Genomic DNA, 115,343 nt, shown 5'->3' with positions numbered 1-115,343 from the left:
GCTGCTCCATGCCCGCCTCCTATTCGATTTCCCCGAAGCCCTGCTCGAACAACGCGACAATCGCCTCCGCTGCCTCCTCTTCGTCCTCCCCATCAAAGACAAGCTTCAACCGGGCGCCGGGTTCTGCCGCCAGGGTCATTACACCAATGATACTCTTTCCGTTGATTTCGTATCCGTCCTTTTCGATAAAAAAATCCGACTTAAAACGCGAGGCCGTACGCACGATCATCGAGGCCGGCCGCGTGTGCAGTCCGGATTTGTTCTTGACCACAACTTCGCGGACGATCATAGGCAGAAGCGATTCAGTGACGACGCTGCGCCAGCTGGTCGAGGAACCAGGCCAGGGCTTGGCCCGGCGGACGGTCGGGCAACTGCGCCAGCGCGGCCCGGGCTTCCTGCAGATAGCGGTCAACCGCCCGGCGGGCCGCTTCCAGCCCGCCCAGCCGCTCCAGGCGCTGCCGCGCCTCCGGCACCTCCTCGGAACGAAACCTCCGCCGTAAACGCTCCTCGAACCAGGCGCGTTCGTCCTCGCCGGCCTGTTCAAGAGCGGCCAGCACGGGGAACGTCTTTTTCCCTTCCATCAGATCCGCGCCGATGGGCTTGCCCCACTGCGGAGAAGTGGCCGTCAGATCCAGCAGATCGTCCTGAATCTGAAAGGCCCGCCCCAAGTTGCGTCCCAGTTGCTCGAGCGCCCGCAGGTCGGCTTCGTCGGCACCGCCCAGCAGTCCGCCCAGTTGCAGGCACAACTCCAGGAGCGCGCTCGTTTTGCCGTCCACCATCTGCAGATATTCGGCCACGGAGACGTGCGCGCGCGTCTCGAAGGCTTTGTCGAGCGCCTGCCCCTCGCAGAGGCGTTCCACCATGCGGTGAAACATGGCCAGCACGCGCGCCAGCGGAGCATTTTCTACCTGCCCCAGCAGCGCGTAGGAAAGGCCCATCAGGTAGTCGCCACAGAGCAGCGCGGTGGCCTCATCCCATTTCACATGGACCGTCGGACGCCCCCGGCGCTCGGCCGCATGGTCCATGATGTCGTCGTGCACGAGCGTGAAGGCATGGAAGACCTCGACGGCCAGCGCGGCCGGAAGCACCGACTCGGCCGGACGGCCGTAGAGTTCGGCCGCCAGCATGAGCAGTACCGGGCGCATGCGCTTGCCCGTACCGCTCAGCACGTAGCGAACGGGTTCGTAGAGTTCGGCCGGCTCGCGCGTGGCCTCGACCAGACCGGGCAGCGCCTGCTCCACGAGCCGGCGCAGTCGGGTCACCTGCGCAGCAGCCTCCTGGCGCGTTACCTCCATCTATTCCACCAGTACGCCCTGACGGCGAAGGACTTCCTGAATCCGGCCAAACACCTCGTCCATCGATCCGACGCCGTCCACGTCGACCAGCAGCCCGCGCTGGCGGTAGTACTGCGCGAGCGGCTCGTGCGTCGTACGGTACACTTCCAGGCGGCGCCGGATCGCCTCCGGACGATCATCGGGACGCTGAATGATCAGCGAAGGATCCACGTCCGGCGGCGGCGGATTGAAATCCAAGTGATAGTTTTCCCCCGTGAGCTTGTGCACGCGCCGGCGCGAAAGACGCGCGACGATCAGATCGTCCGGCACGATTAGATTCAGCACGATCTGGAGCGGTCGCCCCTGTTGCTCCAGCAGCGCGTCCAGCCATTCGGCCTGGCGGATCGTCCGGGGAAATCCGTCCAGCACGAAGTGATCGTAGCGGTTTTCGGCCAGTGCCGCTTTGGCGAGTTCCCAGACCAGTTCGTCCGGCACCAACTGGCCTTTTTCGATATAGGGCTGCGCCTTCTTTCCCAGGGGCGTCTCCTCCTGAATGGCCGCGCGAATCAGGTCGCCGGTTGAAATATGGCGCAGTCCGTAGGCCGCAGCCAGCCGTCTGGCCTGGGTGCCTTTACCGGCGCCGGGCGGCCCCATGAACACAATGCGCATGGTTCGTCTTCGAGCTTGTTCCGGCGGAACAACCGCGCTTCCTTTCGGAAGCGGTTCAACTAAACTTATGAATGGCGCAGTGAAAGGACACGCCCGTTTGCCGAGAATGAGATGAAAAACGCACCTCAGGCTTCCGGAATCTCCGCATCGACCGCTTCGGTTTGCTGTCCTGCGGCAAACGCATCCAGCAGCGCATCGGCCAGCACGCGGCTAAGCGCCACACTCGCAGCGCTGCCGACCAGTCCCAGCACGGCCCCACCGATCGACCGCAGCACACCTTTCTCGGACGCGCCTTCGTTATCCTGAACGATGACGAGCGGCACGCGCTCCTCGAGCGCCTTCCGGATCGCCTGCACTGGGTCGCGTCCACGCCGCGCCGCCTTACGGGCTTCGGCGACGAGGGCCTCCAGGTAGGCCGACACCAGCGCCCGATGCGTCTTCGACAGTCGCGGGCGCCGACGCCCCAGCCCTCCCAACACCCAGCCGACCAGCAAACCGGCGACCAGACTACCGCCCACACTGACCAGCGGATGGTTCCAGAGCGCTTCCCGAAACGACCGTCCCAGCTGACGCACCTCTTCCTGGAGCGCCTCCAGATCGGCTTCGATTTCCTGCGCCTTGGCCTGCAGCGCAGCTTCCACTTCGGCCCGCGATTGCGGCCGCGACTCCGGTTCGGGCGTTGTAGCTTCTGGTTTCATAGGCAACAGAACAGCCGATTCCTTCCGGCGCTCCCAAACTCCCCGGCAAGAAATTACGTTCCTGAAGCGTCACAGACTCTCGGCGATGAAAACAACGCGACAGAGACGGACATCCCCGGATTAATCTGATCCGAACGAAAAGAGTGCGTTGATTACGCCGCGGTTTTCACCCACAATTGTCCCGAGGTACTGTCAGGCAAAAAGATATGCAGATTATTTGTGGGGAGGGCGGGACTCGAACCCGCACGGGCCACCTGGGCCCACGGCATTTTAAGTGCCGTGTGTCTACCGATTCCACCACCTCCCCGCCGCGCGAAAAGTTAACCAACGCGTTCCTTTCCCACAATCCCGAAAACAACCCCTCCGGCCAGGGCGTTCTTTCAACGCCGGACCCCGAAGGTGGGTCCGGTGCATTCGGATCGATTTTTTCGCCAACCAGACACCGAGGACCCATGCATAACGCGATTCCCTTCCCTCCCGTCCCGCAAAACGAGCCGGTACGGAGCTACGCCCCCGGAACGCCGGAGCGCACCTCGCTCCGGAAGCGCTTGCAAGAACTGAAACGCGAGACGGTCGAGATCAAACCGATCATCGGCGGCCAGGAGATCGCCACCGACCGCGTCGAAACCCTGCATCCGCCTCATGAACTGGCCCACACGCTGGGCACGGTACATCTGGGCGGCCCCCGCGAGGCCGAAATGGCCATTGAGGCGGCCCTGAAAGCCCGCGAGGAATGGGCCCGCACGCCCTGGACCGAACGGGCGGCCATTTTCCTGAAGGCGGCCGAACTCCTCTCCGGCCCCTGGCGCGACACGCTCAACGCGGCCACCATGCTCGGCCAGAGCAAAAACGTCCACCAGGCCGAAATCGACGCGGCCTGCGAGCTGGCCGACTTCTGGCGCTTCAACGTCTACTTCATGGCACGCATCTACCAGGACCAGCCGCTGAATGCGCCGGGCGTCTGGAACCGCATGGAATACCGACCGCTGGAGGGCTTCGTCTTCGCCGTCACGCCCTTCAACTTCACTTCCATCCAGGGTAACCTGCCCACGGCCCCGGCCCTCATGGGCAACACGGTCGTGTGGAAACCGGCCACCACGGCCGTCTACTCGGCTTACTTCCTCTACAAACTGCTGGAAGAAGCCGGTCTGCCGCCCGGTGTCATCAACATGGTGCCGGGCCACGGCCCCGACGTGGGCGACACGGTGTTCGCCTCGCCGTACCTGGCGGGCCTGCACTTTACAGGCTCGACCGAAACGTTCCGCCGCATGTGGCGCACCATCGGCACAAACATCGACCGCTACCGGGCCTACCCGCGCATCGTCGGCGAAACCGGCGGCAAAGACTTCATCGTGGCCCACGTCTCGGCCGACCCCGAAGCCGTCGCCACGGCCATCGTGCGCGGCAGCTTCGAATATCAGGGCCAGAAGTGCTCGGCGGCCTCGCGCGTCTATCTGCCCGATACGCTCTGGCCGCGCATCCGCGAGTCTCTGCTCGACCAGCTCAGCGAGGTGAAAATGGGCACGGTCGAGGACTTTACAAACTTCATCAACGCGGTCATCGACAAAAAGGCCTTCGACAAGATCGTCGGCTACATCGAAGAGGCCAAGCAGAACCCAAACGTGAAGGTCCTCTACGGCGGCAACTACTCGGACAAGGAAGGCTACTTCATCGAGCCGACCGTGCTGGAGGTGAGCGATCCGAAGCACCGCACGATGTGCGAGGAGATCTTCGGGCCGGTCGTGTCGATCTACGTCTACCCCGAAGCGCGCTTCGAAGAGACGCTGGACCTTGTGAACAACACCTCGCCCTACGCGCTGACCGGCTCGATCTTCGCCCGGGACCGGAAGGCCATTCAATTGGCCACCGAACGGCTGGTCGATGCTGCGGGCAACTTCTACATCAACGACAAGCCGACGGGCGCCATCGTGGCACAGCAGCCCTTCGGTGGGGCGCGGGCTTCGGGCACGAACGACAAGGCCGGCTCGTATCTGAACCTGCTGCGCTGGGTCTCGCCGCGGGCCATCAAGGAGACGTTCGTGCCGCCGCGGCACTTCAAGTACCCTTACCTGGAGCCGGACGCCGAAATCCCGGCCGACCAGGCCACGGGCGTATCCTCCTGAACGCCGAAGCCCGGCCGGTTCGCGCCGGCCGGGCTTTTTTTCGTGCCATCATGGACGCCGTCTTCTTCAGCCGCTTCCATCCCGCGCAGACGCCCGACCTGCGGGCGTTTCGGACGGCGCTGGTGCGTCCGCTGGCGACCTGTCTGCTGGCGCTGGCCGTGGTGCTGCTGGTGCGCGCGTTGCAGACGCAGCCACTGGGCCTCTGGCTGTCGCTGGGGCTGCCGCTGGCCGTGCTGATCGCGCTGGGCTGGACCGGCTACTGGATGCAACAGACGCCGGCCGAACTGCACCTGCACGCCGACACGGTCGTGCTGCGCAGCGTCTGGGACGTGCTGACCGGACGGCAACCGCCGCCACGCCGACTGCTGGGCGTCCGCCGCGACCATGACCGCACGCACCTGTTCTTTGCGGACGTGCTCTACACGCTTCGCGACGCCGACTGGCCCGAAGCCGAACGCCTGGTTGCACGGCTTCGCGACCGCCATAGCAGCCCCGAAGACTCATAGCCAGCCTGTCATCGCAATCGCCACTCAGGCGCAACGAACGGCTCTTTTTTCTTCCAGCACGGCTCGCCTGCTTACAAGCGCGAACCTGATGCGGCGATTTCCGGTTTATAGGCCGCCATCCCGCTTGCCTGCCATGAAACGCCCCGCACATTCCTCCTCGCTGGATCCACTACCGGAGCACCCACGCCATCGGGACGCCTCCGCGGACGAACCTTCACCCGATGCCTGGTGGGATTACTGCCCGAACTGCGGCCACCGGCTGGAAAACCATCGCTGCAAGTACCGGTGCCCTCGCTGCCATTACTTCATGTCCTGCAGCGACTTCGACTGAGACGATGATCACGCTGGATCGCTCGGGATCTCAACCAATCCACGAACAACTGGTGGCGCAATTGCGCTACCTGATCGCACGCGGGCACTTCCGGCCGGGCGCTTCGCTTCCGTCCACACGAGAACTGGCCCGCCAGCTCGGGATTTCGTTCCACACGGTACGCAAGGCCTACCAGCAGCTCGAAGCCGAAGGCCTGATCCACAGTCAGTCCGGCCGCCGCTATCTGGTACGGCCCGAAGCCGTGCCGACCCGGGAGATGCGGCTGGAGCAGGGCGCTGCCCTGCTGCAGGAGGCGCTGCGCAGGCTCGTCGGCATCGGACTCAGCCCGGAAGACATCGAATACCTGCTCCAGGAGCAACTGTCGCTCCTGGAAGATCATGCCCCTGCTCCCAAAGTACTCTGTCTGGCCCCGACCCGGGAGCTGGCTGAAGGTCTGATTGCGGCGCTGGGCGCGCCCTGGGCCGAATGGATCGAACCCGCAACGCCTGAATCGCTCGTTCACCACGAAGACGCCGATCTCGTACTGGCCCGCCATGCCGACCTGCATCGCTTCCGTGCCCGCCTTCCGCAGGCCGACTGGCTCGGCCTCATGGCCTACTTAGAGCCCTCCGCGCTGGAACGCGTCGCCATGCTCCTTCCCCGTGAGACGATCGGGCTGGTCACGCTGCAACCCGAAACGATTCCTCATCTGCTGACCGAACTCCGCGTGGCCACGGGCTTTGGCGGACAGGTACTGGCCGTGGCCATCGAAGAAAGCCGCCACCACCTGCGCCCGCTCCTCGAACAGGCCGATCTGCTGCTCTGCACGCCCCAGAGCCACCGGCGTGTGGCCGCCCTGCGCGATCGACCGGCGGCCCTGCTTTCGTTTCGGATCGGGCCCGAATCCGTCGAAGCCCTCCAGGCCCATCTGCAGAGCCTGTAGGCTCCCTTACCGATCCTGCGTGGGCGCGGGCGTCTCCTGCGAGGTGGGCGTTTCGCTCGGCGCCTTCTGATCTTTCTGCTCCGGCTCTTCCATACCCGGGTACTTCACGCGGATGTGGTAGATGGCCAGCAGCATCTGCAGGAACGTCTCTTTGATCTTCTGGAGGTCCCGGAAGGTCAGGTCCGTGTCGTCCAGTTGCCCGTCCTCGATGCGTGCCCGGAAGATCTGATCGATCAGCGCCTCCAGCCGCTTGTGCGTGGGTTCTTCGAGTGCCCGGCTGGCGGCCTCGACCGAATCGGCCAGCATAAGAATGGCCGTTTCCTTGGAGTTTGGTTTGGGTCCGGGATAACGAAACTCCGCATCCGGCAGATTCGGATCGCCCGTCTGCTCTACCGCCTTCCGATAGAAATACTCGATCCGGGTGGTACCGTGGTGCATGGGGATGAAATCCAGCACCTTTTTGGGCAACCCGTACTGGCGGCCGATCTCCAGTCCTTCTTTCACATGGCTGGCGATGATCAACGCGCTCATGCGCGGCTTGAGGTTCTCGTGCGGATTCATGCCCGGCCGCTGGTTTTCCACGAAGTACTCGGGCTTGACCATCTTGCCGATGTCATGATAGAGCGCTCCGACGCGCACCAGCAGCGCATGGGCTCCGATAGCCGCCGCGGCCGCCTCGGCAAGGTTGGCCACCTGGAGCGAATGGTTGAAGGTGCCCGGTGCCCGCAGACTCAGCTCTTTGAGTAGCGGCCGGTTGGTGTCCGACAGTTCCAGCAACGTCAGATCGGTGGTGATGTCGAAGGCCCGCTCGAAGACCCAGAGCAGCGGATAGGCCATCAGCACCAGCACCGAGTTGATGCCCACCAGCAGCAGGTCCGACAGAAAGCGCCCGCTGGCGGCCGGATGCCAGAGGGCCGAAGCGCCCAGTACCACCAGATAGCCCAGAAAGACCAGCCCGGCGCTCAGGAAAAACTGGCCGCGGTTTTTGATGTCGCGCACGCTGAAGATGCCGAGCGTTCCGGCAAAGACCGTGGCAAACACGAACTCGAAGTCGTAACTGAGCAGGTGCCCCCCGATGAAGGCCAGCGTGATCGTCCCGAAGAGCGCCACGCGCGAATCGAAAATAACCGTCAGCAGAATCGAGGCGATGGCCACGGGCACGGCATACATGGCCAGTGTGGGCAACCGCACGGCAATGGCATAAAGCCCCAGAATGGCCGCAAAGATCAGAGCGATCAGCAGCACCTGTGCGTTGTCGTCGAAGATGGGCCGCCGGAGCAGGAACAGATACAGGAAGAAAAACAGATAGGTCGCCAGCGTCACGAGCGTCTGGCCGAGCAGGCGTCGCCAGAACAGTGCCGTGCCGCCGCGTTCCTGCTGGGCGCGTTCGAGCGAGGTCAGCTTGCGCTTGATCTCTTCGGTCACGACCTGGCCGCGCTGTACGATCACCTCACCCGCCTTCACCAGCCCGTAGGTGGGCGAAATACGCGCCTGCTGCTGCTCCCAGGCGTGCAACGTTTCGGCGCGCAGATAGACATAGGAAGGCACCAGAATCGCCCGGAAAAAAGCCAGCGCAATACTGGCCAGCTCGGGGCGATTGTTGAACTGTTGCAGGAAATACTCGCGGGCGGCGCCGTAGGCTTCGTCCAGCCCGAAGACGCGATCGACCGAAAGCACGCGTTCGGTTCGTTCCACTTCGTTGCGCACGACGATTTCGTCGGTCAGCACGCTGTCGCGCGGCACATCGAGCAGCCCGAGCTGAAGCACCTGCACGCCGAACGACCAGGCTTCCTCCAGCGCCCGCACGTACAGCGGCTCCTGGCCACCGCGTCGGACTACCTGACCTGCCTCGTTAATAGCAGCCCGATAGTCTTCGGCCAGCAGACGCCACTGCTCTGGCGTCAGCTTGACGCGGGCATTACGCCGGAGCTCCGCATAGCGGAGCGAGTCGTCCCGCGCGGCATCCTGTCGTCCCCGCAGCAGATTCCGGCGATAGCTGGCATAGGCCTCAAAGATTGCCTCCAGTTGCATGCGCACGGTGTCGCGGTTGGCCTCCATGCGACGCATCGCATCGGGCACCTCCCGGAAGTACGGAGGCGTCTGGAGGATCACCTGGCGACGCTCCTGCTCCAGCTGCTCGGGATCCTTGTAGAGGGCAAAATCGAAGGGGGCGACCAGATCGTTGTGCTGCCAGACCTCGCCGACGCGCACGGTGAACTGATAGACGCGTTCACGTGGAAAGGCGATCAGCGTCAGCACGATCAGTCCGAGCCAGATCGCCGCTTTGATCATCCATTGCCGCCGACGCTGCCGACGGGTCTCCTGCTCGCGGCCACGTTCCAGTTGCTGGCCGACCGGTCGGGGCGTTCGCCGCCCCCGTTGGAATCGTTCCCAGATGCTCATCGGAGGTGCCGCGTCTGGCTTGATGAACGTCGGTACCTATGCCCCAGGTGCGGCAAGGATCCAAACAGCAAGGTGAGCAGCGCGCCCAGCAGCGTGTACCACGGCCAGGCCAGGCTGCGCAGACCCTCGGAGGCCACACGCGCCGCCTCTGGTTTCAGCGCAAAAAGCAGATGACCATCCGGACGCACCCACACGCCGAAAATCACCAACACCATCAATCCGATGGCTGCCAGAAAGGCTCCGATCGCCCAGCGCTGTGAAACGCGCCGGTTGAAGCGCCCCAGCAGAAAAACGCCCAGCATCCCGCCGTAAGTAAACGAGGCGATCGAGAGCCCCAGTTCGACGACCGGGTTGTCGGTGCTCTCGAACAGGCTGGCAAAGCCGACAAACACCAGCGCCCAGCCAAGCGTCAGCAGCCGTGAAACCACGAGCGACTGCCGGCCGTCGAGCGGCCGCCCCCGCCAGCGCTCGTAAAGATCGAACAGCGTCGAAGACGCCAGTGCGTTCAGCGAAGAGGAAAGCGTGCTCATGGCGGCCGCCAGGATGCCGGCCAGCAGCAGCCCGGAGATGCCCGGCGGCAATCCTTCGATGATGAAGCGCGGAAACACCTCGTCGGCGCGCGACAGCCCCAGCTCGGCCGGCGTAGCCCCGTCGTAATGCACCCAGAGCAGCAGCCCCACCAGCAGAAACAGCGCGAACTGAGCCATCACGATCAGCCCGCTGCCGATGAGCGCCTTCCGGCTGTCGCTCAGGTCGCGACAGGCCAGCAGGCGCTGCACCATCAGGTGATCCGTGCCGTGCGAGGCCATCGAAAAGACGGCACCTCCCACGACGGCCGTCACGAACACGTAGGGTTCGGTCAGCCACCGGATCGGGCTGGTCTCGGCGCCGGGCACCAGCAGGCGGGTTTTGCCCGCCGCCGTGGCCGTCTGCCACCATCCGTCCGGAGCCCCCTGCCAGAGTACCCACAGCGCCCCCAGGGCCCCGCCGATGTACACCAGCAGCTGCATCACGTCGAGCCAGACCACCGCGCGCAGCCCGCCGATCAACGTATAGAGCACGGTAGCACCGGCCACCACCAGAATCACCTCAAAATACGAAACCGACAGCCCGGCCATGTCGGCCATTACCTTCAGCGGAATGGCCGTGGCAAAGAGGCGCACGCCATCGGCCAGCAACCGGGTGGCCAGAAAAACCAGCGAGGCGGCCGCCTGCATGCCCTGCCCGAAGCGCTGCCCCAGAAAGGCATAGGCCGTCGTGAGCGAGCCTTCAAAGTAGCGGGGCAACAGAAAAAAAGCGACGGCGATGCGGCCCAGCACGTAGCCGATCGTGAGCTTCCAGAAGCTCAGATCGCCTCCGTAGGCCACGGCCGGAATACCGATCACCGTCAGCGTGCTGGTCTCGGTGGCGACGACCGACAGGCAGAGTGCCCACCAGGGAAGCGTGCGGCTGCCGAGGAAATAATCGACGGCATGACGCTGGCGTCCACCGGCCCACAGTCCGAGTGCAACGGAGCCCAGCAGATAGCCCAGCAGGATCAGATAATCGAGGGGGGTCAGCACCGACGGTCAGGAGCGGAATCGCTGCTGCTGGTCTTCTTCGTAGGCCTTGTAGATGGTCACCACATCCTCCAGCGAGCGCTGCAACGCCGCCAGCCGCGCCGTCCGCACCAGGCTCACTTCCTCGCTGAGCTGCTCGCTGTCCTTGAGCAACGCAATGGCCGCGTTGAACACGTGCTGCATCATCAGGCACACATCCTCTGCCCGCACACGCATACGCATCCTTACTGCTGGTTGATCATGAACGACTTCTATGGCCGGGCAAACCCTGTTCCAGCAGCTAATATCGACGCAGCGGCCCATTCTATAAAAAAATCCCCACCCATGCAATACGGGTGGGGACTTAAACGCGCAAGGACGTCGGTTTCTTCAGAAGCTGAAGGTCATCATGAGCCAGTATTTCTGGACGTCCACGCTCCAGGCGCGGGCTTCGTAGGCGGCATATTTTACCAGGAGTGAAAGATTTGGCGTGAGCACGTAGCCCGCCACCAGATCCAGCTCGCGTCCGTAGGCTACGTCGCCGTCGTCGCTGGCAAAGTCATGATAGACGCCCGTCGCCTGGACACGTCCCCGCCGCACGCTCAGCGACACGTACAGATCGCGCAGGCCCTGCGGCGGCGTGCTCAGGAAGCGGTCGGCCCATCCCTGGAAGGCGTGCAGCGTGGCCAGCGGCGTGCTGAAGGCCACCCCGTCGTTGCTCGTGAAGAGCTCCAGCGCGCCAGTGGCCGACACCACCCAGCCCTGCTGCCGCAGGGTCAGCCCCAGCAGACCATGCGCGTACTGCACGGCAAAATCGTTCGGATTGTCCCGGTAGTCCATCTGGTAGGCATATTCGCCCGTGTAGCGCAGCGCCAGCCGATCGGTAAGCGGCCGGCTGCCTTCCAGACGGATCCCGTAGGTCTGCACCGAGCGCGCCGCACTGGCCGCTTCTTCGTAGCCGATCCAGTAGCCGTAGGCCACCACGCGGGCAACGCGCCAGCCCGTGTAGGCCAGGTGCAGCAATGGTGCAGCAAGCCGCTGCCGCTGCGAAAGCACGTTCTGCACGCGCCACAGGTAAGCCCCGTCGATCGTCAGCCCGGGCAACGGGCGGCTCGTCAGCGCGACCGCGTCGTAGGTCTGCTCGAGCTGGCGCCAGCCCACGTTGCCGATGAAGCGGTGGTTGTCGTAGGTGATCCGCTGACGCCCCACCCGCAGGCGCGTCCGCGGAATCAGGTTCGCCTCCAGCCAGAGCTGATTCAGTTCGGCCTTTTCCGGATCGGCCACCGTGGCATATTGCGTGCGTCCATTACGCAGGCTGTTGTAACGGTCGGCACCCACCGCTTTCAGGCCCTCGACCTCCGCATAGGCCCGGACGCCCTCAACCGCGGGCGTTCCGTATCCCACACGCAGCCGCAGCGTCGAGGCCCGCGCGGTTTCTTTGCCTGTCTCGTCCACCAGCTCGTAGCGATAGCGGGCGTCCAGCCGCACCTGCCCCCAGGTGCCCTGTGCCTGGATCGTATCGGCCGGAACACCGGCCCGGACGGAGCCAGCCCATGCCAGCCCCCACCCCAGTATAAACAGCACAAAACGTTGCATAACACCCTGCAGGTTTGATAGGAAAAATCGATAATTAAGACATTTTTGTCTTAAAAAAAGAAGTTGAAGTGTTCGAGGCAATCCAGTCGTATAAAAAGCTGATCAGAAATGCGTCAAAAAATAGTGCAGCAAGCCCTTCTCGGGCTACCGGCGCAACCGCAGCACCAGCCCCACCATCCAGACGTCACGCGCCGTGGCGAAGAGTTGATGGATGCTCAGGCGTCCACCTATCACCAGCGCTCCGACCGGAATCAACACAGCCAGGCTACCGCTGAGCCCGCCGTCCAGACGTCGCCTGGAACTGACGACAGATCGGTCTGCGACACACCACTCCGGAATGCAGAAAAGCGGCGCTCTGTAAGGCATCTCCGTCCAGACGATCCCCAGGCCGCCCGCAATCTCTACCTGAAGGGAAGAGCTCAGATCGGGTTGGACGTACAGACGCACGTATCCGTCGAGTTGCGTCAACGGAAAGCGGTCATGCGCTGGTCCCCGTCCTCCCGGTGCAAGCAGACCGATCTCGTGTGCTTCGAGGGCTTCGGTCAGGCGCCGCATGAAGCCCAGCCCGAACTGGATTCCATGCCGGGACGAGACGGGCCATCCCAGCAGCATCCCCGTGTAAAAGCCCGATCCCTCCTGCGTGTGGATCCATCGACGGCCGGCATGCCATTCCAACCAGACCGTGGCCGTCGTGTCTGAAGGCGGCGCCAATAGCGCCAGCAGCAAAATCAGCGTCGCCAGTATGGTTTGTTTTGTCTATGGTTCCCTCCAATTTACGGGCAACCGTGCAAAATCTCGGTCGAAAGAAAGCAGGCTTTCGCCACGGCTGGAGGCCAGCACAGCCAGAAAAGCATCATCGAAATCCACACGGTGGCGTTCCATCAGCGCCAGCGCTTCCAGCACGTGTTCATCGACTTCCAGCAGCCGTAACCGAAGCACGTGCCGCAGGTCGGTCAGCAACCGCTCCAATGAAAAGCCATACACACCACGAAGTACATAGATGGCCTCGGCAACGTAAAAGGAATGGACAGACAGGGTGTATCGATTGGCCTCTGCGTTGCGGAGAAAGGCCACGGTGCGCCTGAACATTTCTTCTGGCTGTCGGGTAATCAGGCGCACCAGCACATTGGTATCCAGCCAGAAACGCATCGCCTAACGATCACGGATTCGATGCTCCTTTCGGGCCAATTCCTGCACGATAGCCGCTTTTTCCGCAGCCTCGCCAGGATAGGAAGCAGGACTCCCGGGTAATAGCTTGAGCAGTTCATCTACACTGTAGCGCCTTACCGGACGGATAACAATTTTTCCATCCTCAACAGATAGTTCAACCTCATCCCCGGCATGCAAACCCAGCGTCTCACGAACCTGCCTGGGTACCGTAATTTGCCCTTTGCGTGTAAGACGTACCGTCGTTTTCATCGCATTGCCAGCTGCGTTCACAATTCGATAGAAATGTCGGATGCAGGAAGGTTCCCCGTCTCAAGCCCCTTACCTCATCCCCAGCAGCCGCAGCAGGCCGTCTTCGTCGAGCATCGGGATGCCGAGCTGGCGGGCACGGTCGTACTTGCTGCCGGGGTTTTCGCCCACGACGACGTAGTCCGTATTGCGGCTGACGCTGCTGGCCACACGTCCCCCGGCCCGTTTGATCAGCTCCTCAGCTTCCTTGCGCGTGAGGTGGGGCAAGGCGCCTGTCAGCACGAACGTCTTGCCACGCACCGGGCTTTCGGCTGCGGGGGCCTCCTCGGGCAACCGCTGCGTGTTGACGCCCAGTTCCTTCAGTTCTTCGATCAGCCGCCGGTTGTCTTCGACACGGAACCAGTTCACAATGCTTTCGGCCGTGATCGGTCCCACGCCTTCAATGGCGGCCAGTTCGTCGATCGTAGCCGTGGCCAGCTCGTCGATCGACGCGAAGTGCTGCACGAGCAACTCGGCGGTCGTCTTGCCCACGTGCCGGATGCCCAGCCCGAAGAGCAAACGGCTCAGCGGCCGTCGCTTCGAGGCCTCGATGGCCCGGAGCAGGTTGCGCGCACGCGTCTCGGCAAAGCCTTCAAGCTTCAACAGGTCTTCCAACCGGAGCCGATACAGGTCCGAAAGCCGTCGTACCAGGCCCGACTCGGCCAGTTGACGGGCCACCTGACTGCCCATGCCCTCGATGTCCATGGCGTCGCGGCTGGCGAAGTGCTCCAGCAGCCGCACGAACTGCGCCGGACAGTCGGAGGCCAGACAGTAGTAGTCGGCCTCGCCGGGCAGTCGCACCAGCGGACTACCGCACGACGGGCACCGCTCGGGCATGCGCCAGGGGCGCTCGTTGCCCGTACGCGCTTCGACCACGGGACGCACCACCTGCGGAATCACATCGCCGGCCCGGATCACCACCACCAGATCGCCGATCCGGATGTCGCGGCTGCGCACGTAGTCTTCGTTGTGCAGCGTGGCCTGCGAGACCGTCACGCCGCCGACTTCGACAGGCTCCAGCACGGCCACCGGCTTGACCACGCCGGTGCGTCCCACGCTGACCATGATGTCCAGCAGACGCGTAATGGCTTCACGGGCCGGAAACTTGTAGGCCACCGCCCAGCGGGGCGCGTTGGAAATGGCTCCCAGCAACGTCTGCCAGGGTCGGTGGTCGATCTTCAGCACGACCCCGTCGATCTCGTAGTCCAGCTCGTCACGGTGCTCGGTCCAGTAGCGGCAGTAGTCCAGCACGTCGTCCAGGCGCTCGAAGCGGCGGGCATGTTCGTTGACCGGGAAGCCCAGACGCCCGAGCCATTGCAGCACCTCGTACTGACTGTCGGGCACCTCGGCCCCCTCGACGGGACCGATCCCGTAGGCGAAAAAGCTCAGCGGCCGCGAGGCGGTCACCTGCGGGTTGAGCTGGCGCACGCTGCCGGCCGCCGCGTTGCGGGGGTTGGCGAAGGTCCGCTCTCCCCGGGCCTGGAGCTGCTCGTTGAGCCGCTCGAAGTCGCGCTTGCGCATGTACACCTCACCCCGCACTTCCAGCCGCGTCGGCGGTGGCCCGACCGAAGGATCGACCGGGATACGCAAAGGAATGGCCGGGATCGTGCGCACGTTCTGCGTGACGTTTTCGCCTTCGATGCCGTCTCCGCGCGTGGCGCCGATGGTCAGCACGCCGTTTTCGTAGGTCAGCGCCATGGCCAGCCCGTCGATCTTCAGCTCGGCGGTAACGGCCGGCTGCACCGGATGCCCGAGCTGTTCGGCCAGCATCCGGCAGCAGCGTTCGTACCAGGCGCGCACGTCTTCCTCGCCAAACGCATTGTTGAGCGAAAGCAGTGGTTCCGGATGACGCACTTTTTCGAAGCGTTCCAGCGGCGGTCCCCCCACGCGTTGCGTGGGCGAGTCGGGCGTGACCAGCTCCGGGAAGCGTGCCTCCAGCTTCCGGAGCGCCTGCATAAGCAGGTCGTAGTCTGCGTCCGGGATGAGCGGGTTGTCCAGTACGTAATAGCGGTAGGCGTGCTGGTTGAGCACTTCTCGGAGCCGGGCGGCCAGCGCCTCGGCCTCCTTGCGATCGATGGCTTCCAGGTTGGCCTGCCGTACGGTTTTCAAAAGGGCATGCGTGGCTTCCAGCAGGCGCGCTTCGGCGGTTTGCGAGGCGGTGCGCGTTTCCATGGTGTGCTCAGGTTTTGCTGCTACCGGATCCTTCGTGCCAGCGAATCCAGGTAAGCCTGCAGCTGCTCCCGCGTGATGACGATACGGCCCTGCGCATCCCGGCGATCGGTGGGATACGGATAGCCGTCCAGCCGGAGCTGGATGTCGTCCAGCTGGTTTTCAAGAATGATGCGTTCGGTAAACCGAAACTGCATCGAGTCGCCCTGCTCGATCCAGTAGGGCCGGCGCAGATCGCGATCGACCCGAACACGGATCGGATCGACCTTGTCGAAGGCGGCAATCACGGTGACCGTGATCGTATCGCCCAGCACGGGCACCTGAATGGTGGGCGTTTCAACCGAAGGCGTGGTATCGGCCGCAGTAGCCGAAACCGTTGCCGTATCCACGGCCAGCGGCTCCGGGGGTGGTGCCGGGGCCGGTCGCAGCAGATACCAGAGGCCTATGGCCACCATCACCACCACGGCAACCCCTCCAACCCAGGCTTTCCAGCGCGAAGGGCGTTCCAGCCGTTCCAGACCGCCCGGAGTGGCCACCAGCGGCAGGGCGGGCTCAGGCTCCCGGGACGGTCTGCTTTCGGGCACGGCCTCAGGGGTCGGTTCTTCGGACGGCGGCGTTTCCGGCTCCGGCTCGGGTAGCGGTTCTTCGCCCAGAAACTGTACGGCCAGCTGGTTGCGATAGCGCCCTTCGAAAGCCAGCTCCAGCGCCTCCAGTACCGCGGCCGGGTCGATGCCGATGGCGGTCGCATACGTCCGGGCAAACGAGCGAAGATAGACGGGATTGTACCGTTCGTGGTCGTAAAGCGCCGTGCGCTCGAAGTGCTGCAGCAGCTCCAGCGCGATTTTGGTTTCGTTGTGGATCTCCTGCAGCGAGCGCTTCCGCTTTTCCCGGATGCGCCGCAGGTCGTGCGCCAGCCGGCGCATATTTTCCAGGACTGCTCGTTCACGCATGGTGAGGCGCTTTTGCCAGCAACATCTGGATTGGTCCAATATTGGACCCGGCCGGTGCGTCCGTGTTTCGTCAGGCGGTTGAAAGCGCCGCGCGCGGCGGTACCGGATGGCCGCGTCCATTCTCCAGCGCGGCCTGGTAGCGGTAGCGCCCCAGCATACGGTAAAGGTACTGTTGCGCGTAGTCGTAGCCGCGCAGCGCGACCGTCATCGTGTAGTTGAGCACGCGGGTCGTCCAGAGCTTGAAGAGCAGCTCCTCCCAGTCCGGGTCGCCCGCCTGAAAGTGCTCGAGCAGCACGTGATAGGTGGCCGCCCAGGCCATCTCGTCCATGAAGTTGAAAGCCGGGCGACGCTGGCAGATGCGCATTCCTTCGCGCACGGGCGTGGTAAAAAGCTCCAGCAGCTCCACCTGCCGGGGCGTCCAGTGCTGCATGAGGCGATGCAGCGTGGCCTCCACGTCGTAGCCCACGCGCTCGGCGATATGGACCGGCACGCGGTGCGGGTGCTCCTGGCGATGAATGGCCGGCTGGCCGACTACCTCATGCTGGAGGCTCTGGATGGCCGCAAAACACTCGACCAGCATGGTGCGCAGGTCGTCGAGCCCGCCGTAGAGGCGATGCGCCTTGCCCTCGGGGATGTAACACTCGTAGATCGAAACGCCCTGCTGCACGGTAACGAACGTGTAGAGCGTATCGATGCCCCAGTCGCTCCGCCGCCGCACCCGTTCGTCCTGGTAAAGCATGGCGGCCACTTCGCGCCGCATGAGCAGCTCGCCGCCCAGCGGCTGCTCGATCCACGACAGCTCGGTGTGCGGCCAGAGGAGCGCGAACCCCGTCCGCGTAATCATCCAGGTGATCATCGCATCGGTCGAGGCCCGTGGGAAGTAGTGCCGTACCAGCCCGTAGCCGAAATCGGCCGCCTCTTCGGCCTTGGTGATCCAGTCCGGCCCGAAGCTGGTGATGTCGGCGTCGTAGAAGTGGATGCGCTCCCACTGCGTTTCTTCCAGAAAGTACCGGAGCGCCGTGTTCATGCCGTCGCCCTTGCCGGGCCGCATCGTGCCCAGCCGCTCCTGCAGCCGGACCGTTACCGGCGTACCCGTAGCTCGCGAGATCTCGGGCGCAGCCCGTTCGACGGCCTCGAAGGTCTGCTCGCGCTCGTATCCGATGCAGAGCACCTCGTGCACCCGGGGATGAGCGGCCGCCACACGCACGTTGTGCAACAGCACTTCGGGGTGCTCATGCTTGAAGGGAAAAACGACCAGGCTCATGGCGATTCAGCCGGTTGACGCTACGCCCGCATTTTGCTCAGGGAAAGATACGGGCTGTCCCTTCAGAAAAACACACCGGAGCTGTCCATTTCGTGCAACAAGCCAATTCGCATCCTGCCCGAAGCACCGGCGCCAGATAGTGTGTCGGCAGGCAATGATTGGCACATTCTGTGACGACCATGGTAGCCCGGGCCCGCGCCGTCGCTGCATTTTGGGATCGTTTCCAGTATCGTCGCCTCTTGTTTTTTTCACGTTTTTTCCCTGAGATTACGAGACCTGCCATCAGCCAACCCGCTGTCAGGTCATGCTGGTCGAGATTTTTCCGGACTACGAGGCATTGAGCGAACGTGCCTACGAGATCGTCGCCACGCTCATCCGCCGCAAACCCAACTGCGTACTGGGCTTCGCCACCGGCAGCACCCCGCTGGGCCTCTACCGCCGCCTCGTCGAAGGCTGCCGCCGCGGCCAGCTCGACTTCTCCAAGGTCTTCACCTTCAACCTCGACGAATACGTGGGCCTGCCGCCCTCCCATCCCCAGAGCTATCACTACTTCATGTGGGAAAACCTCTTCAAACACATCAACATCAACCCTTCGAACGTCCACATTCCCAACGGCATGGTCGACGACGTCGAGGCGCACTGCGACTGGTACGAGGAGCAGATCCGGCACGCAGGCGGCATCGACCTGCAGATTCTGGGCATCGGTCCCAACGGCCACCTGGCCTTCAACGAGCCGGGCTCGTCGCTGGGCTCGCGCACACGCATCAAGACGCTCTCGCGGGCCACGCTTAAGGCCAACGCGCGCTTTTTCGGGAGCGAAGAGGCGGTGCCGCGCCATGCGATCACGATGGGCATCGGGACGATCATGGAAGCGCGGCGGCTGTTGCTGCTGGCCAGCGGACGGGCCAAAGCGCGCGCGGTGCGGGCGATGCTCGAAGGGCCGATTTCGGCGATGGTGCCGGCCACGATCGTGCAACTGCACCGCTACGCGCACGTGCTGCTCGACGAAGAAGCGGCCTCGGAGTTGGAGTACAACCACCACGACGGCATCTCGGAACCCTTCGACGTGCACTGAGCGATGCGACAGCGCAGCTACGCCCTGGTGGGCCTGATTCTCTTTACGTTCTTCGTCATCTCGTTTCTGACGAACATCATCGGGCCGCTCATTCCCGAGATCATCGACGACTTCGGGCTGAGCCTGACGCTCGCGGCGCTGGTTTGCCTGACGGCCGCGCTCTTTGGTCCGGGTCCGGTGGCCCGCTGGGCGTTTCCGCTGATCGGATTGTTCGCGTCGGTGATGTGGCCGGTGGTGTTTTCGCTGCGCTGAACTCGGTGGAGGCGCACCACGGGGCGTTTTCGGGCATTCTGGTGACGGGCATTGCCGGAGGCGCCGTGGTGCCTCTGATTATCGGGACGCTGGGCGACCTGCTGGGCCTGCGGGGTGGGCTGTGCTTCCTGTACCTGACGTTCGGCTACATCCTGAGCGTGAGCTTCTGGGCGCGCCCGTTCATCCCCAACAAGACGATCTAGCGTCGGGAAGCCCCGGGTTCCTGATCGACCTACGGCTTCCCCAGCATCGGGAACAGCAGCCGGATCTCGTCCTCGGTGGGCTGGTGGCCGTATTCGCAGATTTCGAACGCCTCGACATGCTGCGCCTGAGCGGCCACCTCCGGATCGTACCAGCGCATCAGGGCCAGACGCACCTCCTGGGTGATGTTCGGCCGGAGCCATTGCGCCCGGAGCCACTCCCGCCGCGCGGCCGAGTCGGCCGGCACTTCGGCCAGGCGCCCGTCGATCCACGGTAGCCATTCGTAGAACTGCGAGACGTGCGCATCAAGCGCGTCGAGCTTACGCTCCACCACGCTGTCGATGATCACGGCAATGTCGGGCGAAAACGGATTGGGCTTTTTGAAGCGATCGCTCAGGTAAAGGAAGACCGGATTGTGCGCAAGCGGCGGCGTATCCGGTACCACGTTGGGCACCATGACCAGATAGGCCGCATCCTGCACGAGCTGGCCGGTATAGCGATGGTCCGGATGATAGTCGTTGGGCCGGGGCGCAAAGACCAGGTCGGCCTGCCACTCGCGAATCTTGCGGATGATCTGCTTGCGGACCTCCAGCGAGGGTACCAGTTCGGCGTCGTGGTTGTCGAGCACTTCGTATTCGGCGATGCCCAGCCGCCGGGCGGCCTCTTCGGCCTCGGCCCGGCGACGATTGGCCAGCACGCCGCCGCCCTGCGCGTAGTGCCCGGCGTCGCCGTTCGTGACCGAGAGGAACTTCACCTGGTGGCCCATGGCGGCATAGAGCGCCGCCGTGCCGCCCATTTTGACGTCGCAGTCGTCCGGGTGCGCCCCGATGCACAGAATGCGCAGGGGCCGAGCCGACTGGGCCTGCACAGATCCAGCCATTACCAGAACCAGAATGCCTGTGAGAAGAAACAGACCGGAGGCGCGCATAAGGTGTTCAGCGTTTGCCCTGCAGGAATTCCTCGACGGTGCGCACCAGCTCCTCGCTACCAATGAACAGCGGCGTGCGCTGGTGCAGCTTCTCCGGCACAATGTCCAGGATGCGCCGATGGCCGTCCGAAGCGCGTCCGCCCGCCTGCTCCACAATGAAGGCCATGGGGTTGGCCTCGTACATCAGCCGGAGCTTGCCCTCCGGATTCTTCTTCGTGGCCGGGTACATGTAGATGCCACCCTTGAGCAGGTTGCGGTGAAAGTCGGACACGAACGAGCCGATGTAGCGCGTCGAGAACGGCCGGCCCGTGGCTTTGTCTTCTTCCTGCGCCCAGCGGATGAAGCGCTTGAGTCCTTCCTCGAAGGAGTTGAAGTTGCCCTCGTTGATCGAGTAGATCGAGCCGGTCTTCGGAATGCGGATGTTCGGATGCGACAGGATGAACTCGCCGATCGACGGGTCCAGCGTGAAGCCGTTGACCCCGTTGCCCGTGGTGTAGACCAGCATGGTGGACGAGCCGTAGACGATGTAGCCGGCCGCAACCTGCTTGCTGCCCGGTTGTAGAGCAGCTTCCAGTGTGGGTGTCTCGTACTCGTCGGGCAGGCGATAGATGCTGAAAATCGTCCCAACCGATACGTTCACGTCCACGTTCGAGGAGCCGTCGAGGGGGTCGAGCAGCACGATGTAGCGGCCGTCCCCCTCGCCGTTGGCGCTGAGCGGAATGGCCTCGGCGTGTTCTTCCGAGCCGATCAGGCAGCACTCGCCGCCCCGCTTGAGCGCCCGCACGAACTCTTCATGGGCCAGTGCATCGAGCTTCTGCTGTACTTCGCCGTGGATGTTGACCTTACCGGTGGTTCCGAAGATGTCCACCAGGCCAGCCCGGCGGATGTCGCGGTTGACGATCTTGGCCGCCACGCTGATGTCTCGCAACAACCGCGAAAAGGCTCCGGTCGAATGCGGGAAGCGCTCCTGTTGATCGATGATGAATTGCTCCAGCGTGATGAACTCTTCAACGACTTTGCGTCCCCGGGTATGCAGTGTTTCCATAGCGATTCGTCGGTTTTAGAACAGAAGCGCTTTTTTCTAAAATACAAAATGTCGCACCAGATTGCTTCCATTACCTGCAAATTTCAGCGGAGCACGCCCACCAGGCGGGCCATTACAGCCGCCAGAATTTCGACGGCCCGATCGATTTCCGCCTCGGTGTTTTTCCAGCCCATCGAAAAGCGTACGGCGGCTCCGGCCGTCTCGCGGGGCAGCCCGATGGCCCGCAGCACGTGGCTGGGTTCGACGGCCCCGCTCGTACAGGCCGAACCGGACGAGACGCACACGCCCTCCAGATCCAGATTGAGCAGCAGCATTTCGCCGTCCACAGGCTCGCCGTTCTGCGGCGGGAAGGCGATGTTGACGATGTGCGGCGCGGCCCGCTCCGGATCGCGTGGTGTGTTCAGCACGAACGTATCGCCCAGCGCCTCGTCCAGTCGCCGGATCAGCCGCTCGCGGAGCTGGCGCAAATAGGCCAGGCGCGTTTCCTGCTCTTCGACGGCCAGTTCCAGCGCCCGCGCCATGCCCACGATGGCGGCCACGTTCTCGGTACCGGCCCGTCGCCCCTGCTCCTGCTTGCCCCCGTGTAGCAGCGGCCGCAGCTCGACACCACGCCGCACGTACAGAAAGCCCACCCCCTTGGGACCGTAGAACTTGTGCGCCGAGGCCGAAAGCAGATCGACGCCCAGCTCGTCCACACGCACGGGCAGCAAACCCACGGCCTGCACCGCGTCGCAGTGCAGCGGCACGCCCCGGCAGTGGCACACCTCGGCGATGGCGCGGATGGGCGAACAGGTGCCCAACTCGTTGTTCGTGTGCATGATCGACACCAGCCCCGTCTTCTCCGTGATAGCTTCGTCCACCTGCTCGGCCGTGACGGCCCCGTCGGGTCCGGGCCGCAGGTAAGTGACCGCCGCTCCCTCCTCTTCGAGCGCTTCGGCCGTGCGCAGGATGGCCTCGTGCTCGGCCAGCGACGTGATCAGGTGCCGACGCGTCCCGTGCAGTACGCCCCGGAGCGCCAGGTTGTCGGCCTCGGTGCCGCCGCTGGTGAAGACGATCTCGGCCGGCTCGGCGCCGATCAGCGCGGCGATGCGCTCGCGACTCTCCTCGATGGCCACGCGTGCCCGACGGCCAAGCTGGTGTACCGACGACGGGTTACCGTAGTGCTCCTCCAGATACGGCCGCATCGCCTCCAGCACGCGCGGATCGAGCGGCGTCGTGGCGGCATGGTCCAGATAGATAATCTGCGGCTTCTGCATGGCGCGTATTTCCTCTAACCCTCATCGCCTCGAAGGAACGCGGCCGCTGGCGTGCGGATTCCACCGATTGTATTTTGCTACCGAACCGACAACCTTCGGAAATATGGATAAACTGGTCATCGAAGGCGGCCGTCCGCTTCGGGGCACGATCCCGATCAGCGGTTCGAAGAACACGGCGCTCATGCTCATGGCCGGGGCCGTGCTGGCCGACGGCGTCACCGTGCTGGAAAACATCCCGCACCTGCGCGACATCACCACGTTCTCCCACGTGCTGCGCATTGCGGGGGCCTCGGTGCGGTTCGATCCGGAAACGCACGTCATGCACATCGATGCCACGCGCATCGACTTTCCCGAGGCCCCTTACGAGCTGGTCAAGCAGATGCGGGCGTCGTTCTACATGCTGGGCGCGCTGCTGGGCCGCTGCGGACGGGCGCGCGTGTCGCTGCCGGGCGGTTGCGCCTGGGGTCCGCGCCCGGTCAACCTGCACCTGGAGGGACTGCGCGCCTTCGGGGCCGAGATCGAGCTGGACCGGGGCTACGTGGTGGCCCGCGCACCCGGCGGACGACTGCGCGGGGGGCGTTTTCGGCTCGAGCCGCCCAGCGTCGGCGCCACGGTCAACCTGCTGCTGGGAGCCGTCACGGCCCACGGCAGCTCCCGCATCGAAAACGCCGCGCTGGAACCCGACGTGGTCGTCTTTGGCCGGGCCCTGCAACAGATGGGCGCCCGCATCGAAGGACTCGGCACACGCACGATCGAGGTGGAAGGCGTCGATGCCCTGCATCCCGTCACGTTCCGCAACTGTCCTGATCGTATCGAACTGGGCACCTTCATGATCGCAGCCGCCATCGCGGGCACGCCCGGCGACACGATCTACCTGACCGGCGCCGAGCCCTCTCATCTGGGCGAAGCGTTTCTGGAGGCGTTCCGCCAGACCGGTGCCGCGTTCACCTTCGACGGCGACACGGTGGCCGTCACCGTGCCCGAACGGCTGCAGGCCGTTTCCATCGAGACGGCGCCCTATCCGGGCTTCCCGACCGACCTGCAGGCGCAGTGGACCGTTCTGCTCTCACAGGCCGAAGGCGCCGGCTTCGTGCGGGATACAGTCTATCCTGATCGCTTCAAGCACGTCCCCGAACTCATGCGCATGGGGCTGCAGGCCCGGGTCGAAGGCAATACAGTTTATCTGGAAGGGCCGCAGCGTCTGCAGGGCGCGCATGTGATGAGCACCGACCTGCGCGGCAGCGTCTCGCTGGTGCTGGCAGGTCTGGTGGCCGAAGGCGAAACGCACGTGCTGCGTGTCTACCACCTCGACCGCGGCTACGAAAATCTCGAAGGCAAGCTCTCGGCTGCCGGCATTGCCATCCGTCGCGAAAGCTACGACGAATTCGCCACCCCCACTCCCGAATCGGCCGAGGAAAACTGAAAGGATGAACTGACATATCCCCACATTTACAATTACTTATGCCACAATATCAATCATTATCATCCTGAATAACTATCCCGATTCAGCCACTACGATCATCACGGTTAAGGCTGGGGGTTTTAATCGCACCTTTCTGGTATTGAAATCGTCATGCTGCGCACTTCGGTTGCCGCACCGATATTCATGAGGTGTTTCTGCGCCTGTGCTGCGCCTTGCTCATCTGGAAGGCGGTCTTGAGGTTGTGCCAGGAGCTCTGATACCCACAAGGTGCAGACATGGTCGTTTCCGCCACATGTTGGCGGCGCACACTCCTGATCACGCGGCTGCGGCTATGCCACCGTGCTGACGACAGCCGGGTGCGTGCCCAAGAAATCCCCTCAATGCATACACGGAGACAACCGTCTCTCCGTTGGTTAAAAAGAAAGGTCCGGCGCTCACCACAGAAACGCCGGACCTTTCGGGAGTACAAACGCGTCGCGCGCTTACACGTCCAGCCGCTTGACGTTCACGGCCTGAAGTCCTTTGGGCGTGCGACGGATCTCAAAGCTCAGCCGCTCGCCCTTGCGCAGCTCTTCGCCGTAGCCCAGCCCGGCCACAGCCGTCCGGTGCACAAAGACATCTTCGCCCCCGCCATCCTGCTGGATGAAGCCGTAGCCTTTTTCGGCGCTGAACCACTTGACGGTACCCTGAGACATAACTGAACCTGTGTACTGGGACCGGAAGTCCTCTTGCCCTGTCAGGCAGAAATGCCGTGCAGCCAACGAGAGGGCACCGGTCGGTGGAACAATACGGTGAACACTACGCTGCAACGGCCGGTTTTATAGTCGGTTCCGGCCAACCCGACGTTTTTCCATGAACGGACGCGCCTGGATCGGTACCTCAGGCTGGGCTTATCGTCACTGGCGCGGCGTGCTTTATCCGGAAGAGGTGCCTTCGAATCAGTGGTTCAGCTACTACGCCCGCGAGTTCGACACCGTCGAACTTAACAACACGTTCTACCATCTCCCCCGCCCCGCTACCGTGCAGCGCTGGCACGATCTGGCCCCGCCAGGCTTTCGCTTTGCCGTCAAGGCCAGTCGCCTGATCACGCACCAGCGACGCCTGCGCGACTGCACCGAGCCGCTGCAGACGTTCTTTGAAACCATGACGCCCTTGCAGGAACACTTCGGGCCGGTGCTCTACCAGCTTCCACCCGGCCTGCACGCCGACCTGGAGCGTCTGGAGGCATTCACCGCGCTGCTCCCCGAGGGACATCTGCACGTCTTTGAGTTTCGCCATCGGAGCTGGTTCACCGAAGCTGTCCATAACTTCCTATTGGAGCAGGAGCTGATCTTCTGCATCCACGACTGGTCCCGGCTCGACGTGCCGCACTGGACGACCGGTCCGGCCGTCTACGTGCGCTTCCATGGCACGACCGGACGTTACGCGGGCGGCTACGACGAAGCCACCCTCCGGGAATGGGCCAACCGCATCCGCTACTGGCTGGACGAAGGCCGCGACGTGTACGTGTACTTCAACAACGATATCGACGGCCATGCCGTGCAGAACGCCCGCACGCTGAAAAGCCTGCTCGCCTCCGGATGAGCCTTTACGAAATCCCCAGGATGTCCTGTACCCGCAGCCGATGCGCCGGAAACGCCTCCGGTGCTACCTCTTCACCGGGCTCCAGCCGCCAGACCTCCCGGTAAGCCTCCCCCTCCGGCAACCGGTGCACCCACAACACCTGCCCTTCCACATCCACCACCCACACCTCCGGCACACCCGCCCGTGCATAAAGTGGCACCTTCACCTCCCGATCATAGGCCAGCGACGTCTCCGATACCTCCACCACCAGCAACACCGCCTCCGGACCCGGATGGCCCGACGCGTAGTAGTCCGACCGCCACCGCAACAACGACACGTCCGGATACACCTCCGTCCGATCATCCAGACGCACGGGATTCTGTACCCAGACAATGGCCCGCTCCTGCAACGGCACAAAGAGCCGCGTCAGGCGGGCAACACAGGCGGCGTGGCGGCTTCCGACGGGACTCATCCGGACCAGCTCGCCTTCGATTAGCTCCAGACGATCATCCTCCCGAAAGATACCCACCTCGCCCATCCGGTGAAACTCCTCCACCGTGAACCGATAGCGCGTCAGCAGCTCCGCCATAGTTTTTCGCTCTGCCCTCAGGAAATCCCCAGGATGTCCTGTACCCGCAGCCGGTGCTCCGGAAACGCCTCCGGCGCCACTTCCTCCCCGGCCTCCAGTCGCCAGACCTCCCGGTAAGCCTCCCCCTCCGGCAACCGGTGCACCCACAACGCCTGACCCTCCACATCCACCACCCACACCTCCGGCACACCCGCCCGTGCATAAAGTGGCACCTTCACCTCCCGATCATAGGCCAGCGACGTCTCCGACACCTCCACCACCAGCAACACCGCCTCCGGACCCGGATGACCCGACGCGTAGTAGTCCGACTGCCACCGCAACAACGACACGTCCGGATACACCTCCGTCCGATCATCCAGACGCACGGGATCCTGAACGCCAAGCAAAACCTTTCGGCCTGCCTGAAGCGGCAGAAAGAGATCGACCAGCCGCTTGACACAGGCGGCGTGACGGCTTCCGACGGGACTCATCCGGACCAGTTCGCCTTCGATCAGTTCAAGGCGGTCATCTTCCTGAAAGATACCCGCTTCGCCCATCCGATGAAATTCCTCCACCGTGAACCGATAGCGCGTGACCGTTTCGGCCATGGCCCTGCGCCTTTTGCTCCTGGTTATTCCTGATATGCCTGCATCTGTCCGGCGTTTCCGTAAAATCGGCCCCCAGAAGTGGCCGGTATAAAGAAAAAGGGCGGACGCCTCGGCGTCCGCCCCTGCCTGATCGCTCAGGCGTGCACCTCCCCCATCAGCTGGTGGCCTTTCCGGAGACGACCATCACGCCCTGCATCAGGGTGTAGTGTCCGGGGAAGGTGCAGACGTAACGGTAGCGGCCGGGTTTGTCCGGCGCCTTGAAGGTCACCTCCACGGTCTCGCCAGGCTGGGCCACCTTCGTGTAGGCCAGAATGGCCGGATCGTCCGGCACGTAGTCCGGGTCCGAGATGGCGGCCGTGCCCACCCGGTTCACCACGTTCGGACTGTCGGTGTTCAGCACGACCACGTTGTGCGGCATCACCTTCGCCGTGTTCTTGAAGATGAGCCGCACGGTCTCGCCCGGCGCGACCGTGAACTCGGTCACCTTGAACTTCAGCTCGTCGCCGACCGGCTCGATCACGATCTCTTTGACCGGCTCGGCCTGGACCCGGAGTGCCAGGAGCACCAGGCCCACCAACAACAGGCTACGACGCATCATGATTGTTTCCTCCTTGGTTCAGGGTTTCAGGCGGGGTTGGGATTGTAGATGTCCGGCTGCTCGGGACCTTCCACCTCCAGCACGGCCAGCAGGCCCTTGCGCGCCACACGCGTGAGCGCGTGATCGACGAACTTGACCGGGCCGGGCACCGGCAACCGCATGTGGAAGATGCCGCAGCTGCCCGGCGGGATGGCCACGGTCTGCGCATTCCGTTCGGGGTTGTTCAGGATGGCCCCTTCGCGCCAGACGTAGGAAAGCACGTTGCCGATCGGGTGGAAGTTGCTCGTCAGATTCGGACCACCGACCGCCAGGAAGATCCGGACCGTCTCGCCCACCTTCGCCTTCATGGCGCCGTAGCGATCGGCCGTCAGGCCGTACTTGGCACCGTTGAAGAGTACGTAGGTGGGTTTTTCTTCGAAGAGCTTCTCGAAGTCAAAGTTGTGATGGCCCGGCTCGCCCGGCTGCTTGTCGGTGTAGAGCTCATGCTGCCCCAGGTAGAACTCCCGGTCCACCGGCGGCAGGCCTTCCGGCGGCTCGACGAGAATCATCCCGAACATGCCGCTGGAGATGTGGAAGTCCATGTCGGGCACAGCGCAGTGGTAAACGTACGCGCCCGGATACAGGCAGCGGAAGCGAATCGTCTTCGACTGGCCGGGCGCCACCAGCGTGTGCGCAGCACCACCACCCGGACCGTAAACGGCATGGAAGTCCACGTTGTGCGGCATGCGGTTCGACGACGGATTCTCGATGGTCAGGTTGACCACGTCACCCTGCCGCACGCGGATCATGGGGCCGGGGATCTGGCCGTTATAGGTCATGAAGTTGAAGGTCACACCCGGTTCGATCTCGGCCACGACCTCCTCGACGCGCAGCGTGATGTCGTGCGTGATGGGCCAGTCCCGATGGATCGGCGGCGGAATGTCGGCGGGATCGGCGGCCACGCGCTCGACACGCCGCCCCATGGGTCCCGTAACAATCCGGCCGGAACGACCACGACCTTCGGCTTCCAGCGAAAGGCCCGAGGAAGTGATCAGTCCACCGGCGGCGGCCACGCCCAGGCCTTTCAGAAAGTCACGACGCGAGCTGGCTTTCATGGCAGGTAGCAGGTTTGGTTGTTGGTGACAGCATCAATTTCGACTAAATAGTACTTTATCTAAATAAAGACAGAAAGGAGACCCCATGAAATGGCGGCCAAGGTTCGTCGAAACCTCCGTCAACCGGTTTGCCCGGTCATAACAGCCGCCAGCCAGGCCGGATCGTACAGGCCATGCAGCGTCCCGGCTCGTTCTCGGAGCGCCGGCGTCTCGACGACGGCCAGGCCTCCGGCGGGCAATCGAATGGCGGCGCCGGTCAGCCAGCGCACCAGCTCGCCGAAGTCGGGCTGATGGCCTACGACAAGTACGGTTTCACCAGGGGCGTAGGCCTGAATGAGCGCTTCCAGTTCGGCCGGACCGCACCCTGGAGCCAGCAGCCGGTCTTCAACGACGGGCACGCCCAGCGCTTCGGCCACCGCCTGCGCCGTCTGCACGGCGCGGCGGTACGGACTGGTGTAAACGGCGCCCGGTGCCAGTCGAATACGCCGTAGCGCTTCCCCCATCTGACGGGCTACCTGCTGACCGGCTTCCGTGAGCAGCCGCTCGGCGTCGGGCTGACCGGGCGCGGCCGGATGCGCCTCGGCATGACGCAGCAAGCAGAGTCGCATGGTTTGCTCCGTTACAGGTTGCCAGGTAAGACGGTCCTCACCGATACCCGGATCTGCACCTGATCGTTACCGGAATTTACGGGCGGCGCGCCTGTGCGCGTCCACCGTTGCTTCTATAAACCATCAGCACCCTTCAGTCTGCCGGGCATTTCACCCGGTAGGTGCGGGTTTCGAGCGGACGGCCGCCCGGCCCATAAGTGCGTTCGGAGAACATGAGCGTTCCGTCTTTGTCCCAGAGCAGTACGGTCGAGCTGCGCGTGCCGTAGACGGGGGTCGCGACAAAGATGGCGGAAAGCCGACGCTCCCATTCCAAGTCCAGTCCGGTCCGTGGCAGCGTTTCGTCCGGCGCCGGCGTGCGGTCGGCCAGCAACGCCAGCAGCGCCTCCGGGTCAATTGATTCATCCTGCAGGATCGCCTCGAATGCCGCCAGTCCCCGGGTTACTTTAGGCCAGCGCGTGCCCAGCAGGTGATTGCTCAGGCCGTAAAGGCCGGGCGCCAGCACCCTGACGCCGTCGCTTCGGTTCGAGCCGTAAGCCAGCGTCTCGGTATCTCCCACAAGCAGGTTGAAGCCGTTGTAGGCATGCCCTTCTGCCAGCACGCGCTCAAGGTAGGCCACGGGCGGTTCGCCGCCCCGTAGAAAGTCACGCGTCAGCCAGCCGCGCGAGCGGCGACCGACCGCCCGTCGGTCCGGCTCCCGGTAGTTTGTCACCAGCGCCAGGCGCCCCCGTTCGGAAACGCCCAGCCAGGTCCCCCCCGCTTCCAGGTCGCGACCGGCCAGCACGTCGGGCGCCTCCGGCCACCGATGCACGAGCGCCGACGGCCGCGCGTAGAACTCGTCCCGATTGGCCGCCAGCACCAGCCGATAGCGCGGATGCCGGTAATAGGCCCAGAGTACCAGACACATCCTCTTTTTTATTTGAACCTTCATTTTTATTTGAACCTTCAGACGTATTTTTTACACATAACATAACGACAATCTGTCTTCAAAGCAGCCATGCGTAACAGGTACGGTGTTCTGCCAGGCGTGCTGCTTACCATTGCAGCGGTGCAATTATCACTGGCCCAGCAGAGTCCGTTCACGTTGAATGCCGACAATTACCAGGTCCTGATCGGGAAGGCCTACAGCAGCACGACCTACAACGTCGATTTTGGCGACACGCAGGACGAGCAGGCTCAGACGCGACTGGCCCTGCAGGCGCTGATCGACAAAAGTGGCCCTTCGCAAACCTGGGATTTTACAGGCTTAAACTTCCAGGAGCCGGTTACGTCCTCGATTCCCTATCTGCCCTATGAGAACAGCCTGCCGGGTGCTGACGTGTTCACCGAGGCGGATCATGCCGTGTTGCTCGGCGCCTACATCTACGGCAGCCTGATTCAGGACGACGGCAACTACTACTATGGCCTGGCGGCCGACGACTCGACGCTGTTGTTGCCCGAGCCGTTTCCCTGGCTGAAGTTTCCGCTGACCTACGAGACGAGCTGGCAGTGGCCCTCGTCGCCAGCGACCAACCTGGAGGTCATCGCCCGGTTTCTGGCCGCCATCACCGGCGACAGTACGGCTATTCAGACCTATGAACAATACCGGGACCAACTGCAAAACGCTACGGTCCAGATTTTCTGGACGGTGGACGGCTACGGGACGCTGATCACGCCCGCCGGCTCGCGCGAGACGCTGCGGCTCAAGCGTACGGTGCGCGTCAGCGGCGTGACTGGCTTCAGCCAACCGCTGGACATCTTCATCAGCTACATGTGGCTTTCCGAAGACTGGCTGCAGGCAAACCCGGCTTCAATCATCCAGGCCGAAATCGGCACCACGCTTTCTGTTTCAGGAGGCTTTCCACCGGTCTTCACCCAGGTCCCCAGCGGTGCCTACTACAGCGTCTCGACGCTCCGACCGGTGGCGGGCGAGCCGCTTCCGGATGCGCCAATGGTAGTCCTGCGCGGCCCCTATCCCAATCCGCTCCGCGAGCATGCCATGCTGACGCTGACGCTCCCATCGCCGCAGCCGGTCTCGGTGCGCGTCTACAACCTGCTGGGGCAGGAAGTGGCGCGGCCGTTTGACGGGCTGCTGCCTTCGGGCACGCACCCTGTGTCCATTGATGCACATACCTGGCCGGCCGGCCTGTACCTGCTCCGAATCGAAGCCGGCACGCAGCACTGGACACGCCGGCTGGTGGTGGTGCATTAACCGGCAGGGCTCCGGACCACCACGAACAATTCCGGCGCCGGTCGGCGTCGGTTGCAGAAGGCATAACGGGCGGCCACGAAGCGGTCGGGGTCGATCGTTTCGGCCCATTGCCGCACGGCTTCGGACTCTTCGGCCCCGCCGGGGTGTCCCCGATAGGCCACCACGGTCAACACACCGCCGGGGCGAAGTAGACGAAGTGCCGCCTCAAGGGCGGGCACTGTGGTTTGCGGACGGGTAATGCAGGTGCGGTCGCTTCCGCCCGGCAGATAGCCCAGGTTGAACATGACCGCCCCGATGCGCCCGTGCCACGCCGCAGGCACTGCTTCGGCCATATGTTCGTGGCCCATTTGCAGCAGCGTCACACGTTCATGCAGTCCGGCCTCCTCCAGACGCCGGTGCGTCCGCACCAGTGCTTCTTCCTGAATGTCGAAGCCATAGACGTGCCCCTGCGGCCCAACCTGCCGGGCCAGAAACAGCGTATCGTGCCCGTTGCCCACGGTCGCGTCAACGGCCACCTCGCCCGGTTGCAGCACGGCCGCCACGATCCGGTGCGCCAGCGCCGTCCCTTCAAGAAAAAATGGCCGATCTGTCGAACTGCGCTGCATTTACGCTAAATTGCGGGACCAGCCGCCCCGCTGGTGGGTTTTCTTAAACGGAACGCATTGAATAACCCGAAAACCGTCGTCGTGGTCCATTACGTAGAGCTTCCGGGCGACCGGCGCTATCCGGTCGTGATCGAATCGCTGGCGGCGCTTCCGGCGTGGCTCGAGCGCGTCGGGCTGCGCCGCGGCCGCCTGCTGCTGGTGACCGATGAGCACGTGGCCCACCTGCACCTGGAGCCGCTCCAGGCGACGCTGGAAGCGGCAGGCTGGACACCCCACGTGCTGGTTCTCCCTCCGGGCGAACCTACTAAAGCGCTGCCTTACCTGGAACGCATCTATGACGAGGCGCTGAGCTGGGGCATCGACCGCCGAACCCCCATGCTGGCCTTTGGCGGCGGCGTGATCGGCGATCTGGCAGGCTTTGCCGCAGCCACATTGCTGCGCGGGCTGCCACTCGTGCAGGTGCCTACCACGCTGATCGCCCAGGTCGACAGCGCCATCGGTGGCAAGACCGGCATCAACCACGCGCGCGGAAAGAATCTGATCGGCGCCTTCCACCAGCCGGTGCTTGTGTTTGCCGACCCGTCGCTGTTGCAGACGTTGCCCGAACGCGAGTGGACCAGCGGCCTGGCCGAAGTGGTCAAGCATGCGCTGATCGGCGATCCGGCGCTGTTTGCCCTGCTGGAGAAGCGCTGGGCGGACGTAATGCAGCGCGACGCGGCGCTACTGCCGGAGCTGATTGGCCAGGCGGTCGCCGTCAAAATCCGGGTGGTCATGCAGGACGAACGCGAGGCCGGACTGCGGGCGATTCTGAACTTCGGACACACGTTCGGCCATGCCATCGAGCGCGTGGCCGGCTACGGACACTTCACGCATGGTGAGGCCGTGGCGCTGGGCATGCTGGCCGCCCTCTGGCTCTCGCACCGGAGACACCCGGACCTGCCCCTCGACCGCATCCGCACGCTGCTGCAACGCCTGCCGGTGCCCGGATCGCCCGACACGCTCGATTTCGAGGCGCTGCGCGAGGCCATGGAGGTGGACAAAAAAGCCCTGGCCGGGCGCTTGCGCTTCGTGTTGCTGCGCCGCGTAGGCGAAGCCTACCTGGCCGACGATGTAACCGAAGCCGAATTGCGGGACGCCTGGCAGTTCGTGCTGGAAAGCCACCGCGCGGCTATAACTTCCTGACCCCCCTGCCCGCCTTGCCCGTACGTGCGCTCGGACATATTGCCCGCCGATTGCTAATACTGGCGGCCGGTGTGCTGGCCGTCGGCCTGGTGCTCTTTGTAGCACTAACGCGCACGCGCGCCGGACGCGACTTCGTGCGCGCCCAACTGGAAGCGGCCTTCCGGGCGCATCTGGGCGGACAGCTTCGGATCGAGCGCCTGGACGGAGACCTGGTGCGCGGCCTGTACGCTACGCGCGTCCGACTCTACACGCCGGATGGCCGGTTGCTGCTGGACGTCGATTCGGTAGCGCTGCGCCCTTCCTGGCGAATGCTCCTCAGCCATACGCTGGCCTTCCGGCGCGTGGAGCTGTTCCATCCCCGACTTTTCCTGCGCTATGAGAACGGTCAATGGAATTTTGCCCAATGGCGCGACACGAGCGCTGCGCCTTCTGAAGCCCGCTGGGGGCTGGTCATTGCCGACCTTTATCTGCATAATGGATCCATCGAGACAGACCGCACGGGCCCGCCGCCTGAGCCGGTACGCCGAGGGCAACTCTTCGACTTTACGCAAACCCGCCTGGACAGTCTGACGCTGCAGGCCACGCTGGAATACCATCCAGACCGGCTGCTGCTCGATCTGCTCCGGCTCGACGCGCATCTTTCCCATCCCGACCAGCGCCTGCGCCATCTATCCGGTCAGCTTTTCTACCAGGAGGGCCGGTGGCATCTGCCCCGGCTGGAACTGGCGCTGGGCAACACCCTGGTGGCGCTCAGTGGCCAGTTCATTCCACGCACGCCGTTTGCCGAATCGGCCCTGCAGCTCGAGCTGGAAACCGGCACGCTCGACTTTGCCGAACTCCGCCGCCTGCTGCCCGGCCTCTCGTTGCACCAGCCCGTCACAATTGCCGGGCGGGTGCATGGCACGGTCAACGGGCTGGTGCTGGAGCAGCTGGAGCTGGCCGCTACTGCCGGACGCCTGCACCTGGAAGGCACGCTGCTGGGGCTGCCCGACTCGCTGGATTTCGACCTGCTTGCGACCGGCACCGGCCTGCAAACGGCCGGGCTGGTCCGGCTCTGGCCGACGCTTCCGCTTCCCGCCTCCCTGCAGACCCGCACTCCGCTGGCCCTTCGCGCGGAGGCACGCGGCCTGATGCGCCTGACTTCAGGCCCGACGCTTCGCCGGTTGGAAGGAAGCGTGCGTCTGCGCGGTCTGCCCGGCACGCTGGAAGGGCCGTTTCGGCTCGTACGAAAGGCTTCCGGAGACGCACCGGCCTACGAGGCCCACCTGCAACTGCGCAACGTGCAACCTGCCCGGTTGTGGAAAGGTGGTCCGCCGTCCATCCTGCTCAACGGCCTCGCCGAAGTGCACGGTCAGGGCCCCCGCCAGTTCGACCTGCATCTTCGCCTGGATCCCCGGCCATTCGGCGGCACGGGCGACTCGCTACTTTTCACCCTCCAGCGAAGCGGGCCTCGCTTCTGGGCCACGTTCTCGCTTCCTCAGCAGGACGGTAACCTGACAGCCACCGCTTTCTACCGGTCCGATCCCGACAGCGCCCGCTTCTGGCTGCGCGCCGTGGCCCGCCGCTTCGATCTGGGGCCTTACCTTCAGCCCGACACGCTCCAGACCCGCATCGACGCCACCTTTTCGCTGGAAGGTGCCGGGGCAACCTGGCCCGAGCTGACGGCCACCGCCCACCTGCGACTCGACTCCTCCTATGCGCGACGTGCCGATCATTCCTGGCAACTTGCCCCTGCTTCGGCGCGCCTGACCCTGACGCCGGCCGATTCGTTGCAGCATCGGCTCCAGATCACCGGAGACCTGCTCGAAGCAGAGCTGCGCGGCCACCTGACCCCCGACCGGCTTGCGCCGCTCGTGCGCTACTGGCAACAGGCATTCGCCGCAGCGATCCATCGTCAGACCGAAAAACCCTTCTACCGACCGCCACGCCCTCTCGAACTCTCCCCGCCGGCTCTGCGCCCACAGCTTGCAGTCCTTCAGGGACGCCTGCAGGTGCGTCGGCTCGACTGGCTACAGCCGCTGGCTGGCCTTCCGGCGATTCGGACCGACCTGACGGCTACGCTCTGGACGCGGGCCGGAGCCGACACGCTTCAACTTGCGCTGGAGTGGCAGGCCGATACGCTCGGGATAGGCGCGCTGCACCAGGAAGATGTGCAGGGACGGCTGCAGCTGGCCACCGGGCGCCAGATCGACCGCTCGCTGGTGGGCCTGTTCGAATGGCAGAGCGCCCGGCTGCAGCAGCTCCGACAGATCCGTCTGGTAGGCTACTTTCTGCCGGAAGGTGCCCAACTCAGCCTGAGCAGCCGCCCCGATACGACCGGCGAGACGCTGCGGCTGACCGCCACGCTGGACCTACTGGATCGCTTCAATCGCCTGACGCTGCAGGAATTCTACTGGCAGGTCCGGGACTATCGCTGGCAGCTGACGCAGCCGGCCCGCATCGACCTGTATGCCGATGCCGCCGTACTGCATTCGCTGCTCCTGCGCAATCGGCCCGCAGCCGACTCGATCGCCGGCGAAATCGAACTGAAGGGCATGCTCTCCGCTCAGGTAACCGATACGGCTTACGTAACACTACGCAGCATTGCCCTGGAAGAACTCACCCGGGCACTGGGTCGCGCCCGCAGGCTCAGCGGCCAACTGGAAGGCCGGCTCAGTCTGGTCGGCACTTTCGGAACGCCCCAACTTGCCGGATTTCTGCACATCGATCGCCTTCGCTACGACCGGCACCCGCTGGGCACGCTGCGTCTGGTCAGTCATTACGTGCCGGGCTCCCCACAGGTGGCGCTGGATGTCCGGCTCGATCCGGATACCACCATCGACGCCGCCAATCGGCTGCACCTGTCTGGAACGGTCCGGCTGCCTTCGTCCGACGACGCCGGCCGGCTCGACCTGCGCCTGGAGACCACCCACGCCGATGCCTTCTTCTTCACCTATATCTTCCCCGACCTGATCGCCAACGTGCAGGGTTACTTTGCCGGCCAGGGCCGCATCACGGGCACGTTTCGACGACCGATCTTCAACGCCGCCATGCAGCTTAATGCAGGCGCCTTCGACATTCCCCGATTCAACCTGCACTACCGGATCGAAGGACCGGTGTCGGTGGACGAAGCAGGTTTTCTGCTGGAAGCCATGCGCCTGCAGGATCCGACCGGCGGCCAGGCCCGCGTCGACGGCCGCATCTTCTTCAACGAGTATCGCTTCTTTTCCTTTGACCTGACCGCCCGTCTGAATGGACTGCAGGTCATGAACGTCACCTACAGCCGCGATTTGCCGTTTTACGGAAAGATCTGGGGCCGTGGGACGTTTTCACTCAGCGGCCCACTCTACGGAGCGCTGCTGCAGACGGCTGATGCCGAGGTGCTTCCGGAAAGCGAAATCTACATTCCACTGGCCGAAAGCGGCACCGAGGCGGACGAGGCGTTCATCGTCTTCGCCGACTCGACCGGCCGCATCCCGGAGCGTCCGACGCGTCGCCCCAACCTGCTGGCCCGGCGCCCACCGGGCGAACGGTCCTTCCTGGACGGGCTGGATCTGGACCTGAACCTGCTGGCACCGCAGGGCACCACGGTTCGGCTGGTGATCGACCCGCTGCTGGGTGATGTGATCAACGCGCGCGGGAGCGGCCGTCTGCAGATCATTCGTCAGGAAGGCACCTTCCAGACCTTCGGGCAACTGGACGTGACGGAAGGCGACTACCTGTTCACAGCCGGTGAGATTTTCGTCCGGCGGTTTCTGATCGAAGGCGGCACGATCACCTGGGACGGCGATCCCATCAATGCCCGGCTCGACCTGCAAGCAGCCTATCGCACGCGGGCCTCACGGGCCGGCCTTCCGGGCACGCTGGGTCAGGGCACCGGCCTGATTCCGCTTGTCGTGCAGATGCACATTACCGGTCGCGTCGAGGCCCCACAGGTCAGCCTGCGTCTGGCCATCGACCGCTCCATCAACGAGCCGCTGGCCGGCTACGAAGGGCTCGAAGCGCTGCTCAACCAGCCCGAACGGGCTGCCGAGTACGCCACGAGCGTGTTGCTCACCAACTCTTTCTTGCTCACTACCGAACGCACCACCCCCGAAACGCTCACCTCGTCAGGCAACCAGCTTGCCTTCAACAGCCTCTCGCAACTCATCGCCAGCCAGCTCAACCGCTACCTGAGCCAGGTGCTACCCAACGTGGACCTGCTGCTGGGCGTGCAGGGCGAGGGGACCCAGCGTCTGGACGTCACCTACGGCATCGCCCTTCGGCTGCTGAACGAGCGTCTGATCATCCGGGGCCAGGGCGTCTACCGTGGCGAAAGCACCGCCGAGGGCCAGCAGAATCTGCTGGGCGAGTTTGTCGTCGAGATCCGGCTGACCCCCAGCGTGTCCGTGCAGGTCTTCTACCGGCGCGAGGATGACGTGCTCAACGACTACACGCTGACCAGCGTCACAGGCGCCGGTCTTTCCTACCAGACCGAATTTCCCACCTGGCGGCGTTTGCTGGATCGGCTCTTCGGCTGGCTGATTCCGGATCGCACGCTCCCGGAAACGCCGCCGCTGACTCGGGCCGGCAACAACTCGGAGCAGGCCGACGTTGAACAGCATCGCTAATCCTGAAAACCGACCCCTGCGAGCATCCTTGGCACGCCGTAAAAAATCCGCGCAGAAAAAAGCGAAAACCTCCCGAAAAAAACGCCTGCCTACTCGTCCGCAGATCCGGCGGGCCATCCTCTCGATTTTGCGCAACAATGCGCATAAGGCGTATCGTCCGAAAGAACTGGCCAAGCTTTTAGATCTACGCGACTACGAGGCCTATCAGCGCTTCTGGGAGGTCCTCTCCGAACTGGAGCATCAGCACCTGGTCGCCCGCGTCAAGGGGGGTCGCTACACCTACGAGCGCCGGCCCTATCGCGTGGAGGGCATCCTGCGCGTGCATCCACAGGGCTACGGCTTTGTGGAGATCGAAGGCCAGGAAGACGAAGACATCTACATCAGCGAAGCGCATATGGGCACGGCGCTCGACGGCGACCGCGTGCTGGTGGGACTGGCCGCTCCGGCCCGAGGCGACCGCCGTCGGGAAGGCGAAGTGCTCAAAGTACTGGAACGCCGCCGCAAGCAGGCCGTCGGGACCTTCTACCCGCGCGGCGCCTATGCGTTTGTGGTGCCCGACGATCCACGCCTGACACGCGACATCTACGTGCCCCGCGAGGCCTTCAACGGCGCCCGCGCCGGCGACAAGGTGGTGGTCTCCATCGACCGCTTCGACGATCCCAAGGCCTCGCCCGAGGGACGCGTGCTCGAAGTGCTTGGTCCGGCCAGCGATCCACGCGTGCAGGTGCTGGCGCTGGCGCTCAGCAAGGACGTGCGCACCGGCTTCCCCGAGGCTGTGCTCAAAGAAGCCGAGCGCATCCCGGACGCTATTCCCGAGCGTGAATACCGTCGCCGGCTGGACCTGCGCGACCGCGAGGTCTTTACGATCGACCCCTCCGACGCCAAGGACTTCGACGATGCGCTGCACCTGCGGCGCCTGCCCAACGGCCACATCGAAGTCGGCGTCCATATTGCAGACGTCAGCTACTACGTCCGGCCCGGCTCCGCCCTCGACGAAGAAGCCTATCAGCGCGGCACGAGCGTCTACCTCGTGGACCGCGTGATTCCCATGCTTCCCGAAAAACTCTCCAATCAGGTTTGTTCGCTGCGGCCGGGCGAGGACAAGCTGACCTATTCGGTGCTCATGGAGCTGACGCCCTCGGCCCGCGTCGTGCGCTACCAGATCCGCGAGACCGTCATTCACTCGCGTCAGCGCTTCACCTACGAGGAAGCCCAGGCCATCATCGACGGCGCCGATCATCCGCTGGCCGAGCCGGTACGCCTGGCCCATGAGCTGGCTCAGAAGCTCCGCCGGGCCCGCATGGAAGCCGGGGCCATCGATTTCGACCTACCTGAAGTAAAGGTTGAGCTGGACGAGGCCGGTAACCCGATCCGTATCTACCGCAAAGAGCGGCTGGCGGCCCATCAGCTCATCGAGGAATTCATGCTGCTGGCCAATCGGCTCGTGGCCGAAACGATCGGCAAGCGCGCCGAAGCGCCGCCTTTCGTCTACCGCATTCACGACCGGCCCGACGCCGAGAAAATCCGCCAGCTGGCCCAGTACGTGCGCGTCTTCGGCTATCATCTGGAGCTGACCGAAGACGGCACCGTCTCCTCGAAAGCGCTCAACGAGCTGCTCCAGCACGTGAAGGGTACGCCCGAAGAGCCGGTCATCGAAGAAGCGGCACTGCGGGCCATGGCCAAGGCCCGCTATTCGACGCAGAACATCGGCCATTATGGGCTGGCGTTCGATTTCTACACGCATTTCACCAGCCCCATCCGACGTTATCCGGACCTGATGGTCCATCGACTGCTCAAGCAATACCTGAAGAAGGCGGAAAAAGCCCCGACCGTCGACGCCGACGAACTGGAGGCTCTCTGCCGGCACTGCTCCGAGCGCGAGCGAGCGGCCGAAGAGGCCGAGCGCGACTCGGTTCGCTTCAAGCAGGTGCAGTACATGCAGCAGCACGTGGGCGAGCGCTTCCGGGGCGTGGTCAGCAGCGTGACGAATTTCGGCGTGTTCGTCGAGCTCGAAGACGTGCTCGTCGAAGGGCTGGTGCACGTGCGCGACATGGGCGACGACTACTACGAGTACGACGAGCGGCGCTATACGCTACGTGGCATCTACTCCGGCAAACGGTACCGGCCGGGCGACGTGGTCGAGGTGGTCGTCGTACGGGCCGATCCGGCCACGCGTCAGATCGATCTGCGCTTCGTAGAGCCTTCGACCGACGGCGAGGCGCCTACGCCGCGTCGTCGCCGTCGTCGGCGAAAGCGCGCGCAAGCGCCCGGCGCTGGGCGCTGAGCGTCTGTTCCAGCTCGCGCTCGCCGTGGGCCGTCGAGAAGAAGAACGCCTCGAACTGAGACGGCGGCAGGTAGATGCCCTCTTCCAGCATGGCGTGGAAGTAGCGGGCGAAGCGCCGGGTGTCGCAGCGGCGGGCCGTTTCGTAATCCACGACGCGTTCCGATGTGAAGAACAGCGTGGCCATGGCGCCCACGCGCGTGAAGTACAGGTCCAACCCCAGTCCTTTCAGGTTTTCACGAATGCCCTCCTCCAGCGCAGCCCCGAAGCGCTCCAGGCGCTCGTACAGATCCGGCGTGTCGGCAATCTTCCGGAGCACGGCATAGCCGGCCGCCATGGCCAGCGGATTGCCCGAGAGCGTGCCGGCCTGATAGACAGGCCCTTTCGGCGCGACGTACTCCATGATCTCGCGCCGTCCGCCGTAGGCCCCCACCGGAAGCCCGCCGCCGATCACCTTGCCGAGGGTGGTCAGATCGGGCAGCACGCCGTAGCGTTCCTGTGCCCCACCGCGCGCCACACGGAAGCCTGTCATCACCTCGTCGAAGATGAGCAGCATGCCGTGGCGGTCGCAGAGCGCCCGCAATCCTTCCAGAAAGCCCGGCTCCGGCGGCACGCAGCCCATGTTGCCGGCCACCGGCTCCAGAATGATGGCGGCCACCTCACCGGCGTTGGCTTCCACCAGCTGTTCGACGTGCTGCAGGTCGTTGAAGCGGGCCAGCAGCGTGTCCTGTGCCGTACCCGGCGTCACACCCGGCGAGTTGGGCTGGCCGTAGGTGAGCGCCCCACTTCCGGCCGCAATCAGGAAAAAGTCGGCGTGCCCGTGGTAGTGTCCCTCGAACTTGATGATCTTGGGACGCCCGGTGTAAGCGCGGGCCAGACGCACGGCGCTCATGGTCGCCTCGGTGCCCGAGTTGACCAGCCGCACCATTTCGATCGACGGCACCAGCTCACAGATAAGCTCGGCCACGCGCACTTCCAGTTCGGTAGGTGCTCCAAACGAAGGGGAACGCGTGGCCGCTTCCTGGATGGCCCGCACCACGTCGGGATCGGCGTGCCCGAAGAGCATCGGCCCCCAAGATCCGACGTAGTCGATGTAGCGGTTGCCGTCGACGTCTTCAATGTAAGCGCCCTGCGCCCGTGCGATGAACGGCGGGGTGCCGCCCACGCTGCCGAAGGCACGGACCGGCGAATTGACGCCGCCCGGGATTACGCGTTGCGCCCGTTCGAAAAGCGCCCGGCTTCGCGACAGCTGCATCGCTCCTTACGAGGCAGGCCGTTTGGAATGAACGGAAGGCTTCGGCGGTGCCGTGCTTTCGGCGTTCTCAGGCGCCGGCTCGCACTCTGAGGGAATCCAGCACCGCGCCTCGGTGATGTGCTCGCACTGGTGGCAACGCGTCTTACGCACGCGCGGATGGTAGCGGGGCAGTTCGTCAAGCGGACGAATCGGGTAAGGCGTCGTCGCCGGCGCCCCGTCTCCCGACGCACCGACCGTTGCGGACGGCACCGGCAGCCGGAGCTGCGCCACGGTCACCTCGGCCAGCGCCTCGATGAACAGCGGGTGGCAGTTCAGTGCCGGCATCACTTCGTAATGGGTAATGCCGAACTGCTCGGCCTCTTCCCGCACTTCGATGTCCAGTTCGAAGGAGGTTTCAATATGGTCGGTCACGAACGCCACCGGCACCATCAGCACGGCCCGCACGCCCTGCTGCGCCAGCTCGGCCAGCTTGTCGGGCGTGCTCGGCGTCAGCCACTCACCTGGCCCCACCTTGCTCTGGAACGACACGTGGTAGGGCAGGTCGTGCTTCCGGTAGGCCATTACCCGGTCCACTGTGGAGTGGATCAGGCAGCAGTAGGGATCGCGCCGCTCCTTCATTTCAATGAGCGGCGTGCCGTGCGCACTGAAGACCAGATGCACCTCGGAGCGCACGTTCTTCGGAAAGCGCTGCAGCGCCTCGTCGATCCGCTCGCTGATCGCCTGAATGTACTTGGGATGCGCCGCGTACTCGTAGACGTAGGTCGTAGGCCAGCGCGGAATTTCGCCCACCTGCTCCAGCGTCCACCAGTAGAGCAGCGACGAGCCGGTGGTCGTCTTGGAATACTGTGGATAGAGCGGAAGCAGCACCACCTTGTCCACCCCTTCGGCCTGCATCTGCGCGGCCGCCTCCTCGCTGAACGGATGCCAGTAGCGCATGGCAATGTAGGTGCGGAAATGCACCCCCGCCGGCTGCCCGAAGCGTCGGTTCAGCAACCGTTCCAGCGCCTGCGCCTGCTCCCGCGTCAGCCGGTTCAGCGGCGAGCCGCCCCCGATCATCTCGTAGTCTTTGCCCACCTTCTTTGCACGCAGCCGGGCGATCAGGCGGCAGAGCCAGTGACGGGCAATGCCCTTCAGCGGGATGTCGATGATGGCCGGGTCCATGAACAGGTTGTAGAGGAAGGGCTCCACATCCTCCACACGCTCAGGGCCACCCAGATTGAGCAATACTACTCCGACCGTTTCGCCGGGATTGACTGCAAGCGGGGCCGATGGAAAATAATCTCCGCGGACCAGCCGCTCATCGTACTGGTAGTGCTTCAGAAACTGCCGGGGCGTCATGACCTCACCTTCTGCTGTTTGGCGACTTCGGGTTTAGAGCCGGGCGGCGATTGTCAGTTCCGCTTTCTGCTTGAAGTTTCGCACAAGGGCGGCGATCTTATAGAATCTCAGAAATTCTTAAACAGAGGTTTAACACGGACCGGGAGCGCTTTTTCTATGCTTAAGCATAACGAGAAAACCGGGACATTGCTTTGAATTCATATCAAAAATGAACACGACCATGGACCTGACCAGCTACGGATTACATGTACCGCACGTGTTGCGGAATCCTTCTCCGGCGGTGCTTTATGAGGAGGCGGTACGCTACGACGCCCGGGCGGCCATCGTCAGCAGCGGGGCACTGGCCTGCACCTCCGGCGCCAAGACGGGACGCAGCCCGGCCGACAAGCGCATCGTCGAACACCCGGAAAGCCAGGAAAACATCTGGTGGGGTCCGATCAACATCCCGCTGGACGAGCACACGTTCCTGATCAACCGCGAGCGGGCCCTCGACTACCTGAACACCCGGGAACGGCTCTACGTGATCGACGGCTTTGCCGGCTGGGATCCCAAGTACAGGATCAAGGTGCGGGTGATCTGCGAGCGCCCCTACCATGCCCTCTTCATGCACAACATGCTGATTCGCCCCACCCGCGAGGAGCTGGCCCAGTTTGGTGAGCCGGACTACGTGATCTTCAACGCGGGGCGCTTCCCGGCCAACCGCTACACCTCGCACATGACCTCGAAGACGAGCGTCGATCTCTCTTTCGAGCGGGGCGAGATGGTGATCCTCGGCACGGAGTACGCCGGGGAGATGAAAAAAGGCGTCTTTACCGTGATGAACTACCTGATGCCGCTGCGCGGTGTGCTCTCGATGCACTGCTCGGCCAACGAAGGAACGGACGGCGACGTGACGTTGTTTTTCGGGCTGTCGGGCACGGGCAAGACCACGCTTTCGGCCGATCCCAAGCGCCGCCTTATCGGCGACGACGAGCACTGCTGGACGGACGAAGGCGTCTTCAACATCGAGGGAGGCTGCTACGCCAAGGTGATCAACCTTTCGCCCGAAGGCGAGCCGCAGATCTACAACGCGATCCGGTTCGGGACCGTGCTCGAAAACGTCGTCTACGATCCGGAAACGCGCGAGGTGGACTACGCCGACGCCTCCATCACGGAGAACACCCGCGCCTCCTACCCCATCGAGTTCATCGAGAACGCCAAGATTCCCTGCATGGGCGGCCACCCGCGCAATATCATCTTTCTGGCCTACGATGCCTTCGGTGTACTGCCGCCGGTGGCCCGCCTGACGCCCGAACAGGCGATGTACCACTTCATCAGCGGCTACACGGCCAAAGTGGCCGGTACCGAGGTGGGCGTGACCGAGCCGCAGGCTACGTTCTCGGCCTGCTTCGGCGCCGCCTTTCTGGTGTGGCATCCGTTCAAATATGCCGAGATGCTGGCCGAGCGCATGCGGCGTCACAACACGCAGGCCTGGCTGATCAACACCGGGCTGACCGGCGGCCCCTACGGCGTCGGCCACCGCATCAAGCTGGCCCATACCCGGGCCATCATCGACGCCATCCACGACGGCACGCTGGCCGAGATGCCCACCGTGGTGGACGAACGCTTCGGCTTTGCCATCCCCACGCGCTGCCCGGGCGTGCCGGAGGAAATCCTGCAGCCACGTAACACCTGGAGTGATCCGTCGGCCTACGACGAGATGGCCGATCGACTGGCGCGGCTGTTCGCTCAGAACTTCGAGAAGTACCGCGCCGGTTGCTCCCGCGAAGTGGCCGAAGCCGGCCCGCGCGTGGTGAAGGTGTAGCCGGAAATGGCGTAGCAGAAAAACGGGGCAAGGCCAACACGCCTTGCCCCGTTTTTGTTCAGGACTCGGATCGCGCCATTTCCAGCAGGCGGCGCTCGGCGTAGGCGAGCATTTCGGGCGTGTCGACGTCCTGCCAGAAGCCGTCGCCGATATCGAGCGCGGCCATGCGGCGGGCGCGGGCCAGTCGGCGTACGCCGTCGGAGAGCGACGCATCGCCCTGCTCCCGATAGACGGCCTCCAGCGCGTCCATCAAGGCGAAGGTGCAGACGAAGACACCCGTGTCGATGGCGTTGAAGTCGGTCAGATGCTTGCCGATGTCCACGATCCAGCCGTCCTCAACGCGCACCTTGGTGGCATCATCCAGGTCGAAGATCTGGTCGATGCGGTAGTCCACCAGTAGCGTAGCGCCGTCTTTCGGGGGCCGATGCGTGCGCACCAGCGCCATGAGTTCGTCCCCCAGCACGTGATCGGCCATGGTGAGCAGAAAAGGGGCCTCACGCACGTATGGCCGCGCGGCCAGCACCGACAGGCCGTTCTGGAGTTCGTAGTGCGGGTTGTGGGCGAAGTGCACCCGGAGCGGCCCGTGGTAGTGGCGGCGGACCGCCTCCTGCACCTCCTCGCCGTGGTAGCCCACGACGATGACCACTTCCCGGCAGCCGGCCAGCGCTACGCTTCGCAGCGTGCGGAGGATCAGCGGCATGCCAGCCACCGGGGTCAGGGGTTTCAATTGAAACCCCGGGCGGGCACCGGCCAGCCGCGAACCCAACCCGGCCGCCAGCACGATGCCCGTCCGGGGTCCTGCTCCATTCTGAATCATCTCAGGTTCTCGTACAGCTCAAACTCTTCGGATAGGTGCGTGATGGGCGACTCGCCGCCCAGCACGCGCAGCGTGTTTTTCAGCCGGATGTGCTGGATGAACAGGTCGTGCTCGGGTACGTGGCCTTCCTGCACGTGCGGGCTCTTGAAGTAGAACGAGAGCCACTCCTGAATGCCCTTGAGCCCGGCCCGGGCGGCCAGGTCCAGGAACAGCGCCAGGTCCAGCACGATCGGCGCGGCCAGGATGGAGTCCCGACACAGGAAGTTGATCTTGATCTGCATCGGGTAGCCCATCCAGCCGAAAATGTCGATGTTGTCCCAGCTCTCCTTGGCATCACCGCGCGGCGGGTAGAAGTTGATCCGCACCTTGTGGTAGAGGTTGCCGTAGAGTTCCGGGTAGAGATCGGGCTGCAGGATCGTGTCGAGCACGCCCGACTTGGTCACCTCCTTGGCGCGGAAGCTGTCGATGTCGTCGAGCACCTCGCCGTCGCGGTTACCCAGGATGTTTGTCGAGAACCAGCCGCGCACGCCCAGCATGCGCATCTTGAAGGCCGGCGCCACCACCGTTTTGAGCATGGTCTGGCCGGTCTTGAAGTCCTTGCCGGCAATGGGCACACCCTTCTCCTCAGCCAGTTGCTCAAGAGCAGGCACGTCGGCCGACAGGTTCGGGGCGCCGTTCGCGTAGGGTACGCCCTCCATGATGGCCGCGTAGGCATAGAGCTGCGAGGGCGTGATCGACGGATCGTTGGCTTCCAGGCCCGCCTCGAAGGCTTCGATCGAGCGGTGGCAGTCCGACGGGCGCGTGTACACCTCGGTCGAGCCGCACCAGATCATGACGGCCCGGCTGGCGCCGGTCTCCTCAAGCGTGCGCCGGATGTCCTCGCGGAGCATCTCGGCCAGCTCCTTCTTCGTGCGGGCCTTTTTGACGTTGGGCCCGTCGAGCCGCCGCACGTACTGGCGGTCGAAGGCGGCCGGCATGGGCCGGATCGTGCGCAGGAAGTCTTCGAGCGGCTTCAGGTCGCGCTCTTCAAGGACCTGGGCGCGCATGGCCGCCTCGTAGGCATCGTCCGGGAAGATGTCCCAGGCGCCGAAGACCAGGTCGTCGAGTTCGGCCAGCGGCAGGAACTCCTTGATCAGCGGGTTGCGTCCGGCCGAGCGACGCCCCAGCCGGATCGTCTGCATCTGCGTCAGCGATCCATAGGGTCGAGCCCGTCCCTGCCGGACCGCCTCGACCCCCGCAATGAACGTGGTCGCCACGGCGCCCAGCCCCGGCGTGAGCACCAGCAACTTGCCCTCCGGGGGCGCGATCGAAACAGCTTCGCTCATGGATGGCTCCTCTTCAGGATGGTGAACGAATTACCGTTGCAGCCAGGCATCTGCCGGCTTTCCTTCCAGATGGCGGCGCAACCACAATCGGAAGCGCCGGTTCCGAATCCGCAGTTGCACGACCAGCAGCAGAAAGATCAGGTTGAGCACCACCAGTTCAAACATAAAAAAAGCCAGCGGTCTGCCGTACAGGCAGGCGATAAAAATGGCCAGCGTGCGGTAGTTCGAGCTCATAATCGCCCAGCGCCGCACCAGCGGCCGGTGCACGTAGCGGTACATCTGGCGCGCCTTCTGGGGATATGAAAATTTCTCAAGCGCCTCTTCCAGCAACCGCATCAGCTCCAGATCAGCCGCGCCCACGCCATACTGCACGCGTAGGTAGACCAGGTAAAGCTGGCCCATCCATCGAGCCAGTCCGCGTTTTTCGGCCAGCGTCGCACGAAAGGCTTCGGGTGTGACCGGCCGCGCGCTCTGCTTGTCGTGAACCCAGTAGTCGTAGGATTGCCGCTGAAACTCATAGGTGCTGGCCTGCACGATATGGCTAACGCCGGCCAGTACGGCCAGCACCCAGGCGATCCAGCCCGCCGACGGATAGGTCGCCAGCGCCAGGCTGATGTAGATCAGCACAAATGTGCCGTGGTCGCACAGGCCGTCGAGTACCTTGCCGATCTCGGAAGTGCGGCCGGTGAGGCGGGCCAGCTGGCCGTCGGCACCGTCCATGACGTGCCAGCCGATCATCAGCAGAAAGCCCAGCACGCAGGCCTGCCAGGAGGTGTAGTGGTAATAGGCGAACGCAGCACCAGCTCCAAGGGCCAGCCCCACCAGCGAGACCGTGTTGGGATGCACGCCCCAGCGCGCCAGCCGCTGCACCAGCGCCCAGCTCAGCGGATGAATGAAATACCGGTTGGTCGGCTCTTCAATCTCCGGCGTACGCCAGGCGCGCCGCGCTTCCGTCGTACCTGTCATGAACGTTATGAGGACAACCCTCCGGCCTGTCAGAACCGGCCATAAGTTAGCAAATTGTAGCCAGATTGTTAATAGCCAGCGCTGCGTGCAGAGAATTCAAAATACAGACAAGCTACGGCTGCGGCACGTCGGCCTCGGTCAGCGCCAGCCAGTCGCGCGGTTGGAAGAACCAGAGCGCCGCCTCTTCGGGCGATCCGGGCACCGGACGCCAGTCGTACTGCCAGCGCGCCTCGGGCGGTAGACTCATCAGGATGCTTTCGGTGCGGCCGTTCGACTCCAGTCCGAAGCGGGTCCCCCGGTCGTAGATCAGATTGAACTCCACATAACGGCCACGTCGCAACAGCTGAAAGTGCCGCTCGCGCTCGCCGTAGGGGATGTCCTTGCGGCGCTCGACGATGGGCAGGTATGAACGCAGGAAGGCACGGCCGGCCTCCCGGGTGAAGAAAAACGCGCCTTCAGGATCGTCGCGCAGATAGTCGTAGAAAATGCCGCCTACGCCGCGCATTTCGCCTCGGTGGGGCAGGTAGAAATACGCGTCGCAGGCCGCCTTGAAGCGCGCATAATCGGCCACGCCCGGATGCCGATCACACACCTCTTTCCAGACGCGGTGGAAGTGCTGCACGTCTTCCAGAAAAGGATAGTAGGGCGTCAGGTCGGCGCCACCACCGAACCACTGATCCTCCGGATGAAACAGGTCTTCACCCAGCGCAAAGTAGCGAAAGTTGGCGTGGACACTGGGGACGTAGGGCGAACGGGGATGAATGACCAGCGAAAGGCCCGTGGCGAAAAACGGGCCGGGATGCACGCCGATGGCCCGGGCCGCTCGCTCTGTGAGTTTTCCCCAGATGGCCGACGTGTTGACGCCCGCCTTTTCAAAGACAGCACCGTTTTCCAGCACGCAGGTCAGTCCGCCGCCTCCTTCGCGATAATTCCAGGGATCTCGCCGAAACTGTGCGGCACCGTCGGCGTCTTCTATGGCCTTGCAGATGTGATGCTGCAGTGCTTCGACAAAGCGCTGCACGCGATGCGCCATCGGAATATCGGTGCGCGGCTCTTTGCGCAACCGGTCAACACGGGCGTGATCATCCATCATCATCGATCAACACAGGTTGGGGCTTATGACGGTTCTGGAATATACGCCGAATGACGACGAAATGCTGCCGTTCATCCATGACAGCCTACGGCAACTTCAGGAAGCCGGGCACGAAGCCCGCTACATTCTGGTAGGCCGTACGGCCTATCGGCGGCTGTGCAAGGCGATCGGGCGGCAGTTTCAGCGCGGAGCCGGCCGCTTCGAGACCTATCAGCACATTCCCATCGTGGTCGATCCGTTCCGCGACGAAGAGGTCTGCGTCGTACCGGCCCCGGCCGTCTGCGCCGAGGAAGTGCACGGTTACCGGATGCCCTCGGGACCGGCGGATTCCAGATAGGCCAGCAGTCGATCGACGCGCAGCCGGAAGGCTTCATCCCAGAACGGCGGCACGGGCGCCGTCCACTGCATGCGCTCGCGGCGGGTCGGATGCGTGAGTGCCAGTTTCCAGGCGTGCAGCGCCATCTGTCCGGGCGCCAGCCAGCGCCGAGCCCGGTAGCGCCGGTCGCCAAGAATGGGATAGCCCCGGAAGGCCAGCTGCACCCGGATCTGATGCTTGCGGCCGGTTTCGGGCACCAGGCGCATGAGCGTCAGCCCGTTGCGCGTCATGAGCGCTTGCCAGTGCAGAACGGCTCGTTTCCCGAACGGATGGTCTTCCGGCACCAGGCGCATGTGGTCGCGGGCCGGCGCCATGAAATCCTCCCAGGTGCCGCTGCCTTCCAGCTCGCCTTCCACCAGCGCCAGGTACACCTTTTCCACCGTGCGTTCCCGAAACTGCTGCATCAGCCGGGCGGCCGCCTTGGACGTACGGGCCAGCACCATCACGCCCGACACCGGCGCATCCAGCCGGTGGACCAGTCCCAGATAGACGTTCCCGGGCTTGTTGAAGCGCTCCTTGATCAGCGCCTTGCCCAGCGAGAGCACGGTCGGCGCCCCGCTCCGATCGCCCTGACTGCGCAATCCCGAGGGCTTGTTGATGACCAGCAGGTGGTTGTCCAGGTACAGCACAGGGAGTTCCGCTACCTCCAGCATGGCGTCTTCCCTTCCGAAGTTTCGTTCGACACACATCAACGAGAACCTTCCATTTCGGTTGCGGGTAGCAGGTGTATTCGCGGACGAAAGCCGGTACCCTGGCGGGAGATGTTCGTAAATGCCGCCCGGCTCCATTCTGTTGTTCCTTATCCTGTTGCCCTCAGGTAATGCGGCACAGCCTGCTGTTCTTCGCCTTGAACATGCCGGGATCGTATCGGTGACAGAGCCTTATGCGGCGCTGCTTATCGATCCCACCGATACGCTGACACTTGCTCAGGTCCTTCAGTCCGACGCCTGGCGCTCTCCGGCTCGCCTGACGCCCGATCTACCACCGGGAACGTACTGGCTCCGGCTGAAGCTGGTCGCCGCGCCGGGGCTCTCGCACTGGCTGGTCGAGATTCCGGCCGATCAGGTGACCGGCTACGTGCTGGTGGACGGCCGTCTGCCGCCTCGCGACACGCTGCGCACGGGCTTTCTGGTACCGCCCCGAGCGCGCGACATTGCCACCTTCCGGCCGCCCTATCTTTCGCTGCACCTTACGCCGGGCGTGCCGCATCACCTGTACCTGCGCGTCCGGCACAACTTCGTCAGCTACGTCTCGCCGGGCGTTCCGGTGCCGATCCGGCTGCATCCGATCGACGAAGCCCTGGCGGCCGAACGTTCCCATCGCGTGGTGCAGGGTCTGCTGGCGGGGCTGCTGCTGGCCATGGCGCTCTACAATCTGTTTCTGTTTCTGGTGGTGCGCGAGCGAAGCTATCTCTACTACGTAATGCTGACGGCCCTGCTGGCGCTGTTCTGGCTTTCGGCCTCGGGCTACCTGGCCGATCTGTTCTGGTCCTCCGAGCGCGCCTATCCCCACGCGATCGACTTTTACCTGCTGCTGGGGGCCGGGCTCGGTTACCTGTGCTTCACGGTCTCCTTTCTGGAAACGTCGCGCTATGCGCCAATCTACCATCGGCTGCTGCACCTGTTGATGGCCCTGCTGACGCTCCCCGCTCTGCTGGGCCTGCTCGGCTACTGGGTGCTGGCCGAACAGTTTGCCGCCCTGGCCGCGCTGATGGCGGCGCTGCTCGGCTTCGGGGCCGGCTGGCAGGCCCATCGCCGCGACCATCCCCTGGCCCGCTATTACCTGCTGGCTGCCTTGCCCTTCGTGCTCGGGCTTGTAGTGTACGTGGCCACCTGGTGGGGCCTGTTGCCCGTCGTGCCGGTTACCCGCTACAGCGCCCAGTTCGGTTCGGCTGCCGAGGCGCTGCTCCTGTCGCTGGCACTGGGCGCCCGCATCCGCCTGCTGACGCGCGAACGCGCGCAGGCCCTGCTGGACCGCACCCGGGCCGAGGCCGCCGAGCGGCACCTTCAGGAAATCAATGCGCTGAAAACCCACCTGCTGGGCGCTACCGCCCATGACCTGCGCAATCCACTGAGCAGCGTGCAGGGATTGATCCAGACCGTACGCGAGGAGCTTCCGCCCGACAGCCCCCACCGGGAACTGCTCGAACTGGCCGAAGCAGCCAGTCAGCGCATGCTGGGCACCATCGAGCAGCTGATCACCGCCTCGGCACTGGAAAGCGGGCGGGTTACCTTCCGGCGCATGCGCGTGGATCTGGTCGAACTGGTCGCCGAAACCGTCCACTTCCATCAGGACCGCGCCACCCGTAAGCAGCAGCAACTCGTTTTCCTGGCACCGTCTGCAGGATCCTGCGTGGTGGAGACCGATCCCGAGCAACTGCGGCGGGCCCTGACGAACCTGCTCACCAATGCGCTCAAGTTCACGCCTTTCGGCAAGCGTATCACAGTACAACTCGCCCGCCATACCGACGCGGTGCGGCTGAGTGTCCGAGACGAAGGCCCCGGCCTGACCGAAGCCGATCGTGCGCGCTTGTTCGGGTATTTTCAGCGTCTTTCGGCGCAACCCACCGGCGACGAACCGTCGAGCGGGCTGGGCCTGGCCATCACGAAGCAGATCGTCGAGCGCCTGGGCGGCCGGATCGAAGTCGACAGCACCCCCGGCCAGGGCAGCACGTTTACGATCGTGCTGCCCGTCTCTTCTGCTGCTTCGTAGCTACTCGCCCGAAAGCTCTGCCAGGAGTTGCCGGACACGCTGCGACAGCTGCCAAATTACGATGATGACCTGGGCAGGGAAGCCTACGGCTTCAGCCGTGAGAGGAATTGCCCCATGCCCATGACATACCGTTGACACCAGCGCATCATAACCTCCCCACAAACGCTCGCCGCCATGCAGACGCTGACGCTGCGCACACGGCTTGAGCCCACGCCCGCGCAAGCCGACGCCCTCCAGGAAACCCTCGAGCGCTTCGCGCAGGCGTGCAATCTGACGCTGGAGGTGGCCCGTGCATGCCGCACCTTCAGCAAGTTCAAACTCCAGCGGCTCGTCTATGGACAACTCCGCGCGCTGGGCCTGTCGGCCAACCTGGCCATTCGGGCCATCGCCCGCGTGGGAAGGCGCAAAGGGCATCGCGCAAAGCACTACCGCCCCACCTCCTGTGACTATGACCAGCGCACGCTCTCGCTGCGAGGCGAAAGCGTCAGCCTTTCGACTACGCACGGGCGCCTGCGCATTCCCATGCGGCTGAGTCCATACCATCGCTACTGGCTTGCTCGGGCGCGCAGTGTGCAGGGTGGGAGGCTGCTTCGCGACCGACGCGGACGCTGGTATGTCCACCTGACCGTTCGCGTTGCGGTGCCGGAAGCATTGCCGACCGGTCGGGTGGTGGGCGTCGATCTGGGGCAACGTCACCTGGCGGCGCTTTCGACGGGCGAGCGTCTGTCCGGGGGCGCGCTCAAGACGAAGCGGCTCCACTACCGCGCAAAACGCGCCGAGATCCGCTCGAAGCTGGATCGCCCTTCCGAACGCACCCGGTCGCTGAGGCGGCTGTGGGCACGGCTTTCGGGGAGGGAGCGGCGCTTTGTGCGGCAGGTGTTGCATGAGGCGAGTCGCCGCATTGTGGACGGCCTTGCGCCCGGCGATGTGCTGGCGATCGAAGACCTTCGCGGTCTTCGCGGACGTACGAAGCGAAAGGGCAAAGCGGCGCGCCACCTGCACCAGTTGTGGCCGTACGGTTTGTTTCGGCGCTTGCTGGAATACAAGGCCCGGCTCAAGGGGGTGCGGGTGGTGGTGGTTGACCCGGCGCATACGAGCCAGACATGTCCGTGTTGTGGGCACGTTGATCGACGCAATCGTCGGAGTGGGCGGCTGTTTCGATGCCGGGCGTGTGGATTTCAGCACAATGCGGACGTGGTAGCGGCGCTGAACCTTGCCCGAAGAGCGGGCTCTGAGGGCATGGGTCGTTGTCAGCCGGCCCCTGGTGCTATCCCGGCCGGTGGTCGGGAGGGCAAGCCCACGACTTCAGTCGTGGGTAGCTGACACGGCCACCACCTCCTGCAGGATATGCTGTTTGATATGCGGCCGAAGCGCGCTTTTCATAACCAGATCCACGTTGCACCCCAACCGCCGACTCAGCCAGTCCTTCAACTCCACAAACTGAAACAGCGTTGGCGGTTCTTCAAACTCGACCAGCACGTCCAGATCGCTGTGCTCCCCCGCTTCTCCACGCACTACCGAGCCAAACAGTCCAACAAATTTAACACGAAATCTCTCCTTCAAAAAAGGCATTTCTCCGGCGAGAATGCACCGTATTTCTTCCACCGACAGCGGCCTGAGCTGGTTCATCTCGGACACCGTCTTCATCTGAAATCGAGCTTGCATTCAAAAAACAGCTCAATTAGCGTCAGGATTCATTGCGGGCATAACTCATTCCGAAGCCACCGGTACGTAGTCGTGCACGGCTTCTACGAAGGCGCGCACGTGATCGGGGTTGTGGTCGGGGTGCAGGCCGTGCCCCAGGTTGGCGATGTGCCCACGCGGCCCGAAGGCTTCGAGCATCCGGTGCGTCAGCCGGCGAATCGTCTCGGGCTCGGCATACAGCGCGCAGGGATCCAGATTGCCCTGCAGGGCCACACGTCCGCCCGTCAGCTGTCGGGCCTGGCGCGGGTCGATCGTCCAGTCGAGCCCCACCACGTCGTAACCTGCCTCGGCCAGTTCGGCCAGCGATGCATGGGCACCCCGGGCGAACACGATGCGCGGCACCTCGGGCCGGGCCTTCCCGACCTCCCCGCCGATGCGGCGCAGGTACGGAAGCGCAAAGGTGTGAAACAGGTCCGGGCTCAACACGCCGGCCCAGGAATCGAACACCTGCACCACCTGCGCCCCCGCGTCGATCTGTGCGATCAGAAACTCCACGAGCACGTCGGTCAGCAGCGAAAGCAGTCGGTGGCTGGCCTCGGGCTGCCGGTAGAGCCAGCCCTTGGCGCGGGCGAACGTCTTGCTGCCTCCGCCCTCCACCATGTAGGCCATGAGCGTCCAGGGCGCTCCGCAGAAGCCGATGAGCGGCACGCGACCGGCCAGGGCCTTCCGCGTCATCGTGATCGCTTCCAGCATATAGCGCAGCGCCTCGCGCACATCCGGCCGCCGGAGCCGCCGCAGGTCTTCAACCGTGCGCAGCGGATCGGGAAAGTACGGCCCGCGGCCCGGGATCATCTCCACGCGCAGCCCCAGCGCCTGCGGCACCACCAGGATGTCGGAAAAAATAATGGCCGCATCGAGCGGAAAGCGCCGCAGCGGCTGCAGCGTCACCTCGGTGGCCAGCTCCGGCGTGCGCACCACGTCGAAAAAGGCCTCGTCGGCTCGAAGTGCCCGGTACTCGGGAAGGTAGCGGCCGGCCTGCCGCATGATCCAGACGGGCGTGCGCTCGACCGGCTCGCGCCGCGCCGCCCGGAGCAACAGATCGTTCTGAAGCGGGGGGAAATCCGTCATGGGCATTTCTCAAACATCGGTGTGAAAGCGCTGAGCCTATCGAAAAGCAGCGGGTCGGGTTCCCTTTTCGTTAAATCCGAACCGAAGATCGTTGCGTTTCGTTGACAGGCTCGTACCGTCTGCCGCAACGACCATGGCGGAAGTCCCACAGACCGCGTCTCTGTCCTATCGGGGCGAGTTGCTCCGCAAGGCGCTGCACCTGCTGGCGCTGAGCATCCCGATCGGCATGCTGCACGTGACGCGCCCGACGGCGCTGGCCGTGCTCTGGCCACTGGCACTGGCGGCCCTCGGGGCCGATGTGCTGCGCGCCCGCTGGCCGACCTTTCACCGCTTCATCCGAGAAATCTTTGGCGGTATGATGCGCCCCGAGGAACTGCCGCCGCCCGGCGGTCCCATCGCCATCAACGGCGCCACCTGGGTGCTGCTCTCCAGCGCGCTGCTGGCCACGCTGTTTCCACTGCCGCTGGCCGCCACGGCCTTTGCCGTCTTCATGGTGGGCGATGCGGCCGCGGCCGTCGTGGGGCGCCGCTTCGGACGCCACCGCTGGCCCGGAAGCCGCCGCACCATCGAAGGGTCGCTCGCCTTTTTCGGCGCGGCGCTGCTCACGGCCCTTTTCTTTCCCGTCCCCCCGCTGCACGCCGTGCTGGCCGCCCTGCTGGCCACCGTGCTGGAAGTGCTGCCGCTTCCGCTCAACGACAACCTGCGCGTGCCACTCGCCGTCGCCCTGCTGCTCTGGCTGGTGCATTAACCGGTACGTTGATTCCTTTCGCAAAATTGCGTAGGCTTCGACAGGAGCCGCTGTAAGAAATCTTTCCCTTCATCGAAGCCATGCGCCGCTACTTTCTGTTGCTTCTGCTGGGCTGGCTGGTCGGGGCCGCCCATGCTCAGCCTGACCCGCTCATCATCAACGTGGACGGCCGCCGGACCACCTCACTGCATGGAAGCTGGGCCGCCATCGTCGATCCCTACGACGTGGGCTACCGCACCTACCGCAACACGCCCGACCCTAACGGCTTTTTCCGCCACCGCCGCCCCCAGCATCCGGCCGATCGCATCGAGTACAGCTTCGAAGACGCCCCGCGCCTGGAGGTGCCCGGCGACTGGAACAGCCAGCGCCCCGAACTTTTCTTCTACGAGGGCACCGTCTGGTACCAGCGCACTTTCACCTATCGCCTCCCGGCCGATCGGCGGCTGTTTCTCTACTTCGGGGCGGCCAACTACGAGGCCATCGTGGCCCTCAACGGTCAGGTGCTGGGCCGCCACGAAGGCGGCTTTACCCCGTTCAATTTTGAAATCACAGAGCTTGTCCGCGACGGCGAAAATGATCTGGTCGTCTACGTGAACAACCGTCGCCGCGCCGAGGGCGTCCCCACCGACAACATGGACTGGTGGAACTATGGTGGGCTGACGCGGCGCGTGCTGCTGGTGGAGACGCCCCGCACGTTCGTGCGCGACTATTTCGTGCAGCTCGATCCGGCGGACCCGTCGTTTCTTGCGGGCTGGGTGCAGCTCGACGGTCCCGAGCGCACGCTGACGGTGACGCTCCGCCTTCCAGAGCTGGGGCTTGTGCAGACGATCCGGCCCGACACGAGCGGTCGCGGTACGTTCCGGCTGCGTGTGCCGGAGCGGCTCGAGCGCTGGAGTCCAGCGCACCCGCGCCGCTACCGGGTCGAACTGGCCACGCGCTACGAGACCGTGGTCGACTCGATCGGCTTTCGGACGATCGAGACCCGGGGCACCGAGCTGTTGCTCAACGGCCGCCCCATTTTTCTGCGGGGCATTTCGATCCACGAGGAGGCGCCTTTCGAGGGACGGCGGGCCTTTTCCGAGGAGGACGCCCGCGTGCTGCTGGGCTGGGCGCGCGAGCTGGGCTGCAACTTCGTGCGGCTGGCGCACTATCCGCACAACGAAGCCATGGTACGCACGGCCGAGGCGATGGGCCTGCTGGTGTGGGCCGAGATTCCGGTCTACTGGACGATCCAGTGGGAGAACCCGCACACGCTGGAGCTGGCGCGTCAGCAACTGCGTGAGCTGATCACACGCGACAAAAATCGGGCGGCCGTGATTCTCTGGTCGGTGGCCAACGAGACGCCGCGCGGCGAGGCGCGGCTGCGCTTTCTGCGCACACTGATCGACGAGGCACGTCGGCTGGACCCGACGCGGCTGGTAACGGCCGCGCTGGAGCACCGCTACGTGAACGACACGACGATCGTGATCGACGACGAACTGAGCCGCTACCTGGACGTGCTGGGCAACAACGAGTACATCGGCTGGTACGACGGGCCGCCCGAGAAGGCGCGGCGCGTGGTCTGGCAAAACGCCTACGACAAGCCGCTCATCATGAGCGAGTGGGGCGGCGGGGCGAAGGCGGGCTTTCACGGGCCGGCCGAGCAGATCTGGACCGAGGAGTACCAGGCGCGGCTCTACCGGGAACAGATCGCCATGCTGCGGCGGATTCCGTTTCTGGTGGGCATGTCGCCGTGGATTCTGAAGGATTTTCGCTCGCCGCGGCGACCGCTGGCGCGCATTCAGGACTACTGGAACCGGAAGGGCGTGATCTCGGATCGCGGTCAGCGCAAGCAGGCCTTCTACGTGCTGCAGGCGTTTTACCGGGAGCTGGCCCAGAGCGCGATCAACGATTGAAGCCAGCCTATGGGTGCGGCACGCCTCCGGATCCGGGCACCGGCTTTTCCTGAGCCGCCGGTCGTGCCCCTGCGCTATCCGGTGCTGCTGATGCACGGACTGGGGGCACTGGCCCTGCCCTGGCGTCCGAGCCAGCTGCATCCCATTGCCGAACACCTGCGGCGGCACGGCATCCGGGCCTACGCCCCCAACGTGGCCCCGTACGCGCCGATGGCCCGACGCGCCGAGCGCTGGCGGCAATACCTGCAGCACGTCCTTGAGGAGACACGCGCCCCGAAAGCTCACCTGGTCGCCCATTCCATGGGGGGACTCGACGCCCGCTACCTGATCGCCCGACTCGACGGCTACCGGCACGTCGCCTCGCTGATCACGATCGCCACGCCCCACCGGGGCACCGCACTGGCCGAGCTGGTGCTGAAGCGTCCCGCAACCGTGCGGCGCTGGCTGGAGCGCCTGGCCCGACGCCTCAGCCACCTGCTGTTGCCCGACGAGCCCACCGCCCTGCTGGATACCGTCGCACAACTGACCCCGGCCTACGTGACCGAAGTGTTCAACGCGGAGGTGCCCGATCACCCGGACGTCCCCTGCTTCTCCTGGGCGGGCATAGCCGGTCCCGGCACCGACGTACCCATCACGCCCTGCATCGCCCCGCTGGCCCGCTACATCTACCAACGTGAAGGCCTCAACGACGGCTACGTCTCGGTCCGGAGCGCCCGATGGGGCCGTTTTCTGGGCACGCTGCGGGTTGATCACCTGCGCCAGGTAGGCGTGCGCATCGGCCCCGGCGCCCGCTTCGATGAAAAAACATTCTTCCTGGATCTGTGCCGCCAGGTACTTGCCCCCATCGAATCGGGCGCTTTTGTAGATTAAGCCCGTCCCCTGACAGCGACAAGCCTACCGGAAGTCATGCTGCGGCGAATTGGAATCGGCCTGGCCTTTTTGCTGCTTTCTGTGCTTGTTTCTGTGCTTGCGGCCCACGCCCAGTCGAAGCACACCTGGACCGTCGAGGACATCCTGCGTCAGGAGACGCTTACCGACCTGGAGATCGCCCCCGACGGGCGGCGCATCGTGTGGGTGCGCCGCCGGGCCAACTTCGACGAAGATCGCTTCGAGACCGACCTGTTTCTGACCTATCTGGACCAGAAAGGCACCGACGGGCTGCCACTGACCGTCCAGCTCACGCGCAGCGGCAACAACCACAACCCCCAGTGGAGCCCGGACGGCCGTTACATTGCTTTTCTCTCGTCGCGTAAGACCGACGACGACGACAAAACACAGGGAAGCCAGCTCTGGCTGCTCGACACCTTCGGCGGCGAGCCCTACCGCCTGACCGAACTGGACGTGCCGGTGCAGGACTTCGCCTGGTTCGACAGCACGCGACTGGTCTTTGCCGCCCGCGAAACGCCCACCTACGACGAACAGCAGCGCAAAAAGCAGAAAGACGACGCGCAGGCCGTCGAGGACACCACCGAATTCTACCCCGTACGGCTTTTCCGCATAGCCATTGACTCGAAGAAAATCGAGCGGCTGACGGAAAACGAAGGAGAAATCCTGGAATTTGCCGTCAATCCGACGGGACGCTTTATCGTCTACAGCATCGATCCACATCCGGTCGATGCCGACGCGCGGCACCAGCCCCGCCAGTACCTGCTGGACCTTGAGCGCAACGAGACCGTCGAGATCTTCGCCGAGCGCTACTTTGATCCGGAACGCTTCGTGTGGACGCGCGACGGGTCCGGCTTCTATGCAAGCGACGAGTTCTCCTCGGATCCAGAAAACGAAGGCGCCGGGATCACGAAGCTCTACTACTTCGACGTCGCCCGGCGTACCTACACGGAAGTGCCGCTCGGCTGGGACGCGGGCGTCGGCTACGGAGGCTACCAGGTGACCGAGGGCGGCGTCCATGTGCAACTGGCGGCCGGTCCGCGTATGGAGCCTCGCTTCTACGAAAAGACGGCCGATGGCTGGCGTACCCACCCCGTTTCGGACGCACGCCTGCGCCACAGCACGTCGATCCGGATCGGCCCCGACGGCCACACGATCGCCTTCGTGTACTCCCGCGCCGACTCGCTGCCGCAATATCTGGTAGGCACCTACCGCCGCGGCCGGCTGACCAACGTTCGGCCCTTCGTGCGCCTCAATACCTACCTCAAAGACTACCCCATCCCCCGCGCCGAGGTGATCTACTGGGAAGGCGCCGAAGGCGACACGGTCAACGGGATCCTGTACTATCCCTTCAACTACCGGCCGGGCCGCCGCCATCCGCTGATGGTGGTCATTCACGGTGGACCCAGCGGCGTCGATCTGGACGCCTGGCGGGCCGACTGGACGGTCTATCCGCCGCTCTGGGCCCAGCGCGGTGCCTTCGTGCTCCGGCCCAACTACCACGGGAGCGGCCACCACGGGCTGGAGTTCGTCGAGTCGATCAAAGGACGCTACTACGAGCTGGAGCTGCCCGACATCATCAAGGGCATCGAGCACCTGGTAGCGCAGGGGCTGGTCGATCCCGACTCGCTGGGCGTGATGGGCTGGTCGAACGGGGCCATCCTGACCATCGCACTGACCGTCGAGTATCCGGAGCGCTTCAAGGTGGCCATGCCGGGCGCGGGCGATGTGAACTGGATCTCGGACTACGGCAACTGCGCGTTCGGCGTCAGCTTCGACGATTCCTACTTCGGCGGGCCGCCGTGGGAGCGTCTGGACCACTACATCGCCAAAAGCCCGCTTTTCCGGCTGCACCGGGTCGTCACCCCCACGCTGATTCACTTCGGCGATCAGGACACGGCCGTGCCCACCGAGCAGGGCTGGCAACACTACCGGGCGCTCCAGCAGCTGGGGAAGGCGCCTGTCCGCTTCATCCTGTATCCCGGCGAGCCGCACGGCTTCCGGCGTCCCTCGCATCAGAAGCGCAAGATGGAAGAAGACCTGGCCTGGGCCGACACCTACCTGTTCGGCCGCACGTCGATGGCCGAGCGCCTGCGCCGGCGCGTGCTGCCCGAAAGCGCCCCGCTGGCGCTGAAGCTGCGGGCCCGCCGGATCGCCCGGACGGCCGACGGACGCTACGGGGTCGAACAGAACGGCATGTTGCTTCCGGAAATGGTTCGACTGGACGACACGCTGTGGGTCGGCCGCTTCGAGGTGACGCGGGCGCAGTTCCGGGCCTTCAAGCCGGACTACCCCGTGCCGCCCGGCACCGAAAACTATCCGGCCAGCGGCATCACGGCCGACGAAGCGCGCGCCTACGTGGCCTGGCTCCGCCGCCAGACCGGCCAGCCCTACCGGCTGCCCACCGTGGCCGAACTGGAAAAGCTGCAGCGGAAAGCCGGCGCTTCAGAAAACACGCTGGCCTACTGGCTGGGCTACACGCCCAACCCGGACGAGCGCCGACAACTGGAAGACGTGCTGGCCGACTTTCGGCCGGACGAACTGCTACTGCCCGTCGGATCACGTCCACCGGGTAACGCAAAAGACCCGGACGCGCCGCTGCTGTACGACCTGGACGGCAACGTGGCCGAGTGGGCGGTAGGCGAAGACGGTCGCCTGCAACCCTCCGGCGCCTCGGCCGTCACGGTACGCGATCCACGCACGAAGGAAGTGCCGGCGCCGCCCCCGGCCTTTATCGGACTGCGGGTGGTGTTTCCGCGCCACTGACTTCCGGGGTTTCGGCCGGGTGTCCGTTGCCGGGCGGCCGCCGCGGTGCGCCCTCCAGAAAGGCGGCGATGCGGTCGTGCTGGCGCCGGGCATCCTCGTAGCCGATCTCCAGCAGTTGTGCAATGTAGCCCGGATCGAACAGCATCATGCTGAGCGAGTCGGGCGTCTTCGTCTCGGTAGCCCCCAGCCCCCAGGTGAGAAAGCGGAGCGCTCCCTTGAGCGGCGGTCGGTAGTTGGCGGCCAGCTTGCCCAGATCTACCGAAGGCCGCAGGATCAACAGGCGGATCGGCCGGAGTCCGTCGCGTCGGTGCGGGGGAAGTTTCTTCACCAGGCGGTTGATTCGCTCCAGCATGGCTGCGTCCTGGTCGAGCGTGTCCAGAAAGATGGCGTTGAGCATGAGGCCCAGGATCTGCGCGGCCGGCGGGTAGCCCGCCACGTCGTGCGCATCGCCTTCCGCCTGGCTGCGCTTGTAGCGCGTCGAGATGGCCAGAATGGCATCGGCGCCCAGATGAATGGCCGGCGCTAGCGGCGTCAGCAGACTGATACCCCCGTCGCCGTACCAGGCGTCGCCCAGCCTGATGGCCGGAAAGACCAGCGGAAGCGCGGCCGACGCCAGGATGTGCTCGACGGTCAGTTCAGTCCGCACACCCCGGCGATCGGGTAGCTCCCAGTCGTGAATGTCGCGGCCTTCCACCCAGGTGACCGACTGCCCCGTCGAGTAGTTGGTGGTCGTCACGGCAAAGGCCCGGAGCGTGCCGCGCTTCAGGTTGAAGGCCACGCCGTGCAGCCGGCCGTCGGTCGTCTGCAGATGGCGCTTCAGAAAGGCCCGCAGCGGCGCATTGTCCACCAGGCCCCGCAGCGTGTCTTCCGGGAGCGGCTGTTCTCCGTTCGAGCGGGCTCGCCGCAGTAGCGTGCGCAGCACCTTCCAGCGCGATTCCGGCTCCATCACGTCTTCGAGGCGCACGGCCCGCCAGGTCTGCACCAGCCGGGCAGCCGCTTCCGGGAACGTGCCCGTATGGTTGGCCAGTTGTGCCGCATTGATCGCCCCCGCCGACACACCCGTCATGATCGTAAAGGCCCGGTCCGGAAACGCTTCGGCGATGTAGTGCAGCACACCCGCCTGATAGGCCGAGCGCGCCCCACCTCCACTGAGCACCAGCGCGCAGTCGCCCGGCCTTCCGATCCGCTCCTTCCAGCTCGCCCACCAGCGTCGCATCTGTGAAAAACCCTTCCAGTTCATTTTACGAAGCTTATCCTGCTCAAAGTATCGACGATACTGGAAGAAAGTATATGGCAAAAATGCCATGATGTTGGTTGCATTCGACAGGGCAACCCGTTACATTCCTGCAAGCAGGACCATGTAGACGCCGTGACGGCCTCCACGCTTTTTGCGCTGACGCTTGCCCGATTGTTGCCCGACGACTGGACGGCAACAGGGTGGCTCGTACGTCACGTCGGGAGCTTCGAGGCCTTGTCGTCGCAGCCACCGGAGGCGCTTCGCAATCACCTGGGCCACCGCCCCGAAGGCATCCGCCTGCTGGCTCAGCTCTCCAATGCGGCCTTCCTGCAAAAAATGCAGGAGCAGGCGAAAGCCGAACTGGCTACGTTGATTACCAAACGCATCCGGGTGCTGACGCCGCACGATGATGTCTGGCCTGCCGGTCTGGAAGCGCTCCCCGAACATCAGCGTCCATTTCTGCTTTTTGCCTACGGGAATCTGGAGCTGCTGGCGCAGCCCACCGTCGCGCTGCTGGCCCGTCCCCCGATCTCCGATGCGGCCTACGATCGCGCGCAGGACCTGACGTTGCACCTGATCGAAGCCGGCTGCGTTCCGGTGACCGGGGCGCTTTCCGGCTTCGATGTGGCCCTCCAGAAGCTCTGCCACAACGCGCCCCGTCCCCATCCGGCCATCATGGTCGCCCATACCGGACTGGCCCAGCTCCTTCCGCCCATGCGCCCGGTGGCCGCTGCCACGCTGCGGGCCGGCGGTCTGCTGCTGTCGCCCTTCCTCATGGAACTGCGGCCCAGCGACCGGCGTGATCGCCAGCGGGCGCTCGTGCAGGCTGCGCTGGCCCAGGCGGCGGTTTTCGTTGAACCCCGGGACGAAACCCCCGAGCATATGGCGCTCGACTGGGCCGTTCAGGCGCACCGGCCGGTCTTCGGCATCAGCACACGCACCATGCCCGAAGTGCACCCTATCCGCGAATCGGTGGACTTTGAATGGGTAGTCGAAGCGGCCCGCCGCACCTCCCCGGCCGAGTGATATGTGATCGCTGATTTACTGGAACATGATAGCGCAACATCCCATGTGTCCGTGCTTTCAGCCCAGAATAAGCGGCGCCAACCGCCAACGCCAACGTCCTGAACGTCGGTGCCAGCAACCCGCAGGAGCAACCCTCCCCCTGGCCCCCTCCCTGGCAGGGAGGGGGGAAGCACATACGAGAAAGCTTCGACGCTGAAACGCGCCCAGGTACCCGTCGCCACCACCAGCCGTAGCCTACAGACCCTGCTCCCCCTTTCAGGGGGAGCTGTCGCGAAGCGACTGAGGGGGTCATGGGATGCCGCACACATGCACCATGATGCCCGGAAAATCATATGAGCCCGCACGTGCTGTTCGTCTTTCTGGACGGCGTCGGGCTGGGCCCACCGCATCCGCGCAATCCATTCGCAGAGAACTGGCCCGGCCTTGAACGGCTCACCTGCGGCCAGCGCTGGACAGACCAGACGCGACCGTTCTCCAGGCTCCGGCACGTCTTCCGTCACCTGGATGCCACGCTGGGCATGCCCGGCCTGCCCCAGAGCGGCACCGGGCAGACCGCCCTGCTGACCGGCTTCAACGCGCCACGCATCGCCGGACGCCACTACGGTCCCTACGCCCACTCCCGAACCCGCGCCGTGCTGGCCCGCTATAACATTTTTCGCCGGTTGAAAGCCCGAGGGCTTTCGGTAGCTTTTGCCAATGCCTATCCGCCCGTATTCTTCGAGCAGGCCCGCCGACGCGACCGCTGGAGCGTCACCACCCGCTGCTGCCGGGAAGCCGACGTGCGGCTCCGCACGCTGGAGGATCTGGCCCGGGGCGAGGCCGTCGCCGCCGACCTGACGGGCCGGCGCCTGCACGAAGCAGGGTTCCCGGTCACGCCTATCGACGAAGCCGAAGCCGCCCGCCATCTGACAATGCTGCTCCAGCAACACCACTTCGTGCTTTTCGAGTACTTTCTGACGGATCAGGCCGGGCACCATCAGGACATGGACGAAGCACGGGCGGTGCTGGCCTCGCTGGACCGGTTCTTTTCGGCGCTGCTGGAACTGCTCGATCCCGAACGCCACCTGCTTGTGGTTACCAGCGACCACGGCAACCTGGAAGACCTGCGCGTGCGCACGCATACGCGCAACCCGGTGCCGCTGATCGCCCGCGGTCGCGGCGCCGAGCTTTTCTGCCACGCCTGCGACCTGCGCGACGTGACGCCCGCCATTGTCGCCGCGCTGGAAGCCGCCGCTACTCCACCTCGCCGACCAGCGCCGCTTCGGCCGTAGCTTCGTCGGGGATCAGCTTGCCCGTGGTCAGTTCCAGCACCAGCCGATCGGCGCCGTACAGGTCGCACAGCGCTTCGAGCACGCCCCGGCTATCGACAGCCACCGCCCGCATGCCGCGATCGGGCATGTAGACGTATTCACCCGCCAGTCCTTCGATGTTGCTGTCGAAGACCACGCCCACCAGGTGCAGATCCTGATCGATCAGCGCCGAGCCGGAGCTGCCTCCCGAGATGTCGGTGCTGGCCGCCAGATTGAGCGGGGTGGCGCGCTCGAACGCCTCGGGCGGCGTCAGCCACCGGGCCGGCAGGTTCCAGCCACTGCGTCCCCGGAAGCTGTAAAACCGATCGTACATCCCGAGGAACGTGGTGAACGGCGGAGCCTGCGTCCCGTTGTAAGGATAGCCTTCGATGCGGCCGTCGGCGATGCGCAGCGTGCCCGTACCGTCGGGCGGCACCGAGTGGCCGTAGACGGCAAAGCGCAGCGCCGCCAGGCGGGCGTTCAGGAAGCGCTCGCGTGCCTCGAACTGGTCGAGCTGCTGGCCGAGCGTGAAGTAGAGCGGCCCCAGCACTTCGATCACGGGCACCGAAGCGTCGCCGCTGTTCAGATACCCCTCGCGCAGCAGCCGGGCGAAGGCCACTGAGTCTTTCAGCGCGGTGCGAGCCACCAGGTCGCGGGCGACCTCGGCGGGCGAGCGATCGCCCAGCAGCCGCTGCACGCTCGGATGCTGCGGTCCCAGATAGTCGCGCAGCTCTTCGAGTCGGGCCGTGATGTAGCCCACCTCGACCGAATCGGGCCAGTCCCGAATCCGGAGCGCCTCCCGACGCAATTCTTCCAACCGGGACGGGAACGCACCGCGCTGGCGCATCAGATCGTGGGCGTAGCCGAAAAGCGCCCGCAGCAGGATGTGCGAACTCAGCAGCGTGCTCGTGCCGAAAAACTGAAAGGCGGCCGTCTGCGGCGCGGCCGCCGCCTTGCTGCGCTGCAGCGCCTCGAGCTGCATGAACACGTTGCCAAAATAGTTGCGCAGCGAGTCGCTGGCCATCATGCTGTCGCGCAGCGCCCGCTCGGCCGCCTGCTTGCGGGCCAGCAGGTACGGGTCGCGCAGGCCCCGGAGCTGTCCCTCGGTGGCCTTGATCGTGTTTTTCAGCGCAAAATAGACGCTACGCAGGCCGTAGATGTCGGCCGAATCGGGCTGTTGCCGGATGTAGCGTTCCAGCACCTCCGCCCGGCGGCGCAGCAGTCGAAGCCGTTGCGGGAGCGTATAGTCGCGTTCGAATTCGAGCTGGCTGACGGTCAGATGGCGCTGCGTCGCGCCCGGATTGCCCACGGCGAAGACGAGCTGGCCGCGCCGGGCCCCTTCGGTACGCCACGGGAAGTACCAGGGGCTTTCCAGTGGACGCCCGTCCGGCCCGTAGACACGCAGGAAGCTGACGTCCAGCGCATAGCGTGGATAGGTAAAATTATCGAAGTCGCCGCCAAAGTAGCCAACGCGCAGCTCGGGCGTCATCACCAGGCGCACGTCGTGATAGCGCCGCCAGGTGTAGGCCGTATAGCGGGCGCCGTAGTAGAGCGGCACGATCTCCACGTGCAGCTTGGTGTCGCGGTCCCGGGCTTCGGCTTCGAGCTGCTGCTTGAGCCGCTCCAGACGCCGATTGCGCAGGCGCTCACGCTCCACGTCGTCGCGGATCTCCTCCAGCCCGCGCACGATCAGCTCCGTCACATCGCGCGCTTCCAGGAGCTGCTCGGCGTACAGTCCGGGCAATCGCCGCTCGCCCTGCAGCGAGTCGGCATAGAAGCCCTCTTCCAGCAGCGCCTCGCCGGGCCGATCGATCAGGTCCAGGCTCTCCCAGGTGCAGTGGTGGTTCGTCACGACCAGCCCGTTGGGCGAGACGAAGGCGCCCGAGCAACGGCCGCTTTCAAAGACCAGCCGCAACGCACCCAGGCGGGCATGGGCCAGCCAGGCCGAGTCGGGCCGGAAGCCATAGGTGGCCTCCCAGTAGTCCAGGGGCGGCTCCTCGAACGTCCAGAGCCGTCCCGTGTCGAAGCGTCCGGCCCGCACCGTATCGAGCCCCGGCAAAGCCGTCGACGCCGCCGCCCGCATGCCGGTCGTCGCGGTGGTTTCCGCTTCGGTCACGAGCGGCGGCGCCTCGACGATCCGGGCCGTCTCGCGGGGACCGGCGCACCGAAGGCTCAGCGCAGCCAGCGTCAGGCTCAGCGCAACAATCCAGGCGCGTTGGTTCATCTCAGCGTCCGCTATTCATCAATGCATCGGCCTCTTCCTCGGAGCGCACCAGCTGGCCGGTGGTCAGCTCCAGCACCAGCCGGTCGGCATCGTAGATCTCGTCGAGTGCCTCCAGAATCCCCCGCACGTCCACGGCCACCGCCCGCATCCCGCGATCGGGCATGTAGATGTAGTCGGCCGGCAGGCTTTCGATGTTACCGTCGAAGATGAGTCCGACGACCTCCAGGTTCGGGTTGATCACCGGCGAGCCCGAGTTGCCGCCGATGATGTCGGCCGTGGCTACAAAGTTGAGAGGCGTGGAGCGGTCGAACGTTTCGGGCGGATGCAGCCAGCGCTCGGGCAGATCCCAGTCGGTGCCCGGTCCGAAGGCATAGTAGCGGTCGTAGAGGCCGTAGAAGGTGGTGTAAGGCGGCGCCATCGTACCGTTGTACGAGTAACCCCTGACCACGCCGTCGGCGATGCGCAGCGAGAAAGTAGCATCGGGCGGCACCGAGGTGCCGTAGACCTCGTAGCGGGCGCGGCCGAGCTGGCTGGCAATCTCCTGCTGCTGGGCCGAAATGCCCGCCCAGGCGCTCTGGAATGCCTGGAAGCGCGGCCAGACGGTCGCCACGAGCTGCACGGCCGGGTCGTCCATCGTCAGCGTGCCGCTTTCCAGCGCCTGCGCCGTCCGGGCCGAGTCACTCAGCACGGTGTTGTCGATAATGTGGCGGGCCACCGCCTCGGGCGCGCGTCCCTGCAGGATCTGGTCGACCAGGCGGCTGTCTTCGCCGAAGTAGCGGACGAAATCCTCCAGCCGTGCCTTCAGATAGCGCCACTGCACGCCTTTGGGCTGATCGTCCACCGAAAGGATCTCGTCGCGCAGCTCGGCCAGCTGTTCGTCCGAAGCGCCCGCCTGCTTCCGGTTCAGGTAGATGTAGGCCAGAATGGCCCGGCGAATCGCCGTGCTGCTGAGGCTGCTGTTCGGGTTGAAGGCCAGAAAGGCCTGCAGTTCGGCCGCATAGTCACGCTGCTGGTTGACCAGCTCGGCCATGCGGTCAAAAAGCGGATCGTATTTGCGTGCCAGCGTCGAATCGCGGCGCAGCGCCTCCCGGAAGCGCCGCTCAGCATCCCGACGGCGGGCGATGATATAGGGATCGCGCAGCCCTTTGACGCGGCCGGTGTAGAGCTTTTCGGCGTTGCTGAGCGAGAAGATCTCGTTGCGGATTTCTTCGCGCTCCGGTCCGTCGGGCAGCTCACGCAGATAGTCCTGAAGCGCGGACATGCGTGTCTGGATGAGCCGCAGGATGGCCGGTTCGAGCACGTCGCGCCGGAATTCAAGCTGGGCCACGGTCTGCAGCCGGCTCGTCGAACCCGGATTGCCGATCACAAAGACCACGTCGCCTTCCTCGACACCCTCCCGGCTCCAGCGGAAGTAGTGCGGTGTGCGCAGCGGCTGGCCGTTTTCGTCGTAGATGCGGAAGAACGTCACGTCGAGCGCGTAGCGCGGATAGGTGAAGTTGTCCGGGTCGCCGCCGAAGTAGCCCAGTTGCAGCTCGGGCGCCATCACCAGCCGCATGTCGCGGTAGCGTTTGAAGATGTAGGCCGAGTACTTGGCGCCGTTATAAAGCGAGATCACCTCGACGACGTAGCCGGCCTCCTCCCCGCCTTTTTCTTCCAGCAGCCGCTGTTCGATCTCCTGAATGGCCTGCTGGCGGGCCATGGCCCGTTCGGCGTCCGTCTCGGCCCCTTCCAGCGCAGCATAGACTTCATCGGTCACGTCGCGGATTTCGATGAGCTGGTCGGCGTAGTAGTCTTCGGCGCGGCGCTCCTCCTCGAGCGAGCGGGCGTAGAAGCCGTTGTCGAGCAGGTTTTCGCCGGGTCGGCTGACGGCCACGACGGCTTCCCGACCGCAGTGGTGGTTCGTCATCACCAGCCCGTTGGGCGAGACGAACGAGGCCGAGCAGCCCGGAATGCGCAGCGCGCCCAGCCGGGCTTCCCGGAACCAGGCCGAGTCGGGCCGGAAGCCGTAGGCCTCGGCGAAATAGTCGATGGGCGGATCGTCGAACGTCCACATCTTGCCGTTGTCGAAGCGCCCGGCCCGCACCGTGTCGAGCGAGGGGACCATCCGCGGCGAAAGCGGCGCCTCGGGTACGGTGGTAGGCGGCGGCGGAGGTGCCGGTCGGGCAGGCGCTTCCGAGGTCGTGGTGGGCTGGCTGGTGGCACATCCGACGAGCAGTGCCAGGCTCAGCGACAGCAGCACGCGCAGGGTCGGTTTCATGGGATTCCTCTTGCTGTTTAAAGTCCGTTTCAAAAATAGCGATTTTCAGGCTTTTCCGCGCACCACGCACTGGAACCTCTCTTCCTTCGGGAATATATTTAAGCCGTGCATGGAGAACGTGCGAAAGTGGCGGAACTGGTAGACGCGCGAGACTTAGGATCTCGTGGCCGCAAGGCCGTGGGGGTTCGAGTCCCCCCTTTCGCACCAGCAGAAAAGCCCCTGCACCGATGCAGGGGCTTTTCTGTTTTGGTTCATCTCCTCACACCGCCTCCAGGGCCTGTTCCAGGTCGAGGATGAGGTCGGCGGGGTGTTCGATGCCGACCGAAAGGCGGATCAGGTTTTCGCGGATGCCGATGCGGCGCTGCTCCTCGGGCGGAATGTCGGAGTGCGTCATGGTGGCGGGATGCTCGGCCAGCGACTCGGTCCCGCCCAGACTCACGGCCAGCTTGATGAGCTTCAGGCTGTTCAGGAAGCGGAACGCCTCGGCCTCGCCACCCCGGATCTCGAACGAAATCATCGCGCCCGGACTCTTGCACTGGCGCTGGAAGATTTCGTACTGGGGATCGTCTTCTTTCAGGTGTCCCAGGTAGTAGACACGCTCCACCTTCGGGTGCTCGGCCAGAAAGTCGGCCACACGTCGGGCGTTGCGTGCCTGCTTTTCCATGCGGATCTTGAGTGTCTCCAGGCTACGCATGAGCAGCCAGCCCGTCCACGGCCCCGCCATCGAACCGGTAAACGTGCGCGTGCCCTTGATCGCTTTGAGGAGTTCGCTGGCGCCCAGTGCCGCCCCGGCAATCACGTCGCTGTGACCGCCGATGTACTTCGTGGCCGAGTAGAGCACGATGTGGGCGCCATGCTTGAGCGGATGCTGCCAGAGCGGCCCCAGGAACGTGTTGTCCACCATGACCAGCACGGGACGGTCCGGGCGGCCATGATCGCGAGCGATGCGGGCGCACGCCTCCAGGTCCACCAGCCGGTTCGTGGGGTTGGCCGGCGTCTCCACGTAGAGCACGCGCAGCCGCTCGCCGATACCTTTTTCGTCGATCAGCGCCCGCACCTCGTCTTCGGGCGTGCCCGCCAGGAAACCCACGGGCTCGATGCCCCACTCGGGCAGGATGTGCTTGAGCAGATAGTCGGTGCCGCCGTAGAGCGGCTCACTGTGCAGCACGACGTCGCCGGGCCGCAGGAACGTGAGCAGCGACGTGAAGATCGCGGCCATGCCGCTCTCGAAAGCGGCGGCCTCCTCGGCCTCGTCCCAGAGCGTGAGCCGATCTTCGAGAATTTCCAGATCTGGATTGTTCAGGCGGCTGTAGATGAGCCCGAGCTGCTCGGCCCGACGGGGCTCGCGCAGCCCGTAGGCCAGTTCGAAGAACCGTTTGCCCTCTTCGGCCGACTGAAAGACGAACGTCGAGGTCTGAAAGATCGGACATTTGAGCGCGCCTTCCGACCACTCGGGTCGGTAGCCGTAGCTCATCATCAGGCTTTCCGGATGCAGGCGATGGCCGTTGATCTCGGCCGGCCACTTTGGCTTTGGTTTGCGCGGCATAACGTTCTGAACAAGTTGGTTTCTGGGAATGGTAGGCCGAAAACTTGCCTCAGACGGGCGCAGCAGCCCATCCCTCGCCCGCCATGATCCGGCAGGCCTTTCTCAAGTTCGGAAACGCTTCCAATAAGTGCAAAACGTCGGGCGGCATTTGCCGACTTCTTTACAGCGCTACTGCGCCAACCGGTTGTACTCGGACAGATGAGAGGGGTCCAGCTCGCTCAGAATCGAAAAAGCTTCCTGGGCCAAGCGGGATCCTTCGAAAATGGCCGCCAGCTCCTGATATTTGGCCGTGAAGAACAGATCCATCACGTAGGGACGGGACACTTCCTGATAAAGTGCCTCCAGGGAGCGCAGCACGTCGAGCACGGCGGCACGGGCCGCCTCGGGATCCTGGACGAAGTGATCCAGCCCCTCGAAGTGATACTTGAAGTACGCCTGCCGGACCGCCCGGTAGCGCGGGTCGAGCAGTTGCGTGATCAGGGCCACGCGGCTGCGGTCGTCGCCGATCTGGTTCCAGCCGTTGGCCCCGGCCGCCTGCGCCAGCTCGGCAATGCGCCGGGCCTGCTCGAAAAACGGCGTGCCGCCCAGCTCGCTGAACGTGTCGTAATCGTACCCCAGAATGATGAAGGCGTAGAAGTCGAGCACGGACGTCAGCGGGTGGAATTGCTCCAGGTTGAAGATCAGCGGCGTGCCCTGCGGATACTCGAACTCCCAGTTCGGATCGCTGAGCTGGAGTACCGTCGTGTACTGCGTGGTGCCGTAGATCGGCCGGCGCGTGGCCAGCACGAGCCGGGCTCGAAAGCGCGTCAGCGTAACGGCCTCTTCAAAAAAGATCTGGACCGTACAGTCGATGCGCTCGATGTCCTCGAACGCGTCGTTCGTCCAGCGCCGTTCGTTGAGGTAGCGCCGGATCTGATCTTCCAGCTCGCGCAAGTAGTCGTACTGGGAGCCCTGCAGCTTTTGATAGTTGACCGATACGGAACAATTCAACTCCTGGGCCCGGAGCGGCGCCACGAGGAGCAGCGCCAGCCCCAACCCGAACAGCCATGCCCTGAGCCGGTGTCGTCTGACTGAAGCCATACCGGCCCATGGTACGGCAAGCCGTGGCGCCGGTTTCCCATGACGGTTGCGCCGAATTGTCCCTGTTTTGCAGTGGGCATCCTGCATTTTCTACTGCTGCCATGTCCCGAAGACGACACATCGGCCTGTGGTGCGTGTTGCTCGTGGCGGCACTGACCGGAGGCACACAGGGCCAGTCGCTGGAAGGGGGTGCCCGCGCCGTGGCACTGGCCGGTGCCACCACGGCCCTGACGGCCGACGTCTGGGCGCACGCGAATCCGGCCGCCTGGGCCGACTGGCGGCGGACGGCGCTGTCGCTCACGGTCAGTCAGGCCTACGGGCTGGAAGCATTGCGGCTGGGTGCGGCCACCTACGTGCAACCCGTAGCGCGCATGACGATGGCGCTGGGCGCGCGCACGTTCGGCTTCGACGCCTACCGGGAGACGCATCTCTGGCTGGGGCTGGCCCGCACGCTGCATCCGGCCACCCGTCGGCCGCTCCGCCTGGGCCTGAGCCTGCGCTACCAGCACGTGGCCATCGAACGCTACGGGGCGGCCGGCGCGCTCGGCCTCTGGGCAGGCCTGCAGGCCGAGGTTTTCCCGTGGCTGACGGTGGGCATGGCCGCCACCAATCTGAACGCGCCCCGGCTGGCCGGCCGTGAGGCACTGCCCCGTACGCTGCGTCTGGGACTGGCCTACCACCCGGCCGCACCGTTCCGGTTGCTGGTGGACGTGTACAAGGAACTGCGCTTTGCGCCCGACTTCCGGGCGGGACTCGAAGTGCAGGCGCTTCCCGTGCTCACGCTCCGCGTCGGCACGGGCACGCTCCCTGAACGCATCACGGCCGGCTTCGGACTGACAATCGGACCGATCCAGGCCGACGCGGCCGCCGAATACCACGCCGTGCTGGGGTGGTCGCCTGCGCTTTCACTGACGCTGGTCCGCTGAGCCGCCATGCGTTTGTTTGGCATCCTGCTACTCGTTGCGACGCCGGCATTTGCCCGACAGGTCGTGCCGGACACGCTCTCTCCGGCCTCACCCGTCGAAGCAGCGCTGGAAGGACTGACGCTCGATCCGGAGGCTCTGGAGGAGCTGGCCGCCTGGCTGGACGAGCGGCTGCAGGATCCGCTGGACCTGAACACGGCCCCGGTGGGGGAGCTGGCCCGCCTTCCCGGCCTCTCGCCACTGCTGGCACGGCAAATCGTGGCGCACCGCCGACGCGGGCCATTTGCCAACGTGGACGAACTGCTTCGCGTGGAGGGCTTCACGCCGGAGCTGCTGGCCCGCATCCGGCCGTTCGTGACCGTCCGCTCGCTCCTGAGCCCCGTCCGCCCATCGGGCTACGTGCTCCAGCGGTTCGACCATGTTCCTGCACAGGCCGACGTACGCTATCCCGGCCCGCCGCTCCGGCTCCAGACGCGCCTGCGGCTGCGCTACGGCCGGCTCGAAACGGCCCTCACGCTCGAAAGCGACCCGGGCGAGCCCTTTCGCTGGGATCCGGCCACACGCACCTACGGCTTCGATCATCAGGCCGGTTTCGTGGCCTGGCGCGGTTCGGGATGGCTGGAGCAATTCATCGTAGGGGACTTCAGCGCCCGTTTTGGCGCCGGACTGACGCTCTGGTCCATGCCCGCCATCGACAGCTACCAGGCGGCGGCCGACGCGCCGCTGCGCCAGGGATCGGGTCTGACGCCCTACAGCGGCACCGACGAGGTACGTTACTTTCGCGGCCTGGCATTGACGCTGGCCCCTGCTTCGGCGCTGCACCTCTCGCTCTTCGGGTCACGGCGCTGGCTGGATGCCCGCCTCGACACGCTCGAAGCCACGCTGCGGGCCGGCGTCGTCAGCCTCCCCGCTTCGGGCCTGCACCGCACCGAGGCCGAGCGCAGCCGCAAAGGGGTGCTGCGTAGCGACGTGCTGGGCGGTGCGTTGACCTTCGAGCATGCCCGCGGCCAGCTGGGTCTGGTCGGCTACACGACGCACTTTGCCCATCCGCTGCAGCCCGGAGATGCCCTCTACAACCGACACGCCTGGCGCGGCCGCACGGCCCACGCGCTGGGCGCTTTCGGACAGTTTTTGCTCGGCCGGACGCTGCTGAGCGCCGAGGTCGGCGGCACGCTCGGCCGTCCCTTCGGCCTGGTGGCGGCACTGTCGGGGCCAATGGGCCGCATTGCCCGGGCTACGCTGGCCGTGCGTCACCTGCCCACTCGCTTCGTCAGCCTGCACGGCGATCCGTTCGACACCCGGAGCGGCACGCCTACCGGCGAAACGGGCGGTTACGTCGGTCTGGAGCTCACGCCGGCGCCGGACTGGCAACTGCTGGCCGCGGTCGATCAGTACCGGCTCCCCTGGCCCCGCTACGGACAGTTCTGGCCCACCATCGGCCGCACACACTGGCTCCGGCTCACCATGCGCCCGCGTCCCTGGCTGGAGACCTACCTGCAGGTCCGGCACGATCGCGCCGAACAACGTACGGCAGCGCCCGGTCCCGGGGCGTCCCTGCTCGAAGCGACTGCGCCCGAGCGTTACCTGTCCCTCCGCTGGCACGGCACCTACGCCTTCAGTTCCACGCTGCGGCTGGAAGCCCGTCTGGAGCACGCCCGCCGCACCCGATCTGAGCAACGCAACACCGGCTGGTTGTTCTACCAGGGCGTGCGCTGGCTGCCCCGCCCCTGGCTGCAGCTTGACGCCCGTCTGACCTTCTTCGACAGCGACACGGCTTTGCTGCTCTACGCGCCCGAGCCCGGCCTGCGCTACAGCATGGCGCTGGCGGCGCTGAGCGACCGGGGTCAGCGCACGCTGCTGCGCCTGCAACTGCGTCCCTTTTCGCGCCTGCTGTTGCAGCTACGGCACACCACCACGCTGGAGGAAACACCGACACGGAACATCCGGCGCACCTGGCAATTTCTGCTGCTGTGGCAGATGGGTTAAGTGCCGATCCATTTTGTCGATTCTTTCTACGTAACCGGTCACGCTAACAGGGGCACTGGCCATGTCGGAACCCTCGAAGCCGCGGCTGCTGGCCGTCGAAGACAACCCGGAGACGCGGCTGTTGCTGCGCTATTTTCTGCAGGAGCACTTCGACCTGTTGCTGGCCGCCACGTTTGATGAAGCGCTGGAGCTGGCCCGTCAGGAGCATGCCGAGGTGCTCCTGCTCGACATCAACCTGGGCGAGCAGCGCACAGGGATCGACCTGCTGCACGAACTCCGTGAGCGCCTCACCTACCGCGACACGCCCGCCATCGCCTTTACCGCCTACGCCCGCCCGGAAGACCGCGACCGGTTTCTGCAGGAAGGATTCGACGAGTACCTGACGAAACCCTTCACCCGCCAGCAGCTCCTGAAAGCCATCGAATCGGCCAGGAATCGCCGTTCCTGAGTTTTTGGCAAAAGCAGATCCGCCGTGCCGATCCGACGTATCCGGGACGTACCCGGAACGAACCGCTTCCCGATGCCATGCCGCGCCTGCTGCTTCTTGCCGCTCTGCTACTGACGGGCTGTCGGTTTTCCCGCACCTACGAAGTGCGTGGCCGTGTGGTCGGCTTCGGCGACGACCCGCACACGCTCTTCATTCAGCACGAGGAGATCCCCGGCTACATGCCGGCCATGACAATGCCATTTCGCACGCCGGATACGACGGCCGTGTCCCGCCTTTCCCTGGGCGACCAGATCGCCTTCACTTTCCACGTGACGCGCGACAGCGCCTGGATCACCGACATCCGGCGCCTGCCGCCGGGCACCCGGTTGAACCTGGATGCCGGCGCGCCGCCTGCATTTCAGGGCCTGCCTCTGCTGCAGGAAGGCGATCCGCTCCCCAAAGCCACGCTGCTGACGCAGGACAGCCTGCAACTCCGCCTGTCGGACCTGCAGGGCCGCGCCCTGCTGCTTACGTTCATCTACACGCGCTGCCCGGTGCCCGACTTCTGCCCGCTCATGTCGCGCCGCTTCCAGCAGCTTCAGGAACCGCTCAAAGCGCGTTTCGGCGATCGCACGCGCCTGCTCACGATCAGCTTCGATCCGGCTTACGACACGCCTTCGGTCCTGCGACGCTACGCACGGCACTACACGGACGACACCCGCCACTGGATCTTTGCCACGGGCGACACGACCACCATCCGCCGGCTGGCCGCGCAGTTCGGGGTACACTACGAGACCGAAGGCGGTGAGATTATCCACAACCTGACCACGGCGCTCGTGATGCCGGACGGACGCATCGGACGCATCTGGCGGGGCAATCGCTGGACGACCGACGAGGTGCTGGCGGCCGTTGCCGAGGTGCTGGCCGACACTTCGGCGACACGCTGAACGCTCAGCGCCAGACGGTCTGCCACTTTCCGTCGCGCAGGCGATAGGCCATGCCGGCCCGCAGATCCAGCCGCAGATGAGAAAAGAGCCGGAACTGCACCCCGGCCCCACCACCCATCGCGCTGAGATCACGTGGCCCTATCACTTCGCCGTCAAGGATCCGAACCGTCTCGGCAAAGCCGTACAGGTACAGCGCATCGACGTAGAGCGGCAGGATCACCAGGCCACTGTCGATGAACTTCACGGGCACGAGCGCCAGCGTGCCCAGCCGTCCGAACGTGCCGTGCCCCAGGAAGGCGTCTTCCCAGCCGCGCGGCAGGAACGTGGTCAGGTCGAGCACGTCGCCCCGGTTCTGCCAGAGCAGCCCGGCCTCGAGCCGAAGTCCCACGTTGTAGCGGGCCAGCAGCGGCAGGTACACATGCAGGCTGGAGCGGTAGGCTTCGCGCCGGGCCAGCGTCGTGCGTCGCAGGTCCCAGAGCGCCCGGGTCGTCCAGCTCAATCCCTGGTTGGGCATCAGGTCGCGCAGGTTCTGCTGCAGCCGGTAGGCCACCGTCACGATGGGTTCCACCGTCTGTCGCGTGTCGCGCAGCAGCGTGGGGTGGTCGGACTGGCGGTGCCAGAAGTAGCGCTCCTGCTCGCTGCGGCCGATCAGCGTCAGTAGCAGCCAAGAGCTGTACACGTTCGACTCCAGCAGCACGGGCAGATTGGCACTGACGGCCACCCCGCGTCGCTCGCGCCCGACGCGACGGATCGCGCCGTCGCTGAAGCGCACCAGGGCCGAGGATGGCAGATCGTACAGGAACAGTCCGGGCCGGAAGGACCAGCCGCCGTAGCTCAGCCACAGGCTGCCCCAGAGCCGGTCCTGCCGGTAGAAGCCGTGCGCCATGTACACCCAGCGCTGGAGCGGATCGGTGCCTTCCAGCCCCAGTCCGAGTGCCCATCCCAGCCCCTCGCCGTAGCCGTCCGGATCACCCTGCGGCAGATCGCCCACCAGATAGGTCAGACGTGGCCGCCACAGATAGCGCCAGGCCCGATAGGGCCGTGGCGGCCCGTCGAACGCCACCGGATCGGCTTCGTGTGCGGCCACAGCCTGCAGCGAGAACGATGCCAGCTCCGTCGAAGGCACTTTGGGCGCCGCCTCGGGCCGGAAGGGAATGCGCACCAGCTCGTAGCGCTCGTGCCGGTAGTGAATGAAAGCCAGGTGCCGGCCGTCGGGCGACAGGGCCGGCTCCAGGGCTCCGAAGGCCACGTTCGTCAGCCGTCGCACGCGGCCGCTTGCCACCTCCAGCGCGTAGATGTTCGGCACACTGTCGGGATCGGCCGTAAAGAGCAGCCAGCGGCCGTCAGCGCTCCAGCTCACGTCGTAGATGGCACCCTGGCGAAAGGCCAGCCAGGGCCGTAGCGTTACGCGGCCGTCCGACTCGATCCGGGCTTCGAACAATCCCTGACGACCGTGCCGATTCAGCAGCACGGCCACTCGATCCCCCTGTGGCGCGGGCGCCAGTTGCACGAAAAAGACCTCCTTGAAGGCGGCCACCGGCGTAATGCTGCCATCCGCCCCGATCCGCACCCAGCGGTTGTAGAAGCCGTCGTTCTGAAGCGCCCAGATGCTACCGTCCGGCGCCTCCACCGGCGCGTAGACACGCCCGCCACGGGTCAGGCGCTGCACCTTTCCATTCAGATCCATCCGGTAGACCTCGGCCGAAAGCCGTCCTGAGAGCAGCGGATCGGGCACGTAGCGGGCCACCAGCAATGCCTGTCGGTCGGCGGTCGGCGCATACAGATAGTCCTCCGTGGTGGCGAAGGTGCGCAGGCGCGTCATGCGGCCCGTGCTGGCATCGATCCGGTAGTAGCCGGGCCGTTCCTGATAGCCGAAGGCGTAGACCACCAGCGTGCGGTTGTCGAGCCAGTAAGGCCGGCGCAGGATCAACCCGCGCTCGGAGCGCACCACCTGTACCTCGGTGAACGGCGCGCGACGCTTCAGATCGGCCAGTACCTGTGCCCGGGCCTCCCGACGAAAACGCCGGCCCAGCGTGGCCGGAAACTGTCGCGTGCCGTACCAGAAAGCCACGCCGAAACCCGTCAGCGGCATGCGGTGAAACCAGCGCGTCGTGCGTCGGAAGAAGTCGGGCTTTCCGTTCTCGACCAGGTACTGATACAGATGGCCGCCGCCGTTGTAGTGGCGATCGAAGGGCCAGGTGTAGGTCGAGGCTTCCAGGAGCTGGGCCAGCCGCCAGGGACGTTCGGAAGCCATGGCCGCCCGGAATTCCATATTGAAAAATGGAAAGTGCAGGCGGCCGGCCCCTCCCTCGATGCGACTTTCGTAGAAGACGGCCACGCCTTCTGCAAAGCCGGCGGGTGCCCACAGGTTGAGCAGACGGCTCCAGTCAGGCCCCAGCAGCCGCAGTCCCCACCCGATACCGAGCCCGGCATTCAGTTCGGCATGGGCGGCGTGGACCAGCTCGTGCGGCACCACCGCATGGAGCCAGGAGTGCGTCGTGGGCGCCACGGCCAGCCCGCGCAGCCGCGCCACGTCGAGTTCCTGTCGAAACGGCAGCGCCGAGACGAAGCCGTTACCCTGATCCCGGTAGTCGCTTATGATCACCGGCATCCGGAAGTCATGGCGCAGCCCCACCAGGGCCCGCACGCTGTCGTAGTGCGCTTCGAGCAGCGCAGCCGCCGCGCGCGCTTCGGCCTCACGTCCCTGCTGGTAGATCAGCTCAAAGTGTGGACTGCGCAGCACCCGGTAATGCACCCCGGGCGGCCGATAGGTCACGCCATACCACTGGGCATGGGCGCCTTCGACAACACCCCAGAACAGAGTAAAAAGCAGCGCGGCGCGGCGCATTGATCAAAATCAAACAGACGAACCGATAATTCGGTCCAATAATAACAGCGGCGCCGCAAAGATGCACGTAGCGCAACGTTTTGAGCCCAACCCGGCCGACCGCCTACACTTTTCACCAGGCACGTTGAAGGCTCCCAGGCTCCGCAGCTACCGCACGCCTGGAGGTGCGCTTTCAGAGTTCAGGGCCGCCGACGCAGTGGTACACGCCGAATGCGGCCACCCAGCACGTACACAGAGAGCACACCCAGCGGCACCAGCATGGCACCCATCAGGAAAAACGGTACGTAACTGGCCACCACCAGCTTGGGAACCAGCCAGGTTGTTATGATCACCCCGAGCGCGGCCGTGGTCCCGCCCATACCTGCCACTGACCCGACGGCCTTTCCGGAATAGAAGTCGCTGGGCAACGTCTGGATGTTGCCGATGGAAACCTGGAATCCGAACAGCACCACGGCGATCAACAGGACAGCCACGACGGGATGGGCTGCAATCGAGGTAAGCAGCAGTCCGGGTAGCATGATCAGCCCGCCGAGCGTGATGGCCCATTTGCGGGCCTTGTCCACCGTCCAGCCCCGACGCATCAGGAAACCGGCGTACCAGCCGCCAAACAGCGCCCCGGCGGCCGCTCCCACGTATGGCACCCATGCCGAAAGGCCGATCTGCTGGATGTCGAAGCCAAACCGGTCGTGCAGGTAGATGGGCAGCCAGAACACGAAAAGCCACCAGATGGGGTCCAGGAAAAAGCGGGACACGAGCACCGACCAGGTCTGTTTGTACGAGAGAAGTTCCCAAAAGCCAGGCACCCGTTCATCCTCCGCCTCGGCATCTTCGATTTTCTGTCCGCTCAGAATGTACTGACGCTCCTCCTCGGTCAGCCAGGGATGGCGGTCTGGAAGCGCCTTGTAGACGATCACCCAGGGAATGAGCCAGAGCAGACCCAGTCCGCCCAGCACCACAAAGGTCGCCTGCCAGCCCAGCCACAGGTACAGGAAGGCGATCAGCGGCGGCGAGATGATGGACCCGATGGAGGCCCCGGCGTTGAAAATGCCCTGCGCCAGCGCCCGGTCTTTGATCGGAAACCACTCGGCCACCGCCTTGGTGGCACCGGGCCAGTTGCCGGCCTCGCCCAGCCCGAGCAGAAATCGGAAGATGCTGAAGCTGGTCACGCTCCGCGCAATGGCATGGAGCGCAATGGAAATCGACCAGACCGTGATCGAAATGACAAAGCCGAGGCGCGTGCCGACCCAGTCGTACAGCCGCCCGGAGAGCGTCTGACTGATCGCGTACGCAATCGTAAACATGATGGCGATCAGGGAATAATCCTCTTTGGTCATCCCCAGATCGGCGGAGATGTTGGGCCAGAGGATCGAAAGCGCACCCCGGTCGATGTAGTTAATGACAGTGGCAATCGCGATCAGGCTGATAATCCACCAGCGAAGGCCTTTAACTTTGCGCATTGCTTACCTCCTGCTTGGACGACACCGACAGAAAGTCAACGGGGAGACGGACTGCCGCGCCATGCGGGCACGCCCGGCTCTACCCTGTACCGTTCTCCGCCACACAGCCGGGAAGTTTGCCGCGCGTCTATCTGCTAACCAGTCCCCGGACTACCCTGCGCACGCCGTCGGCCTCCACCTTGATCAGATAGGGCCCTGGCGTCAGTTTCTGTCGCAACAGGCGTCCCACGTCCCAGGTCAATTCGGTCTGTCCGGCTCCCACCGCCCCATCCCACAGCGTCGCCAGGCGACGTCCCAGCACGTCGTACAGCACCGCTCGTACATGCGCCGGTCGGGCCAGTACAAGCCGAAAGTGCATCGGCCCCGACGTGGGGTTGGGATAGGGTCCCTCTATCATGAAACCTGCGGTGGCCGCCTCATGGGGCTCGGCGGCCGAGGCCACGTTCGTTGTTACCACAATGACGCTGCCGGCTCCGAGCTGATCGCCGCTGAGCCGGAAGCGCACCGTGCCCTGCTCCGGCGTCTCGAAGGCCAGCGGCTGCCCGTCGAGCATTACGGAAAGCGGCGTGGCCGAGTCGGGCAGCAGCCGAAGCGTCAACTCGGCCTGTCCGGTGAACGGCTCCACATACAGCAACTGACGCGACGGATCGGAGCGATCGACGGCCACCGTCAGCGTGTCGCTGGCCGAAAGCAGCAGGCGCCCTTCCCACCGGAGTTCTCGCCCTTCGGTCAGAGCGAACTGCACGATGCTCCCCTGCACGCGCCGGGTCCAGGCAAAAATCGCGTCGGTCGCCAGCGGCCCGGCCGTTCGCAGCACCTGATCTCGCTGCACGGCCACGTTGGTGATGCCCGCGTCTTCGGTCAGCTCCAGACTGACGATGCCGGAGCTGCTCCGGTCCACCAGCGCCGGGGGCGTTCCGTCTAACGGAGTCGGATAGAGCACGTGCAGAAAGACCGGATCGGTGGCCGTCTGCCGCACGGAAACGTAGGTCTGCGTCTCCTCATGCCCCCAGTAGAGACTCGTCCAGCCGGAGTTCTCCGAAATCGTCAGCGTGCGGTTGCCGGCGAACGCCGCATGCAGGCGGGCGCCCTCGCCGTAGGTGTCAGGCTGGGCGGTCCAGGTCAGCCATGAACCGTTGCGCGCAAACGTCCCCCGCCCGTGCAGGTGCACCTGGTAGCTGGCCTCGTTGTCCGAGGAGCCCAGGTCGTACACCACCCAGAAACGTTCTTCAGGAAACGCAATGCCGCGCCGTACTTCGGCGCCGCCGGCCACGCCCTGGCTGCGGGCCTGCATTTCGGCGAAGTCGTAAAACGGCGTGTCGAGCGCGTGCCGCAGACGTGGACCTTCGTTCCGCGCCGTGCTGTAATCGACCAGCGGGTAACCGTTGACCGTGACCGTGTTGTGGGCCTGAGGCGACGTGTACCAGCTACGCCGGTCGTCGCTGAAGCCCTCCGGCCCGTAACCGGCATCCACGGCCAGCGGCGTGTTGGCCGCATCCACCACGTACGAGAGGTGGTCGGGGTGGTCGTGGTTGTCGGCCGAGGCCACGCCGTGGAAAAGCAGATAGCGCGAAGCCGCCCCCTCGTCGGTCCACGCATTGCGAAACGCCACCTGGCCACTCTGCAGGATCTGCGTGGGCGAGACGTCCGGAGGCGTTGCCGGAATACTCGCGTCCCAGGAGAGCAACACGTCGATCTCCCAGGTGACGTCATTCGTGGCGCCGGTGTAGTTCTGGGTGAAAAACCGGGTAGTCTGCCAGTTCCACTGCAGAATCTCGGCCAGCGGCGCGCTGCTGTGCAGCAGGGTCGGTGTATTGCGATAGGCGGCGGCCACGGTGTGCGTGGGCGCGGGCTTCATGTAGCCGTCTTCGATGTTGGGCATCCACCCGCGGCTGTTTCGGATACGGATGGGCCATTCGAAGGCTGGCTGATAGTACGGAAAAAGATTCACGCCCGACACGTGCAGATAATGCCAGAGAAAGGGAATCGCATTGACCAGCGTGAAGACGTAGTAGTGGGGCCCCTCGCGATAGACCCCTTCGTTGCTGAACATGTACTTCGTGACGCTGTTCTGCCGGTCGAGCGCAAAGCTCAGCCACTTTGCCGCATCCGGATGACTGGAAAGCGTCAGCGCCGCCGTTCCGAGCGCATAGGCCGGCTTGGAGCGGTGGTTGTGCGGCCTTGGCGCGTATTGGTTCATGTAGGTGTAGAGCAACTGCGCCTCGGCCACCAGCTTGGCCCGCAATTCGGCCTCCAGCTCAGGCCCGAGCTGGTCGTACAGCCAGTCGTAGGCGGCACAGTAGTTCTGCAACCACGTGGCCCGGTAGATCTCGTCGTATTCGCCGTCGAACACGTCCGAGCCGTAGCGCTGGGGCACGTTGTCGTAGGCCACGTCGAGTGTCGCAAGCGCTTTTACCAGCGCCACGATGTCGTTTTCCATCAACCAGGCGAAGGCCAGCGTCTTGGCCATCCGGGCCCGTTCGCCCGGATCGGTGGCCTCGGGGTTGCGGTTTTTGAAGTCCCGGATGTCGCGCTTGATCTCGTCCACCAGCTCGGCATAGGCCGGATCCTGCCACCGGGCCCGGATCGTGGCCAGCTCCTCGGCCGAGAACCACAGCGAGGGGTGTACTTCGCTGTCCGGAAGGACGGCTTCGGTCGGGACCGTGAAGCCTGTATAGGTTTCATAAGGGTTCTGGGCGCTGGCGACGGAGCCGACGAGCAGCCACGCCGCCAGCGCCAGAATGCCCGGCGGGAAGCGTCTGGATCTTCCCGCACTGCCAGGCTGCAGGTGAGGCGTCCCCATGAACCTGTCAATCTTCGTCAAAGCCCAGGAAAGATCGACGTGCCGGTGCGAATACGTCGATCAGGCTCCCTGCCTCCAGCGCCTCCGCACCGTGTGGCACGTCGGGCGGCACGAAGAAGCCATCGCCCGCTTTCAGGATGGCCTCCTCGTCTCCGATACGGACCCGGAACACGCCGGATTCCACGTAGGTGGTCTGGCGGTGGGGATGATGATGCACCACCCCTACCGCTCCTTTCTCAAAGAGCACCCGCACCAGCATCAGGTGCTCGTCGTAGCCGAGAATCTGGCGCCGGATGCCTCCGCCCAGATCCTCCCAGGGCACTTCCTGACCGAAAACAAACCGTTTCGATTGATTTTTTGTCGTCATCTCCATGCGCAGAGCGGGCTGGCTCAGACAAAATAGAGGCCACCGTTGATTTCCAGGGATTCGCCGTTGATGTAAGAGGCCAGATCAGACGCCAGGAAGACGACACCGGCGGCCACCTCAGAGGCCTCGCCCTCACGGCCGAGCGGCGTCGAACTGGCCACACGCTGACGCACCTCGGGCGGCGTAAAGCGGTCGTGGAAGGTGGTGTTGATCAGCCCGGGCGAAACACAGTTGACCCGGATTTTCCGCGGAGCAAGTTCTTTCGCCAGCCCGCGCGTGAAGGTCAGCACCCCGCCTTTTGCCGCGGCGTAGGCCACGGCGCCGTTTCCGCCTCCGTTGCGCGCCGCCAGCGACGAGACGTTGACGATGGCGCCTCCGTCGTTGAAATGCTTCAGCGCGGCCTTCGTTACCAGAAAAACGCTCTTCAGGTTGACGTTCATCACCTGATCCCACAACTCCTCGGGCATATCCGCAATGGCCGAACGCTGCACAAGGCCGCCCGCGTTGTTGACCAGAATATCCAGGTTGCCGCCGAGCTGTTGCACCACTTCCTGGATCATGCGCTCCACCTCGTCGGCCCGGGTGACATCGGCCTGCACGGCGATGGCCGTGCCGCCTTCGGCGCGAATGGCCTGCACCACCTCCTCCGCCTGGTCTTTCGAGGCCCGGTAGTTCACCGCTACGGCGGCACCGCAACGTGCCAGTGCTTCGGCAATGGCGCGGCCGATGTCACGACCGGCGCCCGTCACCAGTGCACGTTTGCCTGTGAGATCGATCTTCATCGTGCAACCTGTTTTTGGTTTGAAAACGACAGTTAAGGTCTTCGCTGCAGGTCTGATCATTCACGACGCGAAGCGTCCGGGGCCAGCACCCCTTCCACCGCGTAGTTACCGGTCCACGAGAACGTGCGGCCGTCGAACGTGACCGTGTGGCGGGCTTCAGGATCGGCCGGACCGTTCGTTACCATGATGGTCCACTTCCACCCGCCTTTCCCGATCACCTCTACCACGCTGCCCTCCGCGTTGTGGCCCACCACGCGAACCGCCTGCACCTGCGGCCGGGCCTTGAGGCTGATTTCTCGCGCCTCGTTGAAGTAGCCATGCGGCTCGATGACACTGGCGAACAGATGATCCTTTGCCTGGCGCCGCACCAGAATCATCGGCTCCCGGCGCAGATTAAAGCGGGGATCGTTGGCCCCGGTGCGCCCCAGGATGACGTCTGTAGCCGGAGCGGCCGCCACCGTCCAGGTGTAGTAGCGCGAGCCATCGAGCCAGGTAAACTGCACGACGCTATCGGTGCGCGCTCGCGCCTCCTCCCAGATGTGCTGGTAGCCGAAGTCGGTCCCCAGCGGCCTGAGCTGATCGGGGTAGCCCCGAATGCCCAGGTTGTCCCAGATGGGTTGCCCCAGAAAGTGCAGGGGATAGTCGTACTGGTGCACGGTGTCGGCCGTCACCCGGAAGAGGTCCACCACCACGGGATAGTCCAGCCGCGCATCTTCGACGAGCAGTAGCGTCCGCTGCATGTTTACGCCCGGCCAGTAGCCGTTGGCACGCGCACTCATGGCCTGTACGGGGCCGCCCCTGCCGTCGAAAAAGTGCCGCAGGCCCGACATGGCCTCGGCTTCGTCGAAATCAGCCCGATTCTGGCTGGTCTCGTCCACCACCACCGTATTGTGGGCGATGGTCTGCATGGCATAGCTATCGTTTTCCGGGAGATAGCGACCACCGTACTTGGGCTCCACGTTGATGAACCGGGCAAAGCCGTAGTCGCGAATGACCTGACGGCCGTTGTCGTAGAGCATGAAGTGCAGCTTGTCGAAGTGGCCGTGGCCGAGCCCGTGTACGCCGTACTTCATGAGCACGACGGTCTGGTCACGGCCCACGCCGGTACGCAGAAAGCCAATGCCGCCTCGTTGGCCGTCTGCGCCGTCGGTAAACTCGACGCTGGGCCACGTCATCCGGGGCACTTCGGGCGCTTCGGCGTAGGCTTTCGCCACGGCCAGCCCGGCCCCGTTGAGCACCACCTGCCCCTGCTCATGCGCCACTCCCAGCAGCGCCGGATCACCTCCGTAGCGGGCAAACACCACGTCGGTGGCCAGTACGACACCCGGCGCCCGGATGTCCATCGTGAGCGAGGCGTCGTTGATGGGCGGGAAGACGCCGTCCGGAAAAGCGGTCTGGACCGTAGCATAGAGGGCTTTTTTCAGGATGCTATCGCGGTAGGCGTAGATGCCCCGTTCGGGCTCGTACCGCTCGATCGCCTCGGCAAAGAAGAAGAAGGGCCAGAGCGCATAGCGGGCATAATACGGCCCCTCCATGTAGTAGCCGTCCGGCGAAAAGAGCTGGTCGAGCTGTGCGTAGAATCCGCCCTTGCCGTCCTTATTGCTGCCGTAGAGCGCCTTTTCCACCCAGTCCGGCTCGCCGATCACGTAGCCGGTCATGCCCACGGCGGCCACCGCCCAGGTACCGTGATTGTGAATGCGGTTGAATTCGTAGGCCCCCTCGTTCATGATCCAGGAGGCCATCGGCCGAAACACGCTGGCTTCGATATGTGCCCGATCGGCCTCGCTCAGCCAGTTGTAGATCGCGTCGTAGGCCACGATGGTATGCACCAGCCAGACGCACTCGTTGAGCAGCTGGTGAAAGAGCTTGCCCGGGATCTGGCGTTCGCTGCGCGGATGCGGCCCCAGCTCGGGGTACATGGCCGCATAGCCCATCAGCATATCCCGCACGAACCGGGCATAGCGTTCGTCGCCGGTGATCTGGTAGAGCAGGCCGGCTTTGAACATTTCGCGATAGTTCTGCTTGTGCCGTTCATGTTCGTAGCCGCCGGCCTCGCCCGGGGGCGGAATTTCGATGGGCTTCGCCAGCGCCTCTTCCATTTCGGCCTGCACCTGCGCCAGCGTATTCCTGAGCAACGGGTAGCGATCGGCCTGCTCACGGATGGCCGCCGCTTCCTCGGCCGTGATGAACACACGGGGATGCTGCACCTGGGCCAGCGCCGGCACACCACCCAGCACCAGCATCAGCCCGAGCGTGAACAGAATGTACTGTCGTTTCATCATAGGATGTAATACATCATACATGGCGTTTCAAAAAATACACTGTCGTTTCTTAACGGTCAAGTAAAGCCCGGGACATTTCACTTCGTGCTGGCTCGTCTTAAAGCGGTTTTCTTTTCTGCCAGCAGGTCGGTCAGCGTCGTATGGTAATCAGCCGATAGTCGCGCTCGTTGCAGTCGGTCTCCATCACCAGCAGGTAGGTCCCGGTGGGCAAGTGGCTCCCGTCGAGGCGAAACACGTGGGCTCCTTCATCGACCCGTTCCTCGAACACGGTCATCACTCTGCGCCCGCTCAGGTCGAACATGCTGATCCGCACATGGGACGGCCGTTCCACGTAGAAGCTCATGTCGGTCACGCCTTCGAAGGGAAAGCCGGAAGTATGCGGTGCCAGTCTGGACGGCCTTCCTCCGAACTTCACTTCGATGTTTGCCTCCCGCAGCCAGTCGGGCCCCACGTCGGCGGGTGTGAGCGGTTTCCAGCGTACGGGGGCGTCCGAAACCTCGTCGGCCCCCACGTCGGGCGCCCGATCGCTACGCGGCTGCCCGTCCATATCCACTGCGGGGGCGAAGTCCGGACGTCCCGCATCGATGAGCGGGCTGGTAGGCGCCGGGCGGTAGAGGCCATCGTCGCCCCGGACCAGTTCCGGATGGGCGAACGTCGCTGCCCCTTCCGGGAATGATCCGGGTTTGCCATAGAAGATGTTACCGGCCCAGATGGTATTTCCGATCGGCTCCAGGTGCGTCGTTACGATCGGAGCGCCCGGTCGCGTCTGCACCACGTTGTTTACGATGGTCAGGTCTTCGGGCGGCAGCGACTGGTCCGGGCTGGCCCCGATGCCGATTTCGAAGCTACGCTCGGTATTGACGAAGGTGTTGTGGGCGATCACCGCGCGTTTGACCTGGAAGTAGCGGTTGAGCGGCGAGTCTGGCACGCCCTGCACCACCGAGACCGCCGCATAGTAGCCGGTCCCGGTCAGGTCCTGAAAGTAGTTGTTGATCACGCGGTGGTCTTCGCCGATGATGCGCACGCCGCCCGTGCCCGCGACCCCTTCCCCGAAGAAGAAGTTGCCTTCGACGAGCGCGCCGTTGCCGTGACGCAGCGTGAGCGTCCCCCGGCACCGCCGGAAGGTGTTGCCCCGATAGATGTTGCCGCCCGATTTGTTGGAGATGATTTCGATTTCGCCGTTCGTCTCCAGAAAGAGGTTGCGCTCCACTACGACGCGGGCTTCCTGCATCGAGCGGGCACTGGTGCCGATCCGGATGATCTCGGCGCCGTTTTCACCCAGCTCCGGACGTGGCCCGAAGTAGTTATGGTCGATTCGGTGCTGGGGCGGCGCATCGTTGGGCGGATCCTGCAGCCACACGACCAGCAGAGCCCCCAGATGCGTCTTTCCGGCGAAATAGCAGTGATCGACCCGGTTGAAGCGCCCGTACAGGGAAACCCATTTGTACTCGGTCTCCCTGCCGGGCGGGTTGTAGTTGACGATGGCCGTGTTGGTCAGGCGGCTGTGAAAGGCATGCCGGCCGTTGGCCCGGAATTCGATCACACCTTCGCCGTCGGGCAGCGCGCCGTTTTCGAAGCGGAGTCCTTCCACCTTGAGGTAGGCCCCCCCGATGCGAAGTCGGGAACTGCCCGTCAGCACCACGCGACCGGGCGTCTCGGCCCGCAGCGTGATGGTGTCGCCCGGGGCCCCGTTGGCCTCAAAGACGATCGCAACATCTCGCCAGGTGCCGTCGGCCATCACGATGGTGTCGCCAGGCTGTGCGGCCTGAATGGCGGCCTGCAGCTCTTCGGGCGTGGTCACGTAACGGACGGCCTGGGCCTGCGCGACGGCTGCCCAGCAGATGGCAAGCAGGATGCTGATCCCAGGGCGCATTTTTTCTCGCTCAGAACCGATAGGCAACTTCCAGCAGCAGTGTGTGCCGCTTCATCCGGTTCGTGTTCACGTTGGAGATCCAGAGATCGTCGTAGCGCAGGCGGAACAGCTCATAGGTGAGGTCCACCACAAAAGGCCCACGCATAATGCCCACGCCCGCCGTATAGACCGACGCAATGGCCGGATCGTCGATGAAAGCGGCGCCGGCCGGTGCGAAGCTCTGGGGTTCGTCGCGGTATCCCGCCCGCAGTGCCAGCCAGTCTGCTGCCAGAAATTCGGCGCCCAAGCGGAACGTCCCCTTCCCCACCCAGGGCGTCTGTGCGTCGCTACCGGCGGGGATGTACCGGACTTCATCCTGGCGACGCAGATCGTAGTCGGCCACCAGACGCCAGACTCGAGAGGGATAGAGCGCCAGCCCCACGGTCATCTGAGTGGGGACTTCGAGCTTGTCGGTCCCCGTGTTGCCTGCCTGCGTCTCCCAGCGACGTTCCAGCGTATAGCCTGGCCGCAACACGACGCCTACGGCAAACCGTTCGTACTCCAGGCGGCCGGATATCGTGGTGCGAACGCCGCGGTAGTCGGAGCTTGCCTCGGTGATCTCTTCGCCGATTCGGGGAGGAAGCAGGGAGAAGTCGTTGTTGTAGCGCAGGATGAACAGGCCGCGGCCGAAGCGGCGCTGCCAGTCGTCGGACGAGCCCGTCAGCACCGTGACCGACAGCCCGAAGGCCAGCCGGCCGTATCGGACGGCCAGGGCCGGCGTGATGCCGTAGAGTGCGCCCTTACGCTCACGGGCAAACTGGAACCAGTCCACCAGCAGCGAATCGCCTTCCTGCACGCGCGGCACGGGAGCAGGCCGCATCCGCCCGATGTTGGGGTCCAGGGCGTTGTTGTTCTGGTAGTAGTGGTCCAGCACGGCCACCTGTCCGTAGCCAAGCCCGGCCGTCCACGACGCCCCCAGCGCAGCAAACGGGAAGGCCATCGCCGCGACCGCAGGCCGCGTTGCCGTGTAGCTGTGGTCCCAGTCGGGACGTATGGAATCGAACGGACGAATCTGTACGAGCTTGTCCGGGTCGTTTTCGAGCACCAGGCTCAGCTCGGCATAGATGCGATCGGGGATCCAGCGCACTTCCTGATCGAGCGAGGTGGCCGAATAACTGCCCCCGATGCGGACCTCGGCACGCTTGAGGCGCGTCAGCGCGGCCGGATCGGCAAACAGCGCCGTCGCATCCCGGTAGTCGCCCATCACCACCCCGCCCATGGCACGCGCCCGCGCGCCCGGCCACACCGTCTGATCCATCCCCTGAAACAGCAGCGGATCGGCCACGCCCTGAGCGATTGCTGCGCCGGTCGGCCCGAGCAGCAGGCCGAGCGCCAGCAGAAGCCGGTAAATCATACGATTCGTTGCCATTGCTCAGCAGTCGTTTTGCAAATCCTACTTCAGTCGTGCGCTCAACGTGATGCGGTGGGCTGCGCCCAGGTCTTCGCCCATGTCGTTGTAGGAATAGTCAAACGACAGGTCAGCCGCGCCCAGGCCGATGTGCAGCCCGCCGCCCAGCGTCCATTTTTCGGTATCGTAGTTGATCTTTCGCCCGGCCCGGAGTGCCAGCACGTCGGCAAAAACGTACTCCACGCCCACATGGGCCTGCTGATCGTAGTCGTTGGGATGTACCATGTCGAACACCATGGTGAACCGCTGGCCGCTCGTGTTGAAAAGCAGCGCCGACGGCCCCACGAGGTCCCAGGCGGCTCCGAGTCGGAAGATCATCGGCGCCGCGAAGTTTTCCTCCACGAAGACCACCTCCGGCCCGAAGTTCTGCACGGCGGCCCCCAGCCGGAGCGTCCGATAGCCGGTGTCGTATTGCAGGCCAAAGTCGAACAGCACGACACTGGTGCTGGTGGCGTACGCCCCGCCGGTTTCCGGATCGGTGAACGTGGTGGGGCCGTCGTACAGGGACTCGTGGACGTACTTGGCCGTAATGCCGATGAGGAACTGGTCGTTGAGCGAGCGCCCGTAGGAGAGGCCCACCGCCCAGGCCTGCGGGCTGAACGTGTTGCCGGTCAGCCCCGGATTGTAGGTGCCATCCGGGTTGAAGCCGAGCAGATCCGTCCGCGTCTCGACGATCTCGCCGTAATCGACGTACTGGACCTGAATGCCGATGCGGTTCAGGTCGCCCAGCGGGAAGGCGATCGCCGCCGAGGAAATCCGCGTGTCAATCAGATACGGGATGTGCGTGCCCGTGATCTGGAAGCCTTCGGCCAGTGCCAGGCCGGAAGGGTTCCAGAAGACCGACTCCACGCCCTCGGCCAGCGCCACGAAGGCATCACCCAGTGCCGTGGCCCGCGCCACCGGCATCACCTTGAGAAACTGCATGGAGGTCGTACCCACCTTCTGCGCCCACGACGGCCAGGCCACCAGCATCAGCCCGGCAAGTGCCAGCACCAGACAGCTCCGCCGGAGCGCTCGAACTGTGAAGCCGTAAGCTTTCATGTTTCCCCCGAAATTCATGTCGTTTACCGGATGATGACGAACTTGCCGCGCGCCACCTCACCTTCCGGCGTCGTGATCACGTAGAAGTAGACCCCGGAGGCCAGCCGCTGATTGTTGCGCGTCACCTGGAAATAAGCCACCGAGTAGGTCGGATCGTCGTGCTCGATGGTGGCCACCAGTTGCCCGGAGAACGAGTAGATCTTGATCGTAGCCCGAGCCGGAAGCCCGTAGAAGCCGATGCGGAGCTGGCTCTCTACCTCGCCGGCGAAGCCCGAGCTGACGACAAACGGGTTGGGCACTACGTAGACGTTACCGAGCTTTTCGACCGGTCCCAGTTGCGACTCGTGCCGGGTGATGTTGGTCCGACCGCTCCTGTTGCCGTGCTCGTCAACGCTCAACACCGAGTAGTAGAAGGTCTCGCCAATGCGTGGCTCGGGGTCCCGCACGAAGTAGTAACCGTTCGGCACGAAGGAGATGTCGCCCTGATTGACGTAGTTGGGGTCCCCCGGCCGCACGACCGCCAGCAGCGTCCAGGGACCGGTCGGATGCGGCGCCCGATACACCTCGTAGTGATCGAAGCGACCCATGAGCCGTGGATGATCGAACTGTTCGACCTGCGGCCCCCAGTAAATGATGTTGTTACCCCGCTCATCGTTGGCCACTTCGATGGCCGGCGCCGGAACCGGGATAGGGAGCCGATAGACGCCGTCTTTGGGGAACTGCTCAATCGCATACGGCGGCCCCGAAGGATCGCCGGTGTAGGCCTCTTTGGCCTTGTCGGCCACCTCGCGGACGGTCACCACATCCGAGTCCACGTAGTCCGGCAGGTCATACTCCGACAGGTACGTGCTTCCGTATTCATAAAGGAAACCGTACGGGTAGCCCGGGAAAGGCGTACCGCCATAGAGGATCTTCTCGTACCAGTTTGGCACCGGATAGAATGCTTTCTCACTGGGCTCACCGCAATCTTCCCCACAGGAGCCCCCAAAGTCCAGAAGCCCGGCGTCCGTCTCTTCCTTGCGCGCCGCCCCGTAGCCGATCACTTCCGCATACGAGAACTCAATTTTGTCCCCGATATGCAGCGTATAAGGGCCGAAGGTAAACATGCGCCCCACCGCCTTGCGGGTCTGTCGATGGTTGAACTGTCCGCGCCCGACCCAGTACTGCTGATACCATTGGTACGCCGGGTGCGTACTATCGCCCGCCGGCGGCTCTATAGAACCCGGCCGATAGGGTGGGTTTTTGCGCGGATCTACCACGTATTGCTGTTCAATTTTCGACTGACGCAGGTTACTCGAACTTATCCGGAAAATAGGGATACTCTGTAATCGCCACGATAATCGGAGCGGCCTCATGAAACTCACCGACGCACAATGGGCACGCATCGAGCCCCTGATCGTCTCCCCTCCTAAACGCCCTGATCGACGCGGCCGTCCCCGACGCGCCGACCGCGAGATCCTCGAAGCGATCCTCTGGATACTCCAGACCGGCGCTCCCTGGGCCAAGCTCCCCGCCCACTTTCCGCCCAGGTCCACCTGCCACGATCGCTTCCAAGCATGGAACCGAAACGGCACCCTCCAACGCATTTTGCAGGTGTTGGCCGAAGAACTCCACCAACAGGGCAAGCTCAAGCTTTCGGAGTGCTTTATCGATGCCTGCTTTGTCGCTGCTAAAAAGGGGGGACGTGTGTGGGCAAGACAAAGCGAGGTAAAGGAAGCAAACTCATGGCGATAGCCGATGCCAATGGGATGCCGCTGGCGGTGCTGGTGGCCAGTGCTTCGCCACATGAGACCCGGTTGGTCGAAGCCACTCTGGCGGCTCGTTTTACCGAGGCCAGGCCAGTACGTTTGATTGGAGATCGGGCATATGACAGTGATCCGCTGGATAAGGCATTGGCGCAACAGGGTATAGAGATGATTGCCCCGCATCGGCGGAATCGGAAGCGGAAAAAGACGCAGGATGGGCGTAAGCTTCGTCGCTATCGACGCCGTTGGAAAGTAGAGCGGTTGTTTGCGTGGTTGGGGCATTTTCGCCGGATTGTGATGCGTCATGAGCGCTACGCGGAAAACTACCTGGGTTTTGTATTGCTCGGGTGCCTCATGATCTTCTTGAGAACCTTTTTCGGATGACTTCTAGTCTATGTTCTGGTTGTACAGGTCCAGGCGCAGCCCGACGTTGGCGATCAGGCCACCGAATTCCATCTTGTCCTGGACGTAAATGCCCAGATCGACCGGATTGCTCTTGAAGAATTCGTCCTGCGCGTCCGAGGGACTCGAAAGGTTGCGCCGGTTGCGCACGTCCAGCTCGTACAGGCGTGCCTGCACGCCCGCTTTCAGGAGGTGATTGCTGGTCAACTGGTTGCTGTAGGCGGCATCCAGACTCCAGGTCCGCGTCCGCTCATCAAGAAAGTCATTCTCCATGTAGCCCACGCGGAACTGATCCGGCGGGTTGTAATAGCGCCAGACCCCTGCGTCGGCGGCGTCTTCGCGGAAGCGATTTGGGTCAAGCACGGCAGCACCTTGCCGGAAACGCGTCCAGAGCGTGGACAGGTTCACTTCATAGAAAGACCGGCCCGACAATGCATGGGAAAACCGAAGCCCCAGCGCATAGGCCGTCTCTTTTTGCGGGGCCACCCCGATTGCACGATCCCAGAGCCAGTTCCAGAAGCTGCTGCTGGCGCTGATGGCCTCGTTGGTATTGTAGGCCCCGGCCAGTCGCAGGCTCTTGTTGCTGCCCACATCGAAGGTGACCGTACCGAGCAGCTGGCGGGTCTCCAGCGGATGTGTGTAGGGCAGCACCCATTCCTCACTCTGAAAACGACCCGACAGGAAAATGCGCGCCCAGGAGGTCAGCGGCCCACCCAGCGCCACCTGCACGTCGCTGTCCCACATCTTACCATAGTTACGCCCCAGCTCTTTGCGGGCCTGCTGCCACATACCGTATGCAATACGCCCACCTGTAAGACTATCAGGCGGATTGAAGCCATATCCAATAAAGCCGTAGTAAGAACCCTCACCACTGTCCCCCATCCAGTCCTCAGGGCTGTTGAAAGCCTGCAGGTACGGGTTGGCCGTCGAATCGAATACGCTCGGTCCGAAGTGCTTGCGCCCCGGTGCCCGCAGTCGCACGACCACGTTGCCGCTCCACTCCTGGCTGGGGCCTTCCCGAAGCGCGATGTTGACCACACCGCTCTGCGCATTGCCATATTCGGCCGGGAATCCACCGGTGATGATTTCAACCTCCTCCAACGCGATCGTCGGTGGCTGAAAAGCCCGGCTGTTGTTCAGCGGATTGACGATGTTGATCCCGTTCAGCAGGTAAAGCTCTTCGCCCGTGCGCCCACCGCGGAAGTGACCGTCCGACACATCCACCGTCAGGTCGAACACGTCCGCCAGGTCGTAAATGCCCGGCGTGCTCACCGCGACGTCGGCCGGACGGAAGATCTCGCTCGAAGCCACCCGTTCCGGATCGACCACCGGCCGTTCGGCCACCACGACGATCTCTTCGCCGATCTGCATAGGGGTCTCCGTCAGCTCGAAGTCGAGCTCTGTCGTGCGCCCCGAGTTGACCACCACATCGGTCTTCGTAACGGGCTGGTAGCCGACGAACGTAGCCCGCACTTCATAAACACCGGGCGGCACATTGAGAATGACGTAGTAGCCATCAATGTCCGTGGCGCTTCCCAGGGTGGTCCCGACGATTACCACATTCACGCCGGGTAGCGGATCACCCGTGGCCGCATCCCGAACGTAACCTGCAATCTTGCCGGTCTGGGCAAACGCGGAAGCGATACCACCCCAGACCAGCATTACCAGAAGTACTTGAACCCGCCGCATGGTCATACCGCAGAATGTTGGGATTCAAGAAAACATTTTTCCAGATTGCTCAGCGTTCGACGCGTCCGGAGCCCGTGCCCTGCGCCAGCTTCTCCACCTCCTCCACACTCACCAGATTGAAATCCCCCGGAATCGTCTGCTTCAAACACGACGCCGCCACCGCAAACTCCAGCGCCTCCCGTGTATCCTCCTTCATCAACAAACCGTAAATCAAGCCCCCCGCAAACGCATCGCCCCCTCCAACCCGGTCCACCAGTTGAATCTCATACCGACGCGACCGATAACCCTCCCGACAATCCCGATCGTCCACCATCAACGCACTCCAGCCGTTGACCGACGCCGAATAACTCTCCCGAAGCGTGATCGCCACCGCCTCAAACCCAAACGTCCGCTTCAGCTCCTGCGCCAGCTCCCGATAGGCCGCCTCCTCCAGCTTCCCCGCCTCCACGTCCACCCCCTTCGGCTTAATCCCCAGGCTCTTCTCCGCGTCCTCCTCGTTCCCTATGCACACGTCCACGTATTCCATCAACGACCGCATCACCCGCTGCGCCTCCTCCACGCTCCAGAGCTTGGCCCGGTAGTTCAAATCCGCACTCACCTTCACCCCCAGCCGACGCGCCACCTCCAGCGCCCGACGAAGCTCCGAGCGCACCGACTCGCCCAGCGCCGGCGTGATCCCCGTCCAGTGAAACCACCGCGCCCCCTCCAGCACCCGCTCCCAGTCAACCTCCCCCTCGCGAAGCGTCGTGATCGCCGCATGCGCCCGGTCGTAAATCACCTTCGAAGGCCGCTGACTGGCCCCCGTCTCCAGAAAGTAAATCCCGATCCGATCCCCGCCCCGCACGATGAAATCCGTCCGCACCCCGAACCGACGCAGATGATTGACCGCCGCCTGACCAATCTCGTGCTTGGGAAGCTTCGTCACGAAGTAACTCTCCAACCCGTAGTTGGCCAGCGATACGGCCACGTTCGCCTCCCCGCCCCCGAACGTCACCTCGAACGTCGACGCCTGCACAAACCGACTGAAACCCGGCGTCGACAGCCGCAACATGATCTCTCCAAACGTAACTACTTTCATACGTGTACTTCCGTGGTTTGAAGCGTTGTGCGTTCAGCTTTCCCGTGCCTGACGAATGCTTTCCACGAGCGTGCGTGCGTTTTCGGTGAGCTTCTCCCAGCGCCCCTCAGCGATCGCCACCCGGTCCAGCAGCGCGCTGCCCACCCCCACCGCACACGCCCCCGCCCGAAGCCACTCGCCCGCGTTCGTGAGCGTCACCCCACCGGTGGGCATCAGCTTGAGCTGCGGCATCGGCGCTTTAATCGCCTTGAAAAACGCCATCCCCACCACGTCGGCCGGAAACACCTTCACAATGTCGGCCCCGGCCTCGTGCGCCGCCAGAATCTCCGTCGGCGTAAAGGCGCCCGGAAGCGCCGGCACGTCGTAGCGGTGCGCCGTCTGGATGATCTCCGGCTTGAAGACCGGACTGACCACGTAGCGGGCCCCGGCTTCGATGACCAGACGGGCCGTCTCGGCGTCGAGCACGCTCCCGGCGCCCACCAGCGCCACGTCGCCCAGGCGACGCGCGACTTCTTCGATCATCTGAAAGGCGCGCGGTACGCTCATCGTGATTTCGATGGCCGTCACACCGCCCTCGCAGATGGCTTCCACCACGCGCACCAGGCGCTCGGGGTCGCTCATGCGGATGACGGCCACCGCCCCGCGCCGGATCAATTCCGAAACAATCTCGTGTCGCATGACTGCTCTGGTTCTGGCAGACAGCAGTGGGCGGCGACGGCACATGGCCGCCGCCGCCCACACCGCCATGCTTTAGCGCACCACCATCACTTTCCGGGTTGCCGTCAGGGCTCCCGCCTGCACGCGGATGAGGTAGAGCCCCGGCGCAACCCCAGCAGCCGGTTTCCACATCAGTGTGTGCGTACCGGGCGTCCACGTTCCCTCCGCCAGCCGGGCTACTTCACGGCCGAGCAGGTCGTACACGCGGACGTCCACCGGAGCCACGCGCGGCAACTCCAGCACAATGCGCGTAGCCTCCTGGAAGGGATTGGGATAGGCCGGACCCAGTCGGAAGCCATCCACGGCCGTAATCTCTTCGGCCGCTACCGTGAAGGCACTCTTCGTACCGATGGCCGCGTAGTAGGTGTCCCGCGCAATCTGCGGCGGATTTCCGGGCACCAACGTAAGCTCGAACATGAAGTCCGTCAACATATCGGACTGAATCGGCGTCGGCGGATTGGCCAGACTCGTCACGTGAGGCTGGCCGGTAGCCGGATCGAAACCGCCACTGTTGCGCCACACCATACGGTTTTCATCCACGGACGTGGCCACCACGAAATCGCTGCTCCCCTCGGGAACCCCGTCGTCCGAGCCATAGGTAATGGCGATCTTCTCCACCGTGTACGGGTCGCTCGAATCCCGGTCGTACATGGTGAAGGCGTAGTACCGCACCGGGGACACATCCGTCAATCCACCCTGGAACGTAGCCCCACCGGGATCGGCATCGCCCGGAATCACCCGAACCTCAAAGTCTTGATCATCACTTATCTTCGCCGAAGAATATATCGTGACAGGACGATAACCATTTTCATCGCCCACCGGAAAGACACGCTCATAAGCGCTTCCGCTCGAGTTGGTAGGGATGCCCCGCGACAGCGCACCGATCACATAGGACTCCGGCGAGCCGCCCACCACCGCACTGGAGCTGTTCGAATATACCCGCCAGCGGAACTCGTTCGTGACGATGTAGCCGCTGTCGAGGTGGAGCTTGGCCAGGCTGTTGTTGTCCTGGGTTACGTCGCTATGCAGCACTACCCGCGCCCCGTTTTCTTTCTGAATAAAAACCTGAAAGAGCTGGTTTTTATTGGTGTCATACTCACCCAGCGTTACGTGCGAGTCGGTATCGCCCACAAAGTAGAGGTCGACAAAAGCGGCCGTGGGCGGATTCGAGCTCGTCGCGCCGCGACGCATGTCGAACGTTCCGCCCGTGCTGTTGTCGATGTCGCCGTAGACGACCAGGCGATGATAGACGATGCCCAGCCCCTGGCCGGTTGTCTGATCTTCCTGCGAAAGTGGCCGCAACTCGGCGTCCGGGCCTTCGATCACGAGATTCCCGTGCACGGAGAGCTCGAAGCCCTGCAGCGAAGGATCGCGCTGATAGAGGAGTTGGCCGCTCCCCCGAATCGTCACGTTGCGAGCCTTGGCGTCCGCAACATCGACATACACTGTACTGTCTTCGATGACCACGTCGTCGGTGGCGGTCGGAACGGCCCCCGTAGACCAGGTCGTCGGGTCGCTCCAGTTGCCGCTCCTGACGACGGTCACCTGGGCCCATGCCGTGCCGCCGATCAGGAAAAGAGCGGCCACCGCAGTCGACAGGTAGTAGCGCAGCTTCATGGCTGTAAGCGTTTGTTTATGAGGATGGATGAAAGCCGCCGGAAGCGGTTTTCCTTTACCGAATGATTAACTCTCGCCTGAGAAGATAGTGTGATGTAACATGTCATACAACACGCGAGATGTGCTTCACACTGTTTTCAAAAACAGAAACTGCTCAAGAGGCGCTTGCCGACTCTCCGTTCCGCAATGGCTTCGCTTTGTCTTCCAGCGCCACCAGCATCTTCCGGACGTGCTCTTCTGCAATGCGGAGGTGCTGTGCCATGCACGCCTCTGCCCGCTCGGCATCCCGCGCGAAGATGGCCTCGGCGATGGCCGTGTGCCATTCGACGGCCGACGCATGGGCGTCCTCTACGGAGAGGTACACGTTCAACTTGATACGCGGCATGAGCTGCTGGATGGGATGGATGATCAGCGGCACGACCGGGTTGTGCGTCGCCTTGGCAATGAGCACATGAAACTCCATGTCCACCTGCGTCAACTGCTCAAAAGACCCGCTGCAGGCTTTCAGCGCTTCGAGGTTTTCCTGAATGCGGCGCACATCCTTGGTCGTATGACGACGGGCGGCTTCGGCGGCAATGACCGGCTCGATGAGCTGACGGGCACGCACCACCTCCAGGGCATGATCGGGCCCGAGATTCATGTGCAGGTACAGGGCCATCGGATTGGAGACGGACTCGACAGAAGGCGCACATACGAAGACGCCCCGGCCCTTTTCAATGCGCACCAGCCCTCGGGCCGAAAGCATACGCAGCGCCTCGCGGATGACCGTCCGGCTTACACCGAACTGATTGCACAGTTCGAACTCAGAGGGGAGCCGATCGCCTACATTGAGATGCCCTTCGCGAATGGCGGCTTCGATGGCCTGCTCTACCGTATGGCTGAGCAACTCGGTCTTACCAATGGACTGGAATAGCTTGCTCATCGCCCTTAACCGGTAAGGTCATACATCATTCAGATTGAAGTTTAAAAGATTGAACCTGTTTCAAGTTTCATGCAATGCAACAGCGCGTGTTTTCCGCTTCCGAACGGCGTATCGGGACTCAATCTTTCTCCAGCCAGACGGCCAGTTCGTTCAGGGCGCCCGAGTACAGCAGATAGGGCACGGCATGCTGCCGGGCTAGTTGTTACGTCATAGGTGATCGCCGATTTACCCGGGCATGATGGTGCAACACGCCGTGTGCCAGACATAATCCAGCACGACAGAAACGGCGGTCCGCCCCGACGTGGTGGGGATGAGGCGTTTGCCGGATAGAGGCGTACCACAACGGGCGCCCTCCCGCACATTTCAAAGAAGACGGGGTCAGGGGTGTGCCAAGGCGCCATAATTTACCTGAAACAGACCTGCGCCAGAGAAAAGTCGGACCTGTACTCCAACGAAACGAACTCGCCGACCACCCGGCCGGCAAACGTGCTTCAGGGATTCGCCGTCGGGGCATCAAACGGGCACGTTCCAGGGCTGGCGGAAGTCCGGCGCCAGCGCAGGCGGGCGATCACCGGCCGGTGATCCGAGAGTCCGGCGGCCGGTACGGCGCCGTCGAGCACTTCCCATTCGCGACTGACCAGCACGTGGTCGATGCGCACCAACGGTCGCCCCGCCGGCCACGAAGGTGCCGCGATACCACCGAGCCGTCCGGCCGCCTGCAATCCCTGGGACAGCCAGCCATAAAACCACTGGTCGGGCGTGCTGTTGAAGTCGCCGCTCAGGATGACGGGCAGCTCCTCCTGATCGATCCAGGCACGGAGTTGCCGGACCTGAGCCGCCCGTTGCAGCATGGCCCGTCGGTAGGCACTCAGCCATCGGCGCCAGTTTGCCGGACGCTTCCAGCCGCCATCGCGCAGCACTTCCCACGGTTTGACCGGGCCATACGACTGCAGCCGCACATTGTAGTGTACAAAAAGGCGACCGGCCCAGCACAGCTCGCTCCGCACGGCCTGGTAGATCAACCCTTCCGGTCCGCGTTCCAGCAGGCGAATTTCCTGCCGAACGACCGGCAGGCGCGTCAACGTCACCACCTCGGCAAACATGGGCCCGCGCGTCGGATCGGGCACCGAAAACCGGAAGCCCTGACGTTCCACGAGCGGCCGCAGATGCCCGATCAGGCGCACCGTGGACGGACGTCCCCGCTGCTCGTAGCGCCAGACGCCCACTTCCTGAAAGCCGATGAGCTGCGGCCGGTAGCGCAATACCAGCGCCTGCAACGAATCACCCAGCGCAGGCCGGCGACTTTCCGGCACGTTGTAGGTCATCACTACAAGGGTATCGTCAGCCTCCGCACCGGACGGCTCCGCCCCTCCCGGCCGGCCGTGTCGCAGGCCGTAGAGCAACAGCGCCAGCAACGCGCCCCCTGCCATCAGCCAGCGGCGCTGCCAGAGCAGCACCAGCGCCAGCACGCCCAATGCCGCCACCAGCAGGGGCAATCCGACCGCCAGCAACTGCAGCCACCAGGCCGCCTCCGGCGGAATCCAGTAGGCCGCATACGTCAGCCCGAACAGGCCCAGCAGGCTGCCGGAGACGAGTTGAAGCATTCCATCAGCAATGCCACGAACGCGAGGCATGCGCAGTCTCACCGAGAAGCGGTCGATGCCGGTTGTTCTTCCACGGCCTTTTTCAGGCGCACGCGCTCCAGAATGGCCTGCCAGGCGCGCAGCGCCAGCGTATCCGGCAGCTCCACGTCGTCAAAGCGAATCAGTTCGCCGGGCTCGACGTCGCGGGTCAGCACGACGTCGGCCATCAGACCGATCGGCACGTGATCGGGCTCGTCCAGAATCCGCACGGCCTCCCCCCGCACGTCAAAGCTTCCGATGCCGCGCTCAATGCGCGTACCTTTCGGCAGGCGTCGTTTGGCGATGGTGGCCACGCTGATGCGCGGGTGGGTCGTGTTGTTCAGCAGAATACGCCGTTCGAAGAGCACGCGCCGGATGGTTTTCTGGATTTCCAGGTGGCAGAGATGAAACGGCCGCAGCAGCACGTAATACGGACCGTCGCCCAGTTTGAGATACTGCAGATAGTCGCGCTGGTAGTCGTCGTGCTCGGCGGCAATGAACACGCCGGCCGGGGCGCCCGGCGAGAGCACGTAGTCGCTGATCGGATGGCCAAGACGACGGGCGCCGTCAGCCAGCGTGCGGGCGCCTACTTCGACGTCCGGCGACTGAATCCCGAGCATGCCCCGCACGGCAATGTCGGCTCCCAGTCCGTTGGCCACCAGTGCCTGTTCGATCTGCACCTTGGTGCCATCGGTAAAGGCCGTCACCTGCGGCAGCGTGATGCCCTGCTTCCGCGCCCAGAAGTGCATTTCTTCGGGCGTGGGATTATGATTCAGGTAGCGTTTGATGTTGCCATAGACCAGCGGCCGGAAGCCCATCTGCAGAATGTCTTCCCGCAGCGCGGCCAGACAGCCCGGCTGGTCGCCCTCGGCTTCGGTCAGCAATCCCCGATCGACAAAATAGGAGCCCGTCGTGATGTGAAACTCGGCGTCCATCGTCACCACCGGAAGCCCGGCTTCCAGCACCCGGCTGACTACCTCGGTGGCATGCAGCACATCGCCGCTGCACTCGACCACCAGATCGGCGTGCTCGATCAGGTCGTCCAGGCTGTTCGTGAGCAGCTCCGGCCGGGGAAAGTCCGGACGATTGCGGATGTCGGTGCGCGTCAGCACGCGCGTCACGCGCAGATCCTTCACATGCTGCATCGCCATCACGAAGCCGCGAGCGATGAAGCCGCTCCCCACAACTCCAATGCGATAGGAATCCGCCATACACCTCCTCGTTTCAGGTCAGACGGGTTCTCAGATGATCGGCAAGTCGCAAGGTCAGTGCCACAATGGTCAACGTCGGGTTTGCAAAGCCGGCGGTCGGAAAAACGGACGATCCGGCCACATACAGGTTCTTTACACCATGCACCCGAGCATCGGGATCCACCACGCCTTCACGCGGGCTGGCATGCATGCGCGTGGTGCCCATGTGGTGGAAGCCGCCCGTAATGCCATCGGGCGGAATGCGCCGGAATTCTTCTTCCTGCACGCTGCCCCACCCCAGCCGGGCCAGCTCCTGCGCCACCAGGTGCTGTGCCCGCTGCAGACTTTCCACATCCTGGCGGCCGATCCGCCAGTGCAGCTCCAGACGCGGCTGGCCGAACACGTCCCGGCGTCGAGAAAGCCGCACGCGGCTCTCCGGGTCAGGCGCCTGCTCGGTCATGTGATGCAGCACGAAGGCGACCGGTGCCCGCGTCGCCGCCGTCGCCTTTCCTTTCAGGGACAGCAATCGCGTCGTAGCCCAGGGCACAAGTCGCGGCATGTCGCGCACCAGCCGCAAAAGCTGGCGGGGTAGCTCTTCGGGCCAGGTGCGGTGCCGGATAGCTTCTCGCAACACGCGGAGCGCTTCAAACCCGCCCCAGAGCAGCGGATTGTTGCGGCGGGGCAATGCCAGGCGATCGGTCGGCCAGAGCGCCACGCAGTAGTTCAGCAGCCCCTCCCGGCGTACCACGTCCTCCTGCAGTGCCAGCTTGCCCATAATCCACGTGCCCAGCCGCGCATGCAGCCGGTAGAAGCCCAGTCGAAGAATCAACGCAGGGTCGGCCGGCACGAACAGCCCTGAAAGAAAATGCAGGTGCTCCATGAAAAAGCGCCCCACCCTATCGTAGACATTGCCCAGCCCGTTCGGGCAGGCTCGATTCGAGAGCAGGAGCAGTCGTGCATTTTCCAGCCCGCCGGCTGCCAGCACCACGCAGCGCGCACGCACGATGACTTCGGTCCGATCCGGCCGCGCCACCCGGACGCCTTCGACCACCTCGCCGGTTTCGTTCGTCAGCAGCTCCAGCGCATGCGCGTGCAGGCACACCGTCACGTTCGGATCGGCCAGCAACGCCGGCCCGTAGTCCCGATAAAACCGAGCGGGATCGCCGAACTGAAACAACGCGGTACGCAGCACCGCACTTCCTTCCGAGAGCAACGGACGCTCCGCGTCGGACGCCCACGCTTCGGCCGTGTAGGGACGGTCTTCCAGCCCGAAGAAAGCCTGGGCCCGGCGATAGTACGGTGCCAGCGTCTCGTAACCGAATGGCCATCCGCTGAAGGGGACTGCCTCGCGACGCTCGAAGTCGATTGGATCGAGCGGCCGCAGCCGGATGCGGCACACACCGGGTGCCACTTCGTAGTCCCACAGATGGCTGGAGCCTCCCAGCGCCCGCGCCCGGGCCATATCCAGGGGAAAGTAGGGATACCCCGTGATGTCGCCCCGGCTGAGCCGGGCGGTTTCCGGCTCCGGTCGTTCACCGCCCGTTTCCAGCACGCAGATGCCCAGCCCGCTGTCGCGCAGCGCCCAGGCCAGCGTCAGTCCGGCCACCCCGCCCCCTACGATGCACAGATCGTAGGGACCCAGCTCCGCTCGATCGAAGGCTTTCAGGTCGATTTTCATGAAGCTTCGCCGGGATGCAACCGCTCTACCAGCACGCGCACCGGACGAATCACCGGATAGAGAAAGGTAAGCTGTTTCGGCAACCGACAGAACGCCCGATCCTTTTCGGTGGGCGCCAGCGCCAGTTTCAGGTGATGGCCCAGGTAGCCGAGGCGATGGCGCCAGCGCTCGCGTTCCCGGAAGTGATACCAGAACATGGGCCAGAAGGCGCGCACGTCGGCGTCTTCCCGAAACATCCAGCGCGTGACCACCTCGCGGGCCATGCGCCGGGCTGCCCGCCGCTGGCGAAGCCCTCGTTGCAGCACGTCCGGCACCGGTGCACCCAGCAACTCGGCGGCCAGCGTACATCCGATGGCCAGCACGCGCGCTGCTCCCAGGCGATGCGCCTGTTGCAGCACGGCCGCTCCGTCCATGTCAGCGCAGCGACGCAGCAGTTCGGCCACGTCGGCCACCCAGGTCAGCTTCAGCCAGCGATGTTTGTTGCCGTGAATGGCCAGATAGAGCAACAGGTCCTCGGGCGCCATGGTGCGCAGCGTCCGTCCGGCAAAGGGAACCTGCCGGTGCCGTGCCCAGATCGCCTCGGGATCCAGGGGCAGGTCGTAGATCGTGTAGAAAAAGGCCCAGTGCAGCTCGACGACAAAGTCGCGGCTTTCGTGAACAAATTCAAAGCCGAGCTGCGTGTCCAGATAGGCTTCTGTTTCGGCCTCTCCCAGTTGTTTATGGGCCCGGTAGCCCAGCGACTCGATGACCCGTCGGGCTTTCCAGAAGTCGCTCCGTTTTACCAGCAGGTCGATGTCCACATAGACCCGCGCGGCCGGATCCCCGTAGATGAGCGCGGCCAGGGCCGGCCCTTTGAAGGGAATCACCGGAATCCCTTCGGCCTCCAGCCGATCGACCAGCCGCAGCAGCTCCTGCGTCTGATGCAGGTTATGGACGGCCAGCGCCCGCGCTTCGGCCTCCAGCCGGATGCGCCACGGTTCGGGAACGGCATCCGGTGCCGCCTGCAACAGGTTTCGGTACGCCAGCGCCACCACGCCATGGCGCAGCGTCAGGCGGTACAGGCGCTCATGGTCAAGCGGCCGCCCCAGCAGCGCCCGCAATTGCTCGGCCGCCGGCGGATCCAGGCACGTGCGCGCCGCCAGCGTCAGCACCCGTGCTTCCGGCGAAAGGAACGATGCGAGCGACATGGCAAGCTCAGGAAGAGAGGGTCAACGGCGCAACTTCTTCAGATGCGGGAGGCATGGATTTTACCGACAGATCCGGCACCGTGTACCGAAACAATTCCTCCGGATAGTTGGGAACGGGTTTGCGCCAGAACCGGCTGCGCAGCCAGCGCACCCCGCGCGAGATCCAGCTCCCCGGCGGTCCCAGCCAGGTCAGGACGTAGCCCACGCTGCTGCGCAGCGTCCACCGCAGGCGCAACGCCTGTCGCAAACGCTCCCGTGCGGCCACCCGCTGTCCTATGCTGAGCAGCGTGTTGCCGTAGGTGGTCAACGCATAGGCCATCCGGGCTTCGAAAACCGGTCGGTACGGCGCCAGCGCCGGATCCTGCAGAAAGTGCCGGTAGCAGAATAGTTCGCCTTCGAACCCGTAGAGACGCCAGTTCCAGCTCCGGCTGACGCCGCCGGGTTGCCAGCGGCAACTGGCCAGCCGCTGCGGCACGTAGTAGGCGCCGCCCTGCTGCGCGCACCGGTACAACAGCCACAGGTCCACCATGGCCCGCGCCTCATCGGCCAGAAACGTGGGATGTACGGACGCCCGGCGGAACAGCACGGCCCCGATGAACACGGACCGATCGATCAGCGCAACCCGCAGGAAATCGCCCACCGGACCTTCCGGCAGGCGCGCGCGTCGCCAGCGCCGGGTGTTTCGCTCGCTGTCATCCGGCAGCCGCCGCCCCTCACCGTCCATGACCCAGTGATCACAGAAAGCCAGCACCAGGCGGGCATCCTGACGAAGCGGTTGCAGCAGCGTCTCCACAAAAGCCGGCTCCAGCGTGTCGTCGTCGCCCAGAAAGCAAAAAAAGTCGCCGCGCGCCATTTCGACGCCCTGTCGCCAGTTGGCCACCAGACCCCGGTTTCGGTGGTTGCGCACGTACACAATCCGATCATCCTGCTGCTGAAAGGCCCGGACCACCGCCGGGGTATGATCAGAGCTGGCGTCGTCCAGCACGATGATCTCCAGGTTCGGATAGGTCTGGGCGCAGGCGCTCGCCAGCGCCGCCTGTAGATACCCCGCCCGGTTGAACGTCGGGATCAGAATGCTGACCACCGGTCCCCCGTGCTCCTGGCGGCTGATCTGTTGCATGCGCCCCCCTGAAAATGGAACGGTCTCCGAATGCGCGCCCTTAGCAATACTACGGCGCACGCATCAAAAAGATTAGGGCGTCGCCCGGACTGCGGCGCACCGGTTTTGACCGATCCGTTATGCGCCAATGGCGCAAGCTATCCGTCTGGATAAGCCCCGGCTATTTCTGCGAAGGAGTTCTCCGCCGTCTACAGACGGCGGCACGACTGAGCGGAACATCTACAGGGATGGGGGTATCGTTGTAGAAATGGGTTACCAACTGGCATACCGATACCGTCTCTACCCCAATCCGGAGCAACGCGCCGAACTCGCCAAGACGTTTGGGTGCGCCCGCTGGGTGTACAATTGGGCTCTCAGGCTTCGCACCGACGCCTACTACGGCGAAGGGCGAAGCATGGGCTACGCTGAAACGGCTCAGCTGCTCACCCAGAAGAAGAAGGAGGCCGAAACCGCCTGGCTTGCCGAATGCTCCGCCGTCGTTCTGCAGCAGAGCCTCCGCAACCTCGAACGGGCCTTCACCAACTTCTTCGAGGGCCGCAGCGGCTACCCCTCCTTCAAGCGTAAGCGAGATCGGCAAAGTGCTCGTTACGTCGGCACCGCCTTCGACGTGCGCGACGGCAGGCTGAAGTTGGCAAAGATCCCCGGCACGATCAAAGTCCGGTGGAGCCGCACGCTTCCATCAAAGCCCTCGTCCTGCACCGTGACGCTTGACTCGGCCGGGCGGTACCACGTCTCCTTTGTTGTTGAGGTAGATGCTAAACCCTTGCCGAAGTTGAATCGGAGTATTGGTGTTGACCTCGGCCTGAACGATCTCGTCGTCACATCCAGCAGCGACGGGGAGGTGTGGTATAGCGGCAACCCCCGGCATCTCCGCAAGAGCCTCCGTCGCCTCAAGCGGGCGCAGCGAAGCCTGAGCCGGAAGCAAAAGGGAAGCCGGAACTGGGAGAAGGCCCGGCGCAAGGTGGCCCGCATCCACGCCAAGATTGCGGACCAACGCAGAGACTTCCTGCACAAGCTGACCCGCAAGCTTGTGGACGAGAACCAAGTCCTTTGCTTCGAGTCGCTGGCAGTGAAGAACATGGTCCGCAACCGCAACATCGCTCTGTCCATCTCGGATGCCGGATGGGGTGAACTCCTCCGACTGGTGCAGTACAAGGCTGAGATGGCCGGGCGTACCGTCGTATTGATCGACCGCTTCTTCCCCAGCAGTAAACGCTGCTCCGCGTGCGGTCACGTCATAGACAACTTGCCGCTGAACGTCCGCTGCTGGACCTGCCCCGAGTGTGGGGCAGAACACCAGCGCGACGCGAACGCGGCCGAGAACATTCGTAGGGTGGGACACACCCGAAGTCGAGCTTGTGGAGATCCCGGTAAGTCCTCGTCGGCTTTCATGCTGGCAGGCTCGGATCGGTGAAGCAAGAATCCCCCGCTTTCAAGCGGGGGAGTGTCAATTCTGCACGATCAGCGAGCGGCTGGCCTCGTGCGGCCCTGCCTGCAATCGAACCACATAGCGTCCGCTGGCCAGCGATTGCAGTTCGAAGGGCATCCGATGGGTTCCGGCCGGTTGCACGGCATCGACCACCACGGCCACCCTGCGTCCCAGCAGATCATAAACCTCCAGCCGCACGGGCAGCACCCGGGGCAGCGTGTACGCGATCGTCACCCTGTGGACGGCCGGATTGGGATAGAGCGGCTCCAGCGAGAACGTCCCGGAATCCGGCGCTTCCTCGGCCCGGGTCGGCGTTTCCTCATCATTCAGGAAGAACCGTTCCCAGTTCCCTCCCGGAGAGATCGCTTCCCAGAAGCGCGCCACGCTGTCGAGCAGCGTCGGACGCACGCCCACGCACTGCGCGTTGTACAGGTATTGCATAAAAGCCCGGTTCTTCCAGTCGTTGATCTCGACATTGGCCGCCGGATGACCGTCTTCGGTGCAGCGCTCCTGCGGCACGTCGAAGACGGTTTCGGGCGGCTCGATGCCCTTCGATCCGCCTACGCGCTCATCTCCATAGAGCGACTGCCAGTGCTTCAGGTCATAGCGCCGCGCTTCGATCAGCCAGCTCCGGAGCAGGTTCTCTGTGATCATCCGGAGCGTGTCCCGATCCAGCTCCCGGAAGCCGTTGGGCATGTAGAACATGAACCACGTGAGCGGCGAGCCGGTCTTCATCATGCGCACGCCGAGCCGACGCGTCGATCCCCATCCCGGCGTGAAGCCTTCGTCAGCATACCACGACGTGTGGGCCTGCATGGCGGCGATCACGTAGTAGAGATGGCCAATCGTGTGGTCGCGGCCGTAGCGCTCCAGCGCCCGCCGGCTCTGCTCGAAGATGTAGGACCAGTCGATCGCGCCGCTCGAGGGATTGTCGGTCCGGAGCTTCGGCGTGAGCACCGTGGCCAGATGCCACCACGAAAGATCCTCGTAATGATGTCGCGCCATCGTCGGATAGGGCGCGGCGAAGGCCAGGTCGTTCTTCGAAAGGCGGTGCATCGTCTGGTCCATCAGCCACGGCCCCGTGAGCAGCAGCGCCCGATCGGCCTTCTCCATGGGGATGCCGCGCACGTTGTCGCCGTAGACGTCCGCGTAGTGGTCCTCCAGCTTGTATTCCATCTGGAGCTCCCACATCTTCATGAGGAACCAGCGGGCCACGGCGATGTGCATCATGCGGCCGACCGGATGCGTCGGGTAGCGCCCGCCCCACTCCGGCGGAGGACTCAGGTCTTCGTGGTCATTGTGCTTGGGATTCAGGCGGAAATTGTAGTCGGCGAAGAGCTTCGCCAGGCCTTCGTCCCACGCTGGCGAGTTGCGGCTCTGGCGCTGCTTCTCGATGTAGTATTCGGGGCCGTTCGTCTCAAGTAGTTCTTTAACCTTCTCGTAGTTCTGGTAGTACTTCGAGCTGAACCAGACGTCCGCCGGGAAGAAGTCGCCCGGATAGATCTGCGGCCACCACGCAAAGATGTCCGGAAGCTCGAAGGCCACGGGGATGTCCGCAAGCACGAGCGTCGAGTCCATGCGCCAGTAGCGCTGCACGTTCTCCCAGGACAGATCCGCCTCAGGACGGAGCGATCCGGGCTCGGCCGTGCCCTGGAGCGCGTCCAGCTCGGCGCGAAAGCGCGCGCTCGGGGCCAGGAAGGCCAGCATCTGGCGGTCCGAGCTGAGCACCCATTTGCGTCCGGCGCCCGCGGCCCAGCACTCGACGGGCCGTTTCGAGAGTCCGGGGCCGGGCTGGTAGGGTGGATCCCAGGGACGTCCCCCGCAGCTCGAGACGGTCTCGCCCTCGGGAAGCTTCAGATCGACCGAGCGGATGTAGGCGGCGATCTTCTTCCCTTCGTCTTCCGAGAGCCCGTGAAACTTCGCCCGTTCGATGATGGCGTGGTTGGAGAAGTTGAAGTACTTCAGGTCGAAGCCGTTTTCGGCATGGCAGTCGGCGCAGGCGGCCACGATCGGAACAGGTTCGCGGGCGTTCTTCAGCAGGATGCGTCGGCTTTCCCAGAGCCGCTCGCCCTCGGCCACGGCTTCCGGGGTGTCGTAGCCCTCGGGCGGCCCCCATGTTGCAGGATCATCCCACACGAAGCGCGTTCCCTGAAGGGCGCTCGGGCCGTTGCGTCCGCCCCGTCGCAGATCCAGCTCCAGCACGCGGTAGCCCGAAGAGATCCCCTCCGTCCCGTTGAAGCGAAACTCGATCACGTTGCGTCCGGGCCGGAGCTTTCCGGTTTCGCGAATCGAGATCATGCCCCGCAGCGTCTGATACGGCCCACCGATCGGGCCGGTAAGCGGCGGGGCGTACATCTTCGATTCCGGGTAGAAGGCCTTGAAATGCGCATTGTCTATCGGAATCCATGCCCCACCGTTGATGCGGAAGCTTGCCTTTTTATCGTAGTCTGGACTACCATCCAACTCGGGCACGTATTTATAGCCCAGGTTGTGAGCCTTAAGGTACATGGAGTCGACCCCGCTGGTGTCGCTCACGAAGACCTCGATGGCCACCACGAAGCTATCCGGACCGATCACTTCGATGGGAAGCTTCACGACCACCTCTTCGCCAGCCTGGAGCTTTCGGGAGGAAGTCATCAGCACCCAGCTTCCAAGCAACACCAGCGCGCCCCAGAGGAGCGCAGACAGCGAACGACGGCAGTACTGCATGATCCTGCCTCGCGGAGTAAGTGGAACAAGCGCGCAGGAACACGCAGAAGCCGCGTAGCTCGTGGATGATCAGGGAAGAGATGCCGGCCACTTTCGGCCGGTACACAGATGCCCTATCGAATGACCACCATCTGCCCGGCGGCGCGATGGGGACCGGCCTGTAGCCGGTAGAAATAGGTACCACCGGCCAGATCACGCGCGTCGATGACCACGCGATGAATGCCGGCTTCCTGACGTTCGTCCACCAGGGTCGCCACCCGCCGACCGAGCACATCAAACACCTCCAGCCGTACCTCCGCCGCCTCCGGTAACTGATAGGAAATCGTGGCGCGTTCGACAACCGGATTCGGATAGGGCGCCTGTACGGCAAACTCCAGCGGCAAGCCTTCCGCCTCGACCACCCACACCTGGTCCGGCGTAAATTGCAGGGCGGCCGAAAGCTCCCTTCCTCCAAGCACATCCATCACCCGCCGCACTTCGAGCCGCCGCGCCTCGTCCTCGTCCACCCACCACAACGTCAGCGCCTCTCCGACCTCGGCACCCTCGCGCACTTCCGTCAGCGGCTCATCCCCCCGGACCACCACGGCCACCCTGCCCGCTCGCACCACGCCTTCCCCGACCACTTCGCCGCTCGCCGTCCGCACCTGCACCCAGCCGCCTTCCGGCAATCCCTCCAGAATCAGCACGCTGCTCATCACTGCCACGCCATCCTCCACAGAGGCCGCCGCCGGACTCCGCTTGCCGCTTCCCGAAGCCGGATACGTCAGCGTCGCCGCACGACTCACGTACACCTTATAGCCCCGGCCCGGCTCCAGCGTCTGCAACGTGTAGATGTCGTATTCCGGGAAGTAGAGCCGCCCTTCCAGGTCCTTCACCAGCACCAGCGACGAACCCAGCGAGGCCAGCGCCTCCGACACCGGCATCGACGTCGTCGGCCAGTAGGGAATCAGGTTCCAGCCCGCCTCCAGGCCAATGCTCGCCGTCGCCGGAATCGCACGACCTTCGACCGTCCAGGTCGTCGGCTCGGCCACAAAGATCATGTAGGCGCGACGCCAGTCCCAGCGGCCGATCTGGTCGACGCCCAGCTCGGGACTGTAGACGCGGCCGTCTCCGTCCTTGACCAGCACCAGGCGATCGCGAATCGGTGTCAGCAGGTCGTCGAGGCGGTCGCTTGCGGGCTGCACGTGCAGCGAAACCAGATTCCAACCGGCTTCCAGCGTCAGCGTCTGGTGCGTGGTGTCCGTGCTCAGGAAAAACCGTTCCCAGTTCCCTCCGGGGCTCATGCGCTCCATATAACGTGCGACACGATCGAGCACGGCCTCGTCTACCCCGTAGCACTGGGCCTGATACAGGAACTGCAGCATGGCCTCGTCCTTGTACCAGTTCGGATCGAGCGGTACGGCACTGTTGCAGCGCTCGTAGCGCACGTCGTAGGTCGTGTCCTGAGGTAGTAGATTGTCTTTCCTCCAGTCTTTTGCATCAAGCATTCGGATGTATTCAAAGTGCCGCTCGTCGTAGCGCTCGGCCTCTTCGATCCATACCCGGAGCAGCGCCTCGGTGATGTTTCGCATCTCCTCGGGCGTGAACTCCTCGGTGCGCTGCTTATGCCCGAGATAGAACCAGTTGAGCGGCATGAACTCTTTGAGGTCCTTAAAGCCCGGGCGGTTCTGCTTGCCGAAACCCGGCACCATCCACTCGGGTGCATTGTTTTCGACGTACCACGACGTGCGCGTCTGCATCATCGTAACGACACTCTTGAGATATTCGGCGCCGAAACGAACCCGGTACTCACGTTGCACGTCGTTAATGAGCCCGAAGACGTAGTTCCAGTCGACGTTCGTCGTGCCGCCTGAGGTGCGCACGCCGCTGTTGAGGATCTGAGCCATCTGGTACCAGGCCATCGAGAAGTAGAAATCCTGCGGCTTTGTCGGGTAGGGCCCGATGTCTGCGAACTTGCTTCCCTGCTTGTGCGTGGCCATGTCGTAGACCCACATGCCGCGCACGGGCCAGTTGCGGTCCCAGCCTGTCAGGTCGATCTCACCCGAGCGGGCATTATTTCCGTAGACCTCGACGGTCGTATCTTCTAACTTGTGCTCGTGAAGCAGCTCCCAGAGCTTGATCAGGATCCACTGCCGCACCGAGAGCTTAGCGATCTCTCCCTCGCCCGTGTTCTGCTGCCAGGATTCAGGCAAATACGGCCTGAGGTCCTGCGGCATGTCCTTCGTGTTCATCTCGAAGCGGAAGTACGTCGGAAGCCCCCGGCTCATCCAGCTATTGACGTCGCGTTTTGCCTCTTCGATGAGCGCATCTACCTTTCCGGGTTGTTCTAACTCCTCGTAGGCCTGTTTCCAGTTCTGATAGGCCTGTGAGCTGTGGAAGGCCTCATCTCCGAAGTAATCCCCCGGATAGATGTCCGGCCACCAATCGAAAATGTCGGGCATCTGGTAGGCCACCGGGATGTCGCTGAGCGGCAAAGACTTCTTCAGATCGAAGCGCCGCACCAGATTCTCCACCGACAGATCCGCACGTGCCGGGAAGTGTTCGGGGGAAGGCGGCACACCCTGAAGCGCGTTCAAAGCTGCTTCGGTGGCCGCATCAGGCGCCAGGAAGGCCAGCACGTCGCGGTCCTCCGCAAGCGCCCAGTCGACGCCCGCGCCGGCCGCCCAGCACTCCACGGGACGCTTCGAGAGCCCCGGCCCCGGCTGGTAGGGCGGATTCCACGGCCTGCCGCCACAGGTGGACACCGTCTCGCCGGGCGGAAGTCCAAGATCGATCGAGCGGATGTAGGCGGCGATCTTCTTGCCCTCATCCTCCGAGAGCCCGTGGAACTTCGCGCGCTCGATGATGGCGTGGTTCGAGAAATTGAAGTACTTCAGGTCGCGACCGCTTTCGGCATGGCAATCGGCGCAGGCGGCCACGATGGGCGTGGGGTTGAGCGGGTTGGCCGTCAGAATGCGTCGCTCCAGCCAGAGCGCCTTGCCCTCGGCGACGGCTTCCGGCGTGTCGTACCCCTCGGGCGGCCCCCATGTTGCAGGATCATCCCATACGAAGCGCGTTCCCTCAAGCACGCTCGTGCCGTTTCGTCCGCCTCGCCGCAGGTCCAGCTCCAGCACGCGATAGCCCGAGGTCACCCCCTCGGTCCCGTTGAAGCGAAACTCGATCACGTTGCGTCCGGGCTTCAGTTTACCCGTCTCCCGAATGGAAATCATCCCCCGCAACGTCTTGTAGGGCCCGCCGATAGGCCCGGTGAGCGGCTCCCGGTACATGACCGCCTCCGGATAGAAGGCCTTGAAGTGCGCATTGTCGATGGGAATCCACGGCCCGCCGTTGATGCGGAACGACGCCTTCTTATCGTAACCGCCGGTGTCTTCAAGCGCGGGCGTGTAGTTGTAGCCCAGGTTGTGGGCTTTCAGGTAGAGCGAATCGACGCCGGTCGTGTCGGACACGTACACTTCGACGGCCACCGTATAGCCGTCGGGTCCGATGACCTCGATGGGAAGCGTGACGACGACTTCTTCGTCAGCCTTCAGGAATTGCGTCAGCCCCAGCGCGAGCAATAAACCGATCGACAACAGTCCCCAGACGTAACGCATCGTCTCCGACATCTTGCTTCTGGCTGGTTGGAAGGCGGGCGTTCCCGGACCCGAACGGGCACCGGCCGGAGATGCCGGGGGCCAACGATATGCCGATCAGCTCGGCCGTGCGCAGAATAGGAAAAGAAGGCCGATTTACGTTGGAATGCGTAATTACGTTATGTACCCGCCGCCGCGTACCGTATGGAAAAAAAGAAAACCGCTGTCAAGCTTCCTGCAGGGCGGCCAGTGCCTGGTGGACTCCTTTACGCATGGCCTCTATGGAAAACCGATGGCGGGCATCCCGGTAGGCAGCTTCGGCCAGTCGACGGGCCTGATCCGGGTGCTCGAGCAGGTGCCGAATGGCGGCGGCAAGCGCCTGCACATCGCCAGGCTGCACCAGCAGGCCCGTTTCCCCATCGCGCACAATTTCCACGGCCCCTCCGCCTCGCGTGGCGATGACGGGACGACGGGCCAGCATGCCCTCGACGATCACCCGGCCGAACGGTTCGGGTGCGACGGACGTATGCACCACCACATCGACCAGTTGCATCAACTCCGGCACATCGTCCCGAAATCCCAGAAAATGCACACGCCCTTCAAGGTCGGGCTGCGCCGCGCGTTTCCGGAGCTGCTCGGCGTAGAGCTGTTCGTCCTGAAACAGCGCCTCCCCCACCAGAATCGCCTGAACGTACGGTAGCTCGGCCAATGCTTCCAGCAGCACATGCTGTCCTTTCCAGGGTGCCAGCCGGCTGAAGAGTCCGACCACCGGCCCGTCGCGCAAACCGAGTTTCTGGCGCAGGGCGACCACCTGCTCCGAATCGACGGCCGCAAAGCGCTCGACGTCGATCCCGTTGTGCACTACCACGACCGGCACCCGCCCGCCAGCCTCAAGGAAAGCTGCTTTCGAAGCCTCCGAGTTGGCAATCACCAGACGCGCAAACCGATTGGCCAGCGTCACGGCCAGTCGGATGTTCATCGCGCTGAAGTGCTCGGTCGTCAGCACGTCGTGCAGGTTCCACACGAGCGGCCGCCGGGCCATCTGCGCCGCCAGGCTCCCGACCACCAGCGCCTTCTGGGAATTGGCATAAATCAGATCGAACGCCCGGGCCTTCCGGGCTACGCGCCAGGCAAGCCGGAGCAATCCGGGCACCGCCCGCAGCGCACGGAACGGTCCGGCCTCCCGCGCCACACGCCGGACCGCTTCGGGTGCAGCGATCACGTCGGCCGGGATACCTGCCGCCCGGAGCTTTTCATAAAAGGGCCCCTCTTCCAGCAGCAGCACCTCGCCGGGCGGCGCAAAAGCCGGGGCCAGATCGAGCAGATACAGTTCGGCCCCGCCGAGTGCCGCGCTGTGATCCAGAAAAAGAGTGCGCAGATTCAAGCGTACCGTCATATTCACAGTACCTCCTCATACACGGCCTTCACGCGGCGGGCGATGACGGGCCAGTCGTAGTGGGCGCAGACGTACGCCCGGCAGGTTTCATCTGAAGGCAGCGGCCGCCGACCCGTTAGCACTTCGGTCAGTCCGGCCGCCAGCGCCTCCGGGGTTGCGTCTTCCAGCACCAGCGCTTCCGAGAGCCCCCGTACGGCTTCGGGCAGCCCTCCCACCGGCGTTACCAGCACGGGCGTGCCGGCCGCCAGCGACTCGAGCGTGATCAGGCCGAAGCCTTCCAGCGCCACCGTCGGCACGACGGTCAGGTCGGCCGCCCGGTAGGCCAGTGGCAGCTGGTCGTCCGGCACAAAACCCAGCAGCCGCACGTGCTGCGCCAGCCCCAGCGCGTCGATCTGTGCCTGCAACGCGTCGGCCAGCGATCCGCGCCCGGCGATCAGCAAAAGCACCTCCGGCACCTGCCGCCGCACCTCGACCATGGCCTCAATAAGTCGCTCCAGTCCCATGCGCCGCACCAGACGCCGCACGCTCAGCACGATCGGCCGGTCGGTCGGCCACCCCAGCACTTCCCGGGCTTCACGCCGCGTGTGCGGCAGCGCAAAGCGATCGGCTTCCACCCCACCGGGCACGACGCGCACCCGCTCGGGCGCCACCCCGTAGCGCTGCACCAGCTCCCGGCCGAACGCCTCCGACAGCACGATGCACCGCGCCCCCCGT

At 64.3% G+C, this 115,343-nt stretch carries 93 protein-coding genes and 2 tRNA genes (2 of these 95 running past the window's edge); 30 read left to right on the top strand and 65 right to left on the bottom strand.

All coding sequences use genetic code 11. The features are described 5' to 3' along the window. From ptsP to GYH26_RS06510, 6 genes are all read right to left on the bottom strand, one after another. Nucleotides 1-10, bottom strand: partial view of a phosphoenolpyruvate--protein phosphotransferase gene (ptsP, locus tag GYH26_RS06535; protein WP_161540966.1) — the start only. 1,823 nt of this gene lie to the left of the window's left edge; the window shows 10 of its 1,833 coding nt (coding positions 1-10); its start codon is at nt 8-10; the stop codon falls past the left edge of the window. 9 nt (nt 11-19) lie between these two features. Beyond that, nucleotides 20-289: an HPr family phosphocarrier protein gene (locus GYH26_RS06530; protein ID WP_161540965.1), complete on the bottom strand. Its 270-nt coding sequence runs from the start codon at nt 287-289 to the stop codon at nt 20-22. A gap of 13 nt (nt 290-302) precedes the next feature. Then, on the bottom strand, nt 303-1,295 hold the full coding sequence (locus tag GYH26_RS15355) for a polyprenyl synthetase family protein (protein ID WP_161540964.1): 993 nt from the start codon (nt 1,293-1,295) through the stop codon (nt 303-305). After that, entirely contained in the window at nt 1,296-1,943 is a 648-nt protein-coding gene (locus GYH26_RS06520) for an adenylate kinase (protein WP_161540963.1), read from the bottom strand. Between the two features lie 125 nt (nt 1,944-2,068). After that, nucleotides 2,069-2,641, bottom strand: a complete 573-nt coding sequence (locus tag GYH26_RS06515) for a hypothetical protein (RefSeq protein WP_161540962.1) — start codon at nt 2,639-2,641, stop codon at nt 2,069-2,071. Between the two features lie 220 nt (nt 2,642-2,861). After that, nucleotides 2,862-2,948 (bottom strand) — tRNA-Leu (locus GYH26_RS06510). A gap of 145 nt (nt 2,949-3,093) precedes the next feature. Between GYH26_RS06510 and pruA the strand changes: the two genes are divergently transcribed. The 4 genes from pruA (at nt 3,094) to GYH26_RS06490 (ending at nt 6,523) form a co-directional block, all read left to right on the top strand. Continuing rightward, nucleotides 3,094-4,764: an L-glutamate gamma-semialdehyde dehydrogenase gene (gene pruA, locus GYH26_RS06505; RefSeq protein ID WP_161540961.1), complete on the top strand. Its 1,671-nt coding sequence runs from the start codon at nt 3,094-3,096 to the stop codon at nt 4,762-4,764. Nucleotides 4,765-4,814: 50 nt separating this feature from the next. Beyond that, on the top strand, nt 4,815-5,270 hold the full coding sequence (locus GYH26_RS06500; protein ID WP_161540960.1) for a hypothetical protein: 456 nt from the start codon (nt 4,815-4,817) through the stop codon (nt 5,268-5,270). A gap of 133 nt (nt 5,271-5,403) precedes the next feature. Next, nucleotides 5,404-5,601, top strand: a complete 198-nt coding sequence (locus GYH26_RS06495) for a hypothetical protein (RefSeq protein ID WP_161540959.1) — start codon at nt 5,404-5,406, stop codon at nt 5,599-5,601. A gap of 4 nt (nt 5,602-5,605) precedes the next feature. Further along, a complete protein-coding gene (locus tag GYH26_RS06490; protein ID WP_161540958.1) occupies nt 5,606-6,523 on the top strand; it encodes a GntR family transcriptional regulator in 918 nt (305 codons plus the stop codon). A 6-nt stretch (nt 6,524-6,529) separates the two neighbouring features. Here GYH26_RS06490 and GYH26_RS06485 read toward each other — a convergent pair whose 3' ends face one another. The 10 genes from GYH26_RS06485 to GYH26_RS06440 all read right to left on the bottom strand — a co-directional run bounded on the left by GYH26_RS06485 (nt 6,530) and on the right by GYH26_RS06440 (nt 17,898). After that, nucleotides 6,530-8,926, bottom strand: a complete 2,397-nt coding sequence (locus GYH26_RS06485; RefSeq protein WP_161540957.1) for an HD family phosphohydrolase — start codon at nt 8,924-8,926, stop codon at nt 6,530-6,532. Beyond that, on the bottom strand, nt 8,923-10,488 hold the full coding sequence (locus GYH26_RS06480; protein WP_161540956.1) for a sodium:solute symporter: 1,566 nt from the start codon (nt 10,486-10,488) through the stop codon (nt 8,923-8,925). The genes GYH26_RS06485 and GYH26_RS06480 overlap by 4 nt, the downstream gene beginning before the upstream one ends. 6 nt (nt 10,489-10,494) lie before the next feature. Then, nucleotides 10,495-10,701 carry a hypothetical protein gene (locus GYH26_RS06475; RefSeq protein ID WP_231296265.1) on the bottom strand — a complete coding sequence of 69 codons (207 nt, stop codon included), beginning with the start codon at nt 10,699-10,701 and terminating at the stop codon, nt 10,495-10,497. Between the two features lie 153 nt (nt 10,702-10,854). Continuing rightward, nucleotides 10,855-12,060: an alginate export family protein gene (locus GYH26_RS06470; RefSeq protein ID WP_161540955.1), complete on the bottom strand. Its 1,206-nt coding sequence runs from the start codon at nt 12,058-12,060 to the stop codon at nt 10,855-10,857. A gap of 144 nt (nt 12,061-12,204) precedes the next feature. After that, entirely contained in the window at nt 12,205-12,786 is a 582-nt protein-coding gene (locus tag GYH26_RS06465; protein WP_161540954.1) for a hypothetical protein, read from the bottom strand. Between the two features lie 30 nt (nt 12,787-12,816). Continuing rightward, the gene (locus GYH26_RS06460) at nt 12,817-13,209 is read right to left on the bottom strand and encodes a PIN domain-containing protein (protein WP_161540953.1); all 393 of its coding nucleotides are present in this window, start codon (nt 13,207-13,209) and stop codon (nt 12,817-12,819) included. 3 nt (nt 13,210-13,212) lie between these two features. Then, nucleotides 13,213-13,479, bottom strand: a complete 267-nt coding sequence (locus GYH26_RS06455) for an AbrB/MazE/SpoVT family DNA-binding domain-containing protein (protein ID WP_161540952.1) — start codon at nt 13,477-13,479, stop codon at nt 13,213-13,215. Nucleotides 13,480-13,548: 69 nt separating this feature from the next. Continuing rightward, on the bottom strand, nt 13,549-15,687 hold the full coding sequence (gene ligA, locus GYH26_RS06450; protein WP_161540951.1) for an NAD-dependent DNA ligase LigA: 2,139 nt from the start codon (nt 15,685-15,687) through the stop codon (nt 13,549-13,551). Nucleotides 15,688-15,707: 20 nt separating this feature from the next. Further along, entirely contained in the window at nt 15,708-16,634 is a 927-nt protein-coding gene (locus GYH26_RS06445; protein ID WP_161540950.1) for a helix-turn-helix domain-containing protein, read from the bottom strand. A 70-nt stretch (nt 16,635-16,704) separates the two neighbouring features. Next, nucleotides 16,705-17,898: a mannosylglycerate synthase domain-containing protein gene (locus tag GYH26_RS06440; protein WP_161540949.1), complete on the bottom strand. Its 1,194-nt coding sequence runs from the start codon at nt 17,896-17,898 to the stop codon at nt 16,705-16,707. A gap of 304 nt (nt 17,899-18,202) precedes the next feature. Here GYH26_RS06440 and nagB point away from each other — a divergent pair, with 304 nt between their 5' ends. From nagB to GYH26_RS15205, 3 genes are read left to right on the top strand one after another with little or no spacing between them, the layout of a single operon-like run. Beyond that, nucleotides 18,203-18,973 (top strand): glucosamine-6-phosphate deaminase, encoded by a 771-nt coding sequence (nagB, locus tag GYH26_RS06435; RefSeq protein WP_161540948.1) that lies wholly within the window; start codon nt 18,203-18,205, stop codon nt 18,971-18,973. A gap of 3 nt (nt 18,974-18,976) precedes the next feature. Further along, nucleotides 18,977-19,225, top strand: coding sequence for a hypothetical protein (locus tag GYH26_RS15210; protein ID WP_242006627.1), 249 nt, complete (start codon nt 18,977-18,979; stop codon nt 19,223-19,225). After that, nucleotides 19,198-19,428, top strand: coding sequence for a hypothetical protein (locus tag GYH26_RS15205; protein ID WP_242006626.1), 231 nt, complete (start codon nt 19,198-19,200; stop codon nt 19,426-19,428). The genes GYH26_RS15210 and GYH26_RS15205 overlap by 28 nt, the downstream gene beginning before the upstream one ends. A 29-nt stretch (nt 19,429-19,457) precedes the next feature. On the opposite strand, the gene GYH26_RS06425 is transcribed toward GYH26_RS15205, so the two are convergent. The 3 genes from GYH26_RS06425 to GYH26_RS06415 all read right to left on the bottom strand — a co-directional run bounded on the left by GYH26_RS06425 (nt 19,458) and on the right by GYH26_RS06415 (nt 22,655). Then, nucleotides 19,458-20,354 carry a PIG-L deacetylase family protein gene (locus GYH26_RS06425; protein ID WP_161540947.1) on the bottom strand — a complete coding sequence of 299 codons (897 nt, stop codon included), beginning with the start codon at nt 20,352-20,354 and terminating at the stop codon, nt 19,458-19,460. Between the two features lie 7 nt (nt 20,355-20,361). After that, a complete protein-coding gene (gene fbp / locus GYH26_RS06420; protein WP_161540946.1) occupies nt 20,362-21,399 on the bottom strand; it encodes a class 1 fructose-bisphosphatase in 1,038 nt (345 codons plus the stop codon). Nucleotides 21,400-21,482: 83 nt separating this feature from the next. Then, complete coding sequence (locus GYH26_RS06415; RefSeq protein ID WP_161540945.1) at nt 21,483-22,655, bottom strand: cysteine desulfurase family protein; 1,173 nt, start codon at nt 22,653-22,655, stop codon at nt 21,483-21,485. Nucleotides 22,656-22,758: 103 nt separating this feature from the next. Here GYH26_RS06415 and murA point away from each other — a divergent pair, with 103 nt between their 5' ends. Continuing rightward, entirely contained in the window at nt 22,759-24,078 is a 1,320-nt protein-coding gene (gene murA, locus GYH26_RS06410; protein ID WP_161540944.1) for a UDP-N-acetylglucosamine 1-carboxyvinyltransferase, read from the top strand. A gap of 482 nt (nt 24,079-24,560) precedes the next feature. On the opposite strand, the gene GYH26_RS06405 is transcribed toward murA, so the two are convergent. Further along, nucleotides 24,561-24,773 (bottom strand): cold-shock protein, encoded by a 213-nt coding sequence (locus GYH26_RS06405; protein ID WP_012843715.1) that lies wholly within the window; start codon nt 24,771-24,773, stop codon nt 24,561-24,563. A 157-nt stretch (nt 24,774-24,930) separates the two neighbouring features. On the opposite strand from GYH26_RS06405, the gene GYH26_RS06400 reads away from it, so the two are divergent. Further along, nucleotides 24,931-25,662, top strand: a complete 732-nt coding sequence (locus GYH26_RS06400; protein WP_161540943.1) for a DUF72 domain-containing protein — start codon at nt 24,931-24,933, stop codon at nt 25,660-25,662. Between the two features lie 4 nt (nt 25,663-25,666). Here the strand turns inward: GYH26_RS06400 and GYH26_RS06395 are convergent, their stop codons facing one another. From GYH26_RS06395 to GYH26_RS06370, 6 genes are all read right to left on the bottom strand, one after another. Beyond that, the gene (locus tag GYH26_RS06395; protein ID WP_161540942.1) at nt 25,667-26,230 is read right to left on the bottom strand and encodes a Uma2 family endonuclease; all 564 of its coding nucleotides are present in this window, start codon (nt 26,228-26,230) and stop codon (nt 25,667-25,669) included. 17 nt (nt 26,231-26,247) lie between these two features. Continuing rightward, nucleotides 26,248-26,817: a Uma2 family endonuclease gene (locus tag GYH26_RS06390; protein ID WP_161540941.1), complete on the bottom strand. Its 570-nt coding sequence runs from the start codon at nt 26,815-26,817 to the stop codon at nt 26,248-26,250. Between the two features lie 154 nt (nt 26,818-26,971). Further along, the gene (locus GYH26_RS06385) at nt 26,972-27,415 is read right to left on the bottom strand and encodes a plastocyanin/azurin family copper-binding protein (RefSeq protein ID WP_014067171.1); all 444 of its coding nucleotides are present in this window, start codon (nt 27,413-27,415) and stop codon (nt 26,972-26,974) included. A 26-nt stretch (nt 27,416-27,441) separates the two neighbouring features. Further along, nucleotides 27,442-28,509, bottom strand: a complete 1,068-nt coding sequence (gene nirK / locus GYH26_RS06380; RefSeq protein ID WP_014067172.1) for a copper-containing nitrite reductase — start codon at nt 28,507-28,509, stop codon at nt 27,442-27,444. 119 nt (nt 28,510-28,628) lie between these two features. Then, complete coding sequence (locus tag GYH26_RS06375) at nt 28,629-29,117, bottom strand: SixA phosphatase family protein (protein WP_161540940.1); 489 nt, start codon at nt 29,115-29,117, stop codon at nt 28,629-28,631. Nucleotides 29,118-29,250: 133 nt separating this feature from the next. Then, the gene (locus GYH26_RS06370; RefSeq protein ID WP_161540939.1) at nt 29,251-30,021 is read right to left on the bottom strand and encodes an NRDE family protein; all 771 of its coding nucleotides are present in this window, start codon (nt 30,019-30,021) and stop codon (nt 29,251-29,253) included. A gap of 90 nt (nt 30,022-30,111) precedes the next feature. Between GYH26_RS06370 and GYH26_RS06365 the strand changes: the two genes are divergently transcribed. Further along, complete coding sequence (locus GYH26_RS06365) at nt 30,112-31,305, top strand: T9SS type A sorting domain-containing protein (protein WP_242006624.1); 1,194 nt, start codon at nt 30,112-30,114, stop codon at nt 31,303-31,305. On the opposite strand, the gene GYH26_RS06360 is transcribed toward GYH26_RS06365, so the two are convergent. Then, on the bottom strand, nt 31,302-31,910 hold the full coding sequence (locus GYH26_RS06360) for a tRNA (mnm(5)s(2)U34)-methyltransferase (protein WP_161540938.1): 609 nt from the start codon (nt 31,908-31,910) through the stop codon (nt 31,302-31,304). The two genes, GYH26_RS06365 and GYH26_RS06360, sit on opposite strands and share 4 nt — an antisense overlap. Before the next feature lie 57 nt (nt 31,911-31,967). Here GYH26_RS06360 and aroB point away from each other — a divergent pair, with 57 nt between their 5' ends. From aroB to rnr, 3 genes are read left to right on the top strand one after another with little or no spacing between them, the layout of a single operon-like run. Beyond that, nucleotides 31,968-33,092 (top strand): 3-dehydroquinate synthase, encoded by a 1,125-nt coding sequence (gene aroB, locus GYH26_RS06355; RefSeq protein WP_174238460.1) that lies wholly within the window; start codon nt 31,968-31,970, stop codon nt 33,090-33,092. Between the two features lie 14 nt (nt 33,093-33,106). Beyond that, complete coding sequence (locus GYH26_RS06350) at nt 33,107-37,681, top strand: translocation/assembly module TamB (RefSeq protein WP_161540936.1); 4,575 nt, start codon at nt 33,107-33,109, stop codon at nt 37,679-37,681. Nucleotides 37,682-37,709: 28 nt separating this feature from the next. Then, nucleotides 37,710-39,965 (top strand): ribonuclease R, encoded by a 2,256-nt coding sequence (gene rnr / locus GYH26_RS06345; RefSeq protein WP_161540935.1) that lies wholly within the window; start codon nt 37,710-37,712, stop codon nt 39,963-39,965. On the opposite strand, the gene hemL is transcribed toward rnr, so the two are convergent. Both hemL and hemH read right to left on the bottom strand, forming a co-directional pair. Further along, nucleotides 39,904-41,217, bottom strand: coding sequence for a glutamate-1-semialdehyde 2,1-aminomutase (gene hemL, locus GYH26_RS06340; RefSeq protein WP_161540934.1), 1,314 nt, complete (start codon nt 41,215-41,217; stop codon nt 39,904-39,906). The genes rnr and hemL overlap by 62 nt on opposite strands. Before the next feature lie 6 nt (nt 41,218-41,223). Further along, nucleotides 41,224-42,555 (bottom strand): ferrochelatase, encoded by a 1,332-nt coding sequence (hemH, locus tag GYH26_RS06335; protein WP_161540933.1) that lies wholly within the window; start codon nt 42,553-42,555, stop codon nt 41,224-41,226. Nucleotides 42,556-42,763: 208 nt separating this feature from the next. Here hemH and pckA point away from each other — a divergent pair, with 208 nt between their 5' ends. Then, nucleotides 42,764-44,359 (top strand): phosphoenolpyruvate carboxykinase (ATP), encoded by a 1,596-nt coding sequence (gene pckA / locus GYH26_RS06330; RefSeq protein WP_161540932.1) that lies wholly within the window; start codon nt 42,764-42,766, stop codon nt 44,357-44,359. A 58-nt stretch (nt 44,360-44,417) separates the two neighbouring features. On the opposite strand, the gene GYH26_RS06325 is transcribed toward pckA, so the two are convergent. The 4 genes from GYH26_RS06325 to hemF form a co-directional block, all read right to left on the bottom strand. Then, a complete protein-coding gene (locus tag GYH26_RS06325; RefSeq protein WP_161540931.1) occupies nt 44,418-45,176 on the bottom strand; it encodes an NTP transferase domain-containing protein in 759 nt (252 codons plus the stop codon). Beyond that, nucleotides 45,173-46,501: an inositol-3-phosphate synthase gene (locus GYH26_RS06320; protein WP_161540930.1), complete on the bottom strand. Its 1,329-nt coding sequence runs from the start codon at nt 46,499-46,501 to the stop codon at nt 45,173-45,175. Before GYH26_RS06320 ends, GYH26_RS06325 begins: the two co-directional genes overlap by 4 nt. Before the next feature lie 30 nt (nt 46,502-46,531). Further along, on the bottom strand, nt 46,532-47,467 hold the full coding sequence (locus tag GYH26_RS06315) for a CDP-alcohol phosphatidyltransferase family protein (protein WP_161540929.1): 936 nt from the start codon (nt 47,465-47,467) through the stop codon (nt 46,532-46,534). A gap of 112 nt (nt 47,468-47,579) precedes the next feature. Then, on the bottom strand, nt 47,580-48,560 hold the full coding sequence (gene hemF, locus GYH26_RS06310; RefSeq protein WP_197738560.1) for an oxygen-dependent coproporphyrinogen oxidase: 981 nt from the start codon (nt 48,558-48,560) through the stop codon (nt 47,580-47,582). Nucleotides 48,561-48,585: 25 nt separating this feature from the next. Between hemF and GYH26_RS06305 the strand changes: the two genes are divergently transcribed. Further along, nucleotides 48,586-48,897 (top strand): family 4C encapsulin nanocompartment shell protein, encoded by a 312-nt coding sequence (locus GYH26_RS06305; protein WP_161540928.1) that lies wholly within the window; start codon nt 48,586-48,588, stop codon nt 48,895-48,897. Here the strand turns inward: GYH26_RS06305 and GYH26_RS06300 are convergent. Further along, the gene (locus GYH26_RS06300; RefSeq protein ID WP_242006621.1) at nt 48,861-49,589 is read right to left on the bottom strand and encodes an RluA family pseudouridine synthase; all 729 of its coding nucleotides are present in this window, start codon (nt 49,587-49,589) and stop codon (nt 48,861-48,863) included. The genes GYH26_RS06305 and GYH26_RS06300 overlap by 37 nt on opposite strands. A 217-nt stretch (nt 49,590-49,806) precedes the next feature. Here GYH26_RS06300 and GYH26_RS06295 point away from each other — a divergent pair, with 217 nt between their 5' ends. Both GYH26_RS06295 and GYH26_RS06290 read left to right on the top strand, forming a co-directional pair. Beyond that, complete coding sequence (locus tag GYH26_RS06295) at nt 49,807-51,648, top strand: sensor histidine kinase (RefSeq protein WP_242006620.1); 1,842 nt, start codon at nt 49,807-49,809, stop codon at nt 51,646-51,648. 174 nt (nt 51,649-51,822) lie between these two features. Beyond that, nucleotides 51,823-52,971: an RNA-guided endonuclease InsQ/TnpB family protein gene (locus GYH26_RS06290; RefSeq protein WP_161540925.1), complete on the top strand. Its 1,149-nt coding sequence runs from the start codon at nt 51,823-51,825 to the stop codon at nt 52,969-52,971. Here the strand turns inward: GYH26_RS06290 and GYH26_RS06285 are convergent. Further along, nucleotides 52,954-53,295, bottom strand: a complete 342-nt coding sequence (locus GYH26_RS06285) for a nucleotidyltransferase family protein (RefSeq protein WP_174238075.1) — start codon at nt 53,293-53,295, stop codon at nt 52,954-52,956. The two genes, GYH26_RS06290 and GYH26_RS06285, sit on opposite strands and share 18 nt — an antisense overlap. A 63-nt stretch (nt 53,296-53,358) precedes the next feature. Continuing rightward, nucleotides 53,359-54,420 carry a uroporphyrinogen decarboxylase gene (gene hemE, locus GYH26_RS06280; protein ID WP_161540923.1) on the bottom strand — a complete coding sequence of 354 codons (1,062 nt, stop codon included), beginning with the start codon at nt 54,418-54,420 and terminating at the stop codon, nt 53,359-53,361. A gap of 133 nt (nt 54,421-54,553) precedes the next feature. Between hemE and GYH26_RS06275 the strand changes: the two genes are divergently transcribed. The 4 genes from GYH26_RS06275 (at nt 54,554) to GYH26_RS06260 (ending at nt 60,714) form a co-directional block, all read left to right on the top strand. Next, a complete protein-coding gene (locus GYH26_RS06275; RefSeq protein WP_161540922.1) occupies nt 54,554-55,168 on the top strand; it encodes a diacylglycerol/polyprenol kinase family protein in 615 nt (204 codons plus the stop codon). A gap of 80 nt (nt 55,169-55,248) precedes the next feature. Then, entirely contained in the window at nt 55,249-57,063 is a 1,815-nt protein-coding gene (locus GYH26_RS06270; RefSeq protein WP_161540921.1) for a glycoside hydrolase family 2 protein, read from the top strand. Nucleotides 57,064-57,072: 9 nt separating this feature from the next. Beyond that, the gene (locus GYH26_RS06265) at nt 57,073-57,933 is read left to right on the top strand and encodes an esterase/lipase family protein (protein WP_161540920.1); all 861 of its coding nucleotides are present in this window, start codon (nt 57,073-57,075) and stop codon (nt 57,931-57,933) included. A gap of 36 nt (nt 57,934-57,969) precedes the next feature. Next, complete coding sequence (locus tag GYH26_RS06260; RefSeq protein WP_161540919.1) at nt 57,970-60,714, top strand: prolyl oligopeptidase family serine peptidase; 2,745 nt, start codon at nt 57,970-57,972, stop codon at nt 60,712-60,714. On the opposite strand, the gene GYH26_RS06255 is transcribed toward GYH26_RS06260, so the two are convergent. Then, nucleotides 60,680-61,930: a patatin-like phospholipase family protein gene (locus GYH26_RS06255; RefSeq protein ID WP_174238459.1), complete on the bottom strand. Its 1,251-nt coding sequence runs from the start codon at nt 61,928-61,930 to the stop codon at nt 60,680-60,682. The two genes, GYH26_RS06260 and GYH26_RS06255, sit on opposite strands and share 35 nt — an antisense overlap. Nucleotides 61,931-62,083: 153 nt before the next feature. Here GYH26_RS06255 and GYH26_RS06250 point away from each other — a divergent pair, with 153 nt between their 5' ends. Both GYH26_RS06250 and GYH26_RS06245 read left to right on the top strand, forming a co-directional pair. Further along, the gene (locus GYH26_RS06250; RefSeq protein WP_161540917.1) at nt 62,084-62,977 is read left to right on the top strand and encodes a DNA-processing protein DprA; all 894 of its coding nucleotides are present in this window, start codon (nt 62,084-62,086) and stop codon (nt 62,975-62,977) included. 332 nt (nt 62,978-63,309) lie between these two features. Beyond that, complete coding sequence (locus GYH26_RS06245; protein ID WP_161540916.1) at nt 63,310-64,248, top strand: alkaline phosphatase family protein; 939 nt, start codon at nt 63,310-63,312, stop codon at nt 64,246-64,248. On the opposite strand, the gene GYH26_RS06240 is transcribed toward GYH26_RS06245, so the two are convergent. Together GYH26_RS06240 and GYH26_RS06235 are read right to left on the bottom strand one after the other, a co-directional pair. Beyond that, nucleotides 64,211-66,490, bottom strand: coding sequence for a S46 family peptidase (locus GYH26_RS06240; RefSeq protein ID WP_161540915.1), 2,280 nt, complete (start codon nt 66,488-66,490; stop codon nt 64,211-64,213). The two genes, GYH26_RS06245 and GYH26_RS06240, sit on opposite strands and share 38 nt — an antisense overlap. Nucleotide 66,491: 1 nt before the next feature. After that, on the bottom strand, nt 66,492-68,747 hold the full coding sequence (locus GYH26_RS06235) for a S46 family peptidase (protein WP_161540914.1): 2,256 nt from the start codon (nt 68,745-68,747) through the stop codon (nt 66,492-66,494). A 120-nt stretch (nt 68,748-68,867) separates the two neighbouring features. Between GYH26_RS06235 and GYH26_RS06230 the strand changes: the two genes are divergently transcribed. Further along, nucleotides 68,868-68,954 (top strand) — tRNA-Leu (locus GYH26_RS06230). Between the two features lie 52 nt (nt 68,955-69,006). Here the strand turns inward: GYH26_RS06230 and GYH26_RS06225 are convergent. Continuing rightward, nucleotides 69,007-70,293, bottom strand: a complete 1,287-nt coding sequence (locus GYH26_RS06225; RefSeq protein WP_161540913.1) for a cystathionine gamma-synthase family protein — start codon at nt 70,291-70,293, stop codon at nt 69,007-69,009. 168 nt (nt 70,294-70,461) lie between these two features. Next, nucleotides 70,462-71,373, bottom strand: a complete 912-nt coding sequence (locus GYH26_RS06220; RefSeq protein WP_161540912.1) for a DUF4835 family protein — start codon at nt 71,371-71,373, stop codon at nt 70,462-70,464. A 101-nt stretch (nt 71,374-71,474) separates the two neighbouring features. Here GYH26_RS06220 and GYH26_RS06215 point away from each other — a divergent pair, with 101 nt between their 5' ends. The 4 genes from GYH26_RS06215 to GYH26_RS06200 all read left to right on the top strand — a co-directional run bounded on the left by GYH26_RS06215 (nt 71,475) and on the right by GYH26_RS06200 (nt 75,656). Further along, nucleotides 71,475-72,299, top strand: a complete 825-nt coding sequence (locus GYH26_RS06215) for a hypothetical protein (protein WP_161540911.1) — start codon at nt 71,475-71,477, stop codon at nt 72,297-72,299. A gap of 6 nt (nt 72,300-72,305) precedes the next feature. Then, nucleotides 72,306-74,282: a helix-hairpin-helix domain-containing protein gene (locus GYH26_RS06210; RefSeq protein ID WP_161540910.1), complete on the top strand. Its 1,977-nt coding sequence runs from the start codon at nt 72,306-72,308 to the stop codon at nt 74,280-74,282. A gap of 61 nt (nt 74,283-74,343) precedes the next feature. After that, the gene (locus GYH26_RS06205; protein WP_161540909.1) at nt 74,344-74,730 is read left to right on the top strand and encodes a response regulator; all 387 of its coding nucleotides are present in this window, start codon (nt 74,344-74,346) and stop codon (nt 74,728-74,730) included. Between the two features lie 77 nt (nt 74,731-74,807). Next, nucleotides 74,808-75,656: an SCO family protein gene (locus GYH26_RS06200; RefSeq protein ID WP_161540908.1), complete on the top strand. Its 849-nt coding sequence runs from the start codon at nt 74,808-74,810 to the stop codon at nt 75,654-75,656. A 4-nt stretch (nt 75,657-75,660) separates the two neighbouring features. Here GYH26_RS06200 and GYH26_RS06195 read toward each other — a convergent pair whose 3' ends face one another. The 10 genes from GYH26_RS06195 to GYH26_RS06150 form a co-directional block, all read right to left on the bottom strand. Beyond that, complete coding sequence (locus GYH26_RS06195) at nt 75,661-78,504, bottom strand: PD40 domain-containing protein (RefSeq protein ID WP_161540907.1); 2,844 nt, start codon at nt 78,502-78,504, stop codon at nt 75,661-75,663. A gap of 179 nt (nt 78,505-78,683) precedes the next feature. Then, a complete protein-coding gene (locus GYH26_RS06190; RefSeq protein ID WP_161540906.1) occupies nt 78,684-79,961 on the bottom strand; it encodes an MFS transporter in 1,278 nt (425 codons plus the stop codon). Between the two features lie 127 nt (nt 79,962-80,088). Next, complete coding sequence (locus tag GYH26_RS06185; RefSeq protein WP_161540905.1) at nt 80,089-82,764, bottom strand: heparinase II/III domain-containing protein; 2,676 nt, start codon at nt 82,762-82,764, stop codon at nt 80,089-80,091. 7 nt (nt 82,765-82,771) lie between these two features. Continuing rightward, nucleotides 82,772-83,137 (bottom strand): cupin domain-containing protein, encoded by a 366-nt coding sequence (locus GYH26_RS06180; RefSeq protein ID WP_161540904.1) that lies wholly within the window; start codon nt 83,135-83,137, stop codon nt 82,772-82,774. Between the two features lie 17 nt (nt 83,138-83,154). Further along, nucleotides 83,155-83,913: an SDR family NAD(P)-dependent oxidoreductase gene (locus tag GYH26_RS06175; RefSeq protein ID WP_161540903.1), complete on the bottom strand. Its 759-nt coding sequence runs from the start codon at nt 83,911-83,913 to the stop codon at nt 83,155-83,157. A gap of 56 nt (nt 83,914-83,969) precedes the next feature. Continuing rightward, nucleotides 83,970-86,195, bottom strand: coding sequence for an alginate lyase family protein (locus tag GYH26_RS06170; RefSeq protein WP_161540902.1), 2,226 nt, complete (start codon nt 86,193-86,195; stop codon nt 83,970-83,972). A gap of 130 nt (nt 86,196-86,325) precedes the next feature. Continuing rightward, a complete protein-coding gene (locus tag GYH26_RS06165; protein WP_161540901.1) occupies nt 86,326-88,068 on the bottom strand; it encodes a chondroitinase-B domain-containing protein in 1,743 nt (580 codons plus the stop codon). Nucleotides 88,069-88,078: 10 nt separating this feature from the next. Further along, a complete protein-coding gene (locus GYH26_RS06160) occupies nt 88,079-89,476 on the bottom strand; it encodes a hypothetical protein (protein WP_161540900.1) in 1,398 nt (465 codons plus the stop codon). A 24-nt stretch (nt 89,477-89,500) separates the two neighbouring features. Continuing rightward, nucleotides 89,501-90,556 carry a PorV/PorQ family protein gene (locus GYH26_RS06155; protein WP_206751744.1) on the bottom strand — a complete coding sequence of 352 codons (1,056 nt, stop codon included), beginning with the start codon at nt 90,554-90,556 and terminating at the stop codon, nt 89,501-89,503. Between the two features lie 23 nt (nt 90,557-90,579). Beyond that, nucleotides 90,580-91,662: a T9SS type A sorting domain-containing protein gene (locus GYH26_RS06150; RefSeq protein ID WP_054683932.1), complete on the bottom strand. Its 1,083-nt coding sequence runs from the start codon at nt 91,660-91,662 to the stop codon at nt 90,580-90,582. Between the two features lie 247 nt (nt 91,663-91,909). Here GYH26_RS06150 and GYH26_RS06145 point away from each other — a divergent pair. Next, a protein-coding gene (locus GYH26_RS06145; RefSeq protein ID WP_197738543.1) for an IS5 family transposase occupies nt 91,910-92,685 on the top strand; the annotation gives its coding sequence in 2 pieces (ribosomal slippage) (nt 91,910-92,246 and nt 92,246-92,685; 777 coding nt in all). A 3-nt stretch (nt 92,686-92,688) separates the two neighbouring features. Here the strand turns inward: GYH26_RS06145 and GYH26_RS06140 are convergent. The 10 genes from GYH26_RS06140 to GYH26_RS06095 all read right to left on the bottom strand — a co-directional run bounded on the left by GYH26_RS06140 (nt 92,689) and on the right by GYH26_RS06095 (nt 105,523). Further along, nucleotides 92,689-94,392, bottom strand: coding sequence for a TonB-dependent receptor (locus GYH26_RS06140; RefSeq protein WP_161540898.1), 1,704 nt, complete (start codon nt 94,390-94,392; stop codon nt 92,689-92,691). Between the two features lie 49 nt (nt 94,393-94,441). After that, on the bottom strand, nt 94,442-95,470 hold the full coding sequence (locus GYH26_RS06135; RefSeq protein WP_161540897.1) for a sugar kinase: 1,029 nt from the start codon (nt 95,468-95,470) through the stop codon (nt 94,442-94,444). 33 nt (nt 95,471-95,503) lie between these two features. Continuing rightward, nucleotides 95,504-96,148, bottom strand: coding sequence for a bifunctional 4-hydroxy-2-oxoglutarate aldolase/2-dehydro-3-deoxy-phosphogluconate aldolase (locus GYH26_RS06130; RefSeq protein WP_161540896.1), 645 nt, complete (start codon nt 96,146-96,148; stop codon nt 95,504-95,506). Nucleotides 96,149-96,220: 72 nt separating this feature from the next. Next, nucleotides 96,221-97,804: a T9SS type A sorting domain-containing protein gene (locus GYH26_RS06125; protein WP_161540895.1), complete on the bottom strand. Its 1,584-nt coding sequence runs from the start codon at nt 97,802-97,804 to the stop codon at nt 96,221-96,223. Nucleotides 97,805-97,958: 154 nt separating this feature from the next. Continuing rightward, nucleotides 97,959-98,726, bottom strand: coding sequence for a FadR/GntR family transcriptional regulator (locus GYH26_RS06120; RefSeq protein WP_012843659.1), 768 nt, complete (start codon nt 98,724-98,726; stop codon nt 97,959-97,961). A 491-nt stretch (nt 98,727-99,217) separates the two neighbouring features. Then, nucleotides 99,218-100,360, bottom strand: coding sequence for an endonuclease/exonuclease/phosphatase family protein (locus GYH26_RS06115; RefSeq protein ID WP_174238073.1), 1,143 nt, complete (start codon nt 100,358-100,360; stop codon nt 99,218-99,220). An 8-nt stretch (nt 100,361-100,368) separates the two neighbouring features. Further along, on the bottom strand, nt 100,369-101,559 hold the full coding sequence (locus GYH26_RS06110) for an NAD(P)-dependent oxidoreductase (protein ID WP_161540894.1): 1,191 nt from the start codon (nt 101,557-101,559) through the stop codon (nt 100,369-100,371). Nucleotides 101,560-101,572: 13 nt separating this feature from the next. Continuing rightward, nucleotides 101,573-103,216 carry an FAD-dependent oxidoreductase gene (locus GYH26_RS06105; protein WP_161540893.1) on the bottom strand — a complete coding sequence of 548 codons (1,644 nt, stop codon included), beginning with the start codon at nt 103,214-103,216 and terminating at the stop codon, nt 101,573-101,575. Beyond that, nucleotides 103,213-104,403, bottom strand: a complete 1,191-nt coding sequence (locus tag GYH26_RS06100; protein ID WP_161540892.1) for a nucleotidyltransferase domain-containing protein — start codon at nt 104,401-104,403, stop codon at nt 103,213-103,215. Before GYH26_RS06100 ends, GYH26_RS06105 begins: the two co-directional genes overlap by 4 nt. Nucleotides 104,404-104,410: 7 nt before the next feature. Beyond that, the gene (locus GYH26_RS06095; RefSeq protein ID WP_161540891.1) at nt 104,411-105,523 is read right to left on the bottom strand and encodes a glycosyltransferase family 2 protein; all 1,113 of its coding nucleotides are present in this window, start codon (nt 105,521-105,523) and stop codon (nt 104,411-104,413) included. A 247-nt stretch (nt 105,524-105,770) separates the two neighbouring features. Between GYH26_RS06095 and GYH26_RS06090 the strand changes: the two genes are divergently transcribed. Beyond that, nucleotides 105,771-106,937, top strand: a complete 1,167-nt coding sequence (locus tag GYH26_RS06090) for an RNA-guided endonuclease InsQ/TnpB family protein (RefSeq protein WP_161540890.1) — start codon at nt 105,771-105,773, stop codon at nt 106,935-106,937. A gap of 33 nt (nt 106,938-106,970) precedes the next feature. Here GYH26_RS06090 and GYH26_RS06085 read toward each other — a convergent pair whose 3' ends face one another. From GYH26_RS06085 to GYH26_RS06070, 4 genes are all read right to left on the bottom strand, one after another. Then, nucleotides 106,971-109,661, bottom strand: a complete 2,691-nt coding sequence (locus tag GYH26_RS06085; protein WP_161540889.1) for a T9SS type A sorting domain-containing protein — start codon at nt 109,659-109,661, stop codon at nt 106,971-106,973. Nucleotides 109,662-109,774: 113 nt separating this feature from the next. After that, nucleotides 109,775-113,266: a T9SS type A sorting domain-containing protein gene (locus GYH26_RS06080; RefSeq protein ID WP_161540888.1), complete on the bottom strand. Its 3,492-nt coding sequence runs from the start codon at nt 113,264-113,266 to the stop codon at nt 109,775-109,777. A gap of 193 nt (nt 113,267-113,459) precedes the next feature. Further along, nucleotides 113,460-114,629: a glycosyltransferase family 4 protein gene (locus tag GYH26_RS06075; RefSeq protein ID WP_161540887.1), complete on the bottom strand. Its 1,170-nt coding sequence runs from the start codon at nt 114,627-114,629 to the stop codon at nt 113,460-113,462. Between the two features lie 2 nt (nt 114,630-114,631). Further along, a protein-coding gene (locus GYH26_RS06070) for a glycosyltransferase family 4 protein (RefSeq protein WP_161540886.1) crosses the window boundary here: on the bottom strand, nt 114,632-115,343 show its 3' portion. It continues 422 nt past the right edge of the window; the window shows 712 of its 1,134 coding nt (coding positions 423-1,134); its start codon lies beyond the right edge, outside the window; the stop codon is at nt 114,632-114,634.

The organism is Rhodothermus marinus, assembly GCF_009936275.1.
Classification (GTDB): domain Bacteria; phylum Bacteroidota; class Rhodothermia; order Rhodothermales; family Rhodothermaceae; genus Rhodothermus; species Rhodothermus marinus_A.
This window is presented reverse-complemented; position numbering and strand designations above follow the sequence as displayed.

Coding starts and splice junctions, on each gene's coding strand:
- GYH26_RS06080 (WP_161540888.1), bottom strand. CDS start 113,266: ATGTCGGAGACGATGCGTTACGTCTGGGGACTGTTGTCGATCGGTTTA.
- GYH26_RS06390 (WP_161540941.1), bottom strand. CDS start 26,817: ATGGCCGAAACGGTCACGCGCTATCGGTTCACGGTGGAGGAATTTCAT.
- GYH26_RS06245 (WP_161540916.1), top strand. CDS start 63,310: ATGAGCCCGCACGTGCTGTTCGTCTTTCTGGACGGCGTCGGGCTGGGC.
- GYH26_RS06260 (WP_161540919.1), top strand. CDS start 57,970: ATGCTGCGGCGAATTGGAATCGGCCTGGCCTTTTTGCTGCTTTCTGTG.
- GYH26_RS06160 (WP_161540900.1), bottom strand. CDS start 89,476: ATGGCAACGAATCGTATGATTTACCGGCTTCTGCTGGCGCTCGGCCTG.
- GYH26_RS06440 (WP_161540949.1), bottom strand. CDS start 17,898: ATGAGCCTGGTCGTTTTTCCCTTCAAGCATGAGCACCCCGAAGTGCTG.
- GYH26_RS06470 (WP_161540955.1), bottom strand. CDS start 12,060: ATGCAACGTTTTGTGCTGTTTATACTGGGGTGGGGGCTGGCATGGGCT.
- GYH26_RS06110 (WP_161540894.1), bottom strand. CDS start 101,559: ATGGCGGATTCCTATCGCATTGGAGTTGTGGGGAGCGGCTTCATCGCT.
- GYH26_RS06105 (WP_161540893.1), bottom strand. CDS start 103,216: ATGAAAATCGACCTGAAAGCCTTCGATCGAGCGGAGCTGGGTCCCTAC.
- GYH26_RS06150 (WP_054683932.1), bottom strand. CDS start 91,662: ATGTTTACCTTCGGCCCTTATACGCTGCATATCGGGGACAAAATTGAG.
- hemH (WP_161540933.1), bottom strand. CDS start 42,555: ATGACGCCCCGGCAGTTTCTGAAGCACTACCAGTACGATGAGCGGCTG.
- pruA (WP_161540961.1), top strand. CDS start 3,094: ATGCATAACGCGATTCCCTTCCCTCCCGTCCCGCAAAACGAGCCGGTA.
- GYH26_RS06175 (WP_161540903.1), bottom strand. CDS start 83,913: ATGAAGATCGATCTCACAGGCAAACGTGCACTGGTGACGGGCGCCGGT.
- GYH26_RS06180 (WP_161540904.1), bottom strand. CDS start 83,137: ATGGAGATGACGACAAAAAATCAATCGAAACGGTTTGTTTTCGGTCAG.
- GYH26_RS06265 (WP_161540920.1), top strand. CDS start 57,073: ATGGGTGCGGCACGCCTCCGGATCCGGGCACCGGCTTTTCCTGAGCCG.
- GYH26_RS06140 (WP_161540898.1), bottom strand. CDS start 94,392: ATGCGGCGGGTTCAAGTACTTCTGGTAATGCTGGTCTGGGGTGGTATC.
- GYH26_RS06475 (WP_231296265.1), bottom strand. CDS start 10,701: ATGCGTGTGCGGGCAGAGGATGTGTGCCTGATGATGCAGCACGTGTTC.
- GYH26_RS06120 (WP_012843659.1), bottom strand. CDS start 98,726: ATGAGCAAGCTATTCCAGTCCATTGGTAAGACCGAGTTGCTCAGCCAT.
- GYH26_RS06375 (WP_161540940.1), bottom strand. CDS start 29,117: ATGCGACTCTGCTTGCTGCGTCATGCCGAGGCGCATCCGGCCGCGCCC.
- GYH26_RS06130 (WP_161540896.1), bottom strand. CDS start 96,148: ATGCGACACGAGATTGTTTCGGAATTGATCCGGCGCGGGGCGGTGGCC.
- GYH26_RS06185 (WP_161540905.1), bottom strand. CDS start 82,764: ATGGGGACGCCTCACCTGCAGCCTGGCAGTGCGGGAAGATCCAGACGC.
- GYH26_RS06315 (WP_161540929.1), bottom strand. CDS start 47,467: ATGACAGGTACGACGGAAGCGCGGCGCGCCTGGCGTACGCCGGAGATT.
- GYH26_RS06405 (WP_012843715.1), bottom strand. CDS start 24,773: ATGTCTCAGGGTACCGTCAAGTGGTTCAGCGCCGAAAAAGGCTACGGC.
- GYH26_RS06085 (WP_161540889.1), bottom strand. CDS start 109,661: ATGCAGTACTGCCGTCGTTCGCTGTCTGCGCTCCTCTGGGGCGCGCTG.
- GYH26_RS06125 (WP_161540895.1), bottom strand. CDS start 97,804: ATGAAGCTGCGCTACTACCTGTCGACTGCGGTGGCCGCTCTTTTCCTG.
- GYH26_RS15210 (WP_242006627.1), top strand. CDS start 18,977: ATGCGACAGCGCAGCTACGCCCTGGTGGGCCTGATTCTCTTTACGTTC.
- GYH26_RS06090 (WP_161540890.1), top strand. CDS start 105,771: ATGGGTTACCAACTGGCATACCGATACCGTCTCTACCCCAATCCGGAG.
- hemE (WP_161540923.1), bottom strand. CDS start 54,420: ATGACGGATTTCCCCCCGCTTCAGAACGATCTGTTGCTCCGGGCGGCG.
- GYH26_RS06500 (WP_161540960.1), top strand. CDS start 4,815: ATGGACGCCGTCTTCTTCAGCCGCTTCCATCCCGCGCAGACGCCCGAC.
- GYH26_RS06165 (WP_161540901.1), bottom strand. CDS start 88,068: ATGCGCCCTGGGATCAGCATCCTGCTTGCCATCTGCTGGGCAGCCGTC.
- GYH26_RS06515 (WP_161540962.1), bottom strand. CDS start 2,641: ATGAAACCAGAAGCTACAACGCCCGAACCGGAGTCGCGGCCGCAATCG.
- pckA (WP_161540932.1), top strand. CDS start 42,764: ATGAACACGACCATGGACCTGACCAGCTACGGATTACATGTACCGCAC.
- GYH26_RS06485 (WP_161540957.1), bottom strand. CDS start 8,926: ATGAGCATCTGGGAACGATTCCAACGGGGGCGGCGAACGCCCCGACCG.
- GYH26_RS06075 (WP_161540887.1), bottom strand. CDS start 114,629: ATGACGGTACGCTTGAATCTGCGCACTCTTTTTCTGGATCACAGCGCG.
- GYH26_RS06100 (WP_161540892.1), bottom strand. CDS start 104,403: ATGTCGCTCGCATCGTTCCTTTCGCCGGAAGCACGGGTGCTGACGCTG.
- GYH26_RS06210 (WP_161540910.1), top strand. CDS start 72,306: ATGCGTTTGTTTGGCATCCTGCTACTCGTTGCGACGCCGGCATTTGCC.
- GYH26_RS06235 (WP_161540914.1), bottom strand. CDS start 68,747: ATGAAACCGACCCTGCGCGTGCTGCTGTCGCTGAGCCTGGCACTGCTC.
- GYH26_RS06190 (WP_161540906.1), bottom strand. CDS start 79,961: ATGCGCAAAGTTAAAGGCCTTCGCTGGTGGATTATCAGCCTGATCGCG.
- GYH26_RS06155 (WP_206751744.1), bottom strand. CDS start 90,556: ATGAAAGCTTACGGCTTCACAGTTCGAGCGCTCCGGCGGAGCTGTCTG.
- GYH26_RS06095 (WP_161540891.1), bottom strand. CDS start 105,523: ATGCAACAGATCAGCCGCCAGGAGCACGGGGGACCGGTGGTCAGCATT.
- GYH26_RS06205 (WP_161540909.1), top strand. CDS start 74,344: ATGTCGGAACCCTCGAAGCCGCGGCTGCTGGCCGTCGAAGACAACCCG.
- GYH26_RS06520 (WP_161540963.1), bottom strand. CDS start 1,943: ATGCGCATTGTGTTCATGGGGCCGCCCGGCGCCGGTAAAGGCACCCAG.
- GYH26_RS06360 (WP_161540938.1), bottom strand. CDS start 31,910: ATGCAGCGCAGTTCGACAGATCGGCCATTTTTTCTTGAAGGGACGGCG.
- ligA (WP_161540951.1), bottom strand. CDS start 15,687: ATGGAAACGCGCACCGCCTCGCAAACCGCCGAAGCGCGCCTGCTGGAA.
- nagB (WP_161540948.1), top strand. CDS start 18,203: ATGCTGGTCGAGATTTTTCCGGACTACGAGGCATTGAGCGAACGTGCC.
- GYH26_RS06320 (WP_161540930.1), bottom strand. CDS start 46,501: ATGAGCGAAGCTGTTTCGATCGCGCCCCCGGAGGGCAAGTTGCTGGTG.
- GYH26_RS06460 (WP_161540953.1), bottom strand. CDS start 13,209: ATGCGTTTCTGGCTGGATACCAATGTGCTGGTGCGCCTGATTACCCGA.
- GYH26_RS15355 (WP_161540964.1), bottom strand. CDS start 1,295: ATGGAGGTAACGCGCCAGGAGGCTGCTGCGCAGGTGACCCGACTGCGC.
- murA (WP_161540944.1), top strand. CDS start 22,759: ATGGATAAACTGGTCATCGAAGGCGGCCGTCCGCTTCGGGGCACGATC.
- GYH26_RS06195 (WP_161540907.1), bottom strand. CDS start 78,504: ATGCGCCGCGCCGCGCTGCTTTTTACTCTGTTCTGGGGTGTTGTCGAA.
- GYH26_RS06455 (WP_161540952.1), bottom strand. CDS start 13,479: ATGAAAACGACGGTACGTCTTACACGCAAAGGGCAAATTACGGTACCC.
- GYH26_RS06220 (WP_161540912.1), bottom strand. CDS start 71,373: ATGGCTTCAGTCAGACGACACCGGCTCAGGGCATGGCTGTTCGGGTTG.
- GYH26_RS06200 (WP_161540908.1), top strand. CDS start 74,808: ATGCCGCGCCTGCTGCTTCTTGCCGCTCTGCTACTGACGGGCTGTCGG.
- GYH26_RS06395 (WP_161540942.1), bottom strand. CDS start 26,230: ATGGCGGAGCTGCTGACGCGCTATCGGTTCACGGTGGAGGAGTTTCAC.
- GYH26_RS06445 (WP_161540950.1), bottom strand. CDS start 16,634: ATGCGTGAACGAGCAGTCCTGGAAAATATGCGCCGGCTGGCGCACGAC.
- GYH26_RS06325 (WP_161540931.1), bottom strand. CDS start 45,176: ATGATTCAGAATGGAGCAGGACCCCGGACGGGCATCGTGCTGGCGGCC.
- hemL (WP_161540934.1), bottom strand. CDS start 41,217: ATGCAGCTGTCGCGAAGCCGGGCGCTTTTCGAACGGGCGCAACGCGTA.
- GYH26_RS06135 (WP_161540897.1), bottom strand. CDS start 95,470: ATGAAAGTAGTTACGTTTGGAGAGATCATGTTGCGGCTGTCGACGCCG.
- GYH26_RS06255 (WP_174238459.1), bottom strand. CDS start 61,930: ATGCGACGCTGGTGGGCGAGCTGGAAGGAGCGGATCGGAAGGCCGGGC.
- GYH26_RS06400 (WP_161540943.1), top strand. CDS start 24,931: ATGAACGGACGCGCCTGGATCGGTACCTCAGGCTGGGCTTATCGTCAC.
- GYH26_RS06270 (WP_161540921.1), top strand. CDS start 55,249: ATGCGCCGCTACTTTCTGTTGCTTCTGCTGGGCTGGCTGGTCGGGGCC.
- GYH26_RS06415 (WP_161540945.1), bottom strand. CDS start 22,655: ATGCAGAAGCCGCAGATTATCTATCTGGACCATGCCGCCACGACGCCG.
- GYH26_RS06285 (WP_174238075.1), bottom strand. CDS start 53,295: ATGAAGACGGTGTCCGAGATGAACCAGCTCAGGCCGCTGTCGGTGGAA.
- GYH26_RS06215 (WP_161540911.1), top strand. CDS start 71,475: ATGTCCCGAAGACGACACATCGGCCTGTGGTGCGTGTTGCTCGTGGCG.
- GYH26_RS06115 (WP_174238073.1), bottom strand. CDS start 100,360: ATGCCTCGCGTTCGTGGCATTGCTGATGGAATGCTTCAACTCGTCTCC.
- GYH26_RS06385 (WP_014067171.1), bottom strand. CDS start 27,415: ATGATGCGTCGTAGCCTGTTGTTGGTGGGCCTGGTGCTCCTGGCACTC.
- GYH26_RS06370 (WP_161540939.1), bottom strand. CDS start 30,021: ATGTGTCTGGTACTCTGGGCCTATTACCGGCATCCGCGCTATCGGCTG.
- fbp (WP_161540946.1), bottom strand. CDS start 21,399: ATGGAAACACTGCATACCCGGGGACGCAAAGTCGTTGAAGAGTTCATC.
- GYH26_RS06530 (WP_161540965.1), bottom strand. CDS start 289: ATGATCGTCCGCGAAGTTGTGGTCAAGAACAAATCCGGACTGCACACG.
- GYH26_RS06275 (WP_161540922.1), top strand. CDS start 54,554: ATGGCGGAAGTCCCACAGACCGCGTCTCTGTCCTATCGGGGCGAGTTG.
- GYH26_RS06300 (WP_242006621.1), bottom strand. CDS start 49,589: ATGCTGGAGGTAGCGGAACTCCCTGTGCTGTACCTGGACAACCACCTG.
- GYH26_RS06425 (WP_161540947.1), bottom strand. CDS start 20,354: ATGCGCGCCTCCGGTCTGTTTCTTCTCACAGGCATTCTGGTTCTGGTA.
- GYH26_RS06240 (WP_161540915.1), bottom strand. CDS start 66,490: ATGAACCAACGCGCCTGGATTGTTGCGCTGAGCCTGACGCTGGCTGCG.
- GYH26_RS06490 (WP_161540958.1), top strand. CDS start 5,606: ATGATCACGCTGGATCGCTCGGGATCTCAACCAATCCACGAACAACTG.
- GYH26_RS06495 (WP_161540959.1), top strand. CDS start 5,404: ATGAAACGCCCCGCACATTCCTCCTCGCTGGATCCACTACCGGAGCAC.
- GYH26_RS06225 (WP_161540913.1), bottom strand. CDS start 70,293: ATGCCGCGCAAACCAAAGCCAAAGTGGCCGGCCGAGATCAACGGCCAT.
- GYH26_RS06290 (WP_161540925.1), top strand. CDS start 51,823: ATGCAGACGCTGACGCTGCGCACACGGCTTGAGCCCACGCCCGCGCAA.
- GYH26_RS06365 (WP_242006624.1), top strand. CDS start 30,112: ATGCGTAACAGGTACGGTGTTCTGCCAGGCGTGCTGCTTACCATTGCA.
- hemF (WP_197738560.1), bottom strand. CDS start 48,560: ATGATGGATGATCACGCCCGTGTTGACCGGTTGCGCAAAGAGCCGCGC.
- GYH26_RS06170 (WP_161540902.1), bottom strand. CDS start 86,195: ATGATGAAACGACAGTACATTCTGTTCACGCTCGGGCTGATGCTGGTG.
- nirK (WP_014067172.1), bottom strand. CDS start 28,509: ATGAAAGCCAGCTCGCGTCGTGACTTTCTGAAAGGCCTGGGCGTGGCC.
- GYH26_RS06305 (WP_161540928.1), top strand. CDS start 48,586: ATGACGGTTCTGGAATATACGCCGAATGACGACGAAATGCTGCCGTTC.